Origin of the sequence: Nocardiopsis sinuspersici, from assembly GCF_001998325.1 — a bacterium.
Taxonomy (GTDB): domain Bacteria; phylum Actinomycetota; class Actinomycetes; order Streptosporangiales; family Streptosporangiaceae; genus Nocardiopsis; species Nocardiopsis sinuspersici.
The window spans coordinates 5,843,111-5,957,981 of sequence record NZ_MCOK01000001.1 but is presented as its reverse complement, the minus strand read 5'-3'; the positions used below and the strand labels follow the sequence as shown (position 1 = coordinate 5,957,981).

At 70.4% G+C, this 114,871-nt stretch carries 109 protein-coding genes, 3 tRNA genes and 1 pseudogene (2 of these 113 cut by a window edge); 27 read left to right on the top strand and 86 right to left on the bottom strand.

The genetic code is table 11. From position 1 onward, the window contains the following. Positions 1-159, top strand: the end of a protein-coding gene (locus tag NOSIN_RS25925) for a SpoIIE family protein phosphatase (protein ID WP_077693233.1). Its footprint begins 2,010 nt before the window's first position; only the last 159 of its 2,169 coding nucleotides appear in the window; its start codon lies off the left edge, out of view; the stop codon is at positions 157-159. Between the two features lie 109 nt (positions 160-268). Here the strand turns inward: NOSIN_RS25925 and NOSIN_RS25920 are convergent, their stop codons facing one another. Then, entirely contained in the window at positions 269-874 is a 606-nt protein-coding gene (locus tag NOSIN_RS25920; RefSeq protein ID WP_077693232.1) for a response regulator transcription factor, read from the bottom strand. A 239-nt stretch (positions 875-1,113) separates the two neighbouring features. Here NOSIN_RS25920 and NOSIN_RS25915 point away from each other — a divergent pair, with 239 nt between their 5' ends. Beyond that, positions 1,114-2,820: a S1C family serine protease gene (locus NOSIN_RS25915; RefSeq protein ID WP_077693231.1), complete on the top strand. Its 1,707-nt coding sequence runs from the start codon at positions 1,114-1,116 to the stop codon at positions 2,818-2,820. Positions 2,821-3,134: 314 nt separating this feature from the next. Here the strand turns inward: NOSIN_RS25915 and NOSIN_RS25910 are convergent, their stop codons facing one another. The 3 genes from NOSIN_RS25910 to NOSIN_RS25900 form a co-directional block, all read right to left on the bottom strand. Beyond that, on the bottom strand, positions 3,135-4,649 hold the full coding sequence (locus tag NOSIN_RS25910; protein WP_077693779.1) for a sensor histidine kinase: 1,515 nt from the start codon (positions 4,647-4,649) through the stop codon (positions 3,135-3,137). Between the two features lie 5 nt (positions 4,650-4,654). Next, positions 4,655-5,353 (bottom strand): response regulator transcription factor, encoded by a 699-nt coding sequence (locus NOSIN_RS25905; RefSeq protein ID WP_077693230.1) that lies wholly within the window; start codon positions 5,351-5,353, stop codon positions 4,655-4,657. A 72-nt stretch (positions 5,354-5,425) separates the two neighbouring features. Next, the gene (locus NOSIN_RS25900) at positions 5,426-6,373 is read right to left on the bottom strand and encodes an HpcH/HpaI aldolase/citrate lyase family protein (protein WP_077693229.1); all 948 of its coding nucleotides are present in this window, start codon (positions 6,371-6,373) and stop codon (positions 5,426-5,428) included. A 180-nt stretch (positions 6,374-6,553) separates the two neighbouring features. Here NOSIN_RS25900 and NOSIN_RS25895 point away from each other — a divergent pair, with 180 nt between their 5' ends. Beyond that, positions 6,554-8,896 carry a molybdopterin-dependent oxidoreductase gene (locus NOSIN_RS25895; protein WP_077693228.1) on the top strand — a complete coding sequence of 781 codons (2,343 nt, stop codon included), beginning with the start codon at positions 6,554-6,556 and terminating at the stop codon, positions 8,894-8,896. A 218-nt stretch (positions 8,897-9,114) separates the two neighbouring features. On the opposite strand, the gene NOSIN_RS25890 is transcribed toward NOSIN_RS25895, so the two are convergent. The 4 genes from NOSIN_RS25890 to NOSIN_RS25875 form a co-directional block, all read right to left on the bottom strand. Then, positions 9,115-11,307, bottom strand: coding sequence for a PrsW family glutamic-type intramembrane protease (locus tag NOSIN_RS25890; RefSeq protein WP_077693227.1), 2,193 nt, complete (start codon positions 11,305-11,307; stop codon positions 9,115-9,117). Positions 11,308-11,510: 203 nt separating this feature from the next. Then, positions 11,511-12,137: a DUF6518 family protein gene (locus NOSIN_RS25885; protein ID WP_077693226.1), complete on the bottom strand. Its 627-nt coding sequence runs from the start codon at positions 12,135-12,137 to the stop codon at positions 11,511-11,513. Between the two features lie 57 nt (positions 12,138-12,194). Continuing rightward, positions 12,195-13,490 carry a methyltransferase family protein gene (locus NOSIN_RS25880; RefSeq protein ID WP_077693225.1) on the bottom strand — a complete coding sequence of 432 codons (1,296 nt, stop codon included), beginning with the start codon at positions 13,488-13,490 and terminating at the stop codon, positions 12,195-12,197. Next, on the bottom strand, positions 13,490-14,434 hold the full coding sequence (locus NOSIN_RS25875; protein ID WP_077693224.1) for a hypothetical protein: 945 nt from the start codon (positions 14,432-14,434) through the stop codon (positions 13,490-13,492). The genes NOSIN_RS25880 and NOSIN_RS25875 overlap by 1 nt, the downstream gene beginning before the upstream one ends. A 90-nt stretch (positions 14,435-14,524) precedes the next feature. On the opposite strand from NOSIN_RS25875, the gene NOSIN_RS25870 reads away from it, so the two are divergent. From NOSIN_RS25870 to NOSIN_RS25855, 4 genes are all read left to right on the top strand, one after another. Further along, positions 14,525-15,190, top strand: coding sequence for a TetR/AcrR family transcriptional regulator (locus NOSIN_RS25870; protein WP_077693223.1), 666 nt, complete (start codon positions 14,525-14,527; stop codon positions 15,188-15,190). Next, complete coding sequence (locus NOSIN_RS25865; protein WP_077693222.1) at positions 15,187-15,675, top strand: NUDIX hydrolase; 489 nt, start codon at positions 15,187-15,189, stop codon at positions 15,673-15,675. The genes NOSIN_RS25870 and NOSIN_RS25865 overlap by 4 nt, the downstream gene beginning before the upstream one ends. 73 nt (positions 15,676-15,748) lie before the next feature. Beyond that, on the top strand, positions 15,749-16,066 hold the full coding sequence (locus NOSIN_RS25860) for a hypothetical protein (protein WP_077693221.1): 318 nt from the start codon (positions 15,749-15,751) through the stop codon (positions 16,064-16,066). Next, positions 16,063-16,548 carry a hypothetical protein gene (locus NOSIN_RS25855; RefSeq protein WP_077693220.1) on the top strand — a complete coding sequence of 162 codons (486 nt, stop codon included), beginning with the start codon at positions 16,063-16,065 and terminating at the stop codon, positions 16,546-16,548. The genes NOSIN_RS25860 and NOSIN_RS25855 overlap by 4 nt, the downstream gene beginning before the upstream one ends. 14 nt (positions 16,549-16,562) lie before the next feature. On the opposite strand, the gene NOSIN_RS25850 is transcribed toward NOSIN_RS25855, so the two are convergent. After that, the gene (locus tag NOSIN_RS25850; RefSeq protein WP_077693219.1) at positions 16,563-18,056 is read right to left on the bottom strand and encodes a bifunctional ADP-dependent NAD(P)H-hydrate dehydratase/NAD(P)H-hydrate epimerase; all 1,494 of its coding nucleotides are present in this window, start codon (positions 18,054-18,056) and stop codon (positions 16,563-16,565) included. Positions 18,057-18,210: 154 nt separating this feature from the next. Between NOSIN_RS25850 and NOSIN_RS27935 the strand changes: the two genes are divergently transcribed. After that, a complete protein-coding gene (locus tag NOSIN_RS27935) occupies positions 18,211-20,154 on the top strand; it encodes an N-acetylmuramoyl-L-alanine amidase (protein ID WP_227015172.1) in 1,944 nt (647 codons plus the stop codon). 66 nt (positions 20,155-20,220) lie between these two features. On the opposite strand, the gene NOSIN_RS25840 is transcribed toward NOSIN_RS27935, so the two are convergent. After that, positions 20,221-21,117 (bottom strand): DUF4352 domain-containing protein, encoded by an 897-nt coding sequence (locus NOSIN_RS25840; protein ID WP_077693217.1) that lies wholly within the window; start codon positions 21,115-21,117, stop codon positions 20,221-20,223. A gap of 276 nt (positions 21,118-21,393) precedes the next feature. On the opposite strand from NOSIN_RS25840, the gene NOSIN_RS25835 reads away from it, so the two are divergent. The 8 genes from NOSIN_RS25835 to NOSIN_RS25800 all read left to right on the top strand — a co-directional run bounded on the left by NOSIN_RS25835 (position 21,394) and on the right by NOSIN_RS25800 (position 26,882). Further along, complete coding sequence (locus NOSIN_RS25835) at positions 21,394-21,756, top strand: hypothetical protein (protein ID WP_077693216.1); 363 nt, start codon at positions 21,394-21,396, stop codon at positions 21,754-21,756. Beyond that, positions 21,749-22,171 (top strand): hypothetical protein, encoded by a 423-nt coding sequence (locus tag NOSIN_RS25830; RefSeq protein ID WP_077693215.1) that lies wholly within the window; start codon positions 21,749-21,751, stop codon positions 22,169-22,171. Before NOSIN_RS25835 ends, NOSIN_RS25830 begins: the two co-directional genes overlap by 8 nt. Before the next feature lie 63 nt (positions 22,172-22,234). Then, positions 22,235-23,086 carry a sulfurtransferase gene (locus NOSIN_RS25825; protein ID WP_077693214.1) on the top strand — a complete coding sequence of 284 codons (852 nt, stop codon included), beginning with the start codon at positions 22,235-22,237 and terminating at the stop codon, positions 23,084-23,086. Positions 23,087-23,322: 236 nt separating this feature from the next. Next, complete coding sequence (locus tag NOSIN_RS25820) at positions 23,323-23,931, top strand: DUF4178 domain-containing protein (protein WP_077693213.1); 609 nt, start codon at positions 23,323-23,325, stop codon at positions 23,929-23,931. Between the two features lie 7 nt (positions 23,932-23,938). Further along, on the top strand, positions 23,939-24,478 hold the full coding sequence (locus NOSIN_RS25815) for a DUF2617 family protein (protein ID WP_077693212.1): 540 nt from the start codon (positions 23,939-23,941) through the stop codon (positions 24,476-24,478). Further along, a complete protein-coding gene (locus NOSIN_RS25810; RefSeq protein ID WP_077693211.1) occupies positions 24,475-24,765 on the top strand; it encodes a hypothetical protein in 291 nt (96 codons plus the stop codon). The genes NOSIN_RS25815 and NOSIN_RS25810 overlap by 4 nt, the downstream gene beginning before the upstream one ends. Positions 24,766-24,819: 54 nt before the next feature. Further along, positions 24,820-25,248 (top strand): DUF350 domain-containing protein, encoded by a 429-nt coding sequence (locus NOSIN_RS25805; RefSeq protein ID WP_077693210.1) that lies wholly within the window; start codon positions 24,820-24,822, stop codon positions 25,246-25,248. A gap of 68 nt (positions 25,249-25,316) precedes the next feature. Then, the gene (locus NOSIN_RS25800) at positions 25,317-26,882 is read left to right on the top strand and encodes a polyamine aminopropyltransferase (RefSeq protein WP_077693209.1); all 1,566 of its coding nucleotides are present in this window, start codon (positions 25,317-25,319) and stop codon (positions 26,880-26,882) included. A gap of 367 nt (positions 26,883-27,249) precedes the next feature. On the opposite strand, the gene NOSIN_RS25795 is transcribed toward NOSIN_RS25800, so the two are convergent. The 6 genes from NOSIN_RS25795 to NOSIN_RS25770 all read right to left on the bottom strand — a co-directional run bounded on the left by NOSIN_RS25795 (position 27,250) and on the right by NOSIN_RS25770 (position 34,669). Then, positions 27,250-28,674 (bottom strand): NAD(P)/FAD-dependent oxidoreductase, encoded by a 1,425-nt coding sequence (locus NOSIN_RS25795; protein ID WP_077693208.1) that lies wholly within the window; start codon positions 28,672-28,674, stop codon positions 27,250-27,252. 40 nt (positions 28,675-28,714) lie between these two features. Then, positions 28,715-29,515, bottom strand: coding sequence for an ABC transporter permease (locus NOSIN_RS25790; RefSeq protein WP_077693778.1), 801 nt, complete (start codon positions 29,513-29,515; stop codon positions 28,715-28,717). A 101-nt stretch (positions 29,516-29,616) separates the two neighbouring features. After that, positions 29,617-30,471, bottom strand: coding sequence for an ABC transporter permease (locus NOSIN_RS25785; RefSeq protein ID WP_077693207.1), 855 nt, complete (start codon positions 30,469-30,471; stop codon positions 29,617-29,619). Between the two features lie 10 nt (positions 30,472-30,481). Further along, entirely contained in the window at positions 30,482-31,747 is a 1,266-nt protein-coding gene (locus tag NOSIN_RS25780; protein ID WP_171986639.1) for an ABC transporter substrate-binding protein, read from the bottom strand. 235 nt (positions 31,748-31,982) lie between these two features. Beyond that, positions 31,983-33,137, bottom strand: coding sequence for an ABC transporter ATP-binding protein (locus NOSIN_RS25775; RefSeq protein ID WP_077693206.1), 1,155 nt, complete (start codon positions 33,135-33,137; stop codon positions 31,983-31,985). A gap of 83 nt (positions 33,138-33,220) precedes the next feature. After that, positions 33,221-34,669 carry a gamma-aminobutyraldehyde dehydrogenase gene (locus NOSIN_RS25770; protein WP_077693205.1) on the bottom strand — a complete coding sequence of 483 codons (1,449 nt, stop codon included), beginning with the start codon at positions 34,667-34,669 and terminating at the stop codon, positions 33,221-33,223. Positions 34,670-34,896: 227 nt separating this feature from the next. On the opposite strand from NOSIN_RS25770, the gene NOSIN_RS25765 reads away from it, so the two are divergent. After that, a complete protein-coding gene (locus NOSIN_RS25765) occupies positions 34,897-36,273 on the top strand; it encodes an aspartate aminotransferase family protein (RefSeq protein WP_077693204.1) in 1,377 nt (458 codons plus the stop codon). A 69-nt stretch (positions 36,274-36,342) separates the two neighbouring features. On the opposite strand, the gene NOSIN_RS25760 is transcribed toward NOSIN_RS25765, so the two are convergent. From NOSIN_RS25760 to NOSIN_RS25745, 4 genes are all read right to left on the bottom strand, one after another. After that, positions 36,343-36,789 (bottom strand): DUF6069 family protein, encoded by a 447-nt coding sequence (locus NOSIN_RS25760; protein WP_077693203.1) that lies wholly within the window; start codon positions 36,787-36,789, stop codon positions 36,343-36,345. Positions 36,790-36,876: 87 nt separating this feature from the next. Further along, a complete protein-coding gene (locus NOSIN_RS25755; RefSeq protein ID WP_077693202.1) occupies positions 36,877-37,335 on the bottom strand; it encodes a flavodoxin family protein in 459 nt (152 codons plus the stop codon). A gap of 219 nt (positions 37,336-37,554) precedes the next feature. After that, entirely contained in the window at positions 37,555-38,286 is a 732-nt protein-coding gene (locus tag NOSIN_RS25750; protein WP_077693201.1) for a cation diffusion facilitator family transporter, read from the bottom strand. Further along, complete coding sequence (locus tag NOSIN_RS25745) at positions 38,286-38,621, bottom strand: ArsR/SmtB family transcription factor (protein ID WP_077693200.1); 336 nt, start codon at positions 38,619-38,621, stop codon at positions 38,286-38,288. Before NOSIN_RS25745 ends, NOSIN_RS25750 begins: the two co-directional genes overlap by 1 nt. 261 nt (positions 38,622-38,882) lie before the next feature. Here NOSIN_RS25745 and NOSIN_RS25740 point away from each other — a divergent pair, with 261 nt between their 5' ends. Together NOSIN_RS25740 and NOSIN_RS25735 are read left to right on the top strand one after the other, a co-directional pair. Then, complete coding sequence (locus tag NOSIN_RS25740) at positions 38,883-39,518, top strand: hypothetical protein (RefSeq protein WP_077693199.1); 636 nt, start codon at positions 38,883-38,885, stop codon at positions 39,516-39,518. 170 nt (positions 39,519-39,688) lie between these two features. Then, positions 39,689-41,263: an NCS1 family nucleobase:cation symporter-1 gene (locus tag NOSIN_RS25735; RefSeq protein ID WP_077693198.1), complete on the top strand. Its 1,575-nt coding sequence runs from the start codon at positions 39,689-39,691 to the stop codon at positions 41,261-41,263. A gap of 342 nt (positions 41,264-41,605) precedes the next feature. On the opposite strand, the gene galE is transcribed toward NOSIN_RS25735, so the two are convergent. Then, positions 41,606-42,616, bottom strand: coding sequence for a UDP-glucose 4-epimerase GalE (galE, locus tag NOSIN_RS25730; RefSeq protein WP_077693197.1), 1,011 nt, complete (start codon positions 42,614-42,616; stop codon positions 41,606-41,608). A gap of 73 nt (positions 42,617-42,689) precedes the next feature. Continuing rightward, a complete protein-coding gene (locus NOSIN_RS25725) occupies positions 42,690-46,184 on the bottom strand; it encodes a bifunctional glycosyltransferase/CDP-glycerol:glycerophosphate glycerophosphotransferase (protein ID WP_077693196.1) in 3,495 nt (1,164 codons plus the stop codon). A gap of 658 nt (positions 46,185-46,842) precedes the next feature. Here NOSIN_RS25725 and NOSIN_RS25720 point away from each other — a divergent pair. Beyond that, complete coding sequence (locus NOSIN_RS25720) at positions 46,843-47,913, top strand: polysaccharide pyruvyl transferase family protein (protein WP_077693195.1); 1,071 nt, start codon at positions 46,843-46,845, stop codon at positions 47,911-47,913. A 157-nt stretch (positions 47,914-48,070) separates the two neighbouring features. Here the strand turns inward: NOSIN_RS25720 and NOSIN_RS25715 are convergent, their stop codons facing one another. From NOSIN_RS25715 to NOSIN_RS25705, 3 genes are all read right to left on the bottom strand, one after another. Next, positions 48,071-48,835: a crotonase/enoyl-CoA hydratase family protein gene (locus NOSIN_RS25715; RefSeq protein ID WP_077693194.1), complete on the bottom strand. Its 765-nt coding sequence runs from the start codon at positions 48,833-48,835 to the stop codon at positions 48,071-48,073. Between the two features lie 9 nt (positions 48,836-48,844). Beyond that, on the bottom strand, positions 48,845-49,618 hold the full coding sequence (locus tag NOSIN_RS25710; RefSeq protein WP_077693193.1) for an SDR family NAD(P)-dependent oxidoreductase: 774 nt from the start codon (positions 49,616-49,618) through the stop codon (positions 48,845-48,847). Positions 49,619-49,720: 102 nt separating this feature from the next. Then, positions 49,721-50,266, bottom strand: coding sequence for a hypothetical protein (locus NOSIN_RS25705; protein WP_143833006.1), 546 nt, complete (start codon positions 50,264-50,266; stop codon positions 49,721-49,723). A 273-nt stretch (positions 50,267-50,539) separates the two neighbouring features. On the opposite strand from NOSIN_RS25705, the pseudogene NOSIN_RS25700 reads away from it, so the two are divergent. Further along, positions 50,540-51,123: pseudogene (locus NOSIN_RS25700) on the top strand (Uma2 family endonuclease). A 75-nt stretch (positions 51,124-51,198) separates the two neighbouring features. On the opposite strand, the gene NOSIN_RS25695 reads toward NOSIN_RS25700, so the two are convergent. The 4 genes from NOSIN_RS25695 to rplM form a co-directional block, all read right to left on the bottom strand. Continuing rightward, positions 51,199-52,227, bottom strand: coding sequence for an ROK family glucokinase (locus NOSIN_RS25695; protein WP_171986684.1), 1,029 nt, complete (start codon positions 52,225-52,227; stop codon positions 51,199-51,201). Between the two features lie 349 nt (positions 52,228-52,576). Then, positions 52,577-53,914, bottom strand: a complete 1,338-nt coding sequence (gene glmM / locus NOSIN_RS25690) for a phosphoglucosamine mutase (RefSeq protein WP_077693190.1) — start codon at positions 53,912-53,914, stop codon at positions 52,577-52,579. A 161-nt stretch (positions 53,915-54,075) separates the two neighbouring features. Further along, positions 54,076-54,585 (bottom strand): 30S ribosomal protein S9, encoded by a 510-nt coding sequence (gene rpsI, locus NOSIN_RS25685; RefSeq protein WP_077693189.1) that lies wholly within the window; start codon positions 54,583-54,585, stop codon positions 54,076-54,078. A 38-nt stretch (positions 54,586-54,623) separates the two neighbouring features. Continuing rightward, complete coding sequence (gene rplM, locus NOSIN_RS25680) at positions 54,624-55,073, bottom strand: 50S ribosomal protein L13 (RefSeq protein ID WP_077693188.1); 450 nt, start codon at positions 55,071-55,073, stop codon at positions 54,624-54,626. A gap of 1,234 nt (positions 55,074-56,307) precedes the next feature. On the opposite strand from rplM, the gene NOSIN_RS25675 reads away from it, so the two are divergent. Together NOSIN_RS25675 and NOSIN_RS25670 are read left to right on the top strand one after the other, a co-directional pair. Further along, the gene (locus tag NOSIN_RS25675; RefSeq protein ID WP_077693187.1) at positions 56,308-57,279 is read left to right on the top strand and encodes a hypothetical protein; all 972 of its coding nucleotides are present in this window, start codon (positions 56,308-56,310) and stop codon (positions 57,277-57,279) included. An 823-nt stretch (positions 57,280-58,102) separates the two neighbouring features. Continuing rightward, positions 58,103-59,062, top strand: a complete 960-nt coding sequence (locus NOSIN_RS25670; protein WP_077691199.1) for an IS481 family transposase — start codon at positions 58,103-58,105, stop codon at positions 59,060-59,062. Here the strand turns inward: NOSIN_RS25670 and truA are convergent. The 41 genes from truA to rplJ all read right to left on the bottom strand — a co-directional run bounded on the left by truA (position 59,059) and on the right by rplJ (position 93,915). Then, entirely contained in the window at positions 59,059-59,892 is an 834-nt protein-coding gene (gene truA / locus NOSIN_RS25665; protein ID WP_143833005.1) for a tRNA pseudouridine(38-40) synthase TruA, read from the bottom strand. The two genes, NOSIN_RS25670 and truA, sit on opposite strands and share 4 nt — an antisense overlap. Before the next feature lie 99 nt (positions 59,893-59,991). Then, entirely contained in the window at positions 59,992-60,534 is a 543-nt protein-coding gene (rplQ, locus tag NOSIN_RS25660) for a 50S ribosomal protein L17 (protein ID WP_077693186.1), read from the bottom strand. 70 nt (positions 60,535-60,604) lie between these two features. Beyond that, entirely contained in the window at positions 60,605-61,627 is a 1,023-nt protein-coding gene (locus tag NOSIN_RS25655) for a DNA-directed RNA polymerase subunit alpha (protein ID WP_077693185.1), read from the bottom strand. A gap of 180 nt (positions 61,628-61,807) precedes the next feature. Further along, a complete protein-coding gene (gene rpsK / locus NOSIN_RS25650; RefSeq protein ID WP_077693184.1) occupies positions 61,808-62,212 on the bottom strand; it encodes a 30S ribosomal protein S11 in 405 nt (134 codons plus the stop codon). A gap of 70 nt (positions 62,213-62,282) precedes the next feature. Further along, a complete protein-coding gene (rpsM, locus tag NOSIN_RS25645) occupies positions 62,283-62,663 on the bottom strand; it encodes a 30S ribosomal protein S13 (RefSeq protein ID WP_077693183.1) in 381 nt (126 codons plus the stop codon). A 216-nt stretch (positions 62,664-62,879) separates the two neighbouring features. Then, positions 62,880-62,993 (bottom strand): 50S ribosomal protein L36, encoded by a 114-nt coding sequence (gene rpmJ / locus NOSIN_RS25640; RefSeq protein WP_013156136.1) that lies wholly within the window; start codon positions 62,991-62,993, stop codon positions 62,880-62,882. 45 nt (positions 62,994-63,038) lie between these two features. Beyond that, positions 63,039-63,260: a translation initiation factor IF-1 gene (infA, locus tag NOSIN_RS25635; protein ID WP_013156135.1), complete on the bottom strand. Its 222-nt coding sequence runs from the start codon at positions 63,258-63,260 to the stop codon at positions 63,039-63,041. 321 nt (positions 63,261-63,581) lie between these two features. Then, the gene (locus NOSIN_RS25630; RefSeq protein WP_077693182.1) at positions 63,582-64,037 is read right to left on the bottom strand and encodes a DUF1707 SHOCT-like domain-containing protein; all 456 of its coding nucleotides are present in this window, start codon (positions 64,035-64,037) and stop codon (positions 63,582-63,584) included. Between the two features lie 66 nt (positions 64,038-64,103). Then, entirely contained in the window at positions 64,104-64,928 is an 825-nt protein-coding gene (gene map, locus NOSIN_RS25625) for a type I methionyl aminopeptidase (protein WP_077693181.1), read from the bottom strand. Then, entirely contained in the window at positions 64,928-65,590 is a 663-nt protein-coding gene (locus NOSIN_RS25620) for an adenylate kinase (protein ID WP_171986638.1), read from the bottom strand. The genes map and NOSIN_RS25620 overlap by 1 nt, the downstream gene beginning before the upstream one ends. Then, the gene (gene secY / locus NOSIN_RS25615) at positions 65,591-66,904 is read right to left on the bottom strand and encodes a preprotein translocase subunit SecY (RefSeq protein WP_077693179.1); all 1,314 of its coding nucleotides are present in this window, start codon (positions 66,902-66,904) and stop codon (positions 65,591-65,593) included. It lies immediately after the preceding gene. A gap of 283 nt (positions 66,905-67,187) precedes the next feature. Further along, positions 67,188-67,652, bottom strand: coding sequence for a 50S ribosomal protein L15 (gene rplO, locus NOSIN_RS25610; RefSeq protein WP_077693178.1), 465 nt, complete (start codon positions 67,650-67,652; stop codon positions 67,188-67,190). Continuing rightward, a complete protein-coding gene (gene rpmD / locus NOSIN_RS25605) occupies positions 67,649-67,834 on the bottom strand; it encodes a 50S ribosomal protein L30 (protein WP_077693177.1) in 186 nt (61 codons plus the stop codon). Before rpmD ends, rplO begins: the two co-directional genes overlap by 4 nt. A gap of 2 nt (positions 67,835-67,836) precedes the next feature. Continuing rightward, the gene (gene rpsE, locus NOSIN_RS25600; RefSeq protein ID WP_077693176.1) at positions 67,837-68,439 is read right to left on the bottom strand and encodes a 30S ribosomal protein S5; all 603 of its coding nucleotides are present in this window, start codon (positions 68,437-68,439) and stop codon (positions 67,837-67,839) included. 49 nt (positions 68,440-68,488) lie between these two features. After that, complete coding sequence (gene rplR, locus NOSIN_RS25595) at positions 68,489-68,869, bottom strand: 50S ribosomal protein L18 (RefSeq protein ID WP_077693175.1); 381 nt, start codon at positions 68,867-68,869, stop codon at positions 68,489-68,491. Positions 68,870-68,871: 2 nt separating this feature from the next. After that, on the bottom strand, positions 68,872-69,408 hold the full coding sequence (gene rplF / locus NOSIN_RS25590; protein ID WP_077693174.1) for a 50S ribosomal protein L6: 537 nt from the start codon (positions 69,406-69,408) through the stop codon (positions 68,872-68,874). A 16-nt stretch (positions 69,409-69,424) separates the two neighbouring features. After that, complete coding sequence (gene rpsH / locus NOSIN_RS25585) at positions 69,425-69,823, bottom strand: 30S ribosomal protein S8 (protein ID WP_077693775.1); 399 nt, start codon at positions 69,821-69,823, stop codon at positions 69,425-69,427. A gap of 275 nt (positions 69,824-70,098) precedes the next feature. Then, positions 70,099-70,284, bottom strand: a complete 186-nt coding sequence (locus NOSIN_RS25580; RefSeq protein WP_077693173.1) for a type Z 30S ribosomal protein S14 — start codon at positions 70,282-70,284, stop codon at positions 70,099-70,101. A gap of 13 nt (positions 70,285-70,297) precedes the next feature. After that, positions 70,298-70,873 carry a 50S ribosomal protein L5 gene (gene rplE, locus NOSIN_RS25575; protein ID WP_077693172.1) on the bottom strand — a complete coding sequence of 192 codons (576 nt, stop codon included), beginning with the start codon at positions 70,871-70,873 and terminating at the stop codon, positions 70,298-70,300. After that, positions 70,873-71,178, bottom strand: coding sequence for a 50S ribosomal protein L24 (gene rplX, locus NOSIN_RS25570; protein ID WP_077693171.1), 306 nt, complete (start codon positions 71,176-71,178; stop codon positions 70,873-70,875). Before rplX ends, rplE begins: the two co-directional genes overlap by 1 nt. A 3-nt stretch (positions 71,179-71,181) precedes the next feature. Next, positions 71,182-71,550, bottom strand: a complete 369-nt coding sequence (gene rplN / locus NOSIN_RS25565; RefSeq protein ID WP_017573367.1) for a 50S ribosomal protein L14 — start codon at positions 71,548-71,550, stop codon at positions 71,182-71,184. Between the two features lie 105 nt (positions 71,551-71,655). Then, a complete protein-coding gene (gene rpsQ, locus NOSIN_RS25560) occupies positions 71,656-71,928 on the bottom strand; it encodes a 30S ribosomal protein S17 (protein WP_077693170.1) in 273 nt (90 codons plus the stop codon). After that, the gene (gene rpmC / locus NOSIN_RS25555; RefSeq protein WP_077693774.1) at positions 71,925-72,179 is read right to left on the bottom strand and encodes a 50S ribosomal protein L29; all 255 of its coding nucleotides are present in this window, start codon (positions 72,177-72,179) and stop codon (positions 71,925-71,927) included. The genes rpsQ and rpmC overlap by 4 nt, the downstream gene beginning before the upstream one ends. Then, positions 72,179-72,592, bottom strand: coding sequence for a 50S ribosomal protein L16 (gene rplP / locus NOSIN_RS25550; RefSeq protein ID WP_077693169.1), 414 nt, complete (start codon positions 72,590-72,592; stop codon positions 72,179-72,181). Before rplP ends, rpmC begins: the two co-directional genes overlap by 1 nt. A gap of 2 nt (positions 72,593-72,594) precedes the next feature. Continuing rightward, the gene (gene rpsC, locus NOSIN_RS25545) at positions 72,595-73,401 is read right to left on the bottom strand and encodes a 30S ribosomal protein S3 (protein ID WP_077693168.1); all 807 of its coding nucleotides are present in this window, start codon (positions 73,399-73,401) and stop codon (positions 72,595-72,597) included. Then, a complete protein-coding gene (gene rplV, locus NOSIN_RS25540) occupies positions 73,401-73,769 on the bottom strand; it encodes a 50S ribosomal protein L22 (RefSeq protein WP_077693167.1) in 369 nt (122 codons plus the stop codon). The genes rpsC and rplV overlap by 1 nt, the downstream gene beginning before the upstream one ends. A 71-nt stretch (positions 73,770-73,840) precedes the next feature. Further along, entirely contained in the window at positions 73,841-74,119 is a 279-nt protein-coding gene (gene rpsS, locus NOSIN_RS25535) for a 30S ribosomal protein S19 (RefSeq protein ID WP_073700518.1), read from the bottom strand. 12 nt (positions 74,120-74,131) lie between these two features. Continuing rightward, complete coding sequence (rplB, locus tag NOSIN_RS25530) at positions 74,132-74,971, bottom strand: 50S ribosomal protein L2 (protein ID WP_077693166.1); 840 nt, start codon at positions 74,969-74,971, stop codon at positions 74,132-74,134. A gap of 58 nt (positions 74,972-75,029) precedes the next feature. Further along, positions 75,030-75,320, bottom strand: a complete 291-nt coding sequence (gene rplW, locus NOSIN_RS25525) for a 50S ribosomal protein L23 (protein ID WP_077693165.1) — start codon at positions 75,318-75,320, stop codon at positions 75,030-75,032. Next, positions 75,317-75,988 carry a 50S ribosomal protein L4 gene (gene rplD / locus NOSIN_RS25520; RefSeq protein ID WP_077693164.1) on the bottom strand — a complete coding sequence of 224 codons (672 nt, stop codon included), beginning with the start codon at positions 75,986-75,988 and terminating at the stop codon, positions 75,317-75,319. The genes rplW and rplD overlap by 4 nt, the downstream gene beginning before the upstream one ends. Positions 75,989-75,991: 3 nt before the next feature. Continuing rightward, entirely contained in the window at positions 75,992-76,642 is a 651-nt protein-coding gene (gene rplC / locus NOSIN_RS25515) for a 50S ribosomal protein L3 (RefSeq protein WP_077693163.1), read from the bottom strand. Between the two features lie 12 nt (positions 76,643-76,654). Continuing rightward, on the bottom strand, positions 76,655-76,963 hold the full coding sequence (gene rpsJ, locus NOSIN_RS25510; protein WP_013156110.1) for a 30S ribosomal protein S10: 309 nt from the start codon (positions 76,961-76,963) through the stop codon (positions 76,655-76,657). A gap of 259 nt (positions 76,964-77,222) precedes the next feature. Next, complete coding sequence (tuf, locus tag NOSIN_RS25505) at positions 77,223-78,416, bottom strand: elongation factor Tu (protein WP_077693162.1); 1,194 nt, start codon at positions 78,414-78,416, stop codon at positions 77,223-77,225. Between the two features lie 80 nt (positions 78,417-78,496). Next, complete coding sequence (fusA, locus tag NOSIN_RS25500) at positions 78,497-80,611, bottom strand: elongation factor G (protein WP_077693161.1); 2,115 nt, start codon at positions 80,609-80,611, stop codon at positions 78,497-78,499. A 38-nt stretch (positions 80,612-80,649) separates the two neighbouring features. Beyond that, the gene (gene rpsG / locus NOSIN_RS25495) at positions 80,650-81,120 is read right to left on the bottom strand and encodes a 30S ribosomal protein S7 (RefSeq protein ID WP_077693160.1); all 471 of its coding nucleotides are present in this window, start codon (positions 81,118-81,120) and stop codon (positions 80,650-80,652) included. A 2-nt stretch (positions 81,121-81,122) separates the two neighbouring features. Continuing rightward, the gene (gene rpsL, locus NOSIN_RS25490; protein ID WP_040274940.1) at positions 81,123-81,494 is read right to left on the bottom strand and encodes a 30S ribosomal protein S12; all 372 of its coding nucleotides are present in this window, start codon (positions 81,492-81,494) and stop codon (positions 81,123-81,125) included. A 461-nt stretch (positions 81,495-81,955) separates the two neighbouring features. Continuing rightward, positions 81,956-84,631, bottom strand: a complete 2,676-nt coding sequence (locus NOSIN_RS25485; RefSeq protein WP_077693159.1) for a hypothetical protein — start codon at positions 84,629-84,631, stop codon at positions 81,956-81,958. Between the two features lie 130 nt (positions 84,632-84,761). Continuing rightward, positions 84,762-88,640, bottom strand: a complete 3,879-nt coding sequence (locus NOSIN_RS25480) for a DNA-directed RNA polymerase subunit beta' (protein ID WP_077693158.1) — start codon at positions 88,638-88,640, stop codon at positions 84,762-84,764. 34 nt (positions 88,641-88,674) lie between these two features. Next, positions 88,675-92,142 carry a DNA-directed RNA polymerase subunit beta gene (gene rpoB, locus NOSIN_RS25475; RefSeq protein WP_077693157.1) on the bottom strand — a complete coding sequence of 1,156 codons (3,468 nt, stop codon included), beginning with the start codon at positions 92,140-92,142 and terminating at the stop codon, positions 88,675-88,677. Between the two features lie 767 nt (positions 92,143-92,909). After that, positions 92,910-93,290: a 50S ribosomal protein L7/L12 gene (gene rplL, locus NOSIN_RS25465; RefSeq protein ID WP_077693155.1), complete on the bottom strand. Its 381-nt coding sequence runs from the start codon at positions 93,288-93,290 to the stop codon at positions 92,910-92,912. A 97-nt stretch (positions 93,291-93,387) separates the two neighbouring features. Continuing rightward, the gene (gene rplJ / locus NOSIN_RS25460; protein ID WP_077693154.1) at positions 93,388-93,915 is read right to left on the bottom strand and encodes a 50S ribosomal protein L10; all 528 of its coding nucleotides are present in this window, start codon (positions 93,913-93,915) and stop codon (positions 93,388-93,390) included. A 457-nt stretch (positions 93,916-94,372) separates the two neighbouring features. Here rplJ and NOSIN_RS25455 point away from each other — a divergent pair, with 457 nt between their 5' ends. Continuing rightward, positions 94,373-95,218, top strand: coding sequence for a LolA-like protein (locus NOSIN_RS25455; protein ID WP_309232731.1), 846 nt, complete (start codon positions 94,373-94,375; stop codon positions 95,216-95,218). Between the two features lie 184 nt (positions 95,219-95,402). Here the strand turns inward: NOSIN_RS25455 and rplA are convergent, their stop codons facing one another. From rplA to NOSIN_RS25430, 5 genes are all read right to left on the bottom strand, one after another. Next, on the bottom strand, positions 95,403-96,080 hold the full coding sequence (gene rplA, locus NOSIN_RS25450) for a 50S ribosomal protein L1 (RefSeq protein WP_077693152.1): 678 nt from the start codon (positions 96,078-96,080) through the stop codon (positions 95,403-95,405). 118 nt (positions 96,081-96,198) lie between these two features. Next, positions 96,199-96,627, bottom strand: a complete 429-nt coding sequence (gene rplK, locus NOSIN_RS25445) for a 50S ribosomal protein L11 (RefSeq protein WP_077693151.1) — start codon at positions 96,625-96,627, stop codon at positions 96,199-96,201. Between the two features lie 289 nt (positions 96,628-96,916). Continuing rightward, a complete protein-coding gene (gene nusG, locus NOSIN_RS25440; protein WP_077693150.1) occupies positions 96,917-97,747 on the bottom strand; it encodes a transcription termination/antitermination protein NusG in 831 nt (276 codons plus the stop codon). 174 nt (positions 97,748-97,921) lie between these two features. Then, a complete protein-coding gene (secE, locus tag NOSIN_RS25435; protein WP_077693149.1) occupies positions 97,922-98,188 on the bottom strand; it encodes a preprotein translocase subunit SecE in 267 nt (88 codons plus the stop codon). Positions 98,189-98,288: 100 nt separating this feature from the next. Beyond that, positions 98,289-98,361, bottom strand: a tRNA-Trp gene (locus NOSIN_RS25430). 217 nt (positions 98,362-98,578) lie between these two features. Here NOSIN_RS25430 and NOSIN_RS25425 point away from each other — a divergent pair. Then, a complete protein-coding gene (locus tag NOSIN_RS25425; protein ID WP_077693148.1) occupies positions 98,579-99,787 on the top strand; it encodes a pyridoxal phosphate-dependent aminotransferase in 1,209 nt (402 codons plus the stop codon). Between the two features lie 128 nt (positions 99,788-99,915). After that, positions 99,916-100,956, top strand: coding sequence for an adenosine deaminase (locus NOSIN_RS25420; RefSeq protein ID WP_077693147.1), 1,041 nt, complete (start codon positions 99,916-99,918; stop codon positions 100,954-100,956). 23 nt (positions 100,957-100,979) lie between these two features. Here NOSIN_RS25420 and NOSIN_RS25415 read toward each other — a convergent pair whose 3' ends face one another. Beyond that, positions 100,980-101,942, bottom strand: a complete 963-nt coding sequence (locus NOSIN_RS25415) for a LysR family transcriptional regulator (protein WP_077693146.1) — start codon at positions 101,940-101,942, stop codon at positions 100,980-100,982. Positions 101,943-102,025: 83 nt separating this feature from the next. On the opposite strand from NOSIN_RS25415, the gene NOSIN_RS25410 reads away from it, so the two are divergent. Further along, complete coding sequence (locus NOSIN_RS25410) at positions 102,026-102,751, top strand: SDR family oxidoreductase (RefSeq protein ID WP_077693145.1); 726 nt, start codon at positions 102,026-102,028, stop codon at positions 102,749-102,751. A gap of 47 nt (positions 102,752-102,798) precedes the next feature. Here NOSIN_RS25410 and NOSIN_RS25405 read toward each other — a convergent pair whose 3' ends face one another. From NOSIN_RS25405 to NOSIN_RS25360, 10 genes are all read right to left on the bottom strand, one after another. Next, the gene (locus tag NOSIN_RS25405; RefSeq protein WP_077693144.1) at positions 102,799-103,392 is read right to left on the bottom strand and encodes a TMEM165/GDT1 family protein; all 594 of its coding nucleotides are present in this window, start codon (positions 103,390-103,392) and stop codon (positions 102,799-102,801) included. A 312-nt stretch (positions 103,393-103,704) separates the two neighbouring features. After that, positions 103,705-104,769, bottom strand: coding sequence for a UDP-N-acetylmuramate dehydrogenase (locus NOSIN_RS25400; RefSeq protein ID WP_077693143.1), 1,065 nt, complete (start codon positions 104,767-104,769; stop codon positions 103,705-103,707). A 2-nt stretch (positions 104,770-104,771) separates the two neighbouring features. Further along, the gene (locus tag NOSIN_RS25395) at positions 104,772-105,200 is read right to left on the bottom strand and encodes a MaoC family dehydratase (protein ID WP_077693142.1); all 429 of its coding nucleotides are present in this window, start codon (positions 105,198-105,200) and stop codon (positions 104,772-104,774) included. After that, the gene (locus NOSIN_RS25390; RefSeq protein ID WP_077693141.1) at positions 105,197-105,646 is read right to left on the bottom strand and encodes a MaoC family dehydratase N-terminal domain-containing protein; all 450 of its coding nucleotides are present in this window, start codon (positions 105,644-105,646) and stop codon (positions 105,197-105,199) included. The genes NOSIN_RS25395 and NOSIN_RS25390 overlap by 4 nt, the downstream gene beginning before the upstream one ends. A 138-nt stretch (positions 105,647-105,784) precedes the next feature. Continuing rightward, a complete protein-coding gene (gene rpmG / locus NOSIN_RS25385) occupies positions 105,785-105,949 on the bottom strand; it encodes a 50S ribosomal protein L33 (RefSeq protein WP_077693140.1) in 165 nt (54 codons plus the stop codon). A gap of 79 nt (positions 105,950-106,028) precedes the next feature. Continuing rightward, a tRNA-Met gene (locus NOSIN_RS25380) sits at positions 106,029-106,104 on the bottom strand. Positions 106,105-106,201: 97 nt separating this feature from the next. Beyond that, positions 106,202-106,277: transfer RNA gene (locus tag NOSIN_RS25375), tRNA-Thr, on the bottom strand. A 163-nt stretch (positions 106,278-106,440) separates the two neighbouring features. Next, positions 106,441-108,474 carry an ATP-binding protein gene (locus NOSIN_RS25370; protein WP_077693139.1) on the bottom strand — a complete coding sequence of 678 codons (2,034 nt, stop codon included), beginning with the start codon at positions 108,472-108,474 and terminating at the stop codon, positions 106,441-106,443. 419 nt (positions 108,475-108,893) lie between these two features. After that, the gene (locus NOSIN_RS25365) at positions 108,894-113,642 is read right to left on the bottom strand and encodes an SbcC/MukB-like Walker B domain-containing protein (protein ID WP_077693138.1); all 4,749 of its coding nucleotides are present in this window, start codon (positions 113,640-113,642) and stop codon (positions 108,894-108,896) included. Then, positions 113,584-114,871: the 3' portion of a TIGR02678 family protein gene (locus NOSIN_RS25360; RefSeq protein ID WP_077693773.1), read on the bottom strand. It continues 104 nt past the right edge of the window; only the last 1,288 of its 1,392 coding nucleotides appear in the window; its start codon lies off the right edge, out of view; it ends in the stop codon at positions 113,584-113,586. Before NOSIN_RS25360 ends, NOSIN_RS25365 begins: the two co-directional genes overlap by 59 nt.

Here is a 114,871-nt window from a genome sequence, read left to right as displayed (position 1 = left end):
AGCGACATGCTCGGCGACGAGGGACTGACGGAGATCTTCTCGGGCTGCGCCGGGCTGACCGCCCAGGCGGTGATCAGCCGTATCGACCGGGAGCTGGAGGAGTACGCTCCGGGCGGGCGCAGCGACGACACCGCGATGCTGGTGCTGCGCTTCCTCTAGGCGGTGCTCGCCTCCGGGGCTCCGCTCCGCCTCGTCCCGTGTCCGGGTGCCTGTGAGGCGGGAACCCCCGGCGCCCGGACCCTCCCTGCTCGGGACCTCCGCGGTCGGCTCAGAGCCAGCCCATGTCCTGGGCCGTGCGGATGGCGGACATGCGGTTGTCGGATCCGGTCTTGCCGATGGCGTTGGAGAGGTAGTTGCGCACGGTGCCCTCGGTCAGGTGGAGGGTGGCCGCGATCCGGGCCACGGTGGCGCCGTCGGAGGCGGCGCGCAGCACCTCGGTCTCACGGTCGGTGAGAGGGCTCTCGCCGCCGGCCATGGCCGCGGCGGCGAGGTCGGTGTCGATGTAGCGGCCTCCCTCGTGGACGCGGCGGACGGCACCGGCGAGCTGGTCGACGGGGGCGTCCTTGGCCAGGAAGCCGCGAGCGCCGGCGGAGAGGGCGCGCCGCAGGTAGCCGGGACGGCCGAAGCTGGTGAGAATGACCACGCCGCAGTCGGGAGCGCTCCTCCTGAGCCGGGCCGCGACCTCCAGGCCGGTGGCGCCGGGCATCTCGATGTCCAGGACCGCGACGGCGGCACCGTGCCGCAGGACGGCGTCGACCACCTCGTCGCCACGCCCGACCTCGGCGACGATCTCCAGGTCCTCCTCCAAGCCGAGGAGGGCGGCTATGGCACCTCGGACCAGGTGTTCGTCATCAGCCAGGACGATCTTGATCAAGGTCGGCTCTTCTCCGGTGTCTCGCTCGGGATTCAGCACGGTATCGTTTCGGACATTGCAGTGCATACAGTGCTTACGGCAGCCCGCGCCGACGGAACGGACCGATGGCGCCCGGGCTCGGCCAATACTGCGCAAAGAGAACTCGAAACCCTGGTATATCGGGCTCTCACCCTGTTCTAACCCATGCGCCACATGATGGATCCCGTCACTGAACATCATCCCGCCAGTCGGAGGATGCGTTGAACGCCAACGAACCGAGTGCAGGTACCGAGCCCGGGACGGCGGCCGGGAGCCAGCATCCCGCCGGGCCCGCCGACCAGCCGGTGGCCTCCAACCCGCATGAGGAGTACACCTCCACCGGCGGTGGGGCCCCGGCCCCCGGCGGGGAACCCGAGGACGCGGGAGCCGAGCAGCCCGTGGGCGAGCCCGAGTCCCCGCGGTCCGAGGAACAGCAGGACTTCCAGCGGTCCGGGGAGCAGCGGGGCCTTCGCCCGGAGGAGACCGCCTCGGGAGCCGGCCCCGGCTTCTCGCCTCCCGAGCACCCGCCACGGTGGGCCACCGGCCCCAACGACCCCGAGCGGGCCTCCTACACCTTCCCGCCGCACGGGCCCGGCGGCCAGTACGGTCAGCACGGCCAGTACGGTCAGGCCGGCCAGACCGGCCAGTTCGCGGCGCAGCACGGCGGCCACACGCCTCCGGGGCAGAGCGGCCCCCACGGACCGGGCGCTCCCGGCGAGCACTACCAGGGGCAGCCCCCCTACGGCGGCGGCGCGTTCGGGACGGGCGGCCACGGCGGGTACGGCGGCCAGCCGCCGTTCGGCGGTCCGCCGCACGGCGAGGCGGACAGGCCCAAGAAGAAGCGCGGCCCCCTCGGCATCATCGCCATCGCCGCGATCACCGCCCTGATCACGAGCCTGATCGTGGGACCGGCGACGGCCCTGGGCACCGCCTACCTGTTCCCCGGCGGCCTGGGCGGGCCGACCAGCTCGCTCAGCGAGGAGCCCGAGGGCACACAGACCGAGGGTGCCGTCGGCGAGGTCGCCGACGCCGTCCTGCCGAGCGTGGTGTCCATCCAGACGCCCAGCGGCGGCGGCAGCGGTGTGGTCATCTCCTCCGACGGCCAGATCCTGACCAACGCGCACGTGGCGGAGGCCGCCCAGGACGGTCCGATGGAGGTGCGGTTCAACGACGGGACCTCCGCGACCGCCGAGATCGTGGGTTCGGACCCCGTCTCCGACATCGCGGTGATCAAGGCGAAGGGCCGCAACGACCTCCAGCAGGCCGAGCTCGGCGACTCCGAGAAGGTCGGGGTGGGCGCCAAGGTGGTCGCGATCGGCTCCCCGCTGGGCCTGTCGGGCACGGTGACCACGGGTATCGTCAGCGCGCTGAACCGGCCGGTGAACACCGGAACGATCGAGAGCGCCAACGGGCAGACCTCCACGGTGATCAGCGCGATCCAGACGGACGCGGCGATCAACCCCGGCAACTCGGGCGGCCCGCTGGTGAACATGAGCGGCGAGGTGATCGGCATCAACACCGCGATCGCGAGCATCTCGCAGGAGAGCGGCTCGGTGGGCCTGGGCTTCGCCATCCCGATCAACCAGGTGCGCCCGATCGCGGAGCAGCTCATCGAGGACGGCACCGCGAGCTACCCGGCCATCGAGGCGACCATCACCAACTCGCGTGTGGGCGGCGCCGAGATCGTGGACGTGACCAGCGGCGGCGCCGCCGACGAGGCCGGCGTCAAGGCCGGTGACGTGGTGGTGTCCGTGGACGGCGAGAAGGTGTCCACGCCGGACGAGCTGATCGCGCAGATCCGGACCCGCCAGCCCGGCGAGGAGATCACGCTCGGGGTCCTGCCCGGCGGCAGCGGTTCCGAGGAGGAGGTCACCGTGACGCTCGGGCAGCAGAGCACCGAGGCGGCCCAGAACGAGACCGGGAACTAGGGCGTGTGTGGTGGGTGCCGCCCGTCATTTGGAGAGCGCTGCGCGCGAAGCGCGACCATTGAGGGCGGTGGGAGGGAGACGGGCGGGCGTATCCGGTGGTGGCCTCGCAAGGCCGAAGAAGGAAGCATCCTGGTTTGGCTGTTGACTGATGAGAACGCGGCGAGGGTGCCGCTGGGGCGTCGCGCAGCAGGGTGAGTATCCGCCATACATGCCCTAGGGGGCCGGACAGCCGGTCCTCTCTCCCCCGGGGCGGCTCCGGACCTTCGGGTCCGGGGCCGCCCCTTCTTCCTCCGTGTACCGTCGCCGCCCGGGGCTCACCCCGTGCCCGTCGGCCCCTCCTCGCCCCTTGGCGCGAACAGGGGCAGCTGGAAGCCGATGACGGCGCCGCCGCCCTCACGGTTGCGGGCGAAGACCCGGCCGCCGTGGGTCTGCGCGATCTCCTTGACCATGGACAGCCCGAGCCCGGAGCCGGGCAGGCCGCGGGCGACGGTGGCGCGGTAGAAGCGTTCGAAGACGTGGTCGAGCTCGGCCGGGTCGATGCCGGGTCCCCGGTCCATGACCTCCACGGCCCCGCCGCGCACCCGGATCTCGATGGGCGCGGTGCCCTCGGGGTCGAACTTGGCGGAGTTCTCGACCGGGTTGGCGACCGCGCGCTCCAGGGATCCGGGACGGCCCCACACGACGCTGTCGTCGGCGTCCACGACGATGTCCCGGCCGGTGCGGCGGCGGGTGCGCTTGGCGACCCTCTCCGCGACCTCGGCCAGGGGGACGGCGCTCATCGGCTCGTCCTCGTGGTCACCGGTGGCCAGGCCGACCAGCTCGTTGACGAGGGCGGTCAGCTCGCGGGTCTCGCCGCGCAGGTCCTCGATGAGGCTTTCGCGCGCCTCCGGGTTGAGCCGGTCCACCCTGCCGAGCACCTGCACGTTGGTGTACAGGCTGGTCAACGGGGTGCGGAGCTCGTGTGCCGCGTCCTGGACGAGGCGGCGCTGATCGTCCTTGGAACGGGCCAGGCGGGCGAGCATGGCGTTGAACGCGCTGCTGAGGCGGCCGACCTCGTCCCGCCCGGCCTCCTCCAGGCCTTCCCTGCCCTCCCTGCTGCGGCCGGGGTCGACCGGATCGAGCCGGCCGGTGGAGCTGACGTACTCGGCGGCTTCGGTGAGGCGCACCAGACGGCCGGTGGTGCGGTGTCCCACCAGCCAGCCCACGGCGGCCGCGCACAGGGCGACGAACAGGCCCACCCACAGGATCTGGGTGGCGAGCCGGTCCAGCATCAGTTCGGTGGGTGAGAGCGCCTGTAGGAGCTGGAGGGCCCCGGCCCCGTCGCCGATCGAGACCGTGGCCAGCCGGTACTGCTGGCCGTCGATGGTCTGCTCGCGCATCTCGACGACCCCGGGCTCGTCCTCCGCCGCGATCTCCAGGTCCCGTTCCGAGGGCTCGAAGAGGATGACCTCGGACGGGTCGGTGACGGTGACCGTCCTGCTGCCGTCGGGGCCGAGGAACTGTAGTTGGAGGTTGTAGCCGGACAGGAGCGGCCCGGACCCGGAGGGGGCGCCTCCCTGGTCGTGGAGGCTGACGAGTTCGTCGGACAGGTCGGCGACGGTGTTCTCGAACTCGCTCTCGCCGTCGGCGCGGATGAGCGCGGCGGCGGTGGTGTAGGCGAGGGTGCCGACCAGGGTGATGACGACGGCGGCGACCAGCGCGAAGATCGCCGCGAAACGGGTGCCCAGCCGCCAGTCGCTCGGACGCACCAGCGTGCGCCGCCACCACGGACCGGTGCCGCGACCGGACGGATCGGCGGGACCGGACGGGCCGGTGTGGCCGGGATACACGGGGGTCACCTCTGCGGACGGAGCGTGTAGCCGACTCCGCGCACGGTCTGGATGAGCGGCGGCCCCCCGTCCTCCAGCTTCCGGCGCAGGTAGCTGATGTAGACGGCGAGGTTCTTGGACTCGGGGCCGAAGTCGTAACCCCAGATGCGGTCGTAGATGGTGGAGTGGTCCAGCACGATCCCGGTGTTGCGGACCAGGAGTTCGAGGAGGTCGAACTCGGTCTTGGACAGCTCGACCTCGCGCTCGCCGCGCCAGACCCGGCGGGCGCGCGGATCCAGGCGCAGTTCACCGACCCGCAGCGGCCCCTCGTCCTCGGCGTCCTCGGAGGCGGGTGCCACGCGACGCAGCAGGGCGCGCAGCCGGGCGAGGAGTTCGTCGAGCTCGAAGGGCTTGGCGAGGTAGTCGTCGGCCCCGGCGTCGAGGCCGGCCACCCGGTCGGGCGTCTCCACGCGCGCGGTGAGCATGAGGATGGGCGTGCGGTCGTGCTCGGCCCGCAGCACCCGGGCCACGCCGAGCCCGTCCACTCCCGGCATCATCACGTCGAGGACGAGCAGGTCGACGGGTTCGGCGTGCACGGCGGCCAGGGCCTGGACCCCGTCCGCCGCCGTCCGCACCTCGTAGCCCTCCAACTGGAGTGCGCGTTGCAGTGAGTCCCTGATCGCGCGGTCGTCGTCGGCGACCAGGACCGTGGCGGTGGCTTCCATGGCGCCCATGGTTCCGTATCAGGGTGAGAAAGCGGTAAGAGGCGAGTGGCGTACGAGCCGGGTCTGCGCCGGTCAGGCGTTCGGATCGAACTCGCGTGTGCGTCCGAGCCCGGCCGCGCGCCCCTTGCCCGCGACCACGAGCGCCATCTTGCGGGAGGCCTCGTCGAGCATCTCCCCGCCGAGCATGACGGCGCCGCGCCGGTCCACGGTGGTGGCGTGCGCGTAGGCGTCCAGGATCAGCTCGGCGTGGTCGTAGTCCTCCTGGGTGGGCGCGAACACCTCGTTGGCGGCCTCCACCTGGAGCGGGTGCAGGACCCACTTGCCGTCGAAGCCGAGGGCGGCGGTGCGCGCGGCCGACCGGCGGAAGGCGTCCACGTCACGGATCTGGAGGTAGGGGCCGTCGACGGCCTGAAGGCCGTTGGCGCGGGCGGCCGTGAGGATGCGCATGAGCACGTAGTGGTAGGCGTCGCCGGTGTCGTAGCCGGGCGGCTGCTCGCCGACGACCAGGCTCTTCATGTTGAGGGAGGCCATGAAGTCGGCAGGCCCGTAGACGAGGCTCTCCAGACGGGGCGACGCGGCGGCGATCTCGTCGACGGCGACCAGGCCGCGGGCGTCCTCGATCTGCGCCTCGATGCCGATCCGGCCGACCCGCAGCCCGGCGGCCCGCTCGATCTGGGTGAGGAGGGTGTCGAGCCACTGCACGTCGCGGGCCCCGGTGACCTTGGGCAGGACCAGGGCGTCGAGCTCGGCCCCCGCGCCCTCGACGACGGCGATGACGTCACGGTAGGCCCACTCCGTGGTGACGTCGTTCACCCGGACCGTGCGGACCCTGCCGTCCCAGCCGCCGTCGTTGAGGGCCTGGACCACGGTCCTGCGCGCGGACTCCTTCTCCAGGGGCGCGACCGCGTCCTCCAGGTCGAGGAAGAAGGCGTCCACGTCCAGTCCCCGCGCCTTGTCCACGAACCGGGGGTTGGACCCCGGTACCGCGAGTACCGACCGCCGCGACCTGAGCTCGCCCATCGCCGTTGTCCCCCGCTCCGCTCGACCACGTGTGTGGTTGTGCCTGGATGACTGTGGTTGTGCGGCTGCCGCCGGGCCACGGCCGGCCGCCGCCGCGCGGACCATCATCGCACCGTGTGGTGCATAAAGTGGCCCCAGGGTCCCCGATGGGGTCCGAGGAATCCCAGGAGGTACACGAGCATGTCCGCCACGTCGTCGCATCCGACCAGCGCCCACTGGGGCAGCTACCAGGTGCTCGTCAGGGACGACCGCGTGGTGGGGGTGAACCCGGACCCGGACGACCCGGCGCCCTCCCCGGTGATCGCCAACACCCCCGCCGCCCAGCACCACGCCTCGCGGGTGGCGCGTCCGTCCGTGCGTCGGCGCTGGCTGGAGCACGGCCCGGGCCCGGATCCGAGCCGGGGCGACCCCGAGGACGCCTACGTCGAGGTGGAGTGGTCCACGGCCTTGGACCTGCTCGCCGGAGAGCTCGACCGGGTGCGCCGCACCCACGGGAACGCGGCGGTCTACGGCGGCTCCTACGGGTGGGGCAGCGCGGGCCGGATCCACCACGCGCAGAGCCAGCTGCACCGGTTCCTCAACACGATCGGCGGGTACACCCGGTCCCGGGCGACCTACAGCCACGGCGCCGTGGAGGTGCTCTTCCCCAGGATCATCGGCACCCCGGCGGCGAACCGGCTGCTGCACCGGGCCCCGGCATGGACGCAGATCCGCGAGCACACCGACCTCCTGGTCACCTTCGGCGGGCTGCGCGTGTCCAACACGTGGACGTCGTCGGGGGGCCGGGCGGCCCACACCGCCGGCCCGGCGATGCGCGAGGCCTCCGGGTCCGGGGTGGAGTTCGTGTCGGTGTCGCCGCTGCTGGACGACACCCCCGACGACGTGAGGGCCGAGTGGGTCTCCATCGCCCCGGGCACCGACACGGCGGTGATGCTGGCGCTGACGCACGTGCTGTTCACCGAGGGCCTGGCCGACACGGAGTTCCTGGACCGGTACACGGTGGGCGCGGACGTGCTGCGCGCGTACGTGATGGGCGAGCGCGACGAGAGGGGCGGCACGGAGGGGACCGAGCGCTCCCCGGAGTGGGCCGAGCGAATCAGCGGGGTCCCGGCCGACGAGCTGCGGTCGCTGGCCCGTCGGATGGCGGGGCGGCGCACCCTGGTCAACGTGGGCTGGTCGGTGCAGCGGGCCCGGTACGGCGAGCAGCCGCTGTGGGCGGGGCTGGCCCTGGCGTGCTGCCTGGGACAGGTGGGACTGCCGGGGGGCGGTTTCGCGTCCGGGTACGGGTCCATGGGCAACTACGGCGGCGGGGCGACGCCCCTGGGGCTGCCGAGGATGCCGCAGGGCGGCAACCCGGTGGACTCGTTCATCCCGGTGGCACGGGTGGCCGACATGCTGCTGGACCCGGGTGGCCGCTACGACCACGACGGCGAGGAGCGCCGCTACCCGGACATCCGGCTGGTGTACTGGGCGGGCGGCAACCCGTTCCACCACCACCAGGACCTGGCCCGCCTGACCAGGGCCTTCGGCCGGCCGGAGACCGTGGTGGTGCACGAGACGCACTGGACGGCGACGGCGCGGCACGCCGACATCGTCATCCCGTCCACGACGGTGCTGGAACGCGACGACATGGCCGCGAGCCAGGGCGACCTGAGCGTGCGGGCGATGCCGCGCGCGGTGTCGCCGCACGGGCAGGCGCGCGACGAGTACGACACCTACGCCGACCTGGCCGAGCGGCTGGGCGTGCGGGAGGAGTTCACCGAGGGCCGGACCAGCGGCGAGTGGACCCGGGTCGTCTACGAGCGCTGGCGCTCGCTGGTGGCGCGGCGCGGCCTGGAGGTGCCCCCGTTCGAGGAGTTCTGGGAGCGCGGACGGGTGGACATGCCCGGCCGGGTGGAGGACGAGGCCCTGCTCGGCGAGTTCCGCGAGGACCCGGAGGGGAATCCCCTGCGGACGCCGAGCGGGCGGATCGAGCTGTTCTCGGAGACCATCGCGTCGTTCGGCTACGAGGACTGCCCCGGACATCCGGTGTGGCTGCCGGGCCCGGCGGTGACCGGCGGCACGGACGGGGAGGCCGGGGACTTCCCGCTGGTGCTGGTGGCGAACCAGCCGAGCGGACGGCTGCACAGCCAGCAGGACATGGGCGCGCACAGCATGTCGCAGAAGGTACGAGGACGTTCGCCGGTGCGGATGCGCCCGGAGGACGCGCGAGCGTGTGGCGTGGCCGACGGGGACGTGGTGCGGGTGTCGAGCTCCCGGGGCTCGTGCCTGGCGGGCGTGGTGGTGAGCGAGGCGCTGCGGCCGGGTGTGGTGCAGCTGTCGACGGGCGCCTGGTACGACCCGTCGGAGCCGGGGGTGACGTGCGCGCACGGGAACCCGAACGCGCTGACGGAGGACGTGGGCACGTCGGCACTGAGCCAGGGGTGCACGGGCCAGTTGACGCGGGTGCGCGTGGAGCCGTTCGCCGGTGAGGTGCCGCCGGTGCGCGCCTTCGAGCCGCCGAGGGGCGTCACCGCGGGCTGAGACCGGCTGCCACGCTCTCCCCCCGGCCGCCGCGCGACATCCGTGAACCCGGGGCCGACCCGGCGGCATCCCCGTGTGGGGCCGGCGCCGCCTTCGACGCCCCACACGCCCGGATCTGCTGGGACGGCGCTCCCCGGCCCCGGGGCAGCGAGCGGACGTGACCGGCCCGGCCGGGGAAACGGCCCCGGAGTGGAACAAGCACCCCGGGGCCGCGCCCGTCACCGTACGAGGAACCGGTCCACGCGCCGGGGCAGCAGCAGCCCCACCAGGCCGAGGGCCGCGTACCCCGCCTGGCCGGGGGCGAGCATCCCCAGGATCGCGCCGGTGTTCGCGGTGGGCGCCCGCAGGAACTCGCGCATGCGCGGGTGGGCGTGCGGCACACCGTTGCCGGACAGCAGCAGGGTCAGCACCGCGACCAGGGCCACGGCGGCCCAGGCCGACTCGACGGCGGTCAGCCCGCCCAACCACCCCTGGATCCGGTCCAGCGCCACGAACGCGTAGGCGGCCCGCCCGTCCCCGTCCGGGCCCGGAGCGACCGGCGCGGTGACGATGACGTACATCCCGGCGGCGTACATCGCCGCCATCGCCCCGGTGACCCCGCCGGTGGCCGCCAGCCCCAGCCGCCGGGCCAGTTCGCGCGCCTGCCGGGTGAGCTCCTCCTGCGAGGGGTGGTGGCGCCAGGGCCTCCCCGCGGACCGGGCCTCGCCCATGGCGTTCCCCCGCCGCCGGCGCAGGAACCGCCAGGTGTCGCAGAGCACCCCGGGCCCGCGCCGCGCGGCGATGGCCGCGACGGCGAGTTCGTGGACGATCGTGGACAGCGTGGTGGCCAGGGTGACCGGCAGGTCCACCCAGGACAGCGCCATCCGGCGAAACAGCGGCGCGATGTCGGCGGGCACGCGCACGCGCATGGCCACGGAGCGGCCCCGGGCCCAGCGGCGCAGGCGCGCCAGCGGAGGCTGGCCGGGCAGCGGCGGCGTGGACTCGGCCGCGGTCGCGATCATCCGGTAGTCCATGGCGACCGCGCACGCCAGCAGCAGCACCAGCAGCCACGGGGTGAGGACTCCGCCGCCCAGGAGGCCGTGCGCGAAGTCCGAGGCCGGGTGGAGCGCGGCGTTGGCCAGCCGCGCGTTGAGGTTCAGGTGTTCGAGGAACGCCAGGGTCATCGCGACCGGGGGCAGAAACCACACCCATGCCCCGTAGCGGCGGCCCACGACCGCCAGGCCGAGCGCGGCCCCGACCAGGCCGGTGGTGACGGCGTGCCCGGAGAAGACCGCCAGCACGGTACCCGCCGGATCGGTGACGGTACTGCCGCCGGGCAGGAACGGGCCGACGTCCATGGAGAGGTTCCGGCCGCCCAGCGACACCTCGGTGAGCAGGCGTTCGGCGAGCTGGAACCCGGCCCCGGAGGCGGCGGCCAGCAGCAGGAAGTCGACGGCGGCCAGGCGGCGCAGCCGTCGGCGGGCCGCCAGTGCCAGGAACAGCAGCGGGAGGAGCTTGCCGACTTCCTCCACGGACACGGCGACGTAGGTGTAGCCGAGGACACCGTAGGGGTCGGCGCCCAGCAGCCGGACCAGGGCGGCCTCGGCGAGGGCGAGGGGCCACAGCAGGAGCGCGCCGAAGGCGGCCACCCGCAGCAGGGCGGCGAAGGAAACGGTGCGAGAGCGCGCCGGCCAGGCCAACTGGAGGATCAGGACGAAGGCGGCGGCCAGGGCGGGCAGCACGGCCTCCAGGCCGGGGACGACCAGGGGTGCCACGAGCAGGGCCACCACCATGAGCCATCCCCAGGCGCCGCGCAGAGCGCGTAGGGAGCGGACCGCGCGCGGAGAGCTCCGGCGGGCGCGGTCGAGGCCCCGGGCCAGGCGCTCGGCCAGGTCCGGGCCCGGCCCCCGGGGGCCGCGGGCGTGGCGGGCACCGGCCTCGGCGCAGTGGTAGAGCTGGGCCGCCCGGGTGAGGACGGGACCGCCCTCGGCGCGGGCGCGCGCGCCGAAGTGCGCCCGGGCCTGGGGGATGTCCGCGCCGACGAGTTCGCGGACGAAGTCGGCGGGCCCGGCGGCGACGGTGAGTTCGTCCGCGGTGACCAGGACGGCGGCGGAGAAGTCCTCGACGCAGACGAGGAAGTCGGTGGGCACGGGGCCCCAGCCGCGGACGAGGTCGATGAGGGTGTCGGTGTCGAGGGGGACCTCGGTGACGGGGTCGTAGGAGAACTCGGGCCGGGTGCGGCAGACCAGGAGCCGGTCGACGCCCATGGCCCGTCCCGCGGCGACGACCGCGCGGACGAGGTTGCGGTCCCGCGGCACGAGGAAGGGTGTGGTGACCTTGCCGTCGGCCCTGACCCACTGGGGGTCGAGCTCGGTCGCTCCGGCACAGACGCGCAGCACGAGGTCCCGCGCGAGCATGGCCTGTTCTTCCATGGACTTCCTCGTGCCTTACGGGGGGGCGAAGACGTGGGGCCCGTCCTGTCGCCCTTTTCGGACGAGTCGGCCCCGACCGAGCATAACGGTGGGGCGTCCGGACGGGGAGGGCGCCATGGAGCCCGGGCCCCGGAGCCCGGCCCGGCGGCGCGTTCACCGGCAGAGGACGCGCACGGGGGTCGCGGGGACGGGTCGGCGCGGTGTCAGAACCACCACCTCAACGGGTTCCCGGAGTAGACGAAGACGAAGGCGGTGGCCGTCACCGCGGTGACGGCCACCGCCGTCAGGACCGGGCGGACCCCGGGAAAGCGCAGTAGGCAGGCCCATACCAGGAGGGCGCCCCCTCCGGTGATCGAGAGCGCCCAGTAGACGGGCGAGGTCGTCTCCAGGACGTACAGGAACCCGTACACGCCCTCGCCGATGAGCACACCGCACAGCACGCCCACGCCCCAGGGTGCGAACGCGCCCCGGCGCCGGAGGGACTCGGCGCCCAGTCCCAGGACGGGACCCACGGTGACGGCGGCCGTCAGCCAGAAGAGCGTCATGCCGACCGAGGCGGAGTAGCCGCGCAGGACGGAGGCGAGGTCGTAGCCGAGCACCATGGCCGCCAGTGCCAGGACCCCGGCGGCCACGCCGACCCACCGCCGCGTCGCCAGGAGGGCCGGCAGGAACGCCGCGGCGCTCCAGGACCCGCTGGAGTTGGCCAGCGACTGCAGCGCGAACGGGAGCCACCCCTGGGCGAACGACGTCAGCGCACCGACCGCCAGGCCGCCGAGGGCGGCGGTGGCCAGGGGTACCAGAGGGGAGGTCGTCTTCGTGGTCGTGTCCATGGACACGCTAACGCGGCCGGGCGCTCCGCCGGTTCCTGGTGCGTCCGGCGCCCGACCTCACACCCCGGTGCCGCGCGTGGGCGCCTCCCCCTCCCTCTCCGGTTCACCGAGGGGTTCCCGGGACGGACGGGGTCCGGCGCCGAAGGCGTCGGCGCACAACTGCGCGACGTGGCGCGGTCCGGGCAGGTCGATCGCCCAGCCGACGAGCGCCCACCCCAGGTGGAGGTGTTCGAGCGCCCGGGCCAGCGCGCGGACCCCGCTCCAGCGGAGCCCGTCGGGGGTCTCGTAGGTCAGCCGGTACAGCACCTCGGTGTGCTCCGCCGCCGGCCTCGGCTCCAGCGCCACGGGCGCGCGGGCGGCGAGCCAGCCGCCCAGGCCCCGGCACATGTCGCAGTCCGACGCCACGTACAGGGTGCCCGGCGTCCGGCCCTGCCACGGGCGCCACAGGGGCAGCCAGGAGCGCACGCCCGACCGGTAGGCCTCCCAGTCCCGCCCGAACGCCTCGCGCAACCGGCCCCCCTCGTGCCATTGGGCGAACCCGGCGCCGTAGACGAACGCGGCCAGCGCGCCGGCCAGCGGCCACGGGTCGCCCGTGACCGGGGACAGGACCAGGTAGAGGGCGACGACCGCGGTCTGCATCGGGTTGCGCAGGTAGGCGTAGGGGCCGCTGGTGACCAGCCGGGACGGCGGATCGAAGGGCAGCGGGGTACCGCCGCCCACCAGGGCGAACTCGCGGGCCGCCGCCAGGCCCGGCAGGCACACCAGCGCGAGGACCTGGGCGGCGGCGAAGGCCGTGCCGGGCTCGGGCAGTGCCCCCAGTGCGGCCAGCGGCGCGGCGACCATGAGGCCGAACGCGAGCACCGCCTGGGCCCACGTCCGGGCGTGGACCAGTTGGCCGGTACGGGTCCAGTAGGCCAGCAGCAGCGCGGGGATCAGGCACAGCGCGGAACCGGCGAACTCGCCGAGCAGCCACCGGGAACCCAGCACCACGACGGGTTCGGCGAGCGGCATGACGATGACGTCCACCCACACGAGCAGGCCGGTGAGCAGCGGAACCGGCAGGAGGCGCAGCAGCAGCGCGGGCAGGACGCCCCACAGCACCGCCCATGCGAGCAGCAGGTCGACGGGGATCCCGAGCCACACGGCGCCCTCGGCGTGGAAGGACCACCAGCCCGCGTGCAGTGCGTACAGGTTGAGCGGGACGAGTGTGAGCAGGGACCACGCCCCCGCCACGATCATCGCCGCGATCTCGCGCTGCCGGGGCGCACGCCACAGGCACAGCCCGATCACGGGCAGCAGCGGGGCGAACAGTCCGACGCCGCGGACCAGGACCGCGGGGGTCTCCGGACCCATCAGGAGTCCCCGAGCGCGGCGGACCCGAAGGTCGCGGCGAGGTACTCGGCGGCCAGACCGGTGGCGTAGGACTGGATCGGGCCGAAGTACCAGGACGGCTCGTAGGTGCGTTCGTAGTCGATGGACCAGGTCAGCCGTGTCCCCGCGTCCTCGGCCCGCCACACGGCCTCGGCGCGGCGCATGTCCATCCAGTTCGCGAAGGCGGTGTCCTCGACCACCTCGAACACCACCCGGCCGCCGTCCCCGCGGATCTCGCTCTCCACGATCCTCAGCTCCATGTGGCGCGGGGTGGGTTCGGCGCCCGACCGCAGCGTGCGGCGCGGGGTGAAGCGGACGAGCCGGGTGTCGCCGACCTCCAGGCCCTCGCCGACCGCCGAGACGGGGCGCGGGAAGGGGACCGCGCGCAGGAAGAGCGCGTCGGGGGCACCGTACTCGGGCGGGGCGGCCAGGGCCGCCGCGACGTTCTCAGCCGGGGCGGAGACCACGGTGTGGCCCTCCCCCGTGCCGGCCCTGGGCAGCAGGGAGGTCCCGGCGACGCCCTCCAGGGCGAGCACGAACAGCAGCGGTACCGAGAGCAGGGCGTGCTGGGAGCGGTCGCCCCCGCCCAGGACCAGCGTCGCCACCCAGGCGACCAGGGCGACGACCCCGTAGATCAGGGGCGCGGCGACGAGCAGGCACACCAGCCCCTCTCCGAGCAGGGGCCCGGCCAGGGCCAGGCCGACGGTGGTGCCGGCCATGGCGATGCCGACGGCGCTCCGGGCCCGCACGGTGAACACCACGAGCAGGGCGATCGTCGCGGGCAGGCCGACGTAGAACAGGGCGGTCTGGTCCAGGCCGCCCCAATGGTGGATCCGCAGGGCCAACAGGGCTGCGAAGGCGGCCAGGACCAGCCCGGCGAGCAGCCAGCGCGCCCTTGAGGAGGAGGGGACATCGCTTCGGGGCACGGGGGACTCCTTCGACATGCGATTAAAACGATTGATTTAATCACTTGATTAAACCGTATGATGAAAACCTGACCGAGAGCAAGGAGGGTCATGGCCAGAAGCGGCGGAGGACGGCGCACGAGCGAGGAGACCAAGGAGCGGCTGCTCGCCGCCGCCGGCGAGGTGCTGCGCGAGGAGGGGTACGCCGGGGCGTCGGCGCGGGCCATCGCCACACGCGCGGAGGCCAACTCGGCGCTGGTCTTCTACCACTTCGGCGGGGTCGACCAGCTGCTGCTGGCCGCGTTGGACCGCTCCAGCGCCGAGCGCATGGCCATGTACCGGGAGGTCACCGCACGGGCGGGCACCCTGGAGGAGCTGGTGGAGGCGGCCATGCGGATCTACCGGACCGACCTGGAGCGCGGCTACGTCACCGAGTTCTCCGAGCTGGTGGCCGCCGCCGTCACCAAGCCGGAGCTGCGCGAGGAGATCCGGGCCCGCTCCGAACCGTGGATCGCCTTCATCGAGCACGAGTGGAACCGGGTGCTGGGCGGATCCGCCCTGGGCAGGCTGCTGCCCGCCCGCGAGGTGGCCTACGGGGCGATCACGTTCTACCTGGGCGTGAACCTGTTCTCGGTGCTCGACGAGGACCACTCGCGCACCGAGGCGGTCTTCGGGCTGGCCGCGGGACTGGCTCCCCGGGCGAAGCTGCTCACCCTGCGCCTGCCCCGCCGGGGCGGGAACGTAGGCTGGCCCCCGGACGAGGAGGAGGGCGCATGAGCAGCGGTATCACGGTGGCTCCGGGGATCGGTTTCCCGGACACCTCCGACGGGCGGACCCACGTGGCGGGCGCGGTCATCGCCGACGACCGGGGCAGGGTCTTCGCGCAGCGGCGGTCCCCCACCCGGAGGGTGTTCCCGGACTGCTGGGACATCGTCGGCGGGCATGTCGAACGCGGTGAGGGCATGCTCGAAGGACTGGCGCGCGAGGTGGAGGAGGAGACCGGCTGGAGGCTGACCGAGGTGCTGGCCGAGCTGTTCCGGCTGGACTGGGACCCCGGAGACGGCGTGACCCGGCACGAGGTGGACTACCTGGTGCGGGTGGAGGGCGACCTGGACGCGCCGCGGCTGGAGCCGGGCAAGCACACCGAGTTCATGTGGGTGGACGACTCCCTGGTGCACCGGCTGCGCGACGAGCGCGACCCCGGCGACTACTTCATTACCGACATCGTGCAGCGCGGCATCGACGCCGCCCGCCTCCGCTGAGCGGCGCTTCCCGCGACCGGCCGGATCGAGGAGTATCATGGACACAGCGTAATACGAGTATTACCATCACTGTATGAGCAAGGTACGCATCAGCATCAGCCTCGCCCCCGAACACGCGGAGCGTGTCAGAGCGCACGCGGAACGGGCGGGCATGGACGTCTCCTCGTACATGGTGAACGCCGCGACCCGCCAGATGGCCGAGGCCGAGGCCGCTGACGAGGTCTTCTCCGGGATCGATGCCCTCATCGCCAAGGCGGAGACCCGGGCCACCGGGTACACACCGGCCGACGACGCGACGGAACTGTCCGAAGGCGAGCGCCGTGAGGTTGCCGACGCCATGCGCCTGGTCTACGGCGACGAAGCCGAGCAGAACCCAGGTCAGGTCGCATGACCACTCTGGTCCCGGTGTACGACACCGGCATGCTCATCGCCCTGGCCTCGGGCAAGACCAAGGCAATACAGATACACCGAGGTCTCGGAAGGACTCCGCACCGCCCGATCGTTCCAGGCCCGGTCCTGGCCCAGGCATGGCGTTCCGACCCGGCCACCGTGTATGCCCTGAGCCGCGTGCTCAAGGAGTGCACAGTTCCCCAGGCCAGGTCCTCAGCCCCCGCGCTGCGGCCCACCCGCGTCGGTCAGGTCACCTGCATCCTGTGCTCCACCCCGCCGGACACCACCGACTGGCGGCGTATCGGCGTCCTCCTGGAAACAGCGGATCTACCGCCGAAGAAGCGTCCCGACGCCGTGGACGCACTAGTCGCGTGGAATGCGGCAAAGCACCTCGAAGCCGTAGTCTTCACCAGCGATCCCGAGGACATCAGCGCTTACCTCCGTGCCATCGGCACCGACGGCGTCCACGTGGCTCCCGTATAGGGCCGGTACGGATCTCAGACGGCCCGGTGGGCCTCCTGGATCGCGAGGGGCAGCGCGTCCAACAGGTCGGACGCGCTGATCGGCGCGCCGCCCCGGGCGAGCGTGGCGGCGCGTCCGTGTACGTAGGCGCCGCACATCGCGGCCTCACGAGCGGGCAGCCCGGAGGCCAGGAACGCGCCGACCGCCCCCGACAGCACGTCACCGGTCCCGGCCGTGGCCAGCAGCGGCGTACCCGTCGGGTTGACCACCACGGGCGCGCCCGGGTGCGCGATCACCGTGGTCGACCCCTTGAGCAGGACCGTGCACCCGAAGCGGTCGCGGGCACGGGCCGCGTGCTCCAGGCGGCGCGCCTCCACGTCGCCCCGGTCGGCCTCCATCAACCGGGCCAGTTCCCCGGCGTGCGGGGTCAGCAGCGTGTGCGCCGTCCGCTCGCAGAGCAGTTCGGCCAGCGCGGCGCCCCCGTCCCCCGTGAGCAGGGTGAGCCCGTCGGCGTCGACGAGTACCGGCAGGTCGCTCTCCAGGACCGAGTAGAGCTCGTCGGAGTTGGCCGGGTGCGTACCGCGTCCGGAGCCGATGACGACGGCGGAGGCCCGACCGGGTGACAGGTCGGTGCTGCTCTGCGGGTCGAGGAGTCTGGCGACGGTCTCCGGCCACTGGGAGAGCACCTGGTCGACGACGCGCAGTCCGCCCCCGTAGCGGACCATCCCGACCCCGGTGCGCAGCGCTCCCCCGACGCACAGGACGGCGGCGCCCCGGTACCGGTCGGAGCCCGCGCGGATCTCGAGCACACCCCGGCGGTACTTGTCGGTCTCGGCGCCGTGGACCGGCAGGAGCGAGGCGATGTCCACAGGCTGTGGACGGACCAGGGCGGGCCCGGGCAGCTCGGGGGCCAGCCCGATGTCCACGAGGTGGATCCGGCCCGCGCGGTCGGCTCCCGGGTCGACGAACAGGCCCGGCTTGTGGGTGCCGAAGGTGACGGTGACGTCGGCGCGGACGGCGTGTCCGGAGACCTCGCCGGTGTCGGCGTCCACCCCGCTGGGCAGGTCGACCGCGACCACGGGAGCGGGTGCGTTCGCGGCGAGCAGGGCCAGGGTGGCGTGCGGCTCGCGCAGCCCCCCGCGCCCGCCGATACCGAGGAGTCCGTCGACGATGAGGTCGGCGTCGAACAGGTCGGTCTCGTCGGCCATCGCGTCGGTGAACCACCGGGTCCGGCCGCCCGCCGCACGCAGGGCGATGGCGCCGTCCTGGTGGAGGCCCCTTCCCGCGAGCAGGGCGTGTACGGAGGCTCCCCGTGCGGCGAGGTTCGCACCCGCGTACAGGGCGTCGCCGCCGTTGTCGCCGCCGCCGACCAGGAGGACGACCCGCGCGCCGTACACACGGGGCAGGAGCCGGGCGCACTCCGCGGCGAGCCCGGTCGCGGCCCTGCGCATGAGGGTTCCGTCGGGGACGCGCGCCATGAGCGCGGACTCGGCTTCGCGGACGACGCTGACGGTGTGTGCGGAGAGCACCGGTTTACCTCCCGGAGGTGGATCGGCCCCCATCGTGCCGCAGTCGGAGCCGGGCAGGGTGAATTCGCCACACCATGGGGACCAGGGCAAGGAATTTCCACCGAATAGTATTGATTCGCCACTCTGCGGAGTGCTTCCTTGACACAATGGATTCATGCCTCGACCGAGCAAGTACGTGTCCCGGTCCGAACTCGGATGGCCCGTGTGCCAGGCTTCCTACGCCGACCCCAGGTCAGGACTGGTCATCCACTACGACGGCAGTGACCAGGGGCTCGCCGGGAAGAGCCACTCGGCCTGCCTCACCTACTGGCGCAACACCCGCGCGTTCCACATGGGCCCCTCCCGTGGATGGACATGCATCGGATACTGCGTGGACGAAGCAACCGAGATCCTCACCGAGGACGGTTGGCGGACGTTCGACCAAATCTCCCCCGGTGACATCGTTCTCACCCTCAACCACGAGACAGGGATGTCGGAGTGGCAGCCCCTCCAGCACGTCTACGTCTTTCCCGCCATGCCTCGGGAGCTGGTGCGGATGGAGGGACGCGAACACTCGTCGCTGACCACCCCGGGCCACCGCTGGCCCGTAGAGCGCTACTACAGGCGCACGGGAACCGAAAGGCGAAAAAACGAGGACGGGACATGGGCCCGAACCGGCCGCACGGCACGCAGTGTCAAAGGACATGAGCGGGTGTGGGCGACCACGGACACGCTTGGCTACTGGGATCGAATTCCCTTGTCGGCTCCCTGCGCTCACCTGCCCACCGAACCCAAGTGGTCCAACGCACTCGTGGAACTGGTGGCCTGGTTCTGGACTGAGGGGCACATCAAACTCCAGGGTAAAAGCCGTAAGGCCGGTACCAGCGTGGCCATCTATCAGTCGGAGACGAGGAATCCCGACCGTGTGGCCAGGATTCGAAACGCGCTGCACGGCGCCTTCGGACCACCCTGCGAACGGTTCCCCCGGAGAAGTGCGAACACCGACGGCATCCCGCGATGGCGCGAGGCCCGCAACCGCAGCCTGGCCGAGTTTCATCTGTCCTCCGACGCTGGCCGTGTTCTGATCGAACACGCCCCTGGACGGATTCCCACCCATGCGTTCTTGCGATCGTTGACCGCGGAGCAACTCTCCCTGTTCATCGAGGCGTCACTACTGGGAGACGGTCACGGCAACCGCACGAACAACGCCCAGGCACTCAGCCAGAAGAGCCGCGCCGCCGCCGAGGCGTTCCAGTTCGCTGCGACTCTCGCCGGATACTCGACCTCCCTACGGCGCCGACCGCCCACCTCCTCGACGCCGTATCCCATGTGGAAGGTCGAACTGCGCCGTAAGACCCACGTCGCGCCCAAGGCCGCGGCAACCAGGAAGGCGAAGTTCACCATCCTGCGCGAGCCCCACGAAGGGCGGGTCTGGTGTGTGCGCACACCGAACAACACCTGGCTGGCCAGGCGCGAAGGCACGGTGTATTTCACCGGCAACTCGTTCATGTCCTGCGCGCATGGATATGTCATGGAAGGTCGGGGGCTGTACAAGACCCAGGCCGCGCAACCGGGCGGCAACACCACCCATTACTCGGTGACACTGGCGACCGGCCCGACCGACCTCATCACGCCCGAGCAGATCAACGCCGTCCGCGAACTCCGCCAGTGGCTGACGGAGGAGTACGACAACGCCGGGACGGTACTCGGCCACCGCGACTTCGTCTCCACGTCCTGCCCCGGTGACAGGGCCTACGCCCTCGTCCGCGAGGGCACATTCGAACAGCCCCCCGGTCAGGCCACGGAGGTACACGACATGCTCGGACTGCACATCGGCAGTAGGGGAGAGGCGGTCAAGCTTCTCCAGCTCAGGATCAGGAGGGCGGGCTTCGGTGACGCCCTGGGCGAGACCGGGGCCGACGGCGTCTACGGGCCCGCCACCGCCGAGGGCGTGCGGCTGTGCCGCGACTACGTCGGCAGCCGGGCCCTGGAGGGGTACGGCGACGAGATGACCGCTCACGCGGTAGACCAGGTCGAGGCCGCCGTCACCAAGCGCACCCTGCAGAAGGCCCAGATCTCCAGCACCGCCCTGGACAGCAACACGTCGCCCGAGGACTGAGCCCGTGCACACGACGGCGCCCCGGCCGCGGAGTACCCGCGGCCGGGGCGCCGTCACGTTCCCGCGTTACTGGACGGTGGTCACGATCGGTTCCTCCATGCCGAAACTCGGGTCGTACCGGACCTCGGTGACCACGACCTCGCCCACCACGGCGATCTGCCCGGAGGCGCTGTCGCCGGGCGCCAGCTCGGTGACCTGGAACGGCTCGATGTCGGCGAAGAGGGCCTCGCCCCAGTCGGTCCGCTCGGTGCCGTCGGCGAGCACCGTGGTGAAGTACATCGGGTTGACGCTGAGGGACTCGTCACCGTTGTTGGTGAGCTCGACGTCCAGCACCGTGTAGACGGTGTCGTCGATGGTGTCGCCCGCGGTGCCCGCCGCGGTGGCGGTCATGCTGACGTCCTGTTCCCCGGTCGCGGGGTCCTGCTCGGTGGTGCCCTCAGGGGCGAACTCCTCCTCGGTGGCGTAGGGCGCCGGAGCGGCCGAGGAGTCGTCTTCGCTCACGGACAGCGCGGCGATGATCACGATGACGACGATCGCGACGACCACGAGTCCGAGGCAGCCGCCGACGCCGATACCGATCTTGGCCCCGGTGGACATGCCCTTCTTGGGGGGCGGGCCGTAGGGCGACGCACCGTAGGGCGGCTGTCCCCCGGGCGGGCCGAAGGGGGGCTGGCCACCGGGAGGGCCGCCGAAGGGGGGCTGCTCACCGGGAGGCCCGTAGTGGGGCTGTCCCCCGGGCGGACCGTAGGGAGGCTGACCGCCGGTCGGACCGCCGAAGGGGGGCTGCTCACCGGGAGGCCCGTAGTGGGGCTGTCCCCCGGGCGGACCGTAGGGAGGCTGACCGCCGGTCGGACCGCCGAAGGGGGGCTGTTCGCCGCTCGGGTCGCCGTAGGGCGGCTGTCCCCCGGAAGGACCGCCGTAGGGGGGCTGCTGGGGGCCGGAAGGATCATGGGGATAGGACACGCGTGTGCTCCGGTTCTCGTACACGATGGCGTAGGGGATGTGCCGCGGACCTGTAGCCGTGTACCGGCTGGAACACGTGCGGCTGGAAGGGACCATATCCGACACGGGTCCGCGCTGGTCGCGCCCGCCCCGTGCCGAACGTGTCCGGAACCGGTCGTTCCCGCTGTTCGCGCGTCCGTGGACCTTCGGGGCCGAGGTGAAGTGGTGGCCGCCAGGTACTACGCTGTGTCGTAGAAACCGCCGACACGGGCGGAGGGACGGGCGAGCGGAGGCGGCGTGGTCGACTGGCTGACCATGACGATTCAGGTGGCGTCACTGGCGATGGCCGGATGGTGCCTCGTCTCGACCTTCCGCGACCAGCCCATGGTGGTCCCCCACCTCGTCGGTATGGGCCTCCTGTGGCTCCTCGTCCTCGGTCAGGTGGGCGCCACCGTCGTCACCGTGGTCGGCGGCGACCGGCCCGCCGAGACCGCCATGTTCGTGTCCTACCTGGCCACCGTGGCGCTGCTGCCGCCCGCGTGCGCCGTGTGGGGCTTCATGGAGCGCAGCAAGTGGGGACCGGCCGTGATCGCCTTCGCGTGCCTGATCCTGCCCGTCCTGTTCGTCCGGCTCGAACAGCTCTGGAACCCCGTTGCCTGAGACCACCGCGCCCACCGCCAGGACCCTGCGCACCGGCCCCGGACGGCTCCTCGTCGCCGTGTACGGGGTGTTCGCGCTCGCCGCCACCGCGAGGGGCGGTTTCCAACTGGCCACGAAGTTCGGCGAGGCGCCCCTGGCCTACGCGCTGTCGCTGTTCGCCGGCGTGGTCTACCTGGTCGCGGCGGTCGGTCTGGCCCGGGCCGGACGCATCTCGCGCTTGGTCGCCCTGGTCTCGTGCAGCGTCGAGGTGGTCGGGGTACTCGTGGTGGGCGCGGCCAGCGTGCTCATGCCGGAGGTGTTCCCCGACGACACGGTGTGGTCGCACTTCGGCGGCGGCTACCTGTTCATTCCGCTGGTGCTGCCGGTGGTGGGCCTGTGGTGGATCATGCGCGTCCATCGCGTGGACAGGGACTGAACCGCACGGCCGGAGGCCGGCCGGGCATGCCGTGACCAGCGGTTCGGCGTTAGGCTGTCGCCCATGTCCGAACCCTTGTCCCTCCCGGTGGCCGTGTCGGCCGACTGGCTCCGCGAGCACCGTGACCAGGTCGTTCTCGTCGACTCCCGCTGGTACCTCGACGGCCGCTCCGGCCGCGACGCCCACCGCTCCGGCCACCTGCCCGGCGCGGTCTTCACCGACCTGGACGCCGATCTCGCCGCACCGGCCGGCCCCGGGAACGGCCGCCACCCGCTGCCCGACCCGGTCGACTTCGCGGACACGCTCGGCCGTCTCGGCATCGGCGACGGCTCCTCCGTGGTCGTCTACGACGACGCGGGCGGTTCGGTCGCCGCCCGCCTCGTGTGGATGCTGCGCGTCCTCGGCACCCCGGCGGCGTTCCTGGACGGCGGCGTCCAGGCCTGGAACGGAGGGCTGGAGGAGGGCGACGTCACGCCCGAGCCCGCCCACCGCACCCCGGTGCCCTGGCCCGGGGACCGGGTCGTGCACACCGACACCGTCCGGGCCCGGGCCGGCGATCCGGCGCACCTGCTGGTCGACGCCCGTGCCCGCGGCCGCTACACCGGGGAGCGGCCCGCTCCCGTCGACGCCCGTCCGGGGCACGTACCCGGCGCCCGCAGCGCGGAGTGGACCGGAAACCTCGACGGTGACGGGTTCCTGGCCGCCCCGGAAGCCCTGCGCGAGCGCTTCGCCGCCCTCGGCGCCGACTCCGCGGACACCGTCACCGCCTACTGCGGGTCCGGGGTCACCGCCTGCCACGACCTGCTCGCCCTGGAGCACGCCGGATACACCGGTGCCCGCCTGTACCCGGGCTCGTGGAGCCGCTGGGGAGGTGACGACTCCCTCCCCGTGGAGACCGGCGATCCCCACGCGTGAACCCCCGGGCGCCCCGTGAGTCCCGGCCACGGGGACCCGCCACCGGATCCGGCCGTTCGCGAAGGTCGTGCGGGCGGCTCTCCGGGGGCCGGAACCGGCCCCGGAGGAACCCCGGCTCCCCGGACGGCGTCCAACCGCCAGTAGGACCCCGCACGGCCTCGGGAACAACCGTGAACGAGGACCGCGCCACCCTCTCCCGATCCCCTGTCCCGTGCGCCACCGTGAAACGAGGAACATTGGCCACAGAACTCCTGATACTCGTCCTTGTCATCGCCGCGGCCGCCGTCGTGGCAGCCGTCGTGGTCGCCCTGCGGCGCTCCAAGAGCCGGAGCTCCTCCCCCAAGGCACCCGCACCGCCGCAGGACCCCTTCGCCGACAAGGGGGACAGCACTGCGGGCGACCCGCGCACGCTCAAGGCGGGCGACATGGTCGACTGGGGCACCGAGCGCACCTGGATCCGCGGCACCCTGCGCCTGTCCGAGGGCGGCTACACCTGGTCGGAGCACTTCCTGGAGGTCGAGGGCGGCAAGCGCTGGATCTCCGTGGAGGAGGACCCGGACGTGCAGCTGGCCCTGTGGACCGGCCGCCCCGACCTGGACCTCGTCCCCCAGGGCAGGTCCATCGAGGTGGAGGGCGTCGTCTACAAGCTCCAGGAGAAGGGCACCGGCTCCTACCGCTCCGAGGGCACCACCGGGCTCAAGGCGCAGGGCGGGGTCGACTACGCCGACTTCGAGTCCGACGACGGCAGGCTGCTGTCCTTCGAGCGCTTCGACCACGGCCGCTGGGAGGCCAGTACCGGGACCAAGGTCGCTCCGGGAACCTTCACCATCTTCCCGGGGAGCTGATCGAGACGTGCTCGCGAGCATCAGCGCCCCCTTCGTCGACACCAGCGCCGACGACCTGGTCTGGACCCTGGACCACCCGCCGGTCGTCCCCCTGGCCACCCGCACCGTGCGGGTGCCGGGCGCCCGTGTCGAACTGCGCGTGCTCGGTGCCTCCCACCAGGTGACCGTCACGCCGGATCCGGTGCGCGGAGCCGGGGCCCTGGTGGAGACCGTGGCCTGCCTGCCCGGCCTGCCCGGCGGCCTGCCGGGCAGCATCGAGCGCCCGGACCTGGGCCGGTACCGTTTCGGCTCGCTCGTGGAGTCCCTGTCGCGTAACGAACTGGCCCTCAGGGTGGAGCGGCTCCACCACGAGGTGGCAGACTCCCCCGGCGGCCTGCTCGTCGCCTTTCCGGGTGATCCCCTCGCGGTCACCGCGCTGCACCTGACCCCCGATCGCGGAGGACCACTCCGCTGGCGCACCTGGCACGCCTATCCGCAGAGCGGCGAACTGGTGACGACCACCTCGAACGTGACCACGCCCCCCACCTCTGAGAGATCCGCACCATGAACGCATACGAGGCATCCGGGAACAGCAACAGGAGTGTCATCATCACGGTGTTCGCCGTCTGTGGCGGCATCCTGCTCCTGCTGATCCTGCTCAGTGCCTGCAACAACAACAGCAACGAGTACTGCCCGGATGACGACGAGGTCTCGATCGAGGGCTACGACGATGACGACTGCGACGGCTCCTCCGGCGGCGGCGGAGGCTTCTTCTTCTTCGGAGGCGGCGGCAGCAGCAACAGCGACGGCAGCGGAAGCAGTTACCGTGGCGGCGGCGGCGGCTTCGGCAAGTAGTCAGCGCCCACTTCCAGCACCCGACCACGAATCCCCCTACCAGCGGACAGGACCATGAACGTCATTCTCTTCAACTCCCTCGCAGCCCTCGCCTACGGCGGAGTGGGCATCGCCATCCTCGTGGTGGGCTACGTGCTCACCGACCTCATCACCCCCGGTAAGCTGCACAAGCTGATCTGGGAGGACCGCAACCGCAACGCCGTGCTGCTCGTGTCCGCCAACACGCTGGGCTCGGCCATCGTCGTCACCTCGGCGATCCTCTCCAGTGACTCCGAGATCGGCCTGGGGGCCGGGCTGCTCTCGACCGCCGTCTACGGCCTGATCGGCCTGGGCGTCATGGCGCTGTCGTTCCTGCTGATCGACCTCCTCGTCCCCGCCAAGATCTCCCACATGATCAGTGACAGCGAACCGCACCCGGCCACCTGGGTGAGCGCCTCCGCGCACGTGGCGATCGGCCTGGTCATCGCCGCGGCCCTCACCTGATCCCGCCTCCCCCGCTTCCGAACGGCCCCTGCCCCGGCCACCAGCACCACCAGACGAAGGCACCCGTGTTGACTGAGAAGACCGTCCGCCCCCGGTCCCGCCTCCCGGTTTCGGCCAGGGCGGCCCGCTTCTTCGTACTGCTGGCGGTGTTCGTCTGCGCCGCGTGCGGCCTGGTGTACGAACTGGCGCTCGTCGCCATCGGCAGTTACCTGTTGGGCAACACCATCACCCAGGCCTCCGTGGTCCTGTCCGTGATGGTGTTCGCCATGGGTGCGGGCTCGCTGATGTCCAAGCGCTTCCAGGCGCGCCCGGCCATGGCCTTCGCCGTCATCGAGGGGCTGCTCTCGCTCGTCGGCGGCCTGTCGGTGCTGCTGCTGTACGGGGCCTTCGCCTGGTTCTCGGCCTACCAGCCCGCGCTGGTGCTGCTGGCGTTCCTCATCGGCATGCTCATCGGCATGGAGATCCCGCTGCTGATGACGCTGATCCAGCGCATCCGCAGGCAGGACGCCTCCGACGCGGTCGCCGACCTTTTCGCCGCCGACTACGTGGGCGGGCTGATCGGCGGTCTGGCGTTCCCCTTCCTGCTGCTGCCGCTGCTGGGCCTGCCCAAGGGCGCCCTCGTCGTGGGAGCGCTGAACGCCGTGGTCGGTGTGGCCGTGGTGCTGTGGCTGTTCCGCTCGGAACTGGGACGGCGCGCCTACACGGGCCTGGGCGCCGGCCTGGCGCTCATCATCGCGCTGCTCAGCCTGGCCTTCGTCTACGCCGACCAGTTCGAGGTGGACGCCCGCCAGGCCCTGTACCGGGACCCGATCGCGCACGCCGAGCGCTCCGAGTACCAGGACATCGTGCTCACCCGGTCCCTCGACGGCGAGGACGTCCGCCTGTTCCTCAACGGGAGCCTGCAGTTCTCCACGCTGGACGAGTACCGCTACCACGAGTCGCTGGTCCACCCCGCGATGGCGGGTCCGCACGAGGACGTCCTGGTGCTGGGCGGGGGCGACGGCCTGGCCCTGCGCGAGATCTTCGCCTACGACGACGTGGACTCGGTGACCCTCGTGGACCTGGACCCGGCCGTGATCGAGCTGGCCTCCACCCATCCGGTGATCACCGACCTCAACGAGCACTCCTTCGAGGATCCGCGCCTGGAGGTCGTCAACGCCGACGCCTTCCAGTGGCTCCGCGAGAACCACGAACGGTTCGACGTGGTCGTCGCCGACCTTCCGGACGGCACCGACGTCGGCACCGCCAAGCTCTACACCGTGGAGTTCTACTCGCTCCTGCGCCACGCCCTGTCGGACCGGGGCCGCGTGGTGGTGCAGGCCGGTTCGCCCTTCTTCGCCCCGGACGCCTACTGGGGTGTGGGCCGCACGATGAAGGACGCCGGACTGGCCGCCACCCCCTACAACGTGGACGTGCCGTCCTTCGGCAACTGGGGTTTCTACCTCGCCACCGCGGACGGGGCGCCCGAACTGAACGTTCCCGACGACGCGCCGCCCCTGCGCTTCCTCGACGAGCCCCTGCTGGCCGCCGCCCAGGTCTTCCCCAAGGACCGCCGCGGCGACGGCTCGGAGGAGTCGACCCTCATGCACCCCCGCGTGATCCAGTACCACCAGGGGGCCTGGCGGGGCTACTGACGTCCCGCCGCCCGCCGCCTCCTCCATCACCGCTGGTGAAGAGCACCGCGCGGCCTGAGGACTTGGGCCAGTGGGCGGCCGCGCGGTGTGCCTGGAACGGGAGTTCGGTGCGGTGTCGGAGACGGTGGCGACGGCATGCCGCCAGGAGACGGCGCCCGGCGGACGCAAGCGCGCGTGCGCACGTGTTCCGCCCCGGATCCCCTCGCGGCCTGCCCCATCCTGTCCCGGCGCACGGATGCGGCGGAAGCGCCACGCCGCCCCCGCCGCTTCCCCGGCCAAGCCGTTACCCAGGCTTTTCCCCCCTTTTCTCCCCTCCTGCCCTCTCAGGCCCGCGACCCGGTGCGCCGCCTCCGCGGTCGTCCCGTCGTCAGCTGTCGAAGCCCAGACCCATCGCGTCCAGGCCGCGCAGCCACAGGTTGCGGCGTCCCCCGTCGCGGTCGGCGGCGGCCGTGGCGCGCAGGGTCAGCCCGATGCCCAGGGAGCGGACCGGCTCGGGAGGGAAGGGCAGCGGCTTCTCACGGACCATGCGAAGCCGGGTGCGCTCGGTGTCCAGGCCGTCGAGGCGGTCCAGCATCACCTGAGCGCCGAAGCGGGTCGCGCCCACTCCCAGCCCCGTGTACCCGGCGGCGTAGGCCAGACGGCCTCCGTACCCGGTACCGAAGAAGGCGGAGAACCGGCTGCACGTGTCGATGACCCCGCCCCAGCTGTGGGTGAACCGCACGTCCGCCAGTTGGGGGAAGGTCTCGAAGAAGTGCCCGGCGAGCCTGCGGAAGGTCTCCGGGCGCTGGTCGAACTCCGGACGCACCTTGCCGCCGTAGTGGTGCACGATGTCGTAGCCGCCCCACAGGATGCGGTTGTCGGAGGTCAGCCGGTAGTAGTGGAAGAAGTTCGCGGCGTCGGAGACCCCCTGGCGGCCCTTCCATCCCAGGGAAGCCATCTGCCCGTCGGTGAGCGGCTCGGTCATCAGCGCGTAGTCGTAGACCGGGGCCAGGTAGTGCTTGAGCCGGCGCAGGGGTCCGGGGAAGGCCCCGGTCCCCCAGGCCACCTTGGACGCGTGCAGGGCGCCGCCGCCGGTCTCCAGGCGAAGGCCCCTCGGCACGGAGCGGATCGCGCGCACGGGCGTGTTCTCGAAGACGCGTACGCCGAGCCGCCGGCAGGCGGCGCGCAGGCCCCACACGAGCTTGGCCGGGTGGACCATGGCGACGCCGTCGGGCTCGTACAGTGCTCCCACGTAGGTGGGCGAGTCGATCTCCCGCCGGGTGCGCTCGGCGTCCCACACGTACGAGGTGTGGCCCAGGGCGGCCGTCGTCTCGGCGGACTCGGCGAACCCCTCAGCCTGCCAGGGCTCGGTGGCGGCCAGGATCTCGCCGGTGCGCTCGAACCCGCAGTCGATCCCGTACCTGGCCACCGCCTCCTCGATACCGTCGAGGTTGGCGCGGCCCTGGCGTTCGAGCTCGCCGATCTCCTCGGGCCAGCGCTCGGCGCCGTTGTCGTAGCCGTGGGTGAGGCTGGCGGCGCAGAACCCGCCGTTGCGCCCGGAGGCCGCCCACCCCGTGGTACGGGCCTCCACCAGCACCACGTCGCGGTCGGGGTCGCGCTCCTTGGCGATGAGCGCGGTCCACAGCCCGCTGAAGCCGGCGCCGACCACCGCCAGGTCGGTGGACACGTCACCGGACAGGGGCGGCTCGGGCTCGGGGACGTCGTGCCCCGGGATGTCGGGATCGAGCCAGAAGACCCGGGGCCGGGTGTCCGCCAGGGCCCTCGCCACCCGCTGGGTCGCTCCGTCGGCCATGGTTATCGCTTCCGTTCGTGGTTGGGTACCGGTACGGGACTCAGTCCCCGGCCGCGGACCGGCGCCGGGCCATGACGACGTTGACCACCGCCAGGAGCAGCCCGACCGCGAACAGCAGGGTGCCCATGACGTTGACCTGCGGCGGGATGCCCACGCGGGTGGCGCCCCAGATCCACAGCGGGAAGGTGGTGACGTCGCCGCTGACGAACGAGGTGATGATGTAGTCGTCGATGGACAGGGCGAAGGCCAGCAGTCCTCCCGCCATGATGGCGGGGAACAGCATGGGCAGGGTGACCAGGCGGAACGTGGTCCACGAGTCGGCGCCGAGGTCACGGGCGGCCTCCTCCAGGCGCGGGTCCAGGGTGATGACGCGGGCCCGCACGGTGATGGCTACGAAGGACACGCAGAACATCACGTGCGCGATGACCGTCGTCCAGTAGCCGGTGGTCACGTTCATCATCAGGAAGGTGGACAGCAGCGCGGCGCCGATCACCACCTCGGGCGCGCTGATCGCCGCGAACATCACCAGGTTGGTGAGCTGCTTGCCCCGGAAGGTGAACCGGCCCAGGGCCAGTCCGAGCAGAGTGCCCAGTCCGCCGGAGACGACCATCGACAACAGCGCGATGCTCACCGAGTTGAACATCGCCTCGTTGAGCTCGGTATGGGCGAACGCGTTCTGGTACCACTTCAGGGTGAAGCCCTGCCAGGTGATGTTGTGCCGCCCGGCCGGGTCGTTGAAGCTGAACACGATCATGAACACGATGGGCGCGAACAGCCAGGCCAGCACGGCCCAGGTGTGGTAGCGGCCCCAGTCGACCCGGCGCCGCGCCCGTCCGCGCACGGCCGCCGGAGCGGTACCGCCCCCGGTTCCGTTCCCGGTGGTGCCTCCGCCGCTCCCGGCGGCGTTTCCGGCGGCGGTGCCCCGCCCGTGGACGTCGGTGTTCACGCGTGCACCTCCATGACCCGCTCGGTGCCCAGGGCACGCGCGTAGCTGAAGATCCCGACCAGCAGCAGCCCCATGAGGACGAAGGTGATCGAGGCGGCGATCGGATAGTTGTTGTTGACCAGGTACTGGGTCTGGATGACGTTGCCGATCATCGTGTTGTGCGTCCCTCCGAGCACCGAGGCGTTGACGTAGTCGGCGCTGGTGGGGATGAAGGTCATCAGCACCCCGGCGAACACCCCGGGCAGGGACACCGGCAGGACCACCCGCGCGAAGGCCTGGAAGCGGTCGGCGTACAGGTCGTGCGCGGCCTCCACCAGGTGCGGGTCCATGCGTTCCAGGACCGCGTAGATCGGCAGGACCATGAACGGCAGGAAGTTGTAGGCCAGGCCGAGGATCACCGCGAGCGCGGAGTTGAGGACGGCGAAGCCCTCCGAGAGCAGTCCGAGGTCCTTGAGCGTGCCGAGCACCACCCCGTTGTCGGAGAGGAAGAACCGCCAGGAGATGGTGCGCAGCACGAACGAGACGAAGAACGGCAGTAGGATCAGTAGCAGGTAGGTGGACTTGTGGGCCCCGCCGCGGAAGGCGATCCAGTACGCCATCGGGTAGCCCAGGACGATGCACACGAGGGTGGCGCAGGCGCCGTAGAACAGGGAGCGCAGGATCTGCTCCCAGTAGGTGCCGACGGCGGTGGCGTAGTTGCCCACCTCGAAGGTCTGCTGGAAACCGGTGACCACGCTGCCCGTGGTCAGCGACATGGACAGCATCCCGCCGATGGGCACCACGAAGAACAGCGCCAGCCAGGCCCACGCCGGAAGCACCAGCACGTAGGGCGTGATCTTTCGGTTGCTCATGGTCTCGGACTCAGCTCTGTGTGACTGCCTGGAACAGGGAGGAGAACTCCCCCTGCTGGTCGGGCTCCAGCGCCACGTAGTTGTGGAGCTTCTGGTAGTCGCTCTCGTCGGGGAAGACCAGAGAGCTCTCCGACATCGCGCGCAGGGCCTCGGCGCGCTCGCCCTCCCCCTCGGCGGCGGCCCACTCGGCCATGACCTCCTGCGCGTGCGGGACCGGGGAGATGTAGCCGATGTACTCGGTGAGGCCCGTGGCGATCTCCGGCTCGTAGAGGAAGTTCATCAGCTCGATGGCGTCGACCGGGGCCTTGGTGGTGTACGGGATCATCAGGCTGTCGGTCCACAGGGTGGCGCCCTCGTCGGGGATGACGAACTTGAGGTCCGTGCCCGCCTCGGCGTTCTGCTGGTAGATGTCTCCGGACCAGGCCATGGTCATCCACAGGTCACCGGTGGTGAGCGGCTGGATGTAGTCCTGCTCGTAGTAGGCGCGCACCACGCCGGAGTCGCGCTGCTCGCGGAGCTTGTCGGCCGCGGCCTCCCAGTCCTCCCGGGTGGAGTCGGCCGGGTCGACTCCGTTGGCGAGCAGGCCGAAGACGGCGATCTCCTGCGGGTCGGCGAACATGCCGACCTTGCCCTCGAAGGCCGGGTCCCACAGGTCCTGCAGGCTGGTGATCTCCCGGTCGACGAACTCGGGGTTGTAGGCGATGCCGGTGATGCCCGAGGCGTAGGGGACGGTGTGCTTGTTGCCGGGGTCGTAGGAGGTGTTCTTGTAGATCTCGCCCGCGTACTCGGCGAAGGCGGGGAGCCTGGTGTGGTCCAGCCGCGCCAGGTAGCCGAGCTCGATGAGCTTGGCCAGCTCGAAGCCGTTGGTCAGGACCATCAGGTCGTAGCCGATGTCGTCGCCGTTGGCGAGCTTGGGCTGGATCTGCCCGAAGAACGACGCGGCCTCGTGCACGTCCTCCTTGTAGTCGACCTTGATGCCGGTGGACTCGGTGAACTGCTGGATCTGGGTGCGTTCGGGGTCCATGTACAACGGCCAGTTGGCCCAGCGCAGGTTGCCCGTGCGCTCCTTGCCGGCCCAGAAGTCCTCGCTCGCGGCGGGTTCGCGCTGCTGGCCGTCGACTCCGCAGGCGGACAGGGCGAGTGCGGCCGCGGCGGCGCCGCCCGCCTGGAGGGTGTGGCGGCGGGTGATGCCGGGGATCGGCAGGGGACCGCGGCGGGCCCGGGTGAGCCCGCGCAGGAGGGCGGGGTCCAGCGGGGGGCGCTGTCGGTTGTTCATGTCGTCGTTCCCTACTTCGGTTCTTCGGAGACCGCCGTCGCCGTGTCGGAGCGGACGGGGCCGGGGGTCCGGGGCGGGGCGGGCACCTCCCGTGCTCGGAGGTACCGGACGTGGCTGGTGGATCTGCTGTGACTATGGGGCTGATGTGCCTGTTAGGGCTTATGTGTCTGTTGAGACTGGAGAGGGTGACTGGTGCCCTGCGGGGCTCGGCGAGGGGTGTGCGCGGGCGGTGCGGTCAGGACGGGAGCGCGTAGGAGTGTTCAGGTCGCCAGGACAGCCACACCCGCTCGCCCCGATCGGCGACCAGGGTGGAGCCCGACGCGTTCTGCCGGTAGACCGTGATCTCCTCGCCGCCGCCGATGTCCACCTGGTACTGGGTGGCCGCACCCGTGTAGACGGTCTCGGCGACCGTGCCGGGGACGCGGCTGACGTCGCCCTCGGGCCGGTCGGTCCCGATGTGGATCTTCTCCGGGCGGACGGTCAGGTGGATGTGGGAGCCGGTGGTGACCGTCCCGGGCAGTTCGGCGACCAGGGCGGTGGAGCCGTCGGCGACCTCGACCTTCCACAGCCTTCCCGCGGCGGCGCCGACCACGCCGCGGACGAGGTTGCTGGTACCGATGAAGTCGGCGACGAACCTGGTGGCGGGGCGCTCGTAGATCTCGGCGGGCGCGCCGAGCTGCTCGACCACGCCGTTGTTCATCACGGCGATGCGGTCGGACATGGTCAGCGCCTCGCCCTGGTCGTGGGTGACGTAGACGAAGGTGATGCCGACCTCGCGCTGGATGCGCTTGAGCTCGACCTGCATGGACTGGCGGAGCTTGAGGTCGAGCGCGCCGAGCGGCTCGTCCAGGAGCAGGGCGGAGGGCTCGTTGACGAGCGCGCGGGCCAGGGCGACGCGCTGCTGCTGGCCGCCGGACAGTTGTGACGGTCGGTGCTTGGCGCGGTTCCCGAGCTCGACCAGGTCGAGCATCCGGCCGACCCGGCGGGTGACCTCGGCCTTGGGGACCCTCTTGCGCCTCAGCCCGAACGCGACGTTGTCGGCCACGCTCATGTGCGGGAAGAGCGCGTAGCTCTGGAAGACCATGTTGACGTCGCGGTGGTTGGCGGCCACACCGGTGACGTCGCGGCCGTCGAGGTGGACCACACCCCCGGTGGGGTCCTCGAACCCGGCGATCATGCGCATGGTGGTGGTCTTGCCGCAGCCGGACGGCCCGAGCAGTGAGAAGAACTCCCCGCGTTCGATCTCCAGGTCGACACCGTTGACCGCGCGCACCGTTTCGGAACCGGTCCGGAAGGACTTGGTCACTCCGGCCAGGCGGATCGCGGGCCCCACGGCCGGAGCGGTGTCTGCTTCGGGTACCTCGGATTGGGTGGTGCTGGTGGGAGCCATGGTGGGGTATTTCCTGTCAGTCTCGTTCTTGCCGCGGACTCGCGGCGGGGCCCGGGCCGCGCGGGGCGGCTCGACGGGAGGGCTCAGTCGCCGATGTAGCTCATGACGTGCTTGACGCGGGTGTACTCGTCGAAGGAGTACATCGACAGGTCCTTGCCGTAGCCGGAGTGCTTGAAGCCGCCGTGCGGCATCTCCGCGGTGATCGGGATGTGGGTGTTGATCCACACGCAGCCGAAGTCCAGGCGGCGCGAGACCCGCAGGGCGCGTGCGTGGTCGCGGGTCCACACGCTGGACGCCAAACCGTACTCGACGGAGTTGGCCCAGCTCACAGCGGTGTCCTCGTCGGTGAAGCGCTGCACGGTGATGACCGGTCCGAAGATCTCGTCGGTGACCATCTCGTCGCCCTGGCGCAGGCCGGATACCACGGTCGGCGCGTGGAAGAAGCCCTCGTCGCCGACCCGGGAGCCTCCGGCGAGGACCTCGGCGTGGTCGGGGACGCGGTCCAGGAAGCCGCTCACCCGGGCCAGCTGGTCGGCGTTGTTGAGCGGGCCGTAGGCGGCGTCGGGGTTGCTGGGCGGGGCGGTGACGGTGCCGCGCGCCTGTTCGGCGAGGGCGGCGGCGAGGTCGTCGTGGATCCCCGGCGCCGCCAGCACGCGCGTGGCGGCGGTGCAGTCCTGCCCGGCGTTGAAGTACCCGGCCTCGGCGATCCCGGCGGCGGCGCGCTCGACGTCGGCGTCGTCGAAGACCACGACCGGCGCCTTGCCGCCCAGTTCCAGGTGCAGGCGCTTGAGGTCCCTGGACCCGGCCTGGGCGACCTCGTACCCGGCACGGGTGGAGCCGGTGAGGGAGATCAGCCGCGGCGCGGGGTGGTCCACCAGGGCGCGGCCGGTGCCGCGGTCCCCGGCGACGACGTTGAACACGCCGGGCGGGAGGAACTCGGCGGCGATCTCGGCGAGCAGCAGCGTGGAGACCGGGGTGGTGTCGGAGGGCTTGAGGACGATGGTGTTGCCCGCGGCCAGGGCCGGGCCGATCTTCCAGGCCGCCATGGCCATGGGGTAGTTCCACGGCGTGATCTGGCCGACGACGCCCAGCGGCTCCCGACGGGTCCAGGAGGTGTGGTCGGCGAGGTACTCGCCCGCGGCACGCCCCTCCAGGTTGCGGGTGGCGCCCGCGAAGAAGCGCAGTGCGTCCAGGACCTGGCCGATCTCCTCGGTCCGGGTGAGGCCGACCGGCTTGCCGCAGTTGCGGACCTCGGCGTCGACCAGCTCGTCCGCGCGCTCCTCCACCCGGTCGGCGAACTTGTTGAGGGCGATCTGCCGTTCGGCGGGGGTCCGGTCGCGCCATCCGGAGTCGAAGGCGCGCTGGGCCGCCTTGAAGGCGTTGTCGACGTCCTCCGCCGTGGACACCGGGGCCGTGGCGAAGACCTTTCCGGTGGACGGGTCGACGAGGTCGCCGCGCATCCCGTCCACGGTGTCGACGTACTCGCCGTCGACGAAGTTACGGAGGTGGTCGGGTCCGGGCTCCTGGGTCACTACGGCTCCCTGCGGTCGGGTGCGTTCTCGGCGCACATGGGCTGTGATCCGTCACACTGCCACCCGTGACTCGTGCATTCAAGGGATTCCGTTGTAAAGTTTCTGTTTCTCGACGGATACTTGACAGAAGGGCCATAGATGCCACTATTTCTATTGAGTGGGTTCTGTTAAGACCCCCGGGTCGACCTCCACGGTCCCCGCACCACCCAGCGATCTTGGAGAACCAAGTGGCAGCGCACCTGAGCCCGGAGCAACTCCAGCGGGCCGCCAAGGACCATCTGTGGATGCACTTCACGGAGATGGCCGCCTACGACGACGCCGACGTTCCCGTCATCACCCGGGGCGAGGGCGCCTACGTCTACGACTCCGACGGGAACAGGTATCTGGACGGCCTGGCCGGCCTGTTCGTCTCGCAGGTGGGCCACGGCCGGTCCGAGATCGCCGACGCCATCGCCGAGCAGGCGCGTGAACTGGCCTACTTCCCGATCTGGACCTACGCGCACCCCAGGGCGGTCGAACTGGCCGACCGCCTCGCGGGGCTGGCGCCGGGCGACCTCGACCGGGTCTTCTTCACCACGAGCGGCTCCGAGGCGGTCGAGTCGGCCTGGAAGCTGGCCCGCCAGTACTTCAAGGCGATCGGTGAGCCCACCCGGCACAAGGTGATCAGCAGGAGGCTCGCCTACCACGGGACCAGCATGGGCGCCCTGTCGATCACGGGCCTGCAGGCGATCAAGACCCCGTTCGAGCCGCTGGTGCCCAGCACGGTCCAGGTACCGAACACGAACTTCTACCGCGCTCCCCGGCACGGCGACGACCTGGAGGCCTTCGGCCGCTGGGCCGCCGACCAGATCGAGGAGGCCATCGTGCAGAGCGGCCCCGAGACCGTCGCCGCCGTCTACGTCGAGCCCGTCCAGAACTCCGGGGGCTGTTTCCCGCCGCCGCCCGGATACCTTCAGCGGGTACGCGAGATCTGCGACCGCCACGGCGTGCTGATGGTCTCCGACGAGGTGATCTGCGCCTTCGGACGCCTCGGCGAGTACTTCGGGGCGACCAGGTACGGCTACCTGCCCGACATGATCACCTTCGCCAAGGGCGCCACCAGCGGGTACGTCCCGCTCGGCGGGCTCATCGCGCGCGAGAAGCTCATGGAGCCCTTCAAGGAGGAGGGGGCCGCCTTCCTGCACGGCATCACCTTCGCCGGGCACCCGGTGGCGGCGGCCGCGGCGCTGGCCAACCTCGACCTGTTCGAGAGCGAGGGCGTCCTCGACAACGTCCGGGAGAACGGGCCCGTCCTTCGCGCGACCCTGGAGAAGCTCCTGGACCTGCCGATCGTCGGCGACGTGCGCGGTGACGGGTTCTTCTACGGCATCGAGCTGGTCAAGGACAAGGAGACCAAGGAGACCTTCACCGAGGAGGAGTCCCACCGGCTGCTCAAGGGCTTCCTGTCCGGAGCGCTCTTCGACGCCGGGCTCATCTGCCGCGCCGACGACCGGGGGGAGCCGGTCGTGCAACTGTCCCCGCCGCTGACCTGCGGCCCGGAGCAGTTCGACGAGATCGAGCGCGTCCTGCGCAAGGTCCTCACCGAGGCCTGGGACCGGCTCTGACCCCGCCGCCCCGCCTCCGGCGCGCCCCCGCCGCGGTCGGCGGGGGCGCCGCCGTGTGCGGGACCGGTTTCAGGAGAGGGCCCGGCGGCGGACGGCGCCGAGGCCCAACCACACCGCCGGGACCAGCACGACGTGCATGAGGGCGAGGACGGCCTCGGTGGCGAGGTCGGTTCCCGCGAAGAACGGCATCGCGGTGGAGGCCGCGGCGAGCACGGTCCCGACGATCTGGCCCGTGCGGAGGAAGCCCTTCCACAGCAGGGACAGCAGGACCGCGGCGGTGAAGCCGGCGGCGAGCGGGGCCGCGCTCATGAGGGCCACTCCCCCGGCCTCCACCGCGGCGATCCCTCCGGCTCCGTCCGGATGCTCCATGGAGGCCCCCACGAGGTGGCCGAGGCCGAGGAGTACCAGGTTGGCGGCGGTGGCCGCGGCGACGGAGACGGCTCCGGCCGCCCACCAGGGGGCGCCCGGGCGTCGGGTGGCGGGGGTCGGGGTGGCGGCGGTGGTGGTGGTGTTCATGGGATCTCCAGTCCGACGTGCGGTGTGCCTCGTCGTGGAGATCCTCCAACCTCAATATTACTTGAGGTCAATGCGGAGTGGCGCGCATCACGCCCGTTCCAGTGCGGCCAGGGCGGTGACGGCACCGAGCTCCCAGCAGGCCTCCCGGGCCCCGGCGTCCGGACGGCCGGTCACGGTGACCGGCGGCCGGTGGCGCTCCCACCCGATGCCCTTGGCGATGGACTCGACCGCCCGGACCGCGCCGGAGGTGTCACTGTCCCCGTGCACGTACAGGGAGTACGGCAGCCCCCCGGTCGTTCCCTGGGCGGGGTAGAAGACCGTGTCGAAGAAGACCTTGAGGGCGCCGGACATGTAGCCGATGTTGGCCGGGGTCCCCAGGATCAGGGCGTCGGCGCCGAACAGGTCGCTGGCCGTGGCCGACAGCGCGGCCTCGGTCCGCACCTCCACCCCCTCGATGTCGTCGGTGCGGGCACCGTCGAGCACCGCGCCCAGCAGCTCCTGGGTGGCGGGCGAGACCGTGTGGTGAACGATGAGCAGTCGTGCCATGTCCCCACACTAGGAGCCGCGGGCACGGCGGCCGCCGTCTCCCGCACTGTTCCCGGGTCCGGTCCCTGCGCCCCGGCCGCCGCGGCCGGGAGCACTACGGGCACGGCCGCGACCAGGCCGGCCGGCAGCGGCCCCAGCGGGGAGAGGGACGGGGCGGCGGCCACGGGGACCTCCGGGGGCTCCTGCCCCGGCGGACACCGGGGCCGGAGCGGGGACGGATCAGGAACAGCAGGAGCAGCCGGGGGCACAGGCGCACCCCTCGTCGGATTCGGCGGGGCCGGCGGTGGTGTCGGGAGCGGTCAGGGCGATCCCGGCCGGGGCGCAGCAGGCGTCCCCGCGCCAGGCCTCCAGCCCCTCGCGGACGGCGACGACGGCGATGGCCAGCGCCACCAGCGGGTCGGCCCAGGCCCACCCGAACAGGGCGTTGACGCCCAGCCCGACCAGCAGCGCGGCCGACAGGTAGGCGCACAGCAGCGTCTGCTTGGAGTCGGCCACCGCGGTGGCCGAGCCCAGCCCGCGGCCCGCACGGCGCTGGGCCAGCGACAGGAAGGGCATGACCACCACCGACAGGGCGGCCAGCGCGATCCCGACGGTGGAGGGCTCGGCCTCGGCTCCGCCGATCAGGGAGCGCAGGGCCTCGACGGTGACGTAGGCGGCCAGGGCGAAGAAGGACACCGCGATGACGCGCAGCGCCCGCCTCTCCCTGGACTGGCGCACCTCGGGGTCGCGGGCGGAGAACTGCCAGGCGACCGCGAGGGCGGAGGAGACCTCGATGAGCGAGTCCAGCCCGAAGCCGATCAGGGCGGTGGAGGAGGCCAGGGTGCCCGCGGTGAGGGCGACGACGGCCTCGACGAGGTTGTAGGCGATGGTGGCGGCCACCAGCAGGCGCACACGCCGGGTCAGGGTGGCGCGGCGTTCCTCGCTCAGCGGCGGGGCGAGCGGGCGGGACATCAGCGGCAGCCCTCCTCTTCGGCGTCGACGCACGTGGCGTCGGTCTCCACGGCCAGCACGGCGCTGCGCAGGTCGTCCAGGGCATGGCCCAGGCGGGCGTCGGCCAGTTCGTAGCGGACCCGCCGCCCCACGGGCACGGCCACGACCAGGCCGCAGTCGCGTAGGCATGCCAGGTGGTTGGACAGGCGGGTGCGGCTGACGCCCAGGGTCTCGGCCAGGTCGGCGGGATGGGCGGGGCTCTCGCGCAGGGCCAGCAGGACCCGGCAGCGGATGGGGTCGGCCAGGGCCCTGCCGAAGCGGGCCAGGGCGTCGATGTCGGTGGCGAGGGTGAACATGCCCCAACGGTACACACAATCCTGGATTCAGGAAAGGATGGACCCAGTGTGGTCCCGCGCGACCGAGGGCGGGACCGTGTGGTGGGCGGTGAACGGCGGGGCCCTCCTCCACACTGGGAACCGGAGGCACACCGACCGCCGCCCGCTCAGAAAGCCAGGCCCGCCATGAGTCAGCCACCCGATCCGCACGGACCGCACCGCCACGGGCCCGGGTCCGGTGACCGACCGTCCACGGGGCCGTCCGACGGCGGGCGGCCTCCGATGGGGCCGCCTCCCCCCGGCTTCGGGCCTCCCGGGCCGGGCGGACCCGCGGGCCCGCCAGGATTCCCGTCCCCCCAGGATCCCCGGGGCCCGGAGAAGACCTCCCCCTGGCTGTTCGTCGGCCTGGGCTGCGGCGGCCTGTTCGTCGTCGGCGTCGTCCTGGCCCTGCTCACCGTCTTCGTCCTCGACGACCGCGGCGAGGACGGCGGCGACGGGGGCACGGGCAGCGGCGGGACACGTGCGCCGACCGCCACGGACACGCCCGGCACGAACGAGACCGTCGAGCACGACGGCATGCTCTTCACGGTCACCGGCACCGAGGTCACCGCCGAGATCGACGGCCACCACCCTCGCGGCGAGTACCTCATCGTGCACGTCGACGTCGCCGACGCGGGCGCCGGCGAGTTCTGGCGCGACGAACAGCACGTGTACACCTCCTCCGGCGAGCGGATCGGGGAGGACTACAACGCCACCCTCGAACTCCGGAGCCCCATCTGGCAGGACCTGCCCGACGACGGCTCCCCGGTGGGCGTCAGCATCGCCTTCGACGTGGAGTCCGCCGCCGACGTCTCCCACATCGGCCTGAGCGCGCGCTTCCGGGGCGGCAACGAGGTCGAGGTCGACCTCGGCGACTGACCGGCCCGGCCGCCCGCACACGGCTCGGTCACATCCCCGTGTGACGTGCGAGGATATTCGGCGGTCCGGAACAGATACGGACTTTCCACCCCTTTCTGCGGGTTTCACTCCGTTGGGGCCCGGTGCCGTGCCCCATCCCTCCTGCCCGCCCCACCGAAACCAGGTGACCTGTGATCCACGCCCCACCGTCCCCGGTACCCGACGTCGTCACCCACTCCGACGGACGGGTCTCCCTGGCCGAGGGCACCTCCCTCCCCGAGGGAGCCTTCGTCAACTCCGACCTCCAGCCGGTCCCGATGTCCCGGCGCACCTGGGGCACCGGCAGCTTCAGCGCCCTGTGGGTGAGCATGTCGGTCAGCATCCCGGCCTGGACCCTGGCCAGCGGGCTGATCGCGGCGGGACTGGACTGGCGCCAGGCCATGCTGGCCGTCGTCCTGGGCAACCTCGCCGTCCTGCTGCCCATGGTGCTGACCGGCCACGCGGGCGCCAGGTACGGCATCCCCTTCCCCGTGTTCGCGCGCGCCTCCTTCGGCCTGCGCGGCGCCAACCTGCCCGCGCTGCTGCGCGGGGCGGTCGCCTGCGGCTGGTACGGCATCCAGACCTGGGTCGGCGGCCAGGGCGTGTACGTCCTGCTCGGGCGCCTGTTCGGCGACGGGTGGACCGGCGCGGCCGTGGCCGGCGGCTACCCGTGGACCCTGTGGCTGTCCTTCGGCCTGTTCTGGGCGGCCCAGCTCGGCATCATCCTGTGGGGCATGGAGGGCGTGCGCAGGATCCAGGTGTGGGCGGCGCCGCTGATGGTCCTCGGCGGTGTCGCCCTGCTGGCGTGGATGGCCGTGGAGGCCGGGGGACTCGGCGCGATGCTGTCCCTGGACTCCGGTGAGCCCCTGGACTGGGGCCCGTCCTTCTGGACGCTGTTCTTCCCGTCACTGATGGGCGTGATCGGCTACTGGGCGACACTGACCCTGAACATCAGCGACTTCACCCGGTTCTCGTCCTCGCAGCGCGCCCAGGTCATGGGCCAGTCACTCGGCCTGCCCACCACGATGACGCTGTTCTCCCTGCTGGCCGTCATGGTCACGGCGGGCACCGCCGCCGTCTACGGCGAGCCGCTGTGGAACCCGATCGACGTCGTCGCGCGTATGGACAGCGGCATCGGGCTGCTCTTCGCGGTCTTCGTCGTCCTGCTGGCCACGGTCTCCACCAACATCGCCGCCAACCTGGTCGGCCCGGCCTACGACCTGGCCAACCTCAGGCCGCGCCTGATCAGCTTCCGCACCGGAGCGGTCACCACCTGCCTGCTCAGCGTCCTGATCTTCCCGTGGAAGCTGTTGGAGAACGAGGACGTGTACATCTTCACGTGGCTGGGCACGGTCGGCGGCGTCCTGGGAACCGTGGCGGGCATCCTGCTCGCCGACTACTGGCTGCTGCGACGCACCCGGATCAACCTGCCCGCGCTGTACGAGCGCGGATCGGAGTACTGGTACACGCACGGATGGAACTGGCGCGCGCTGGTGGCCTTCGGCGTCGGTTCGCTGCTGGCCGTGGGCGGTTCGCACTCCCCCGAGGGCTCCGGGCCGTTCCCGGCCGAGGGCCTGGTCCCGTTCCTGGCGCCGCTGGCGGACTACGGCTGGGTCGTGGGGCTGCTCACCGGGCTGCTGCTGCACTGGGGCCTGGGTGTGCTCCTCCCGGACCGGAGGGCCTCGGGCGGCACCGCCGCGAGGGCGGAGGGGTCCGCCGCCGGCTGATCCCGGCCCCCGTCCCACCGCACCACGCGGGGCCGTGCCGTTCCTCCGGCACGGCCCCGCGTCATCGGTCACGGCCGATCGGGCACGTTTCCCACCGGTCCGTCCGGGGTCACTCCCCGCGCACGGTCCCGGGCTGGGGAAGAACTCCGACGCCGAAGGCACCGTCATCGTCGTAGAAGTGCTCTTCGCCCTCCTCGTACTCCTCTTCCCAATCAAGGTCCATGACCTGTTTTCCTTCCTTTTGTCATCCCTTGGTCGACGCCTGACACGGCGGAAGGGTTGTCCTCTGGAAGGACACGGCAGCCCTGGACGGGTGGAGAGGAGTGCGTCCGGTGCGGCGGATCAGCGGTAGCCGTCGGGGTTGGCCGACTGCCAGCGCCAGGCGTCGGCGCACGCCTGGGCCACCGTGTGCTCGGCCCGCCAGCCCAGTTCGCGGTTGGCCTGGCCCGGATCGGCGAAGCAGGTGGCGATGTCCCCGTCGCGGCGCGGGCCCACGCGGAAGGGGATGGGGCGGCCGCACGCCTGCTCGAAGGCGCGGACCGCCTCCAGGACGGAGGTCCCCCGGCCCGTGCCCAGGTTGAAGGCCCTCAGTCCCTTCTGGGAGCCCAGGTGGTCGAGCGCCGCGACGTGCCCCCTCGCCAGGTCCACCACGTGCAGGTAGTCCCGGACACCGGTCCCGTCGGGTGTGTCGTAGTCGTCGCCGAAGACCGTGAGCTCGGACAGCCGCCCAGCGGCGACCTTGGAGATGTAGGGGAAGAGGTTGTTGGGGATGTCGTTGGGGTCCTCCCCGATCAGCCCGCTGGGGTGTGCCCCCACCGGGTTGAAGTACCGCAGCACGGTGATCCGCCAGTCGGGGGAGGACGCCGCCAGGTCCTCCAGGATCCTCTCCCCGAACAGCTTGGTCGCACCGTAGGGGTTGGTCACCCGCAGCGCGCTGCCCTCGGTGATCGGCACCGTCTCCGGGTCGCCGTAGACCGTGGCCGAGGAGCTGAAGACCAGGTCGCGCACCCCCACCCGGCCCATGGTCTCGGCGAGGGTGAGCAGGGCGTCCAGGTTGTTGCGGTAGTAGCGCAGCGGCTGGCTCACGGACTCACCGACCGCCTTGAGTCCGGCGAAGTGCACGACGGCGTCGATGCCGTGGTCCACCAGGACGCGCTCGACGACGCGGTGCTCGGTGCAGTCGCCCTCCACGAACGGGATCTGCGCGCCGGTGATCTTCTCGACCCGGCGCACGGCCTCCACGCTGCTGTTGACCAGGTTGTCGAGGACGACCACCTGGTGTCCCCGGCCGACCAGCTCGACCGCGGTGTGGGAGCCGATGTACCCGGCCCCTCCGGTCAGCAGGATCCGCACAGCCCTTGTTTCCTTCCGTTTCGTGGGGCCGCGCCGTCGGGCGCGGCCCCTCCACCCCTCGGAACCGCCCGGCTCAGAGCAGCTCGCCGAAGACCTGCTCCACGACCCGGGCCGCGGCCTTGCCGTCGTCCAGCGGGCAGAACTGGTTCACGAAGGCCTCGTACCGGGCCCTGTGCGTGTCCTGGACACGGTCGATGTCCCGGACGGCGTCGACGACCTCGTCGGTGGTGCGGAGCAGGGGGCCCGGAGCGGTCTCCTCGAAGTCGAAGTAGAACCCGCGCAGGCTGTCCCGGTACTCCTCCAGGTCGTAGGTGAAGAACAGGATCGGACGGCCGGTGTTGGCGAAGTCGAACATCAGCGACGAGTAGTCCGTGACCAGGATGTCCGTGACCAGGAACAGCTCCTGGATCTCGGGGTAGGCCGAGACGTCGAAGACGAAGTCCTTGCCCACGTTCGGCACCCGGTCGACGATGTTGGGGTGCCTGCGGAACAGCAGCACGTGATCGTCGCCGAGGGCGTCGTACAGCCGCTGAAGGTCCAGGTGCAGGTCCAGCTTGTACTTGCCGGCCGAGTAGAACTTGTCGTCCCGCCAGGTCGGGGCGTACAGGATGACCTTCTTGCCCTCCGGCAATCCCAGGCGCTCACGGACCTTCTCCGCCAACGTCTCGCGTTCGGGGCGGTGGAAGATGTCGTTGCGCGGGTAGCCGGTCTCCAGGATCTCGTTCTCGAAGCCGAAGGCGCGGCGCAGGATCGGGGTCGCCCAGGGACTCGGGGAGATCAGGTAGTCCCACTGGTTGGTCTCGTGCTTGAGCCGCTCGTAGTAGTTGCGGCTGGCGAACTGGACGTGCTCGATGTCGAAGCCGATGCGCTTGAGCATCGAACCGTGCCAGGTCTGCACCACCTTCTGCCCCGGCTGCTTCTCGAACCACATGGGCAGGTGGGCGTTGGAGACGATGTACTCCGAGCGCGCCAGTGCCTCGAAGTACTCCCGGCTCGTGTGCCGGACCTCGGTCAGCCCCGGGGGCAGGGTCAGCTGGCGGTTGCGCACCATCCACGACATCGGCGTGTCCACGCCACGGCGCTGGAGCTCCTCGTACATGTCCCGCGGGCTGTCGGAGAACTGCTTTCCGGTGTAGCTGTCGAAGACGATGCCGGGCTTCACCGGCTTCTTGCGCAGCTTGGGGTAGACCTGCTCGCGCAGGACCTGCTGGGCGTAGGATCCCTGCTCCTCCGGGCGCAGCACCGAGCCGAGCTGCAGGACGGGCCATCCCCTGCCGTCCGACCTGAGCTCCAGGTCGAAACCGCCCTCCTTCTCCGGAGCGGGGAACTTGGCCGTACGCAGCTCCTGGGAGAAGCCGATCCTGCGGTCGTCCTGCTGGGCGCCGCCGAGGCCGTCGCGCAGCAGGAAACGGTAGTTGCCGGGGGTGAGGGGCACAGTCGTGCCGAAGTTCGGGATCGCGGTGGGCTGGACGGCGGCCGAGAACCGTCCGTCGCGGAACTCCACCGGGAACAGGTGCTCCTCCATCCGGCCGACGGCCTTGACCACGAGGGAGAGCTCTCCCGAGGGCGTATCGGAGTACTCACCCCGGAGGTTGAGGGTGTAGTCGTCCCAGGAGACGCTGGTGAGGAGGGGCTGGGGCCGCTCCACCCTGAGCATGGTCCGCCCGGCGAAGTCCGGGTTCACCCGCACGCTCAGCCCGGAGTGCGAGTAGCGCCCCTCGGGACCGCCGTCGGCGAACGGGACCCACCAGGAACGCCCGGCGTCATCCCTGACGTGGACCGACCACTCCTCGCAGGGGTCGCTTCCCGGGATCGCGGCCCTGTCCTCGTAACCGTCCGTGAGGTCGGCGAGGTCGACGAGCACGCGCACGGCCGCACCGTCCGCCTCCACCCGTGCCGGAACCTCGACGTCCCCCGGAAGGCACTGGACGTACGCGCTCAGGTCCCGCGCCGGGTCCTCCGTCCTCCGACCGCTGAGAACGAGGGAGGACCCCTCGACCCGGGACTCGTCGAGGACGACCGCCGGACGCTCGACGTTCAGGTGCAGCTCGTAGCCGTCCACCCAGTGCGGACGGGCCCAGACACCCGGCCGGACCTGCTCGGGACCGACCATCCGGACATCGGCCGCGGCGGGCTTCCTCAGGCGTTCCGTGCGGCGGAAGCCCCGGTTGACCACGCCCAGTTCCACGTACCAGTCACCGTCCTCCCCCAGTTCGGAGGGGTCGATGACGATCCGGTAGCCGCCCCAGTCCTTGCGGGAGGTGGTCATCTTCTGGGAGAGGCGGAACTCGTTGGCCTGGTGCGTACTCGTGCTCAGGCGTACGCGCCTGCCGTCCTGGGTGTTGACCGCCCAGGCCCGGACCTGCTGCTGGAGGCGCTTGTTGGGACGGAGGTACTTCAGGCAGACCCTGCCCTCGACGACCAGCTTCCCGTCGGCCCATTCGAGCTTCTCGGTCTTCTGGCGGAGCTTGAGTTCGGACCGCACCCGGTAGACCGAGCGCGGAACTCCCTGCGCGGGGTCGTCCTTGAACGGGTACTCCGCGTAGTAGCGGAGCCCGTGCCGGACGAGTTTGGCCTTCTTGTACTCGGCACTCTTGTTGAAGACGATGACCTCGCGGAGCTGGTCGGCCTTCCTCTGCCTGACCAGGTGCCACTTCAGGCGCTCGATGGCGGGGAGGTCGCGCAGCACCTTCTCGTCCACCTTGTCCAGGTAGGCGTTGCCGAGGTCGAGGAGGCGCTCGGTGAAGTCCTCGTCCGCCCGGTCCAGTACCTGGAGGAAGAGGCGCAGGTCACTGGCCAGCGCGACCGCGTCCCAACGCCGCTTCTCCAGGGGGGAGAAGTTCTCGCCGAGGAACTCACTGACCGAGGTGACCGCGGTGACGCGGTCCTCCAGGGCCTGTGGCCGCAGCCGGTCCTGGGTGATGGACTTGTCGTCGCTGGGGCGCTCCCGCCAGAGGTAGACGGGCGCCGAGAGCACGTCCACGGAGTCGGCGAGGAAGTGCAGGGGAATGGCCACCGGGATGTCCTCGTGCAGGACCCCGACGGGGAACGTCATCCCGTGCTTGTCCCAGAAGGAGCGGCGCCAGACCTTGTTGGTGGCCAGCCGGTCCACCAGAAGCGTGTCCTCGCGCGTGATGTGCGTACGGGTCTTCGCCGTGCGGAAGACCTTGCGGTGCATGGGCGACTGACGCGTGCCCAGCTCGTTGAGGCGGTGCACGTTGCCCGAGGAGAAGTCGGATCCGCTGCGCCTCAGGCTCTCCATGTGGTAGCCGAACGCGTAGGACGGGATCACGTCGTCACTGTCCACGAAGGTGATGAAGTCGCCCTCGGCGTGCCGGATCCCCGTGTTGCGGGCCGCGCCCAGGCCACCGTTCTCCTGCTGGATGAGCCTGAACCGCGCGTCCTGTTCGGCGTAACGGGCCGCGATCTCCGCGCTCCCGTCCGGGGAGCCGTCATCCACCATCACGACCTCGAGGTCGTCCCACGACTGCACCTGTAGGGAGCGCAGGCACTCGTCGAGGTATCTCTCCACGTTGTACATGGGCACGATGACACTGAGGGCGACCACAAACGACTCCAAGGCTCCGCGGATCCGAACACACCCATCTCGCAGCGGAGGCCGCGGTGACACGAGTCCCTCGCTGTGGGGGTGGGGGGAGATGGCGAATCAGGTTCCCGCACTCGTCACCCCCGCAGACGCGGGACTGGGTGACATGTCAGGACAAGGTGGGCAAAGTAGATCCCAGGTTAACCCATGCCGACAAGGTGCTCGGGACCACATGAGCCGCCCTCTGAGCGGCCCGGCACCACGCACAGGACCAATAATGGCCTACATGGTTTTCGTGAATTCGCCATGTTGTGCGGTACGTCAATTGGCCTGATTCCCCTTCGCGGCATCAGTGGCCCTTCCTTCGTGACCGACAAAGGAGCATGCGATGGTGACCACCGAATGACTCCGGGCGACCGTCGCAATGACTCTGGCGCGCCGACCATGATCGCTTCCATCCCTCTTTCCAAGGCTGGGAAAGGCGCCCGCTCAGCCACTTCCCCCCTCCTGACCAACCGGAGTCCCCCATGGCGAGAATCCTTCTACGCACGAGCAAGCCCCCCTTCGAGGCGATGGCGGCCGGAGGAACGCTCCAGAACAGCGTGGGCGGAAAGAACCTCGGCAACCTCGTCTTCAGCGGCTCGGGGCCCAGTCCTCGCCGGACCACGGCCTGGACCGCGTGCGCCCCCTGGACGCGTCCGTCAAGCGGTTCGTCTCAACCGTCCTGGACCGCGCGCCCTCCACCGGTGTCCGTGGTGAGTTCACCCAGAGCCGCCTCGACCGCCCCGGTTCCAAGGACGTCGAGGTCATCGGTCGTCCCCCCATGTTCCGCCACGGCCGCTCCCTGTCCGTGGAGAAGAAGGCGTCGGCGCTGGACACCGATGCCAGGATCGGGATGTACACCGCCAACGGGACCATGAGCGGCCTCGGCCAGATCCTCACGGACAACTACCGGCGTTACCCGAACCTGAGGTACACCGCCCAGGGCATCCCCGACCTGGAGAGGCTCTACTGGGGTGACACCTCCCGGGCCTCCGGCCGGTACAAGGATCTGCCGGTCGTGCGCAGCCATCCGCTCTTCGAGGAGAACCGGGTCCGCCTCCACCCGGACCCGATCACCTGGACCAGAGCGCTGAACGACTACGACCTCGTGTTCGGCACCCGCGTCCACGGGAACACCGCCTCGCTCCTGGCCGGCACCCCCGCCGTGGTGATGTGCCACGACTCCCGCGCCCCGGAACCGAGCCGGTACTTCGATATCCCGCACCGCAACATGACCGAGCCCTCTGAGGAGTTCGGCGCCGCGAAGCTGTACGAGCGGGCCGACTACACGGCGCTGGTCAAGGGGCACGGCGAACGCTTCGAGCGGATGACGGGATACGTCGGGAAACACGGCATCCCGCATGTCCTCCAGGACGGCGGGGCCGCTTTCGAGGAGCGCATCAGGGGCGTCGACTTCACACCGCCGGTCGAGGTGTGGTCCGACGACGACGGCGGCCTCGGTTACCGGATGGGGTGGCTCAAGGAAAGCGTCCGGAACCTCACCCAGGAACAGCAGAAGTCCAAGAAGCGACAGGGCTCCCCAGAGAAGAACACCCAGCTGAACAAGCGGCAGGAATCCCCGGAGAGGAAACTCGCCCAGGCGGGCAAACGTCTGGCCGCTCTGGAGAAAGCCGGGAAGACGACGCCCTACCGGCGTATGCGCCGGGCCGGGGGGCGCGCCCTGCGCCGCGTCGGACTGCGCAAGTAGTCCTGAGGCCGCCCGGCCGGGACCCTCCCGGGCACCGTCACGTGGAGTGTGGCCAAAGTCATTCGCCGTCGCACATGCCGCGGAACCGGCCGGAACGGCGACGGCGGCCGCCCCCGTCCGGGGGAACGGCCGCCGTTCGCGTTGCGCGGGGTGGGGGCTACTCGCCCTTCCACACGGGGGCGCGCTTCTCGGCGAAGGCCGCAGCGCCCTCCATCGCGTCCTGGCTGACGAACACCGGGCCCGCCAGCTCGTTCTGCTTCTCCCACATCTCCTCGGTGGACCAGTCGTCCGAGGAGGTGATGACCTCCTTGGACACCCGCACAGCCAGCGGGCCGTTGGCGGTGATGCGCGCGGCCAGCTCCCTGGCGCCCTCCAGCGCACCGCCGCTGGCGGTGACGTGGTTGACCAGCCCGAGCTCGGCCAGGCGCGGGGCGCCGACGAAGTCACCGGTCAGGGCGAACTCCATGGCGATGTTGCGCGGGATGCGGTGGTGCAGGCGCAGCAGGCCGCCGGCGCCGGCGACCAGGCCGCGCTTGACCTCGGGGATGCCGAACCTGGCGTCCTCGGCCGCCACGACCAGGTCGCAGGCGAGCACCGCCTCGAACCCGCCCGCGAGGGCGTAACCCTCCACCGCGGCGATCAGCGGCTTCCTCGGCCCGCGCTCGGCGAACCCGCCGAACCCGCGCCCCTCCACGATCGGGACCTCACCCTTCATGAAGGCCTTGAGGTCCATCCCGGCGCAGAAGGTGCCGCCCGCGCCGGTGATGACGCCGACGCTCAGGTCCTTGCGCGCGTCCAGGTCGTCCAGCGCTTCGGCGACCTGGGCGGCGACCGCGGCGTTGACCGCGTTCTTGGCCCCGGGCCTGTTGATGGTGATGACGGCGACGCCGTCCTCGGCCGTGTAGAGAACCTCGTCGGACACGGTGTCCCCCTACTTCGGCGGCATGCGAAGGGCGCCGTCGATACGGACGACCTCGCCGTTGACGTAGCTGATCTCCAGCAGGGCGCGGGCCAGCCTGCCGAACTCCTCGGCGGTGCCCAGGCGCTTGGGGAAGGGCACCGGCGCGGCCAGGCGCTTCTTGAACTCCTCCGACTCGGGGCCCTCACCGTAGATGGGGGTCTCCAGGATGCCGGGGGCGATGGTGTTGACCGTGATGCCGACGGCCGCGAGGTCGCGGGCCGCCGGGAGGGTCATGCCGATGACGCCGCCCTTGGAGGAGGAGTAGGCGATCTGGCCGATCTGGCCCTCGATACCCGCGAGCGAGGCGGTGTTGACGATCGCGCCGCGCTCACCGTCCTCGTTGAGCGGCTCGGTCTTGGCGATCTCGGTCGCGGACAGGCGCAGCACGTTGAAGGTACCGATGAGGTTGACCTGGATGACCTTCTGGTAGCTGTCCAGGTCGTGCGGGTTGCCCTGCCGGTCGACGGTGCGGGTCGCCCAGCCGATGCCGGCGCAGGAGACGGCCACGCGGAAGGGCTTTCCGGTGTCGACGGCGGCCTGGACCGCGGCCTTGACCTGGTCCTCCTGGGAGACGTCGGTGTTCACGAAGACACCGCCGAGCTCCTTGGCGATGGCCTCGCCGCGCTCGGTGTTGAGGTCGGCGATGACGACGGTCGCGCCCGCCGCTGCGAGTTCCTTGGCGGTGGCCTCACCCAGGCCACTCGCGCCGCCCGAGACGAGGGCGGAGATTCCGTTCAGATCCATGGGCCGAACTCTACCGAGGATGGGGACAGCAGACTAGAACCGGGTTCGGTTAATTGCGGGTAGCCCCGCCCGACCAGGGGCACCGCCTCGGGCGCGGGCCCGCTACCAGGGCCACCAGGGAACATCGCCGGGGTCTTCGGTCTCCTCCTCCTGCGGCGGGGTGTCGGTCTCCTCGGGTTCGGGAGCGGGCTCGGGTTCGGGATCGGGGGCGGGCTCCTCCGGGGAGGGCTCGGGCTCCGGCGGCTCCTGCGTGCCGGTGCCGCCGCCCCCGGCGGCGTCCTCCTCCGGACTCTCCTGGGCGTCCTCCTCCGCGTCCTCGGAGGGGGACGGCGAGGGTTCGGGACTCGGGCTCGCGGAGGGCGAGGGGGACGGCGAGGGTTCGGGACTCGGGCTCGCGGAGGGCGTGGCGGACGGTGTCGGGGAGGGCTCGGCCACCGGCTCACCGGCACGGTGGGCGCCCTGTTCGACACCGGTCCCAGGCTCCGGGCGGGAGGGGTCCTGCGACACCAGGAGGACGGCGAGGACCCCGCTCATCGCGAGGACGCCCGTCGCACAGGCCAGGGCGGCCACGAGCAGGCGGTGGCGGCGCCGCTCCAGTCGGCGGGCCTCGCTTCGGCTGAGTCGCGGCGGATGAGGGGTGCGGGTCATCGCGGGCGGCTTCTCTTCGGGGATCTGGTGGACGGGGGTGCGGACCGTGGTCCGCGCGTGGCTCTCGGTAGACCGGTCACCCTACAAAAGCACACGTGTACCCGCACGTTTCAGCTCATCAACGGAGGTATCAACACGGACACGGACACGGAAGCCGAGGGCCGGAGACCTTCCGGGAGACCGCCGCACACCGTCGTCACGGAGCGCCACGGTCATGTCACGGCGATGGCAACCGCATTAAAGTGGGCTCAGGAATCGACCCTGGAGGCTTCGATGACCGCTGAGCCGCTCCCCGACTGGTTCATGCCCCCGTCCGGCGGCTGGACCGCTGACGACATGGACGACCTTCCACCGGGGGTGCCCCGGATGGAGCTCATCGACGGAGCGCTCATCGTGACGTCCCCCAGACCCGGTTCCATGCCAGGGTGATGGGCAACCTCTCTCACGCACTCCGCGAGGTATCGCCCCCCGGTGTCACCGCTGACCTGGAGATGACCGTCAAGCTCGGGAAACGGCCGCGCCCGGAGCCCGACGTCCTGGTGTACAGGGAGCCGGAGGATCCGCATGAGGCGGACAACCGCACCTGTTACTCCCCTGACGAGGTGCTCCTCGCGGTGGAGATCGTGTCCGAGGAGTCCGAGGACCGGGACCGGGTGACGAAGCCGGACAAGTACGCCCTGGCAGGTATACCCCACTTCTGGCGGATCGAGAGGGAGAGGGGCGAACCCGTCATCCATGTGTATGAACTCGACGGGGTCAAGGAGCCCCGGTACATCCCCGTCACCATCGCCAGGGAACGGCTCAAGCTGGACGTTCCGTTCCCGGTCGACATCGATGTGAAGGCGCTGGCCCGATAGGTCACCGTCCTCCGAGACGCCCTGGCCGGGCGTGCCCGACGGCACAGCCGTACGCCCGGCCCGGCCCGGGCCCCGTCAGCCTCTGCCGAAACGCCCCAGGCGGCGTTGCCGACGCCGCTGGTGCCACCGGGGCAGCGACTCACGGGCCAGGTCCGCGGCGCCGATCAGGCCCGCCTCGTTGCCCAGGGCCGCCGCGGCCACCCGGGCCTCGGGCCGGTAGCCCCGCCCGGTCAGGTTCCGCTCGAAGGCCGTCCTGGCGGGATCCAGCAGCAGCTCGCCCGCCTCCGACACGCCGCCGCCGACGATGAACAGCTCCGGGTCGAACGCGGCGGCCAGGTTGGCCAGGCCCGTCCCCAGCCACTCCCCCGCGTCGCGCATCAGCTCCACGCACGCCCGGTCGCCCTTGCGCGCCAGCTCGCTGACCAGCGGACCGGTGATCTGGCGGACGTCGCCGCCCACCGCCTGGTACAGCGCCCCCGCCACGGGCGACTCCGAGACCACCAGCTCGCGCGCGTCCCGGATCAGCGCGTTCCCGCTGGCGTACTGTTCCCAGCAGCCCCGGTTGCCGCACTCGCACCGGTGACCGCCCGGCACCACCGTCATGTGCCCGAACTCCCCGGCCAGCCCGTACCGGCCCCGGCGCAGACGCCCGTCCAGCACGACCGCGCCGCCGATGCCCGTTCCCAGGTTCACCACCACGACGTTGTCCACGCCCTGGCCCGCCCCCGCGCGCACCTCGGCCCAGGCGGAGGCGTTCGCGTCGTTCTCCACCACCACCGGCAGCCCCAGCCGCAGCGACAGGGAGTCGCGCAGCGGTTCCCTGCGCCAGGACAGGTGCGGTGCGAACAGGACGTTCGCCCGCCGCTCGTCGACGAACCCGGCGGCTCCCACGCCCACGGCGCGCACCCGGAACTCCGCGCGCAGCTCCTCCACCACCGAGACGATCGTGTCCTCCACCACCGCCGGGCTCTTGCTGCGCTCGGGGGTCTCCGTGCGCAGCCGCGCCAGGATGCGCCCGCCCGGAGTGACCACGCCCGCGGCCACCTTCGTTCCGCCGATGTCCACGCCGATCGTCAGGGCGTGTCCGTACCGCGCGTCCGCCATCGTGACCACTCCGACCATCGAGGATCCGCGTGCCGCGGATCGACAACACACGAGAAAGCGCGCCCGGGCGACTCCGTGCCCGGGCGCGCCGAGAGAACGTTTCGGGAGCCGGTGCCGTTCCTGGACCCCGTGAAGGCGGGTACGGCCCTACGGAGGCACGGGACCAGGCCGTGTTTCCTTGGGGCTCCGCCGCGCTTCGTCTCGTGCCCGGACGCCGCGGGTACGGGAGCCTTCGGTCCCTGCGGTGCGCCCGCTCGTACTTCGCGGGCACACCTGCGGGACCTCCGGCAGCCCCGTCGGCGCCCTCGCCACCCCCCGGCGGCACAGCACCGAGTCCACCGAACAGAACCTAGCCCAGGGCGGAGCGCACCACGGAGGCCAGGCGCTCGGCCACCGCGGTCGCCTGCTCCTGTTCCGGTGCCTCGACCATGACCCTGACCTTGGGCTCGGTGCCGCTGGGCCGGATCAGCACCCGGCCGGTCTCGCCCAGCTCCTCCTCGGCCGCGCGCACGGCGGCGGTGAGCTCCTCGGACTCCCCGACCCGGGACCTGTCCACGTCCTTGACGTTGACGAGCACCTGCGGCAGGCGGGTCATCACCTTGGCCAGCTCGGCCAGGCCCTGCTGGCGGTGGGCCATCGCGGACAGCAGGTGCAGGCCGGTCAGTACGCCGTCGCCGGTGGTGGCGTGGTCCAGCAGGATCACGTGCCCGGACTGCTCGCCGCCGAGGCCGAACCCGCCGCGCCTCATCTCCTCCAGCACGTACCGGTCGCCCACCCCGGTCTCCACCACGGTGATGCCCGCCCGCTCCATCGCCAGTTTCAGGCCCAGGTTGGACATGACCGTCACCACGAGAGTGTTCTCGGCGAGCCTCCCGGCGTCCTTGGCCTCGGTGGCCAGGATCGCCAGGATCTGGTCGCCGTCCACCACGCGGCCCTCGGCGTCCACGGCCAGGCAGCGGTCGGCGTCGCCGTCGTTGGCGATGCCGGCGTCCGCCCCGTGCAGGCGCACCGCCTCCTGGAGTGCCTCCAGGTGGGTGGAGCCGCAGCCCTCGTTGATGTTGTACCCGTCGGGCCGGTCACCGATCACGACGACCTCGGCGCCCGCCCGGCGCAGCGCCTCGGGGGCGACCGTGCAGGAGGCGCCGTTGGCGCAGTCCACCACGACCTTGAGGCCCTTGAGGCCGTGGGGCACCGAGGCGAGCACGTGCTCGACGTAGCGCTCGGCGCCGTCGTGTGCGTCGACGACCCGGCCGACGCCGTCGCCCACGACGGGGGAGGAGGGTACACCGAGCATGCCCTCGATCTCCTCCTCCAGGGCGTCCTCCAGCTTCTGGCCGCCCCTCGCGAAGAACTTGATGCCGTTGTCGGGGGCCGGGTTGTGGCTGGCGGAGAGCATCACGCCGAAGTCGGCGTCCATCTCACCCGTGAGGTGGGCCACGGCCGGGGTGGGCAGCACGCCGACACGCACCACGTCCACTCCGGTGCTGGCCAGTCCGGCGACCACGGCGGCCTCCAGGAACTCACCGGAGGCGCGCGGGTCACGGCCGACGACGGCCCTGGGACGGGCCCCGCCACCGCCGCGTGCCAGGACACGCGCCGCAGCGATGGACAGCTCCAGCGCGAGGGCGGCGGTCAGGTCCTGACCGGCGACCCCGCGTACACCATCTGTTCCGAACAGCCGAGCCACAGGCCGACAGCCCCTTTCGAAAACGGCGCCGAGTCGCGGCGCCGGTGAGATTCAGCGTGGCACAGGGCCACCGGAAAAACGAAGGACCCGTACACCGCTCCCCGGAGACGGGGAGGGCGTACGGGCCGAAGCTCAGCCGAGCGGTTGCCGGCGCATGAGCACTAACGCTTGGAGAACTGGGGAGCCTTGCGCGCCTTCTTGAGACCGGCCTTCTTCCGCTCCACCTCACGGGAGTCGCGGGTCAGGAATCCGGCCTTCTTGAGGGTCGGGCGGTTGTTCTCCGGGTCCAGGGAGGCCAGCGCACGGGCGATGCCGTGACGCAGGGCACCGGCCTGGCCGCTGGTGCCGCCGCCGTCCAGACGGGCGAAGACGTCGTAGGCGTCCTCGAAACCGAGGGAGACGAGCGGGTCCTTGATGGTCTGCTGGTGGACCTTGTCCGGGAAGTAGTCCTCAAGCGGCTTGCCGTTGACCTTCCACTCGCCCGCACCGGGAGCGATGCGGACGCGGGCGATGGCCTGCTTGCGGCGACCGGTGCCGGCGCTGGGGCCGGACGCGGTGGGGACGTATGCGGCGACGTTCTCGTCGGACTCGCTGGTGTACTCGGAGGGGAACTCCTCCGGGTTGTCAACGTACTCCTGCTCGACGTCTTCGACGCCGGTGGGCTCGACCACGGTTCTCCTCGTGTTCTCTGTGGAAAGTCTGCGAACGCCTAGGCGGGCTGCTCGATCTTGCTGATTTCGAACGGAACCGGCTGCTGGGCCTGGTGCGGGTGCTCCGGACCGGCGTACACCTTGAGCTTCTTGGCCATCTGACGACCGAGGGAACCATTGGGCAGCATGCCCTTGATGGCCTTCTCGATGGCCCGCTGGGGGTTCTTCTCCAGCAGGTCGGCGTAGGAGATGGAGCGCAGGCCGCCCGGGTAGCCGGAGTGCCGGTAGGCGCGCTTCTGCTCCAGCTTCTTGCCGGTCAGGGCCACCTTGTCGGCGTTCACGACGATCACGAAGTCGCCGGTGTCGATGTGGGGCGCGTAGTACGGCTTGTGCTTGCCCCGAAGCAGCGTGGCAACCTGGCTCGCCATACGCCCGAGCACGAGATCGGTAGCGTCGACAACGTGCCACTGACGCTGGACATCGTTTGGTTTGGGGCTGTATGTGCGCACGATCGTTTGCCTTCGCTCTTCAGTCGGCTGCCCCACCCCTGCAGGGATGGGGGACTCGTAATACACACCCGCGGTTGCGGGGGTGCGTGGCCGGATGTCCCGTGCCATGCCACACAGGACTCTCCGAATGGTGAGTGCGCAGACGATGGTGCGTGGATCGGCGCCCGACTTCGGGTGGTTCGGGGCCCACGGCAACTCAACGCACAACGACGGGATATCCTACCTTGCCACCACAGCGCAGGTCAAAGCCAGCGGCGGGGCGGACCGGCAGGACCGCGCTCGGCGGTTTACGGCTCAAAGCACGGGGTCACATCCGTGACCTCTCCGTCTTTTATTATGCCCGTTGCCGAGAGTGCTTCGTCCTGCTTCCGTCCCCGCGTTGGTTACGCTTGCAACCAAAAGGCTGGTCTGTGCCCGCAAGGACGGGCGCCGACGCGAATCTTGGAGATACCCGTCACGGTCGCCGACACCCCGGGAAACCAGCACGGACGCCACAGCGCGGACCAGGCCACGGACCTCGGTGCGCCGCGGTCCAGTCCCACCCCCAGAGCCTTCGGAGACTCCCATCAGTACCCATCCGAACCAGCCACAGTACGGTCCCGACGGACAGCCCGTCGGGCCGGAGGCCGGTGACGGCCAGGACCTGCTCGGATCAGCGCCCTCCCACCCTGAGGGGCAGCATCCCACATCGGGACCACAGCAGTCACACGACGCGCCCGTGCCCGGCCAGCCTCCTCTGCCACCACAGCCCTTCCCCTCCCACGCTCCCCCCAGCGGACCGCAGACTCCGCCCGGTGGGCCGCAGCCCCCGCAGTACCCCCCGGGTGGACCGGGCTTCCCCGCAGGCCCCCGGCAGGGCTTCCCCGGTGGCCAGAGCGGCCCCCAGCCGCCGCAGCACCCTCCGGGCGGCCCCGGCTTCCCCGCAGGCCAGAGCGGCCCCCAGATGCCGCCACACGCGCCCAGCGGGCCGCAGGCGCCGCAGTCTCCCCCTCCGGGAGCGCCCGGCTTCCCCGGCGCGCCGCAGGCGCCGTCGGGCGGCTTCCGTCCGGGTACGGGGCCCCAGCCCTCCGGCGGCCCCAACACGCCCCCCTTTCCGCACGGCGCCCCTCCCCACGGCCAGAACATGCCTCCCGGTGCTCCGCCGCAGGGTGTCCAGGGCCGTCCCGGTACGCCGCCCGGCCCCCAGGGCCCGGGACAGCCGCCGTACGGCGCCCCCGGCGCGCAGCCCCCGGGCATGCCCCCAGGAGCGCCCCCGGCCTCCCAGCAGGCCTACCAGGCCCCGCCCGTCGGCCCTCCGGCGGGCGGCCGTGACGAGCCCGTCTTCCCCGCGGACGCCATGGGCGCCACGCAGCACATCAACGCCGTTCCCCCGGACGCCGCGGGCGCCACGCAGCACATCAGCGCCGTCCCCGCCGCGTCCGGCCGCGGGAACGACCGTCCCATGTTCCGGGACGAGGTCCCCCACGACGCCGGTACCGACACCGCGCAGTTCGACGTCCAGTCGATGAGCGACTACGACGACTACGACGGTTACGCCGACTACGCCGACGGCGGCGGGTCCCCGCGGCCGCGGAACCGCCTCGCCCTGATGGTCGGCGGGTTCGCCCTGCTGCTGGTCGTCGCGGGCGGCGGCGCGTTCTTCCTCGCCAGCGGCGGCGGGGGCGCGAACGCCGCGGCCGTGGCGGACGAGGCCGACGACCCGGGCGTGCTCGACCCGGAGACCCTCTTCCCCGAGACCATGGACGTCGAGGGCCAGGGCACGTTCACCCGCGTGGCCGTGAACGGCACCGAGGACTGCGCCGCCGGCGCCCACGGCGACTACGGCCAGGTGCTCACCGAGAACGACTGCAGCCAACTGGTGCGCGCCTCCTACCTCAGCGAGGACGAGGGCCACGCGGTGACCATCGGCGTCGCGGCCATGCCCACCAGCGAGGAGGCGTCCGCCGCGCTGGAGGCCCAGGACCTCGTGGGCGCGCAGTGGTTCGCCGGGCTCCCCGGCGAGGAGGGCAGCCCCGCGGAGCGCCTCGGCTACTCCGGCGGCTACGGCAGCAGCGGCCAGTGGGGCCGCTACCTCCTCTTCTCCCTCTCGGCCAACAGCGACGGCACAGAGGAGAGCGGGGAGAGCGAGTCAGCCACCGAGCTGCGCACCATCAGCGAGGGCTTCCTCGAGCAGGCCCACACCCGCCTCGACGAGAACCGCGGCTGACCCGGCGAAGCGGCGTGGGGGGCACCCGGACCGGGTGCCCCCCACGCGTGCGACAGCGGTGGTCCTGCTCCCGGCGGCGCCGCCGGCCGCCGAGGGTGGCGCCGGGAGCAGGATCCTCCGGCTCCCCGGCCAGGCCGTGTCTCCTTGGGGCTCCGCCGCGCTTGTCTCGTGCCCGGACGCCGCAGGCACGGGAATCCCGTCGGCGCCCCCGCTGTGTCGTCCTTGAGGCTCCGCCGCGCCCCGCCTCGTGCCCGGACGCCGCAGGCACGAGAACCTTCGGCCCCTGCGGAACCTCCGGCAGCCCCGTCGGCGCCCTCGCTGTGTCGTCCTTGAGGCTCCGCTGCGCTTCGCCTCGTGCTCGGACGCCGCAGGCACGAGAACCTTCGGCCCCTGCGGAACCTCCGGCAGCCCCGTCGGCGCCCTCGCTGTGTCGTCCTTGAGGCTCCGCCGCGCCCCGCCTCGTGCCCGGACGCCGCAGGCACGAGAACCTTCGGCCCCTGCGGAACCTCCGGCAGCCCCGTCGGCGCCCTCGCTGTGTCGTCCTTGAGGCTCCGCTGCGCTTCGCCTCGTGCTCGGACGCCGCAGGCACGGGAACCTTCGGCCCCTGCGGTGCACCCGCTCGTACCTCACGGGCACACCTGCGCGGCCTCCAGAACCCCGTCGGCGCCCTCGCCCCCGGCGGCACAGGACCGAGTCCACCGAACAGGACCTAGTTGTACTGATCACGGAGGTTGGTAACACCCACCCCGGCTGACACACACGAAGAGGGCCTTCGGTATCGGTGTGGATTGCGAGATCTACCCGACTCACCAGAAGGCCCTCGATGCCCCACACTACCCACGCCAACGCTCGTCTGACTCCCGCAGGACGCCTCGCGTTGGCCCGCTGCGTCATCGACCAGGGGTGGCCGCTGCGGCGTGCCGCTGAACGTTTCCAGACCAGCACCACCACCGCCAAACGCTGGGCCGAGCGCTACCGCAACCTGGGCCAGGCCGGGATGGTCGATGCCTCCAGCCGCCCGGCCCGCTCACCACGGCGCACCCCACCCCGACGTGAGCGCCGCGTGATCAAGCTGCGCCACCTGCGCCGGTGGGGCCCGGCCCGTATCGGCGGCCACCTGGGCATGCACGCCTCGACCGTGCACCGGATCCTGACCCGCTACGGGTGTGCCCGCCTGGCCCACACCGATCGGGCCACCGGTCAGGTGGTGCGCCGCTACGAGCGCGAACGCCCCGGGGAGCTGGTGCACGTGGACATCAAGAAGCTCGGCAACATCCCCCACGGCGGCGGCCACAAGGCGCTGGGACGCCCCCGGGGGCGCAAGCACCGCTCCAGTGCGGGCTATGCCTACCTGCACAACGCCGTGGACGACCACACCAGGTTGGCCTACTCCGAGATCCTTCCCGATGAGAAGAAGGAGACCGCCGTCTCCTTCTGGGAGCGTGCGCACGCCTACTTCGCGTCGGTGGGGATCACGGTGGAGCGGGTACTGACCGACAACGGGTCCTGCTACCGCTCGCGTCTGTGGCGTGATCTGGTCCGTAACCAGGGCGTCAAGCACAAGCGCACCCGTCCCTACCGGCCCCAGACCAACGGCAAGGTGGAACGCTTCAACCGGACCCTGGTCCAGGAGTGGGCCTACGCACGCCCCTATGCGTCAGAGGCCAAGCGGCGGGAGGCGTTCCCGGGGTGGTTGCATCACTACAATCACCACCGGTTCCACACCGCGCTCGGTGGCCCTCCCGCCTCCCGCGTCACCAACCTCTCAGGGCAGTACACCTAGTGCCCCCGGCAGGGCAGTTCACGCACCCGGCGGGTCGTCGAGGCGCGCTCGGCCAGCTCCTCGTCGGGCGGGTAGCGCACCTCCTCCAGGCTCAGTCCGTGCGGCCCCACCACGTGGACCGACGAGTTCCGCTCACCGACGCCGAGCACCCCGCCCGGCCAGTCCACGTCCCTGCGCCCGTCCCCCACCGCCAGGAGCGCGCCCACGAGCGCGCGCACCATGTTGTGGCAGAACGCGTCCGCCTGGACCGTGCCGTGCAGCAGGTGCCCGTCCACCCGCGTCCACTCCAGGCGCAGCAGCTCCCGGATGGTCGTCGCGCCCTCGCGCTTCTTGCAGAACGCGGCGAAGTCGTGCTCGCCCAGCAGGCGCCGGGCCGCCTCGTTCATCCGGTCCACGTCCAGGGGGCTCCGGTGCCACAGCACGTCCCTTCGCGACAGCGGGTCCACCCCGTAGGGCGCGTCGCTCACCCGGTACAGGTACCGCCGGAACAGCGGTGAGAACCGGGCGTCGAACCCCGGAGGCGCCAACCGGGCCGCGTTCACCCGCACGTCCTTGGGCAGCACCCCGGCCAGGCGGCGGAGCACCCGCTCCCCCTCCTTCTCCCACGTGTCCACCGGGATGTCGGCCTGCGCCACCTGCCCGCGCGCGTGCACACCGGCGTCCGTGCGCCCCGCGCACGTCAGCGACACCCTCGGCAGCCGCAGCACCCGCTCCAGCGCCGCCTCCAGCTCCCCCTGCACCGTGCGCCGGCCCGGCTGGGCCGCCCATCCGCTGAAGTCCGTGCCGTCGTAGGCCACGTCCATCCGCACCCGCACCGTCGTCTCGTCCATGCCACCCGTCTTCCGTGTCCGGAAAAGACGAGTGCCCGACCCCCATGGGATCGGGCACTCGCCGGGCAACGCGCACGGGGACCACCCGCGCTTCGCGCCCTACTTGTCGTCAGCCGACTTCTCGCCCTCGGCCTGGGCGGTCTCGTCGGCCCCGGCGGTCTGGCCGGAGGTGGTGCCCTCGGCGGGCTGCTCGCCCGCCTCTTCGGCCACGACGGTCTCGTCGGCCTGGGCGGTCTCCTCCACCGCGGGCTCGGAAGCCGGGGTGGACGGGGCCGCGGGGGCGCTCAGCGCCTCGACCAGCTCGATGACGGCCATCGGGGCGTTGTCACCCTTGCGCGGACCGATCTTGGTGATCCTGGTGTAGCCACCGGGACGGTTCTCGAAGCGCGGGCCGATCTCGGTGAACAGCTCGTGCACGACGGCCTTGTCCGTGATCTTGGCCAGGACCTGACGGCGGGCGTGCAGGTCACCGCGCTTGCCGAGGGAGATCAGCTTCTCCGCGTACGGGCGCAGACGCTTGGCCTTGGCCTCGGTCGTGCGGATCCGGCCGTGCTGGAACAGCGAGGTGGCGAGGTTCGCCAGGATGTGCCGCTCGTGAGCGGGCCCGGAACCCAGACGGGCGCCCTTGGTAGGCGTGGGCATGGTGTCGTTCTCCTAGTGATGCGGTCCACGGCCGCACTCGGCCGGGGACCATGTGGGCGACGAAGGTCGGTTAGTACTGCTCCGTCTCGACGAAGGACTCACCCTCGTCGTCGTCGGAGCCGTAGGAGTCGGCCGCCGTGCTGGGGTCGAATCCGGGCGGGGAGTCCTTCAGGGACAGGCCCATGTCGATGAGCTTCTGCTTGACCTCGTCGATGGACTTGGCACCGAAGTTGCGGATGTCCAACAGGTCCTGCTCGGAGCGGGCAACCAGCTCACCAACGCTGTGGATGCCCTCACGCTTGAGGCAGTTGTAGGACCGGACCGTGAGGTTGAGGTCCTCGATCGGCAGGGCCAGGTCCGCCGCCAGGGCGGCGTCCGTCGGCGACGGGCCCATGTCGATGCCCTCGGCGTCGACGTTGAGCTCGCGCGCCAGGCCGAACAGCTCGACCAGGGTCTTGCCCGCGCTGGCGACCGCGTCACGGGGACGGATGGCCGGCTTGGTCTCGATGTCGACGATCAGGCGGTCGAAGTCGGTGCGCTGCTCGACACGGGTGGCCTCGACCTTGTAGGTCACACGCAGGACCGGGGAGTAGATGGAGTCGATCGGGATGCGACCGATCTCCTGTCCGGCCTGCTTGTTCTGCGTCGCCGAGACGTAGCCGCGGCCGCGCTCGACCGTGAGCTCCATCTCCAGCTTGCCCTTGCCGTTGAGCGTGGCGATGTGCAGGTCGGGGTTGTGCACCTCGACACCGGCCGGAGGAGCGATGTCCGCGGCGGTCACCACGCCGGGGCCCTGCTTGCGCAGGTACATCAGCACCGGCTCGTCGTGCTCGGAGCTGACGACCAGGCCCTTGAGGTTGAGGATCATCTCGGTGACGTCCTCCTTGACACCGGGCACGGTGGTGAACTCGTGCTCGACGCCCTCGATGCGGAGGCTGGTGACGGCCGCACCGGGGATGGAGGACAGCAGGGTACGCCGAAGCGAGTTACCGATGGTGTAGCCGAAACCCGGCTCCAGCGGCTCGATGACAAACCTCGAACGCAGGTCCGAGGCGACTTCCTCGCTGAGCGTGGGACGCTGTGCGATCAACATGGTCCGTGTCTTCCCTTCCACATGGCCGCCCGCTATTTGACGGCCACCGGACGGACACCGCGGCGGCGGTGCCCATTACTCGGATTCCTACCCCGCCCGCGCGGTCCCCATCGGGTCCGCGCGGGATCAAGCGCGGCGCGGCGCCCGCGCGGATAGGACCGCGGGCGCCGGCTGTCGGGATCAGACCCGGCGGCGCTTGGGCGGACGGCAGCCGTTGTGCGGAACCGGGGTGACGTCCTGGATGGAGCCGACCTCCAGGCCGGTCGCCTGCAGCGAGCGGATGGCGGTCTCCCGGCCCGAACCCGGGCCCTTCACGAAGACGTCCACCTTGCGGACGCCGTGCTCCTGGGCGCGGCGGGCAGCGGCCTCGGCGGCCATCTGCGCGGCGTAGGGGGTCGACTTACGCGAACCCTTGAAGCCCACCTGTCCGGAGCTGGCCCACGAGATCACGGCACCGTTCGGGTCGGTGATGCTCACGATCGTGTTGTTGAACGTGCTCTTGATGTGAGCGTGTCCGTGGACAATGTTCTTCTTTTCCTTGCGGCGCACCTTGCGCGCGGCACCCTGACGGCCCTTAGGCGGCATGAGCGAAACTCCCAGAGATCATCGGTCCGTGTCGTTCCGGACGCGGTCGCATTAGTCCAGTCCGAGCGGACTACTTCTTACCGGCCTTCTTCTTACCGGCCACGGTCTTCTTCTTGCCCTTGCGGGTGCGCGCGTTGGTCTGCGTGCGCTGACCGCGGACCGGGAGTCCACGGCGGTGGCGGATGCCCTGGTAACTACCGATCTCCATCTTGCGACGGATGTCGCCCTGCACCTCGCGGCGCAGGTCGCCCTCGACCTGGTAGTTGGCGCCGATCCAGTCGCGCAGCCGGACCAGGTCCTCCTCGGACAGCTGGTGGACGCGCGTGTCACCGTCGACGCCGGTGTTCTTCAGGGTCTCCAGCGCACGGGTGCGCCCGATCCCGAAGATATACGTGAGAGCGATCTCCACCCGCTTGTCGCGGGGAAGGTCAACACCTTCGATACGTGCCATGTGGGCGAGACTCCTTGTTGCCCTATGCGGAGGTCTGACCCGTTCCACCCTCTCGTCGCCCAATCGACGAGGCCCCGGCCTCCGACCGGGGGTACCTCCCGCGCCCTCGGCGCCGGAAGTCGGAACAGGTTTTCGTGGTTTCGTGCGTCCGGTACGGGCGGTCACGCCCACCGGGCCGCTCGCGGTACGTGAAGCCGCGACCAGCGAACCGGGGTTCTAGCCCTGGCGCTGCTTGTGACGCGGGTCCGAGCAAATGACCATGATCCGGCCGTTACGGCGAATCACGCGGCACTTCGCGCAGATCTTCTTCACGCTCGGCTTGACCTTCATGGTTACTCCGAACTCATCCCTCGCGGGCACGCGGCCCGCGACGGGCTACTTGTAGCGGTAAACGATGCGCCCGCGCGTGAGGTCGTACGGGCTCAGCTCCACGACGACGCGGTCGTCGGGGAGAATACGGATGTAGTTCATCCGCATCTTGCCGCTGATGTGGGCAAGGACCTGGTGCCCGTTGTCGAGCTCTACCTTGAACATAGCGTTGGGTAGGGACTCGACAACGGAACCCTCGATCTCGATGGCGCCGTCTTTCTTGGCCATGTCCTCCACGCCTCGCTCATCGATTGGTTGATCAGGACAACCCGACGCGACCCCAGTGGCCTCGCATGACGCGACGGCCCCGGCGACAGGGAATACCGTCGCCGACGCCAGGACACACTGGAAGTTCGGGTCAACTGCAAGAGCGTGCGTCGATGAGAAGACGCGGCACAAAAAAGGCAGACTGACCCAACAGCCCGCGTATGGGCAATGACAGTCTATCCCCTCGGGGCAAGTACTCTTGACCGCCGCGGGCAGAGCACCCTACACCGCGTGTCCCCGAAGGGGAACGCCCGTACGGGACGCGGATCCGGGAGCGGACGCCTACCCCTCGTCGGAGGACTTCTTCCGTGCGGGCAGGACCCCCATGGTCACCACACCCATCACGACCCCCCAGGGACCCATGACCCACAGGAACCAGGGATAGTCGTGGTCGGTGGTGAGGAACAGGATCAGCCAGATCACGAAGCACAGGGCGTTGACCCCGAGGTACAGCGCCCACGGCACCATCAGGGCCGGGTCACGCAGGCTGATCGGGGGCGCCACCGCGGACTCCTCCTGCCGGGACGCCGCTCCCCCGACGTCGGCGAGGTCTCGCTCGGGCAGGTCCCCCGTGACCGTGTCCAACTCCCCCACGGTCCTGGCCTTGTAGACGCGGCCGAGGCGGTCGGTGAACTCCTCGTGGTCCAGGCGCCCCTGGGCGAAGTGTTCCTGTAGCAACTGCGCGACGCGGTCGCGTTCCACGTCGGACGTCCGTATCGACGGCACCGGGTCGGACACTGCGCGCACCTCGCATCTTGACACGGAGGCGGCCCTGCCCCGCGCTCCACGCGTGGGACGAAGCCCCTACCAGGTCGGCTGGACGAACCCCATGTCGGCGATTTTATCGCGGTTGGACTCTCGCGCGGTCAGGACGAGGGGGCCGTCGGCGGTCACCGCGACCGTGTGCTCGAAGTGGGCGGCCGGCTTGCCGTCCCGCGTCACCACGGTCCAGCCGTCGTCGAGCTGGACCACGTCGTGGCGGCCCAGGGTGGTCATCGGCTCGATCGCCAGGCACATGCCCTCGACCAGCTTCAGCCCCTTGCCGCGCTTGCCGTAGTTGAGCACGTGCGGGTCCATGTGCATCTCGGTGCCGATGCCGTGGCCGCCGTAGTCCCGGACGTTGCCGTAGCCGCCGTTGCGGGAGATGTGGCCGCCGATCGCGTGGCCGATGTCGCCCAGGCTCCTGCCCGGACGCAGCTCGGCGATCCCCTGCCACATGGACTCCTCGCAGACCTCCATCATCCGCAGGTCCTCCGGGCGGCCCTCGCCGACGGCGACCGTGATCGCCGAGTCGCCGTGCCAGCCCTCCAGGATGGCCCCGCAGTCGATGGAGATGATGTCGCCCTCGGACAGCACCCGCTCCGCGCTGGGGATGCCGTGGACGACCTCCTCGTTCACCGAGGCGCAGATGGACCCGGGGAAGCCGTGGTAGCCCTTGAAGGAGGGAACGGCACCCGCGTCGCGGATGACCTTCTCCGCCACGGCGTCCAGCTCCAGGGTGGACACCCCGGGCCGCACCGCGGCCCGGAGGGTGTCCAGGGCGCGGGCCACGACCTGGCCCGCCGCCCTCATCATGGCGATCTGTTCCGGCGTCTTGATCTGCACGTCCGGTTCGCTCCTGCGGAACATCAGGACTGGGCCCCGGTCTTCTCCTCGATGGCGGCCTTGGCCCGGGCCGTCACCTCCTCCACGGGTCCCGTGGCGGCGATGGTGGCCAGCAGGCCCTCGGCCTCGTAGAACGCCACCAGCGGGGCGGTCTGCTCCCGGTAGACCTCCAGGCGGTGCCTGATGGTCTCCTCGCGGTCGTCCTCACGCTGGTACAGCTCGGCGCCCTCGTTGTCGCACCGGCCCTCCACCTTCGGAGGGTCGTACTCGACGTGGTACACCCGGCCGCACTCGGGGCACGAACGGCGGCCCGAGAGGCGCTTGACGACCTCTTCCTCGTCGACCCTCAGCTCCAGGACGACGTCCAGGCCGGTGTCCAGGTCCGCCAGCATGGTCCTGAGCGTCCCGGCCTGTGCGACGTTGCGCGGAAACCCGTCGAGCAGGAAACCCGCGGCCGCGTCGCCTCGCGCCAGCCGGTCCTTGACCATGGCGTTGGTGACCTCGTCGGGGACGAGGTCACCGCGGTCCATGTACTGCTTGGCCTTCTTGCCAAGCTCGGTGCCGCCGCTGACGTTGGCCCGGAAGATGTCGCCGGTGGACACCTTGGGAATCGACAACTCGGACGCGAGGATCTGGGCCTGGGTGCCCTTGCCGGCCCCAGGCGGCCCCACCAATACTGCTCGCATTTATCGCAGAAAACCTTCGTAGTTCCTCTGCTGGAGGTGACTCTCGATCTGCTTCACCGTGTCCAGCCCGACACCGACCATGATCAGGATGCTCGTCCCGCCGAACGGGAAGTTCGCGTTGGCGCCGGTGGCACCGAGCGCGACCATCGGCAGGAGAGCGATCACACCCAGGTACAGAGATCCGGGGGTCGTCAGCCTCGTCAACACGTAGTCGAGGTACTCGGCCGTCGGACGCCCTGGTCGGATACCCGGGATGAACCCACCGTACTTCTTCATGTTGTCGGCGACCTCAGTGGGGTTGAAGGTAATCGCCACGTAGAAGAACGCGAAGCCGATGATCATGACGAAGAACGTCGCCATGTACACGGGGTGGGTGCCGGTGAGGAAGTACGTCTGGACGAAGGTCACCACGGGGTTCGTGGAGTCCTGGCCCAGCAGGCCCACGAGCAGCTGCGGCAGGTACAGCAGCGAGGAGGCGAAGATCACGGGGATGATGCCCGCCTGGTTGACCTTCAGCGGGATGTAGGTCGAGCTGCCGCCGTACATGCGGCGGCCGACCATGCGCTTGGCGTACTGCACCGGGATACGGCGCTGGGCCTGCTCGATGAAGACCACCGCGGAGATGAGCACCAGGCCCGCGACGCAGATGATCGCGAAGACCCAGACGGACTGCTCCCTGTACAGGCTCATGATCGAGGAGGGGAACATCGCGATGACCTGGGTGAAGATCAACAGCGACATGCCGTTGCCCACGCCCCGCTCGGTGATGAGCTCACCGAACCACATGATGATGGCGGTACCGGCCGCCATCGTGAAGACGATGGTCACCAGGGTCATGATGTCCTGGTTGGGCATGTAGGAGCTGACCGGGATGGCCCCCTGGAACAGGGCGCCCGTCCTGGCCATGGCGACGATGCTGGTGGCCTGTAGGACCGCGAGCATCAGCGTCAGGTAGCGGGTGTACTGGGTGATCTTGCTCTGCCCGGACTGTCCCTCCTTCTTGAGGGACTCCAGGCGGGGGATCACCACCGTCAGCAGGTTGATGATGATGCTCGCGGTGATGTACGGCATGACCCCGAGCGCGAACACCGCAAGTTGCAGTAGCGCGCCGCCGCTGAACAGGTTCACGAGCGCGTACACGCCCGAAGTGTCCGAGGCGGTGATCGCCTCCATCTGGTCCCGGATCGCCGCGGAGTTGATACCCGGAGCGGGGATCACCGACCCCAGACGGAAGATCGTCAGGATGAACAGTGTGAACAGCAGCTTATTGCGCAGGTCGGGCGTGCGAAATGCACGAACGAACGCACCTAGCACGTCTCCTCCTGCGCGGCTTCGGCGGCGGAACGGGTTCCAGACATCGCGGCCGATCCTGAATCGTCGTAGAACGTCAGCTCCGGACTGGTCGCCCGGGGCTCGGAAGTATTCACATTACGTCAAGCGGTGAACTCAAACAGATGGCACTGTAACAGTGATCACTCGACGGTTGAGTTCGTGAGACATAACGATCACCGCTCACAACGCACAGGGGCGTCCGCCCGGCAGGCCCCTCACGGGTCTGCCGGACGAACGCCCCAAGTCGCACACGGCGGGGAAGTCCCTACAGCTCGGTGACGGAGCCACCGGCGGCGGTGATCTTCTCCTTGGCCGAGGAGGAGAACGCGTTCGCGCTCACCCGCACGGCGGAGGTGATCTCGCCAGTGCCCAGCACCTTGACGAGCTGGTTCTTGCGCACCGCGCCCTTGGCGACCAGGTCCTCGACGGTGACCTCGCCACCCTCGGGGTAGAGCTCGCTCAGCTTGTCCAGGTTGACGACCTGGTAGGTCGTCTTGAACCGGGCGTTGCTGAAGCCCTTGAGCTTGGGCACCCGGCGGATGAGGGGCATCTGCCCGCCCTCGAAGCCGGGACGCACGGTGTTACGAGCCTTCGTGCCCTTGGTGCCACGACCTGCGGTCTTACCCTTGGACGCCTCGCCACGACCCTTGCGGTTCTTGGCCTTGTTGGAGCCCGGGGCGGGACGCAGGTGGTGCAGCTTGAGCAGCTCGTCGGGGTTGTAGTCGCTCATTCGGCAACCTCCTCGACAGAGACGAGGTGCGCGACGATCGTGATCTGCCCGCGAACCTCAGGGCGGTCCTCACGGACGGTGGACTTGCCGATCCGCCCCAGCGCGAGCGACTGGAGGGCAGCGTGCTGCTTCTCCTTGCCGCCGATCTTGGAGCGGGTCTGCGTGATCTTGAGCTTGGCCATGGTCAGGTCCCTGCCTTCGCCTCAGAGCGAGCACGCAGCATGGCGGCCGGGGCGACGTCCTCGATCGGCAGGCCACGACGCGCGGCGATCTCCTCGGGCTGGTTGATGCCCTTCAGAGCCGCCACGGTGGCGCGCACGATGTTCAGCGGGTTGGACGAGCCGAGCGACTTGCTCAGCACGTCGTGGATGCCGGCGCACTCCAGCACGGCGCGCACGGGACCACCGGCGATGACACCGGTACCCGGGGCGGCCGGACGGAGCAGGACGACGCCGGCGGCGTCCTCGCCCTGGACCCGGTGCACGATCGTGCCCTGGATGCGGGGGACGCGGAAGAAGTTCTTCTTCGCCTCCTCGACACCCTTGGCGATCGCGGACGGGACCTCCTTGGCCTTGCCGTAACCGACACCGACCATGCCGTTGCCGTCGCCGACGACGACCAGGGCTGTGAAGGAGAAGCGACGGCCGCCCTTGACGACCTTCGAGACCCGGTTAATGGTCACGACCTTCTCGATGTAGGAGACACCCTTGTCTGCGGCGCCGCCGCGGCGATCGTCACGGCGATCACGCCGCTCGCCACCGGCGCCGCGCCGCGGTGCTGCAGCCATCAGTGGTTCCTCTTCTCGTGGTTGATCTTGGCCGTTACAGAGGTCATCGCTAGAACTCCAGTCCGCCCTCGCGCGCCGCGTCGGCGAGCTTGGCGATACGTCCGGCGTACTGGTTGCCACCACGGTCGAAGACGATGGTGGAGATACCAGCGGCCTTGGCCCGCTCAGCGATGAGCTGGCCGACCTTGGCTGACTTGTCGGACTTGGTGCCCTCGGTGCCACGCAGGTCGGGCTCGACGCTGGAGGCGGCGACCAAGGTGTGGCCCTTGGTGTCGTCGATGATCTGCGCGACGATGTGCTTGGAGGAGCGGAACACAGCCAGGCGGGGACGCTCAGCGGTGCCGACGACCTTCTTGCGCACGCGGAACTGGCGGCGCGTACGGGAGATGGCGCGCTTGGAGGTCCGCTTACGGTTCGCGGTGATACCCATGCCTACTTACCAGCCTTTCCGGCCTTGCGGCGGATGTGCTCACCCTGGTACCGCACGCCCTTGGCCTTGTACGGGTCAGGCTTGCGCAGACCGCGGATGTTCGCGGCGACCTGTCCCACCAGCTGCTTGTCGATGCCCTCCACGTGGAGGATCGTCGGCTTCTCCACCCGGAAGGTGACACCCTCCGGGGGCTCCACCACGACGGGGTGGCTGTAGCCCAGCGAGAACTCCAGGTTCGCGCCGCGGGCCTGGACGCGGTAACCCACACCGTGGATCTCCAGCGTCTTGGTGTAGCCCTTGGAGACGCCCTCGACCAGGTTGGCGATAAGCGCACGGGTCAGACCGTGCAGCGAGCGGTTCTCCGGCTTGTCGTCGGGACGCAGCACCGTGAGCACCCCGTCCTCCAGAGAGGCGGTGATCGGCTCGGCGATGGTGTGCTTCAGTTCGCCCTTCGGCCCCTTGACAGTGACGTCTTGCCCGTTAATCGTGACTTCGACGCCCTTGGGGACCGAGAGCGGCAGTCGACCGATTCGCGACATGCTTCAATCTCTCCCTCTACCAGACGTAGGCGAGGACTTCGCCGCCCACGCCACGCTTCTTGGCCTGCTTCTCAGTCATCAGGCCACCGGACGTCGAAATGATCGCCACACCGAGGCCACCCAGCACCCGCGGCAGGTTCTCCTTCTTCGCGTACACCCGCAGACCGGGCTTGGAGACCCGGCGGATGCCCGCGATGGAACGCTCCCGAGTGGGGCCGTACTTCAGGTCCAGGACGAGGTTCTTGCCCACAGGGGCCTCCTCGGTCCGCCAGCCCTGAATGAAGCCCTCCTGCTGGAGGATCTCGGCGATGTGCGCCTTGATCTTGGAATACGGCATGGTCACGGTGTCGTGGTAAGCCGAATTCGCGTTGCGCAGACGTGTCAGCATGTCTGCGATCGGGTCGGTCATCGTCATGGCCGACTGGCCCTTCCTCACTGCGGTTTCCGAGCGCGGGCCTTCCCGGGGCCTGCCCTTCCGCGGGTTTCATCCCGCGAAGGTGCACAAACGGACCTACAGCGTGGTCGTGGGCACCGCGGTCCTCTGGAGGACTGCCGTGCCCTGATGGTTGGATGTTGCTGGACCGTGCCGCCTGGTGCGGTCACGATCACTTCTGTGGACCACCAGGTGATGGCACTTCGGGGGGCCGACTCCGGGCTCGGTGACGAGCGCCTGGTCGGCCCCGCCGGAAACTACCAGCTCGACTTGGTGATACCGGGCAGCTCGCCCCGGTGCGCCATCTCGCGGAAGCAGATACGGCACAGGCCGAACTTCCGGAAGACGGCACGCGGGCGTCCGCACCGCGAGCATCGAGTATACGCGCGGACTGCGAACTTCGGCTTCCGCTGCGCCTTGGCAATCAGGGACTTCTTGGCCATATGTGCTTACCCCTCAGGCTTCCTTGAACGGGAAACCGAGCCGCTTGAGCAGGCTGCGGCCCTGGTCGTCGGTCGTGGCCGTGGTGACGACGGTGATGTCCATCCCACGCTGCCGGTCGACCTTGTCCGGGTCCACCTCGTGGAACATGACCTGCTCGGTGAGCCCGAAGGTGTAGTTGCCGTTCCCGTCGAACTGCTTCGGGGAAAGGCCGCGGAAGTCTCGGATCCGGGGCAGGGCCAGCGAGAGCAGCCGGTCCAGGAACTCCCACATCCGGTCGCCGCGCAGCGTGACGCTGGCGCCGATCGGCATGCCCTCGCGCAGCTTGAACTGCGCGATGGAGTTCTTGGCCCTGTTGACCCTCGGCTTCTGGCCGGTGATCGCCGACAGGTCGGCGACCGCGCCCTGGATCAGCTTCGCGTCACGAGCCGCGTCGCCCACACCCATGTTGACCACGATCTTCGTCAGACCGGGGACCTGCATGATGTTGGCGATGTCGTGCTCCTCCTTGAGGGCAGCGACGATCTCGTTACGGTACTTCTCCTTGAGCCGCGGCATCGGAGGGGCCGTGATGTCGTTGGTAACCGTCATCAGATGTCCTTACCGGTGCGACGGGAGACCCGAACCTTGGTTCCGTCTTCCTCGAAGCGGTAGCCGGCCCGGGTGGCCTTGCCGTCCTCCGCGAGCGCTACGTTGCTCACGTGGATCGGAGCCTCCTTCGTGACGACCTCACCCTGCTGGCCGCCCGCCGGATTGGCCTTCTTGTGCTTCTTGACCAGGTTGACGCCCTCGACGATGACACGGTCTTCCTTCGGCATGGCCTTGACGACCTTGCCGGTGGCACCCTTGTCCTTGCCGGCGAGGACGATGACCTCGTCGCCAGATTTGATCTTCATCGCTTAGAGCACCTCCGGCGCCAGCGAAATGATGCGCATGTACTTCTTGTCACGCAGCTCACGGCCGACAGGGCCGAAGATGCGGGTGCCTCGCGGGTCCCCACCGTCCTTGATGAGCACGGCAGCGTTCTCATCGAAGCGGATGTAGGAGCCGTCGGGCCGGCGGCGCTCCTTGGCGGTGCGCACGACAACGGCCTTGACGACGTCGCCCTTCTTGACTCCAGCGCCAGGCAGGGCGTCCTTCACCGTGGCGACGATGGTGTCGCCGATCCCGGCGTAGCGCCGACCCGAGCCACCGAGAACACGGATGGTAAGGATCTCCTTGGCACCCGTATTGTCGGCGACCTTGAGTCGCGACTCCTGCTGAATCACGTCTGCTCCTGATGTGATGCGTGCGGTCCACTGCCGCACGGCTAGGTGGTCTCACCCCTCGCGCCGGCGGCCGACAACGGGTTGTCGGCCGCCGACAGGCTGGGGTTACTTAGCCTTCTCCAGGATCTCCACGACGCGCCAACGCTTCGTCGCGGAGAGCGGCCGGGTCTCCATCAGTCGGACCCGGTCGCCGACGCCACAGGAGTTCGCCTCGTCGTGCGCCTTGTACTTGGACGTCCGGCGGATGACCTTGCCGTACCGGGCGTGCGTGATGCGGTCCTCGACCTCGACGACGACGGTCTTGTCCATCTTGTCGCTGACGACGTAGCCCTCGCGCACCTTGCGGTAGTTGCGGGTCGCGGTCTGGTTCTCACTCATTCGGCTGCTTCCTTCGACTCCTGCGCCGACTCACCAGACAGCGGGGCGATGCCCAGCTCGTGCTCCCGCATGACCGTGTAGATCCGCGCGATCTCGCGCTTGACCGTACGCAGTCGGCTGTGGTTGTCGAGCTGACCGGTGGCGGCCTGGAAGCGGAGGTTGAAGAGCTCTTCCTTGGCTTCCTTGAGCTTGGAGACCAGGTCCTCGACGGACTGGTCCCGGAGCTCATGGGCAGTCACGGACTTAGCCATCACTCCCCCTCCCGCGTAATAAACTTGCACTTCATCGGGAGCTTGTGCATCGCACGGCGCATCGCCTCCTTGGCGATGGCCTCGGGCACGCCCGACAGCTCGAACATCACGCGACCGGGCTTGACCGGCGCGACCCACCACTCGGGCGAACCCTTACCGGAGCCCATACGGACCTCGGCGGGCTTCTTGGTCAGCGGGCGGTCCGGGAAGATGTTGATCCACACCTTGCCGCCACGCTTGATGTGACGCGTCATGGCGATACGAGCGGACTCGATCTGGCGGTTCGTCACGTAGGCCGACTCCAGGGCCTGGATGCCGAACTCGCCGAAGTTGAGCGTCGTGCCACCCTTGGCCTTGCCGCGCAGATCCGGGTGGTGCTGCTTGCGGTACTTGACCTTACGAGGAATAAGCACTGTCAGCTCCCCTCGGTCTTCGCGGGCTCGGCCGGAGCCTTCGCCTCGGTGTTCTGCTGCTGTCCACCACCGGCGGCACCGCCACGACGACGGCGCTGCGGACGCTCGCGGCGCTGACCGCCGCCACCGCCGCCACCGCCGGCGGAACGCTGCGCGGCCTGGACCGCCTCGCGCTCGGCGCGGGTCGCGGGCGCGTCGCCCTTGTAGATCCACACCTTCACGCCGATGCGTCCGAACGTCGTACGGGCCTCGAAGAAGCCGTAGTCGATGTCGGCGCGCAGCGTGTGCAGCGGGACGCGACCCTCGCGGTAGAACTCCGAGCGGGACATCTCAGCCCCGCCCAGACGGCCACCGCACTGAATACGGATGCCCTTGGCACCGCTCTTCATGGCGGTCTGCATGGCCTTGCGCATCGCGCGGCGGAACGCCACGCGGCTGCTCAGCTGCTCGGCGACGCCCTGGGCGACGAGCTGGGCGTCGATCTCGGGGTTCTTCACCTCGAAGACGTTCAGCTGGACCTGCTTGCCGGTCAGCTTCTCCAGGTCCGTCCTGATGCGGTCGGCCTCCACACCGCGGCGGCCGATGACGATGCCCGGCCGGGCGGTGTAGACGTCGACACGGACGCGGTCACGGGTGCGCTCGATCTCCACCTTGGAGATACCAGCGCGCTCCATACCACGGGTCAGCATCCGACGGATCGCGACGTCTTCCTTGACGTAGTCCTTGTAGGACTTGTCGGCGTACCAACGGCTCTTGAAGTCGGTGGTGATGCCGAGGCGGAACCCGTGCGGGTTTACCTTCTGCCCCACTATCGGGTCCTTTCCTTCGTCTTGGACGAGGCGCCCGAGCGCTCAGCGACGACCACGGTGATGTGGCTCGTACGCTTGGTCACCCGGAAGGCGCGGCCGAAGCCTCGCGGACGAATGCGCTTCAGGGTCGGACCCTCGTCCACCCACGCGCCCTCGACCACCAGCGTCTCGCGGTCCAGCTTGTCGTTGTGCTCGGCGTTGGCGACGGCACTAGCCAGTACCTTGCCAACGGGCTCGCTCGCCGACTGGGGCGCGAACCGGAGCACCGCCTGTGCCTCGTCAGCGGGCAACCCGCGAATAAGGTCCACCACCCGGCGGGCCTTCCGGGGCGTAACACGGACGAACCGTGCCTGTGCCCTCGTTCCCATCGCTTTTCCCTCGCTCACGGAAATCATCCCCACTCACCGTGGAGAAATGGTTCTTGATACTGCTGCAACCGCTAACGGCGGCTACGGCGGTCTTCCTTGACGTGGCTACGGAAAGTACGCGTGGGAGCGAACTCACCGAGCTTGTGGCCGACCATCGACTCCGACACGAACACGGGGACGTGCTTGCGGCCATCGTGGACGGCGATCGTGTGACCGATCATCTCCGGAACGATCATGGACCGCCGGGACCACGTCTTGATGACGTTCTTGGTCCCCTTCTCGTTCTGCGTCTCCACCTTCTTGATCAGGTGGTCGTCGACGAAGGGACCCTTCTTAAGGCTACGTGGCATCAGACGTGCTCCTTACCGCTTCTTCTTACCGCTACGCCGACGCCGCACGATCAGCTTGTCGCTGGGCTTGTTCTTGGACCGGGTCCGGCCTTCCTTCTGACCCCAGGGGCTGACCGGGTGACGGCCGCCCGAGGTCTTGCCCTCGCCACCACCGTGCGGGTGGTCGACCGGGTTCATCACGACACCGCGGACGGTCGGGCGCTTGCCCTTCCAACGGGAGCGGCCGGCCTTGCCCCAGTTGATGTTGGACTGCTCGGCGTTGCCGACCTGGCCGACGGTCGCCCGGCAGGTGACCTCGACCATGCGCATCTCGCCGGAGGGCATACGCAGCGTGGCGTAGCGGCCCTCCTTGGCCAGGAGCTGGATCTGCGAACCAGCGGAGCGGCCCAGCTTGGCGCCGTTGCCCGGCTTCAGTTCGACCGCGTGCACGAACGTACCCGTGGGGATGTTGCGCAGCGGGAGGCAGTTGCCGGGCTTGATGTCGGACTGCGGACCGTTCTCGACCCGGTCGCCCTGCTTGAGGCCGGCGGGCGCCAGAATGTAGCGCTTCTCGCCGTCCACGTAGTGGAGCAGGGCGATACGCGCGGTGCGGTTCGGGTCGTACTCGATGTGAGCGACCTTGGCCGGAACGCCGTCCTTGTCGTGGCGGCGGAAGTCGATCACGCGGTAGGCCCGCTTGTGACCGCCACCCTGGTGGCGGGCGGTGATACGGCCGTGGCCGTTACGCCCACCCTTGGAGTGAAGCGGACGCACCAGGGACTTCTCCGGCTCCGAGCGCGTGATCTCGACGAAGTCGCTCACGCTGGAACCGCGACGACCCGGTGTCGTCGGCTTGTACTTACGAATGCCCATCTTCTTCGCGCATTCCTTTACGTATTGCTTGGTGTGTAGCGGTCAGACCCGGAGAAGGTCAGACACCGAAGATGTCGATCCGGTCGCCTTCGGCGACGCTGACGATCGCGCGCTTGGTGTCGGGACGCTTCCCGTAACCGAAGCGGGTGCGCTTGCGCTTGCCCTTGCGGTTGATCGTGTTCACGCTCGTGACCTTCACCTCGAAGATCTTCTCGATCGCGATCTTGATCTGGGTCTTGTTGGCGTCCGGGCTGACGATGAACGTGTACTTGTTCTCGTCCATGAGCCCGTAGCTCTTCTCGGAGATCACCGGCTCGACGATGATGTCCCGGTGGTCGGCGATCCTCACTGGTCGTCCTCCTCGGACTGCGCGGCCTTGGAGGCACCGGCCGCGTGGGCCAGGAACTCGGCGTAGCCCGCCTCGGTGAAGACCACGTCGTCCGAGTACAGGACGTCGTAGGTGTTCACCTGGTCCGCGTCGAGGATGTGCACCTCTTCGAGGTTGCGCAGGGCACGCCGGTTGTGCTCGTCGTCGCGGGCCAGGACCACCAGGACCTTGTCGGACTCGGTGACCTGACGCAGCGCCTTCAGAGCGTTCTGCGTGAGCTTGTTCTCCACGCCCTCGGCCACGAACTGGCTGACGACGTGGATGCGGCCGTGGCGCGCCCGGTCGGAGAGGGCACCGCGCAGGGCGGCGGCCTTCATCTTCTTCGGGGTGCGCTGGCTGTAGTCGCGCGGCTGGGGGCCGTGCACCGTGCCACCGCCGGTGTACTGAGGAGCCCGGATGGAGCCCTGACGGGCCCGGCCGGTGCCCTTCTGGCGGTAGGGCTTCTTGCCACCGCCGCGGACTTCACCGCGGGTCTTGGTGGCGTGCGTGCCCTGACGGCCGGCGGCCATCTGGCCGTTCACGACCTGGTGGATCAGCGGGATGCTGACCTGCTGGGCGAAGACGCTGTCCGGCAGCTCGACGCTGCCCTTGGCGCCGCCCTCGGGGTTCTTGACCTCGATCTCGGCCATGGCTTACTTGTCCCCCTTCACAGCGGTGCGGACGAGCACCAGACCGCCGTTGGGACCGGGGACCGCACCCTTGACCAGGATGAGCCCCTTCTCCGCGTCCACGGAGTGAACGGTCAGGTTCTGGACGGTCTTGCGCACGTTGCCCATACGACCGGCCATCCGCATGCCCTTGAACACGCGGCCGGGCGTGGCGCAGCCGCCGATGGAGCCGGGTGAGCGGTGCTTGCGCTGCGTACCGTGCGTGGCGGAGAGACCACGGAAACCGTGGCGCTTCATCACACCGGCGAAGCCCTTGCCCTTGCTCTTGCCCGTGACGTCGACCGTCTGGCCGTCCTCGAAGGCGTCCGCGGCGACCTCCTGGCCGAGCGTGTACTCGGAGGCGTCGGTGGTGCGGACCTCGACGTAGTGCCGGCGCGGGGTCAGGTCGTGCTTGCGCAGGTAGTCGCCGAGAGGCTTGCTGACCTTGCGCGGGTTGATCTGCCCGTAGCCGAGCTGGACGGCCGAGTAACCATCGGTGTCCGGAGTCCGGATGCGGCTCACGACGCACGGACCGGCCTTCAGAACCGTCACGGGCACCATGCGTCCCGCGTCGTCGAAGACCTGGGTCATGCCGAGCTTTTCGCCCAGAACTCCCTTGATCTGCTTGGTGGCCATGTCTGTGCGTCCTTAAAGCTTGATCTCGATGTCAACGCCAGCCGGGAGGTCGAGTCGCATGAGCGAGTCGACCGTCTTCGGCGTGGGGTCGATGATGTCGATCAGCCGCTTGTGGGTGCGCATCTCGAAGTGCTCGCGCGAATCCTTGTACTTGTGCGGCGATCGGATGACGCAGTAAACGTTTTTCTCCGTCGGCAGCGGCACCGGGCCCGCGACCTGTGCGCCGGTTCGCGTCACAGTTTCGACGATCTTGCGCGCCGAGCTGTCGATGACCTCGTGGTCATAGGCCTTTAGCCGAATGCGGATCTTCTGTCCCGCCATATGGCCTGTTCGTCCTTCGCTTCAGTGTCTGCAACGGTGAACTGTCCGGTCACAGACGCCCAGGCCCGGCAGAGTCCGCCGTGTAGCCGTGAGCCTCTATTTCCTTGAGAAACCGCAACAGGGATTGCCCCTGCGGTGCGTCACCGCTACAGAGCCCGATGACGTCTTGTCGTGTGGCGGGGCGGGCCGCCAATGGGGGGCGGCCCGCCCGCCACGCCCGGGACGGCTCCGTGTGGAGTCGCCGCCCGGCGTGTGTGTACTACTTGGTGATCTTCGTGACGCGACCGGCGCCCACGGTCCGGCCACCCTCGCGGATGGCGAACTTCAGGCCCTCTTCCATCGCGACCGGCTGGATCAGCTGGACGGACATCTCGGTGTTGTCACCGGGCATGACCATCTCAGTGCCCTCCGGCAGCGTCACGACGCCGGTGACGTCCGTGGTGCGGAAGTAGAACTGCGGGCGGTAGTTGTTGAAGAACGGCGTGTGGCGGCCACCCTCGTCCTTGGACAGGATGACGACCTGGGCCTCGAACTCGGTGTGCGGGGTGGTCGTGCCGGGCTTGATGATGACCTGGCCGCGCTCGACGTCCTCGCGCTTGGTGCCGCGCAGGAGGAGACCGACGTTGTCGCCGGCCTGGCCCTGGTCGAGCAGCTTGCGGAACATCTCGACACCGGTGACCGTGGTGGTCTGCTTGTCTTCCTTGATGCCGACGATGTCAACGGTCTCGTTGACGTTGATGACACCGCGCTCGATGCGACCGGTGACGACGGTGCCGCGACCGGTGATCGAGAAGACGTCCTCGATCGGCATCAGGAAGGGCTTGTCGGTGTCGCGCTCGGGTTCGGGAATGAAGCTGTCCACGGTGCCCATGAGCTGCAGGATGGCGTCAGCCCACTCCTGCTCGCCCTCGAGCGCCTTCAGGGCCGAGACCTTGGTGACGGGAACGTCGTCGCCGGGGAACTCGTACTCGCTGAGGAGCTCACGGACCTCGAGCTCGACGAGCTCGAAGATCTCCTCGTCGTCGACCATGTCGGCCTTGTTCAGGGCGACGACGATCGCGGGGACACCGACCTGGCGGGCCAGGAGCACGTGCTCCTTGGTCTGCGGCATCGGGCCGTCGGTGGCGGCCACGACCAGGATCGCACCGTCCATCTGCGCCGCACCGGTGATCATGTTCTTCACGTAGTCGGCGTGGCCGGGGCAGTCGACGTGAGCGTAGTGACGCTCCTCCGTCTGGTACTCGACGTGAGCGACGGAGATGGTGATGCCGCGCTCGCGCTCCTCAGGAGCGTTGTCGATGTCCTCGAACGGGGTGAACGGGTTCAGCTTCGGGTACGCGTCGTGCAGCACCTTGGTGATGGCTGCGGTCAGCGTGGTCTTGCCGTGGTCAATGTGACCGATGGTGCCGATGTTGACGTGCGGCTTAGTCCGCTCGAACTTTTCCTTCGCCACTGGAAGTCTCCTAGACGTACAGAGCTATCTGGTCCATCCCCGGCGCGTGGCCGGGAATCGGATTGGTTACGTGTCCGCGATTACTCGCCGCGGACCTTCGCCACAATTTCTTGGGCGACAGCGGACGGAACCTCCGCGTAGGAGTCGAACACCATCGAGTAGTTGGCTCGACCCTGCGTACGGCTGCGCAGGTCACCCACGTAGCCGAACATTTCCGAGAGGGGCACCTGGGCCTTGACGATACGGACGCCGGAACGCTCGTCCATGGACTGGATCTGTCCACGGCGGGAGTTCAGGTCTCCGATGACGTCACCCATGTACTCCTCGGGAGTGGTGACCTCGACGGCCATGACCGGCTCCAGGAGAGTCGGCTTGGCCAGCTTGACGGCCTCCTTGAAGGCCATCGAACCCGCGGTCTTGAACGCCATCTCCGAGGAGTCGACCTCGTGGTACTGGCCGTCCTGCAGCGTCACCTTGATGCCGACGAGCGGGTAGTGCGCGAGCACGCCCAGCTCAGCGGCCTCCTGGCAACCGGTGTCCACCGACGGGATGTACTCCCGGGGGATGCGGCCACCGGTGACGGCGTTGACGAACTCGTAGCCCGAGGCGTCGCCGTCCTCGCCCGTGAGGGGCTCAAGGTCGATCTTGACCTTGGCGAACTGGCCCGATCCACCGGTCTGCTTCTTGTGGACGTAGGTGTGCCCCTCGACCTTCTTGCGAATGGTCTCGCGGTAGGCCACCTGGGGCTTGCCGATGTTCGCCTCGACCTTGAAGTCGTCGCGCATGCGGTTGACGAGGACCTCGAGGTGCAGCTCGCCCATACCGGAGATCACGGTCTGGCCGGTCTGCTCGTCCGTGGCGACCTGGAACGAGGGGTCCTCGTCCGCGAGACGCTGGATCGCGATGCCCAGCTTCTCCTGGTCGCTCTTGGTCTTGGGCTCGATGGCCACCTCGATGACCGGAGCCGGGAAGGTCATGGACTCCAGGACGACCGGGCTCGCCGGGTCGCACAGGGTCTCACCAGTCGTGGTGTCCTTAAGACCCATGACGGCGATGATGTCGCCCGCGCCGACCTCGGCGATCTCCTCACGCTTGTTGGAGTGCATGCGGTAGATCTTGCCGATGCGCTCCTTGCGGCCCTTGAGGCTGTTCAGCACCTGGGTGCCGGCCTTCATGACGCCCGAGTAGATGCGCACGTAGGTGAGCTTGCCCAGGTGCGGGTCGCTCATGATCTTGAAGACCAGGCCGGAGAACGGCTCGTCGTTGCTCGGCTTGCGGACGAGCTTGGTCTGCTCCGTCTCGTCCTTGGGGTCGTAGCCCTCGACGGACTCGACGTCCAGGGGCGAGGGGAGGTAGGCGATGACCGCGTCGAGCAGGGGCTGCACGCCCTTGTTCTTGAACGCGGTGCCGCACAGGACCGGGACGGCCGTACCGGCGATGGTCGCGCGACGGATCGCGGGAACGAGCTGCTCCGTGGTGGGCTCCTGGCCCTCCAGGTACAGCTCCATGATCTCGTCGTCGGCCTCGGCCAGCGTCTCGATGAACTGTTCGCGCGCCTCGCGGGCCGCGTCGACGTGGCTCTCGGGAATGTCGACGGTGTCGTACATCTCCCCGAGCGCGGCCTCCGCGTTCCAGACGTAGGCCTTCATGAGCACCAGGTCGATGACGCCCTTGAAGTCGCTCTCAGCACCGATGTTGAGCTGGATCGGCATGGCGTTCGCGCCGAGGCGCTCACGGAACATGTCGACACAGCGCTGGAACTCGGCGCCGATCTTGTCCATCTTGTTGACGAAGCAGATACGCGGAACGCCGTAGCGGTCAGCCTGGCGCCAGACCTGCTCCGACTGGGGCTCGACACCTTCCTTGGCGTCGAAGACCGCGACGGCACCGTCGAGAACACGCAGCGAACGCTCGACCTCGACCGTGAAGTCCACGTGGCCGGGCGTGTCGATGATGTTGATGGTGTGGTCGTCCCAGTGGGTGGTGGTAGCAGCCGAGGTAATGGTGATACCCCGCTCCTGCTCCTCCTTCATCCAGTCCATCGTGGCGGCGCCGTCGTGGACCTCACCCACCTTGTGGGTGACACCGGTGTAGTAGAGGATCCGCTCAGTCGTCGTGGTCTTACCCGCGTCGATGTGAGCCATGATCCCGATGTTGCGGACCTTGGCCAGGTCTAGAACAGTCTTAGCAGCCATGAGGCTCGTCGTCCCTCGGTCTTTTTCGTTCCGCCGCTTTACCAGCGGTAGTGCGCGAAGGCCTTGTTCGACTCGGCCATCTTGTGCGTGTCCTCACGCTTCTTGACGGCCGCGCCGAGACCGTTGCTGGCGTCGACCAGCTCGTTCATCAGACGCTCGGTCATGGTCTTCTCACGACGCTTGCGCGCGAAGGAGACCAGCCAGCGCAGGGCCAGCGTGGTGGACCGGGAGGCGCGGACCTCGACCGGCACCTGGTAGGTCGCGCCACCGACACGGCGGCTGCGGACCTCCAGCGCGGGCTTGACGTTGTCCAGTCCTCGCTTGAGAACGACGAGCGGGTCCTGGCCGGTCTTCTCACGGGCGCCCTCCAGGGCGTCGTAAACGACGCTCTGGGCGATGGAGCGCTTGCCGTCGAGCAGCACCTTGTTGATCAGTGCGGTGACGAGCGGCGAGCCGTAGACCGGGTCGGTGATGAGCTGGCGCTTCGGCGCCGGGCCCTTGCGCGGCATACTTACTTCTCCTTCTTGGCGCCGTAGCGGCTACGCGCCTGCTTGCGGTTGCGGACACCCTGGGTGTCGAGCGAACCGCGGACAATTCGGTAGCGGACACCCGGCAGGTCCTTCACACGGCCACCGCGCACGAGCACGATGCTGTGCTCCTGGAGGTTGTGGCCGATGCCGGGGATGTAGGCCGTGACCTCGATACCGCTGCTCAGCCTCACTCGAGCGACCTTGCGCAGAGCGGAGTTCGGCTTCTTCGGCGTAGTGGTGTAGACACGCGTGCACACACCACGACGCTGCGGACTCCCCTTCAGCGCCGGGGTCTTGTTCTTTGCGACCTTGTCCTGTCGGCCCTTACGGACCAGCTGCTGGATGGTGGGCACCGCGTCTCCGTCTTCCTCGTGACCTACGCCGGTTCTCGTAGCCGATATCGCTATTGACCTGCTGAATTTCCCGAACATCCCCGGCCCCCGATGTCGGGCGTGTCGCGTTCGTTCCCACGCATGGCGAAAAGGCGTTCACACCCGGCACGAGGCCGATCTTGGGAGGGGGCTCACATGCGCCGCGCACCGTAGGCCCGCATCTGCTGGGACCGGGGCGCCGCACACGCACGTGTGACCCGTCGACTCACGGGCACAATCACACAGGCTACCGTTTGCCGTCATGGCGGTCAAAACGGTGTGCGACACGGCGAGAACCGCGGAACCGGTCTCGCACAGCCGTGGGTCACCGCTAGTCTACGCGGTCCCGGGATTGCTTCGTACCCGGTTCTCCCGGGAAACAGCCGAAGGCGAACCGGCCGCCTTCCTGGTGACTCATTATCGCCGGAAGGCGGCCGTTCGCGCTACAGGATCAGCCAGATGGCGACGGAGATCACCGTCACCAGGATGCCGAGCACGGCGAAGACCGTGCCCACCGTGATCAGACCGAGTCCGTCCAGCTGTCCGCGGGACTCGCGGATCTCCTTCTTCGCCTTGGGCCCGGTGACCAGAAGCGCCACGAGGGCGGTGGCCAGTCCCACCCCCGGGAGCAGCGAGGCCACACCCAGCCACAGGGTGATGACCGCTCCCCGCTCGGTATCGGCCAGGAAGTCGATGTTGTCGTAGCCGGGGTACGGGTCGCCGGCGTCGCCGCCCAGGGGACGGTCGTCGAAACCGGGGAAGTCCCCGGCGATGGGGTCCCTGCGCCGCCTCCGGCCGGCCGGAGCCTCGGACATGCCGTAGTCCGCCGGGGTGAAGCCGTCGTCGTACTCCGACTCCTGCGTCCCGGCGTCGTACCCGGGCTCCTCGGGACCGTCGTCGTATTCGGGTCCCTCGGGAGCCGGGGCGTACCCGGGTTCGTCCGGACCGGCGTCGTATCCGAGTTCGTCCCGAACCGGGGCGTACCCGAGCTCGTCCGAACCACCCTCGTACCCACGACCACCCTGAGCCGGGGCGTACCCGAGCTCGTCCGGACCGGTGTCGTACCCGGGTTCCTCGGGAGCCGGGGCGTATCCGTACCCGTCCGGACCACCGTCGTACCCGAGCTCGTCCCGAACCGGGGCGTACCCGAGCTCGTCCGAACCACCCTCGTACCCACGACCGTCCCGAGCCGGGGCATACCCGTACCCGTCCGGACCACCCTCGTGTCCGAGTTCGTCCCGAACCGGGGCGTACCCGGGTTCGCCCGGACCGGCGTCGTATCCGAGTTCGTCCCGAACCGGGGCGTACCCGAGCTCGTCCGAACCACCCTCGTACCCACGACCGTCCCGAGCCGGGGCATACCCGTACCCGTCCGGACCACCGCCGTACCCGAGCTCGTCCCGAACCGGGGCGTACCCGAGCTCGTCCGAACCACCCTCGTATCCGGCTTCCCCCTCGTCCCGGGCACGGCCGTATCCAGGGTCCCGGAGGTCGTCCCAGTCGCCCTCCCGGACGTCGAACATCCCGGTCGCCTCACCGGGCTCCTCGTCCGTCTCCCCGCTCCTGGACCGTGCACGCGTCTGCATGTCGGCGATCGCGGCCAGGGGGTCGTCCGACGCGGGCACCGCCGCGGAGAGCTCTCCGGTGTCGGGGCCCTCCCAGCCGGAGGCCCCGGGCCGTTCGGCAGCGGACTCACGGCGCCGCTGCTCGGCCTCCCGGACCACGTCCGGCATCCGGGGATCGTCACGGCCGAACACCCAGGTGTTGCCGGACCCCTGGCCCGGAGCCGGGGACGAGAGCTCGTCCCCGTGCCCGGCGGTCCACGGTTCGTTGGCGCCCGACCCGGCCCAGCCGTCCTCGCCCTCCCGGGGAGGCGTCCACGCGTCCAGGTCGTCGGTGCCCGTGGTGGCCGCGGCGGTCTCGTCGGTCCCCCACGAGCTCGCGCCCAGTTCGTCGGCGTCCCATGAGCGCCCTCGCGCCCCGCCTCCGCCAAGCGGATCGTCGGCGTCCCAGGAGCGCTCTCGCGCCTCGCCGCCCCCGAGGGGGTCGTCGGCGTCCCACGAGCGCTCGCCGGGCGCGCTCGTACCCGTGGGAGACCAGGCGCCGGAGCCCTCGTTCCATGAGGGAGAGCCCTGCTCCCAGGTGTTGTCCCAGGACCGGCCGCCGGCCGTCTCGGTACCGGAGGGATCGGAGGTCCCGTACGCGGAGGACGGTGCGTCCCAGGCGGTGTCGCGACCGCCCGCCCCGGGTTCGCCGGCGCCACCGGCGGGGGCGTCGGCGTCCCGGGCCGGGAAGCCGAGCTCGTCGCCGTCCCACGGCCGTCCGCCGGCGGTGTCCCACCGGGTGGAGCCGTCCACGTCACCGGAGCCGGGTCCGTGCCCCGGGTCGGAGGGAGTGTCCCAGGCTCCGGGGCCGTCGTCCCACGGCTGCCCGCCGAACTCCTCGGGGCCGGGCGTTTCCGGGGCCGGGGAGGGCCAGGAGCCGGGGCCGTCGTCCCACGGCTGCCCGCCGGCGGCCCCGTCGCCGGGAGCCGCGGCGGGGACGTCACCGTCCCAGGCGCGTGTGCCCCCGTCCCACGGCTGGTCGGCGGGAGGAGCAGCGGATTCGGGGGCGCCCCAGGCGGGGACCTCGGAGTCCGCGCCGTGTTCGTCGGGGTCCGCCGGAGCGGCCTCGGCTCCTCCGGAGGAGTCCCAGGCGCCCAGGACGGGAATCTCCTGGGTCCGCGGACCGTCGTCGGACCAGGAGTCCTCCCGGCCGTCCTCGGCGGGCTCCTCGGGAAGGGGAACACGTGCGCTGGCCGCCACACTCGGCAGGCTCGGCTCCTCCGACTCCCCGGGGATCCTGGTCAGCGGCTGGTAGGCCGAGGCCCCCGCCCCCGGGTAGGAGATGCCGTTGGAGGGCGGAGGACCGCCCAGCGCCTCCGGGTACGGCTCCACCAGTGCCGGCCGGGACGAGCTCAGCCCCGTGTACCCACCGCTGTCGGGAAAGACCGTCTCCTCGGCCTCCTCGCCCTCCAGCGGATCCTCGTACTCCGACTGTTTGAGATAGCGGTTCTCGCTCGGCTTGAACCACGAGTCCCCCGAACCGGAGTCCCGCCGCTCTCCCCCGTTATCAGTCACCTGTGCCTCTTCCGCCAGCGCAGTAGCGCAATCTCCCGTCCGCGTCAGCGGACCCTCCACGCGACGACGGCGGCGGTACCACCCCCTGAGGGGGTGGCGCCCCGCCGCCGTCGGCTAGCAAACCACTCTGTTACCTGTTGTACGGCCCGAAGTCGTACTCCTCCAGCGGGACTGCCTCACCCGAGCCCTGACCGAAGGTGTACTCGCTCGGCTCCTCGTACCCGGAGACCGAGTACATCGAGGCCTTCGCCTCCTCGGTGGGCTCCACCCGGACGTTGCGGTACTGCGGAATGCCGGTACCGGCCGGGATGAGCTTACCGATGATGACGTTCTCCTTGAGGCCGAGCAGAGGATCGCTCTTGCCGTGGATCGCGTTCTCGGTGAGCACCCGGGTGGTCTCCTGGAAGGAGGCCGCGGACAGCCAGGACTCCGTGGCCAGCGAGGCCTTGGTGATACCCAGCAGCACCGGGCGTCCGGCCGCGGGCTGGCCGCCCTCGGACACGACGCGGCGGTTGATCCGCTCGAACTTCACCCGCTCGACCATCTCACCGGGCAGCAGCTCGGTGTCGCCGGACTCCAGGATGTTCACCCGCTTGAGCATCTGGCGGACGATGATCTCGATGTGCTTGTCGTGGATGGACACACCCTGCGACTTGTACACCTCCTGGACCTCCGACACCAGGTGCTGCTGCACCGCGCGCGGGCCCTGGATGCGCAGGACCTCGTGCGGGTTGATCGCACCCTGGATCAGCTGCTGACCGACCTTGACGTGGTCGCCGTCGGTGACCAGCAACTGGGCACGCATCGGGACCGGGTAGGCGATCTCGTCCGTGCCGTCGTCGGGGATGACGACGATCTTGCGGCTCTTCTCGGTGTCGTCGATCCGGACCCGGCCCTCCATCTCGGAGATCGGGGCCACACCCTTGGGGACGCGGGCCTCGAAGAGCTCCTGGACACGGGGCAGACCGTGCGTGATGTCCTGACCCGCGGAACCACCCATGTGGAAGGTACGCATGGTCAGCTGGGTACCGGGCTCACCGATGGACTGGGCCGCGATGATGCCGATCGCCTCACCGACGTCCACCGGCTTGCCGGTCGCCATGGAGCGGCCGTAGCAGGTGGTGCAGACGCCGATCTTCGCCTCACAGGTCAGCGACGAGCGGATGCGGACGCGGGTGAGTCCGGCCCGGACCAGCTTGTCGATGTTCGGCTCGGAGGTGTCGCTCAGCGCGGGCAGGACGACGTTGCCGTCGGCGTCCAGCGCGTCCTCGGAGAGGGTGCGGCCGAAACCGGTGTTCTCCACGTTGTGCTTGCGCACCACGACGCCGGCCGCGTTCTTCTCGCCGATCTCGTGCCAGATGGAGCGGTCGGTCTCGCAGTCGATCTCGCGGACGATGACGTCCTGCGCGACGTCCACCAGACGACGGGTCAGGTAACCCGAGTCGGCGGTACGCAGGGCGGTGTCCGCCAGACCCTTGCGCTGGCCGTGCGTGGAGATGAAGTACTCCAGCACGGACAGGCCCTCACGGTAGGAGGACTTGATCGGACGCGGGATCGTCTCACCCTTGGTGTTGGAGACCAGGCCGCGGATACCCGCGATCTGGCGCACCTGCATCGGGTTACCGCGGGCGCCCGACTGGACCATCATCCACACCGGGTTGTCGGCGGGGAAGTTGTCCTCCATGTTCTGGGCGACCTCGGTGGTGGCCTGGGTCCACACCTCGGTGAGCTCCTGGCGGCGCTCGTCGTCGGTGATCAGACCACGGTCGTACTCACGCTGGATCTTGTCGGCCTTGCGCTCGTACCCCTCCAGGATCTCGCCCTTGCGCGGAGGCGCGACGACGTCCTCGATGCCGATGGTCAGGCCGGACCGGGTGGCCCAGCGGTAGCCGGCGTCCTTGAGGGCGTCCAGGGTCGTGGCGACCTGGACCTTCGGGTAGGCCTCGGCGAGCTCGTTGACCAGCGCCGACACCTGCTTCTTGCCCACCTGGAAGTTGACGTACGGGTAGTCGACCGGGGTGGTCTCGTTGAACAGGTACCGGCCCAGGGTGGTCTCCAGCAGGTAGTCGTCACCCTGCTGCCAGCCCTCCGGCGGCGTCCAGTCCTTCGGCGCCGGGGCGCCGTCGGCGATCCTCAGGTGGATCCTCGCCTGCAGGTGGAGGTCACCCAGGTCGTAGGCCATGAGCGCCTCGGCCGGGGAGCGGAACGAACGGCCCTCGCCCTTGGCGCCCGCCTTCTCCGTCGTCAGGTAGTACAGGCCGATGATCATGTCCTGGGTGGGCATGGTCACGGGCTTGCCGTCGGACGGCTTGAGGATGTTGTTGGTGGCCAGCATCAGCAGCCGCGCCTCGGCCTGGGCCTCGGCGGACAGCGGCAGGTGCACGGCCATCTGGTCACCGTCGAAGTCGGCGTTGAACGCCGTGCACACGAGCGGGTGGATCTGGATGGCCTTGCCCTCGACGAGCTGCGGCTCGAAGGCCTGGATGCCCAGGCGGTGCAGCGTCGGAGCACGGTTCAGCATCACCGGGTGCTCGGTGATGACCTCTTCGAGGACGTCCCACACCACGGGGCGGGACCGCTCCACCATGCGCTTGGCGCTCTTGATGTTCTGCGCGTGGTTCAGGTCGACCAGGCGCTTCATCACGAACGGCTTGAACAGCTCCAGCGCCATCTGCTTGGGCAGACCGCACTGGTGCAGCTTCAGCTGCGGGCCGACGACGATGACCGAACGGCCGGAGTAGTCGACGCGCTTGCCGAGCAGGTTCTGGCGGAAGCGGCCCTGCTTGCCCTTGAGCATGTCGGACAGCGACTTGAGCGGACGGTTACCGGGACCGGTGACCGGGCGGCCGCGGCGGCCGTTGTCGAACAGCGCGTCGACGGCCTCCTGCAGCATCCGCTTCTCGTTGTTGACGATGATCTCGGGCGCACCGAGGTCGAGCAGCCGCTTGAGGCGGTTGTTGCGGTTGATGACACGGCGGTACAGGTCGTTGAGGTCGGAGGTCGCGAAGCGGCCACCGTCCAGCTGCACCATCGGACGCAGGTCCGGCGGAATGACCGGGATGCAGTCCAGCACCATGCCCATGGGGCTGTTGGTGGTGTTGAGGAACGCCGAGACGACCTTGAGCCGCTTCAGGGCGCGGGCCTTCTTCTGGCCCTTGCCGGTGCGGATGGTCTCGCGGAGCTTCTCGGCCTCGGCGTCCAGCTCGAAGTTGGCGAGCCGGTCCTGGATGGCCTGGGCGCCCATGCCGCCGCGGAAGTACTTCCCGAAGCGGTCCCGCATCTCGCGGTAGAGCATCTCGTCGCCCTCGAGGTCCTGGACCTTGAGGTTCTTGAACCGGTTCCAGACCTCGTCGAGGCGGTCGATCTCCCGCTGGGCGCGGTCGCGGAGCTGGCGCATCTCGCGCTCGGCGCCCTCGCGCACCTTGCGGCGGGCGTCGCCCTTGGCGCCCTGCTCCTCAAGCTCGGCCAGGTCGGCCTCGAGCTTGCGGTGCCGGTCCTCGACGGTGGAGTCGCGGCGCTGCTCCAGGTGCTGCTTCTCCACCGAGATCCGCGCCTCCAGGGACTGGAGGTCGCGCTCACGGGCCTCGGTGTCCACCCACGTGACCATGTAGGCGGCGAAGTAGATGATCTTCTCGAGATCCTTCGGCGCCAGGTCGAGCAGGTAGCCCAGGCGGGAGGGCACACCCTTGAAGTACCAGATGTGCGTGACGGGAGCGGCCAGCTCGATGTGGCCCATCCGCTCACGGCGCACCTTGGCACGGGTCACCTCGACGCCGCAGCGCTCACAGATGATGCCCTTGAAGCGGACGCGCTTGTACTTGCCGCAGTAGCACTCCCAGTCCCGGGTCGGGCCGAAGATCTTCTCGCAGAAGAGGCCGTCCTTCTCGGGCTTGAGGGTGCGGTAGTTGATGGTTTCGGGCTTCTTGACCTCGCCGTGCGACCACTGGCGGATGTCGTCGGCCGTGGCGAGACCGATGCGCAGCTCGTCGAAGAAGTTGACGTCGAGCACTTAATTCGTCCCCTGCTCTCGAAGAATGCGGAAGTTAGACCTCTTCGACACTGCTCGGCTCACGCCTACCCAGGTCGATTCCCAGTTCTTCCGCGGCGCGGAAGACGTCCTCGTCGCTGTCCCGCATCTCGATGGACATACCGTCACTGGACAGCACCTCCACGTTCAGACAGAGCGACTGCATCTCCTTGATGAGCACCTTGAAGGACTCAGGGATGCCCGGCTCGGGGATGTTCTCGCCCTTGACGATGGCCTCGTAGACCTTGACCCGGCCCACCACGTCGTCGGACTTGATGGTGAGCAGCTCCTGGAGGGCGTAGGCGGCGCCGTAGGCCTCCAGCGCCCACACCTCCATCTCACCGAAGCGCTGGCCGCCGAACTGCGCCTTACCGCCCAGCGGCTGCTGGGTGATCATGGAGTACGGGCCGGTGGAGCGCGCGTGGATCTTGTCGTCCACGAGGTGGTGGAGCTTGAGGATGTACTTGTAGCCGACGGAGATCGGCTCGCCGAACGGCTCGCCGGTGCGGCCGTCGAACAGGAGCGCCTTGCCGTCGGAGTTGATCAGGCGGTTGCCGTCCGCGTTGGGGCGCACCGACTGGATCAGGCCGCTGAGCTCGTCACCGCGCAGGCCGTCGAAGACCGGCGTCGCCACGCGGGAGTTCGGCGGCACCTCCGTCGCGCCGATGGCGTCGAGCGACTTCTGCCACTCCTCCTCGACCCCCTCGACCAACCAGCCGTTCTTGGCCAGCCAGCCCAGATGGACCTCCAGGACCTGGCCGACGTTCATACGGCCGGGGACGCCCAGCGGGTTGAGGATGATGTCGACCGGCGTGCCGTCCTCCAGGAAGGGCATGTCCTCCTGGGGCAGGATCTTGGAGATGACGCCCTTGTTGCCGTGGCGCCCGGCGAGCTTGTCGCCGTCCGTGATCTTGCGCTTCTGGGCCACGTAGACGCGGACCATCTCGTTGACGCCGGGGGCGAGCTCGTCGCCCTCCTCGCGGCTGAACACGCGGACGCCGATGACCTTGCCGGTCTCGCCGTGCGGCACCTTGAGCGAGGTGTCGCGGACCTCGCGCGCCTTCTCACCGAAGATCGCGCGCAGCAGGCGCTCCTCCGGGGTCAGCTCGGTCTCGCCCTTGGGCGTGACCTTGCCGACGAGGATGTCGCCGTCGACGACCTCGGCGCCGATGCGGATGATGCCCCGGTCGTCCAGGTCGGCGAGGACCTCCTCGCTGACGTTGGGGATCTCCCGGGTGATCTCCTCCGGACCCAGCTTGGTGTCGCGGGCGTCGACCTCGTGCTCCTCGATGTGGATCGAGGAGAGGACGTCGTCCTGCACCAGGCGCTGGGAGAGGATGATCGCGTCCTCGTAGTTGTGGCCCTCCCAGGACATGTACGCCACGAGCAGGTTCTTGCCCAGCGACATCTCACCCTGGTCGGTGGAGGGGCCGTCCGCGAGGACCCTGTTCTCCTCGACCCGCTGGCCCTCGGCCACGATCGGCCGCTGGTTGAAGCAGGTGCCCTGGTTGGAGCGCTGGAACTTGCCCATGCGGTACGTCTTGCGCGTGCCGTCGTCGGCCATGACGGTGACGTAGTCGGCGGTGACGTCCTCGACGACACCGGCCTTCTCGTTGAGGATGACCTCACCGGCGTCGGTGGCGGCGCGGTACTCCATGCCGGTACCGACGAACGGCGACTCGGCGCGCAGCAGCGGCACGGCCTGGCGCTGCATGTTGGAGCCCATGAGCGCGCGGTTGGCGTCGTCGTGCTCCAGGAACGGGATCATGGCGGTGGCGACCGACACCATCTGGCGCGGCGACACGTCCATGTAGTCGACCTCGTCGGTGCTGACCTGCTCGAACTCCCCGCCCTTGCGGCGGACGAGCACACCGGCGTCGGCGAAGGAGCCGTCGGGGTTCATCGGCGTGTTGGCCTGCGCGATGACGAAGCGGTCCTCCTCGTCCGCGGTCAGGTAGTCGACCTGGTCGGAGACCTTGCCGTCGATGACCCGGCGGTACGGGGTCTCCACGAAGCCGAAGGAGTTGACCCGGCCGTAGGCGGCGAGCGAGCCGATCAGGCCGATGTTGGGACCCTCGGGCGTCTCGATCGGACACATGCGGCCGTAGTGCGAGGGGTGCACGTCCCGGACCTCGAAGCCCGCGCGCTCACGGGACAGACCGCCCGGACCCAGCGCCGAGAGGCGGCGCTTGTGGGTCAGGCCCGCGAGCGGGTTGGTCTGGTCCATGAACTGGGACAGCTGCGAGGTGCCGAAGAACTCCTTGATGGAGGCCACGACGGGGCGGATGTTGATCAGGGTCTGCGGCGTGATCGCCTCGACGTCCTGGGTGGTCATCCGCTCACGGACGACGCGCTCCATACGGGCCAGGCCCAGGCGGACCTGGTTCTGGATGAGCTCGCCGACGGTACGCAGGCGGCGGTTGCCGAAGTGGTCGATGTCGTCGGTCTCGATCGGGTTGAGACCGACGACGGTCTCCTTCTCGACCTCGCCCGCGTGCAGGCGGACCATGTAGTCGATCGTGGCGACGATGTCCTCTTCGGTCAGCGTGCCCTGCGTGTAGTCGGTGTCGAGGCCGAGCTTCTTGTTGATCTTGTAGCGGCCGACCTTGGCCAGGTCGTAGCGCTTGGGGTTGAAGTAGAGGTTCTCCAGCAGCGCCTGGGCCGACTCCTTCGTGGGCGGCTCTCCCGGGCGCAGCTTGCGGTAGATGTCCAGCAGCGCGTCGTCGGTACCCGCGGTGGGGTCCTTCTCCAGCGTGTTGCGGATGGACTCGTACTGGCCGAAGCGCTCCAGGATCTGGTCCGTGGTCCAGCCCAGCGCCTTGAGCAGGACGGTGACGCCCTGCTTGCGCTTGCGGTCGATACGGACGCCGACGAAGTCGCGCTTGTCGACCTCGAACTCCAGCCAGGCACCGCGGGACGGGATGACCTTGCAGCCGAAGAGGTCCTTGTCCGAGGTCTTGTCGATGGACTTGTCGAAGTACACGCCCGGCGAGCGAACCAGCTGGGACACGACGACGCGCTCGGTGCCGTTGATGATGAAGGTGCCCTTGACGGTCATGAGCGGGAAGTCGCCCATGAACACCGTCTGGCTCTTGATCTCACCGGTGTCGTTGTTGATGAACTCCGCCGTGACGAACATCGGGGCGGAGTAGGTCATGTCCTTGTCCTTGCACTCCTCTTCGGAGTACTTGGGCGGCTCGAACCGATGGTCGCGGAACGACAGGGACATCGTGCCCGAGAAGTCCTCGATAGGACTGATCTCCTCGAAGATCTCTTCGAGACCGGACTGCTCCGGAACGTCCTTGCGGCCAGCGTTTCGGGCCGTCTCAACCCGGGTCTTCCACTTCTCGTTGCCCAGCAGCCAGTCGAACGACTCGGTCTGAAGGGCGAGGAGGTTCGGGACCTCCAGTGGTTCCTGGATACGGGCGAAGGAAACGCGGTGCGGACCAAGGGCGTTAGCGGAGGCGTTGCGCGAGGCTGCCAACAGGGGTCCTTCCGAAGGCTTGTGGCGGTTGAAGCGCGCACGCCAGACGATCCGTCGCGAGAAGGACCGCCGCAACACGGTTGAGACGGTCACATCGTGCGGGAGCGGGCCACCGTATGTTCCGGAAATGGAGTGGGCGGCAGCCGTTCACCGGCACAGGGATCACCAAAGGGCAGCGCAAAAGAGCAGTGTAGCCGAACACCACACCGCTGTCCACTCACGGTCCACAGCGCCACTCACGACACCGGCAGGATCGCCCGTCGAGGGCGATCCGTCAACCCCAACCAGGTGGTTCTCACCTCGAACCCGACTCACCGGACTGATCCGGCGGTCGTCCCGGTGGACTGGTGCGCCTGCCCTGGCCCGGGGGTGGAAGCCAACGGACATCCGAAGGATTCCCCCGCCGTGGGCGGGTAAACACTTCCTCAGCGCCCCACCAGGTTTCCCGGGACGGGAGATTACCGCGTCCTGGGGACAGTTCGCACACGCGCCCCTCGCCCGGGCTCCCGGGCCCGCCCAGCTTCGCACACGCGGCGGAGGGAGCGGTGGCGGACACGGCGCGCGGCGCCCGGTCGGCGCCCACGGCCCCTCCGCAGGTCACCGGGACGGCGGGCCGCCCCGGGCGGGAGGGAGGCGCGGGCGGACCGGGCGGCGCCCCGCGCAGGGCCCGTGAAGGACCCCGGAAGAACAAAAAGGCGGCCGCCCCTCCCCGGAGGGAGGGACGGCCGCGCCACGCAGACCAGCGGGCTTCTGCGGCCCGCGGAGGACTACTTGAGGGTGACGGTGGCGCCGGCGCCCTCGAGGGCGGCCTTGGCCTTGTCAGCGGCCTCCTTGTTGACGCCCTCGAGCAGAGCCTTCGGGGCGTTGTCGACCAGGTCCTTGGCCTCCTTGAGACCCAGGCTCGTGAGGCCGCGGACCTCCTTGATGACCTGGATCTTCTTGTCGCCGGCGGCCTCGAGGACGACGTCGAACTCGGTCTGCTCCTCCTCGGCCTCGGCCGGGGCGGCGGCCGGAGCGGCGGCCACGGCGGCCGGGGCGGCGGCGGTGACGTCGAACTTCTCCTCGAAGAGCTTGACGAACTCGGAGAGCTCGAGGAGGGTCATCTCCTCGAACGCGGCCATCAGGTCGTCGTTGCTGAGCTTCGCCATGGTGCGATCTCTCTTTCTCTACAGACACGTGCGCCTGTCGGCTTCACGTGCGGGCCAGTGGCCGGGCACCCTCGGTACCCGCCGGGTTCGGAAATGTTCAGGCGGCTTCTTCGGAGCGCTTGTCCGCCAGGGCCTGTGCGAGACGCACGGTCTTGGAGGGCAGCGCCTGGAAGACGGCGGCGGCCTGGCCCTGCTTGGCCTTGAGCACACCGGCCAGCTTCGCGAGGATGACCTCGCGGGACTCCAGATCGGCCAGCTTGGTGACGTCCTCGGCGCTCATCGACCTGCCGTCGATGACGCCGCCCTTGATCACCAGGGACGAGTTCGCCTTCGCGAAGTCACGCAGACCCTTGGCGGCCTCGACCACGTCGCCGTGGACGAAGGCGATGGCGGACGGCCCCTCGAGCAGGTCCTTGACCTGGTCGTCGAGTCCGGCCTCCGTGGCCGCGATCTTGGTCAGCGTGTTCTTGACGATACGAAAACGCGCGCTCTGACCGAGGCTGCGACGCAGTTCGCTGATCTGCGCAACACTGAGCCCCCGGTATTGGGTCAGCACGGCGCCGTTCGATCCGCGGAGCTCCTCCGCGATCTCGGCGACCGCGGCTGCCTTGTCCGGCCTCGCCATGGGACTCCTTCCAACAGTGAACGCTGGCTGACTCCCAAGGACCCGTGCGATCGGCGTCAGCACGAGAAAAGGCCCCGGGCGCCAGGCGCACGGGGCACGACCGCGTTCTGCTGGGCACGCGGGGCGCGCCCGGAACGGGAAGCTCTTGTGACACCTGCGCGGGCGCCCATCGCGGATGGGTCCTTGGGCCACCCGTTTCGGGTGGCGACCAGCGGTCTTCGGCAATAACCCATGCTACTGCACACATGGAGGTGCTCGTCCATCCTCACCCGACCGGACGGGTGAGCGCGCTCACCCCCGCGAGGGCACGGAACCGTACCGAAAGACCCTACGTCGCAGTAACGACCCCCGCGGACCGGACCCGAACGTCCGTTCCCCGTGGCAGCATGATCCGAACCGGGTCCGTCCGCCCCAGGACGGGCCCTTCCCCCGCACAAGAGAAGAAGGCGAAACCCCCGTGAAGACCCGTATGCCGGCCCTGATGACCGCCGGCACCCTGGCACTGGCCCTCACCGCCTGCGGCGGAGGCGCCCCAGAGGAGGAGCCCGCGGACGCGGCGGCGGAAACGCCCGAGGAGAGCGGTGGCGGTAGCATCCTCGACCTGGTCGCCGGCCTCGGCGAGAACACCCAGAAGGTCGACAACTACACCCTCGACATCGCGATGACCATGCCGGACCCCGACATGGGCGAGATCGACATGGACATGACCTACGAGGTCATGGACGACCCGCAGGCGTCCCAGGTCACCGTGGTCATGCCGTTCCTGGGCGAGAGCCTCCTGGAGCTCGCCCGGTTGGGCGGCGCCGACCCCGGCCTGACCGCGGAGGAGCTCGGTACGTCCATCCTCATCATTCCGGCCGAGGGCGAGGCCCTGATGTCCAACCACAACGGCCTCCAGGAGGTCGACACCGCGTGGGTGCGCGGCGTGGAGGACACCGGCCAGATCGCTCCCGAGGAGATGTTCGACATCGGCGCCCTCCCCGACATCGCCGGGGCGTTCGCCGAGATCGAGCAGATCGAGGAGGTGGGCACCGAGGAGGTCAGCGGTGTCCGAACCACCCTGGTCGAGGGCACGATGACCAGCGAGGACGTCGACGCCCTGAGCCCGGAGCAGCAGAAGGCCGTCAGCGATCTCATGGGCGGTGTCGAGAGCAGCGTCGACGCGTCCCTCTGGATCGCCGACGACGGCTTCCCGATGCGCCTTGACTTCACCGACGAGGAGGCCGACGTCTCGATGGTCTTCTCCAAGCTGGGTGAGACCTCCTTCGAGATCCCGGGTGAGGACGAGATCACCGACAAGTAGGCGGTCCCCCGGCGCACGGTCGGCGGTTACCGGGCGCGGCGCCTCCGGGAGGCTCCCGGAGGCGCCGCGCCGCGGTGGGGCCTCCCCGCGCCACGGCACGGGGAGGCCCGGAACACGAAGAGCGGCCCCCGCCGTCCTCTCCCGGACGGCGGGGGCCGCTCTCGTCTGCGAGGGCCCTGAGAGGCTAGGCCTCGAGCGGGATGCTCGGGCCCATGGACGTGGAGACCACGGCCTTCTTGATGTAGCGGCCCTTGGCGGCGGACGGCTTGATGCGGTTCACCTCGTCGATCGCGGCCCGGTAGTTCTCCACGAGCTGCTGCTCGGCGAAGGAGGCCTTGCCGATGATGAAGTGCAGGTTCCCGTGGCGGTCCACGCGGAACTCGATCTTGCCGCCCTTGATGTCGGCCACGGCCTTGGCCACGTCGGGGGTGACGGTGCCGGTCTTGGGGTTGGGCATCAGGCCGCGCGGACCGAGGACGCGGCCCAGACGACCGACCTTGCCCATGAGGTCCGGGGTGGCGACGACGGCGTCGAAGTCGGTGAAGCCCTTCGAGACCTTCTCGATCATCTCGTCGTCGCCGATGATGTCGGCGCCAGCGGCGACGGCCTGCTCGGCACGCTCACCGGTCGCGAAGACCAGGACCCGAGCGGTCTTACCGGTGCCGTGCGGCAGGTTCACGGTGCCGCGGACCATCTGGTCGGCCTTGCGCGGGTCGACGCCCAGGCGCAGGGCGACCTCGACGGTCGCGTCGAACTTCGTGGTGGAGGTCTCCTGGGCGAGCTTCACGGCCTCGGCGGGGCTGTAGAGCTTGTCCCGGTCCACCAGCTGGCTGGCTTTGCGGTGGTTCTTGCTGCGCTTCACGCGGTTCTCCTAGGGAACTTGTGGTCACTGGGCCAGCGCCTGGCCCTGCCACTGCGGTTCTTGGGGGTCGAGCGTCCCCGGTCGCTCCGGTCCCGGTCGGACCGGTGCCACCGCGGGGCTACTTGACCTCGATGCCCATCGAGCGGGCGGTACCGGCGACGATCTTGGCGGCGGCCTCGATGTCCTCGGTGTTGAGGTCGGGCAGCTTGGTCTGCGCGATCTCGCGGACCTGCTCGGCGGTGATGGAGCCGGCCGTGGTGCGACCCGGGTCGGCGGCGGCCTTGTCCATCCCGGCGGCCTTCAGGATCAGCTTGGGCGCCGGAGGCGTCTTGGTGACGAAGCTGAAGGAGCGGTCCTCGTAGATGGAGATCTCCACGGGGATGACGCTGCCGCGCTGGGCCTCCGTAGCAGCGTTGTACTGCTTGCAGAAGTCCATGATGTTGACGCCGTGCGGACCGAGGGCGGTACCGACGGGCGGCGCCGGAGTGGCCTGACCAGCGGGAAGCTGCACCTTGACGAGTGCGGCCAGTTTCTTCTTCGGAGGCATATCGGGTCCTTTGCCTGATCTGCGTTGTGTGCTGGCCCCTGGCCTCCCTGACGGCGCCGCGCGATCGCGAGGGACCGGGGCACCGCTGCCGAGGAGAGGCACGACCCCGCGCGCCGTGGCGCGGGGCGGCGGCCCGCCGGGGCCGGGCGGACCGGGATACGGTCCGCCGGGGCGGGACACGCGAGTGAGTCCGCCGCGGGGGCGGACTCACCAAGTCTATGCGGCCCGGTCGGGTACCCTGACATGCGCTCCGCGCCGGCAGGGACGCGCGACCGGGCGTCGGACGGGGTCAGATCTTGGCGACCTGGTTGAACGAGAGCTCGACCGGGGTCTCGCGGCCGAAGATCGACACCAGCACCTTGAGCTTCTGGGTGTCGGCGTTGATCTCGCTGACCGTCGCGGGCAGGGTCGCGAACGGGCCCTCCATGACCGTGACGGACTCACCGACCTCGTAGGCCACGTCGGCGCGGACCTCGCCGCCGCCCCTGGCCTGCTGCGCCTGCTCCGGCTCCTCCTCCGGCTCGGGCGCGAGGAGCTTGGCCACCTCGGTCAGGCTCAGCGGGGCGGGCTTGTTGGACAGGCCCACGAAGCCGGTGACGCCCGGGGTGTTGCGGATGGCCGACCAGGACTCGTCGGTCAGGTCCATGCGGACGAGGACGTAGCCGGGCAGGACCTTCTCGGTGACCTGCTGGCGCTTGCCGCTCTTGACCTCGGTGACCTCGTGCTCGGGCACCTCGACCTGGAAGATGTAGTCCTCCATGTTGAGGGACTGGGTGCGGCTCTCGACGTTGGCCTTGACCCGCTTCTCGTAACCCGCGTAGGTGTGCACGACGTACCAGTCGCCGGGCAGCAGGACCAGCTCGTTCTTGAACTCCTCGACGGGGTCCAGACGGGGGGCCTCCTCGGCCTCCGCGCCCTCCTCGCCGGTGCTCTCCTCGGCCTCGCCGGCCTCGTCGGTCTCTTCGGCCTCGTCAGCGTCACCGGTCAGCTCAGGGCTGTCGGTGTCGGCCTCGCCGGCCGCGTCCTCCGGCAGCTCACCCGCCAGGCCGGTCTCTTCCGCCGACGACTGATCCGGCTCCTCTTGGGGGAAGTCGTCAGAGGTCAGTGGGGACTCGGACACGGCTGCTCTTTCTCTCGTCGGATTCGCTCTGCGGGCCGACGCATGCGAGACAGCGCCAAGCGTCGGACCCGGTCATGCCAGCTTACGGTCTCTTCGGGTGGACCGGGACCAACGCACGGACGAGAACTGCCCCGCCCACGATCATCAGCGAGGGGGAGCGGCCGTGAGGGGGCGTCAGGATCCCTGCGGAGCCGCCTGAGGAGTACCGAACGTGCCGTACAGCCAGGTGACGGCCTCGGCGAAGCCCCAGTCGAGAAGGGAGACGTAGCCCAGGACGATCAGCACGAAGACGAGGACCACGATGGTGTAGGTCACCAGCTCGCGGCGCGTGGGCCAGCGAACCTTGCGCAGCTCGCCGACGACCTGCTTGGTGAACGTCACCGGACCGGTACGACGCTTGGGCTCCCTGTCGGGCTTGGCGTCGGCGTCAGTCTGAGTCACCTGGGGTCCTTAGGGTCGCGGGCTGCTGGATTTCCCCGTGTTGTTCGTTACCCGCGCGGCGCGACGACCGTGAAGCCGCCGCACCGCACGAGCGGATGTGCAGGGCAGGAGGGACTCGAACCCCCAACCGCCGGTTTTGGAGACCGGTGCTCTGCCAATTGAGCCACTGCCCTTAGCGGAAACTGCGATCCCACCATAGCCGGTCCCGGCGTGCTACGCACACCGTGTGTCCGAAGACACCCGAACCGCGACCGGCCGCGCGAGAGAGTCTATGCGCTCACCGGCCCCCCGGCCAAACCGTTTGTCCTTCCGAGTGGGGAAACGGGGGCTTCGTCCCCCAGCCCCCCGCCTTCCCGCCACGGAGCGGGAGCCGCATGACAACATGGGACCATGACTGATCGACCCCGTATCTCCGCACGTGTCAGCGCCATCTCCGAGTCCGCCACCCTCGCCGTGGACGCCAAGGCCAAGGCCATGAAGGCGGAGGGACGCCCCGTCATCGGCTTCGGTGCGGGAGAGCCCGACTTCCCGACCCCCGACTACATCGTCGAGGCCGCGGCCCAGGCCACCCGTGAGCCCCGGTTCCACCGCTACACCCCGGCGGGCGGCCTCCCCGAGCTGAAGCAGGCCATCGTCGAGAAGACGCGGCGCGACTCCGGCTACGAGGTGGAGCCCTCCCAGGTCCTGGTGACCAACGGCGGCAAGCAGGCCATCTACGAGGCCTTCGCCGCCATGCTGGACCCGGGCGACGAGGTCATCGTCATCGCCCCGTACTGGACCACCTACCCCGAGTCCATCAAGCTCGCGGGCGGCGTCCCGGTCTACGTGGTCACCGACGAGAGCACCGGCTACCTGGCCGACGTGGAGCAGTTGGAGACGGCGCGCAGCGAGCGCACCAAGGTCCTGGTGTTCGTCTCCCCGTCCAACCCGACCGGCGCCGTGTACCCGCGCGAGCAGGTCCGGGAGATCGGCCGGTGGGCGAACGAGCACGGCCTGTGGGTGCTGACCGACGAGATCTACGAGCACCTGGTGTACGGGGACACGGAGTTCTCCTCCCTGCCCGTGGAGGTACCCGAGATCGCCGACCGCACCGTCGTCGTCAACGGCGTGGCCAAGACCTACGCCATGACCGGCTGGCGCGTGGGGTGGATCGTCGGCCCCAAGGACCTCGTCAAGGCCGCGAGCAACCTCCAGTCGCACGCCACCTCCAACGTCGCCAACGTCTCGCAGGCCGCCGCCCTGGCCGCGCTCTCCGGCGACCTGGAGGCGGTGGCGGCGATGCGTGAGGCCTTCGACCGCCGCCGCAGGACGATCGTGCGCATGCTCAACGAGATCGACGGCGTGGTCTGCCCCGAGCCGCAGGGCGCCTTCTACGCCTACCCGTCCGTCAAGGGCGTGCTGGGCAAGGAGATCCGCGGCAGGACGCCGCAGAGCTCCACCGAGCTGGCCGAGCTCATCCTGGAGGAGGCCGAGGTCGCCGTGGTGCCCGGCGAGGCCTTCGGCACCCCCGGGTACCTGCGCCTGTCCTACGCGCTCAGCGACGAGGACCTCGCCGAGGGTGTGAGCCGCATCCAGAAGCTGCTGGCCGAGGCCAGGTAGCACGCTCCCGAACGCGCCCCGGTACCACGACCGCGCCGGGGCGCGTTCGCGCGTCCGGGGCCGGGTCCGGGCGAACGGAGTCCGCCGTCCCGGCACCACTGGTGCTCTCCATACGGCAGGCTTGGTTCATGGAGACACCGACCAGCGCCCGCCGGTTGGACCGGCTGCCCAAGGCCCACCTGCACCTGCACTTCACCGGATCGATGCGCCACTCCACCCTGGTGGAGATGGCCCGGGAGAACGGGATCCACCTCCCCCAGGCCCTGGTCACGGAGTGGCCCCCCAAGCTCCACGCCACCGACGAACGCGGCTGGTTCCGCTTCCAGCGCCTCTACGACGTCGCCCGGTCGGTGCTGCGCAGACCGGAGGACATGTACCGGCTGCTGCGCGAGGCGGCCGAGGACGAGCGCGCCGCGGGATCCGGGTGGCTGGAGATCCAGGTCGACCCGAGCGGCTACGCGTCGCTCTTCGGCGGGCTCACCTCCACCCTGGAGCTGGTCCTGGACGCCGCCCGCTCCGCCGAGCGCGAGACGGGCGTGGCCATCGGCCTGATGGTGGCCGCCAACCGCACCAGGCACCCGCTGGACGCCAAGGTCCTGGCCCGGCTGGCCCGCCAGTACGCGGGCAGGGGCGTGGTGTCGTTCGGGCTGAACAACGACGAGCGGCGGGGCCGTGCCCTGGAGTTCGAGGGCGCGTTCCGGATCGCGCGCCGGGCCGGGCTGCTGTCCGCGCCGCACGGCGGAGAGCTCCAGGGGCCGCGCAGCGTACGCGAGTGCCTGGACGAGCTGCGGGCCGACCGGGTGGGACACGGGGTGCGCGCCGTGGAGGACCCCCGCCTGGTGGAGCGGATCGCCGCCCAGGGGGTGACCCTGGAGATCTGCCCGACCTCCAACGTGGGCCTGGGGGTCTTCGCCGAACTGGAGCACCTGCCGCTGCGCAGGCTCTTCGACGCCGGGGTGCCGATCGCGCTGGGGACCGATGACCCGCTGCTGTTCGGCCCGCGCCTGGTGGAGCAGTACCGGATCGCCCGCGAGGTGTTCGGGTTCTCCGACCCGGAGCTGGCCGAGCTGGCGCGGATGTCCATCCGCGGTTCGGGCGCGCCGGAGTCGCTGCGCAAGGAGCTGCTGTCCGGGGTGGACACGTGGCTGGCCGAAGAACCCCGCGGATAGCCTCCTCGGCACCGGGGCGTGTCTCACGCCCGGCCGTCCGTGCGTTCGGGCGCGGACGTCATCGGGCCGAGGATGCGGAGTCCCCCCGGGCCGTCACCGCCCGCCGCCGGATGGTGGGCCTCGCGGGCGAAGGCGGCGCGGAGCCCGGCCGCCGTGCGGACGAGTGCCGCGACCTCCTGGGAGCGGCTGCCCGGCGGCCACGCGACCACCGTGGTGACCTCCGGAGCGTCGACGACGGGCACCGCCACGTGATCGGGCCACTGCCAGGCACGGCTGGAGGCGGGGATGACGAGCAGCGCCCTGCCGAGCGCCACGAGCTGGGCGAGCTGCGACTGGGTGCGCACCTCCGGTCCGGGCCCGTCCGGGTAGGACCCGTCGAGCCGGGGCCATCGAGCGATCGGCAGGTCCGGAACGTCGCGGACGTCCGCCATCGTGAGCCGACTGCGCGAGGCGAGCGGGTGGGCCGCGGGAAGGAGCGCGACCTGGCCTTCGGCGAGGATGTCCTCGGTGTCGAACCCGGCGAGGTCGTCGAACGGGCGGTGCATGAGCGCCGCGTCGGCGTGGCCGTCGCGGAGCAGCCGTGCCTGCTCGCCGACCTCGCACAGGAGGACCTCGACCGGCGCCGCACCGGGTTCGCCCGCAAGCGCGTCGAGGAGCCGCCGCAGGAGCTCGTGGGAGGCTCCGGCCTTCGTCACGAGCACCAGCGGCCGTTTCGGGTCCCCGGCACGCCGCGTCCGGCGCGCGGCGGCCGCGACCGCGTCGAGGGCCGCTCGGGCCTCGCGGAGCAGGACCCCGCCGGCGTCGGTGAGCGCCACGCCGCGGCGGTCCCGGTCGAGGAGCCGGACGCCGAGCCGCCGCTCCAGCCGGCGGATCGCGCGCGAGAGCGGCGGTTGTGCGATCCCGAGCCGGTCGGCGGCGCGGCCGAAGTGCAGTTCCTCGGCGACGGCGACGAAGTAGCGCAGCTCACGGGTCTCGAGGTCGTCCACGGACGCAGCCTACTGTCCGATACCCGGCGGGTATCACAGCGTGCCGTACCGGTCTTGGACGGCGAGCGCGCGGCCCGCCCAGTATGGGTCGGGTGAACGACACTAAGACCGCGCTGGTCACCGGCGCGAACAAGGGAATCGGTTTCGCCGTCGCACAGGGCCTCGGGGCGGTGGGCTTCACCGTCGCGGTGGGCGCGCGCGACGACACCAGGCGCGAAGAGGCCGTCGGGCGTCTGCGGGCCGCGGGCGTCGACGCGTTCGGGGTCGCCCTCGACGTCACCTCCGACGACAGCGCCGCCGCGGCGGCGGCGACCGTCGAGCGGACGGCGGGGCGGCTCGACGTGCTCGTCAACAACGCGGGCGTCTCCGGCCGGACCGACGGTGGCGCGCAGGATCCGACGACGCTCGACATCGACGTCGTCCGCACCGTCCTCGACACGAACGTGTTCGGGGTCGTTCGGGTGACGAACGCGATGCTCCCGCTGCTCTACCGCGCGGACTCGCCGCGCGTCGTCAACATGTCGAGCAGCATGGGCTCGCTGACGCTGCGGACCGGCCCGGTCATGGCCGCGTACGCACCGTCGAAGTCGATGCTCAACAGCCTCACGGCGCAGTACGCCCGCCGACTCGCCGATACGCGTGTCATCGTGAACGCCGCCTGCCCCGGCTACGTGGCGACCGACTTCACCGGCTTCGACGCGCCGCGAACGCCCGAGCAGGGCGCCGCGATCGCGATCCGGCTCGCCACCCTGCCGGATGACGGACCGCGCGGCGGCTTCTTCGACGACGCGGGCGTCGTCCCCTGGTGATCCGGACGGACGGGAGGAGCGGGGCGGCACCCGCTCGGCGACACGTCCTAGGCGAGGAGCGTCCAGGCGCCCTGGCCGAGCATGGCCGCGCCCGCGACGAAGAACAGGACGGCGGCGCCGACCTGGATGGTGCGCTCGGGCAGCTTCTTGCCCAGGACCGCGCCCAGGGCGATGGCGATGGCGTCGGCCGCGACCATGCCGACGGTGGAGCCGATCCACACGGGCAGCCAGTGGTACTGGGTGCCGACGGTGATGGTGGCGAGCATCGTCTTGTCGCCGAGCTCGGCGACGAAGAAGACGAGGAGGACGGTCACGAACCCGGAGCGGATGCGCCGGGAGGCGGCGCGCTCCTCGTCCTTGTCGGTCATCTCGTCGCCGCGCAGGGTCCACAGGCCGAAGAACACGAACGCGGCGCCGGCGGCCAGGGTGAGCCATTCGGTGGGCAGCGCGGCGCCCAGGACCCCGGCCAGCAGGACGCTTCCGGCGTGCACGGCGGCGGTGGCGACGGTGATGCCGAGGATGACCGTGAGGGCCCGGTAACGGGTCGCCAGGGACATCGCCACGAGTTGGGTCTTGTCTCCCATTTCGGCGATGAAGATGGCGAGGGCACTGAATGTCAGGCCCGTGATAAACCCTGTCACGCTTTCCCTTCCGTCCTGGGCGCACTGGGCGGAAGGCGGCGGCGGACGCCACTTCAACCCGGTCTTGTCCGGGTCAAAGGTCTCGTCCGCCCCTGGACGGGTCCTGGGTCCTGACAGGGCTCGTACGACCGGGCCGCGAGGGCCAGGATGTCGATCGCACGCATTGGGGACTACTCCCCTTCGACGCGTACGACTTTATGGGAGGACAGAAGGGAAAAGCAATTCATGGCTTTACTGTATTCTTTTATCAGCCAACCCTGAAAAAGAAGTTGGCCGCGCCCAACTCAGCGTTCGGGCGCGGCCGTGGAGAGGTCAGAGCGAGACGCCGACCATCACCGGCTCGTTGACGAGGCGGACTCCGAAGGCCTCCTCCACGCCGGCGCGCACCTCGCGGGCCAGGTCCAGCAGGTCCTCGGTGGTGGCCCCGCCGGGGTTGGTCAGCGCCAGGGTGTGCTTGCCGGAGATGCGGGCGGGACCGGCCCCGTACCCCTTGCCGAACCCGGCCCGGTCGATCAGCCAGGCCGCGGACAGCTTGACGTTTCCCAGGCCGTCGGGGTGGCCGGGCACCTCCGCGTCGGCGCCCAGGCGGGCGGCGGCCCGCTCGCGCACGGCCGCGAACTCCTCGGCGGTGACCACCGGGTTGGTGAAGAAGGACCCCGCGCTGCGGGTGTCCGGGTCGTCGGGGTCCAGGACCATGCCCTTGCCCCTGCGCAGCCCCAGGACGGTCTCCCGCGCCCGCTCCAGCGGCACGCGGTCCCCCGCCTCGGCCCCCAGGGTGCGGGCCACCTCGGGGTAGGCGATCGGGCGGCTGAGCTTGGAGCGGTGCAGGGCGAAGGTCACCTCGCACACCACGTGGCGGTCATCGCCCTTGAAGACGCTGTCGCGGTAGGTGAAGCCGCACTCGGCGTTGGTCATCCGGCGCCGCTCGCCGGTGCGCCGGTCGTGGACGAGCACCTCGCGGATGGTCTGGCCGACGTCCTGGCCGTAGGCGCCCACGTTCTGGATGGGGGTGGAGCCGACCCGGCCGGGGACGCCCGACAGGAACTCCACGCCGCTCAGGCCCTCGGCGACGGCCCGCTCCACCAGCGGGTCCCACTCCACGCCCGCGTCGGCGCGCACCAGCACGACGGGCTCACCCGTCTCGTCGGCGCCCGCCTCCTCGAAGGACACCTCCTGGGAGTCCACCAGGACCACGGTCCCGGGGAACCCGGCGTCGGAGACCACGAGGTTGCTGCCGCCGCCCAGGACGAGGACGGGCTCGTCGGCGGCGTCGGCCGCGGCCACCGCGGCGACCAGCTCCTCGGTGGTGGCGGCCGTGCGGAACTCCCTGGCCGGGCCGCCCAGGCGCAGGGTGGTGTACTCGGAGAGTGTGCTCACGTCTACCTCGCCAGGCGCACGGTGGCCTTGGACTGCGCCAGGACCTTGGCGCCGCCGGAACGGGCGGTCAGCAGCACCGCGACGGTGCCGTCGTCGTTCTTGGCCCTCACCTTGCCCCCGACCGTGATCTCGGCGCCCTCGTCGTCGTCCGGGACGACCACGGGCGCGGAGAAGCGCACCGAGTAGTCGACGACACAGCCCGGGTCGCCCGCCCAGTCGGTGAGCACCCGCGCGGCCTCGGCCATGGTGAACATGCCGTGCGCGATCACGTCGGGCAGGCCCACGGACTTGGCGAAGCGCTCGTTCCAGTGGATGGGGTTGAAGTCGCCCGAGGCCCCCGCGTAGCGGACCAGGTCCAGGCGGCGGACCGGGAAGGTCCGCTCGGGCAGCTCGGTGCCGACCTCGACGTCGGCGTGGCGCAGCCTGCTCATTCCTCTCCTCCCCGCACGACGAGCATCATCGTGGCGGTGACCACGTGCGCGCCGTCGGCGTCGTCGGCCACGGTCTCCAGGGTGAGCAGCTCGTTGCCGCCCAGGGACTTGACGCCCGTGATGCGGGTGACACTGCTGAGGAGGTCGCCCGCGTGCAGCGGGCGGCTGTAGTGGAAGCCCTGGTCGCCGTGCACGACCCGGGAGAAGTCCACTCCCAGCGCGGGGTCGGCGATGGCCTGGGCCGAGCCCGCCATGCCGAGGATCACGGGGAAGGTGGGCGGGGCGACCACGTCGGGGTACCCGGCGGCCCGGGCCGCGGCGGGGTCGAGGTAGACCGGATGGGGGTCGTTGACCGCCTCGGCGAACTCCCGGATCTTGCCCCGGGTCACCTCGTAGGCCTCGGGCGCGGGGTACTCCCGGCCGAGGTAGTCAGGGTTGATCGCCACGCTCTCTCCTGTCGTGAAGGGGCCCGGAGACGCGAACGGCCCGGTGAGCGGATCGCTCACCGGGCCGGAAGTTCACGTGAACTGCCTCTGCGCCGTCGCACTCAGAGACGATCGCGCTCGAAGGGGCGCGGTCGGAGACTAGCGGGTCTCGCGGTGCTCGTTGTGCTTGCGGCAGTTCGGGCAGAACTTCTTGATCGCGAGACGGTCGGGGGTGTTCCGACGGTTCTTGCGGGTGATGTAGTTACGGTGCTTGCACTCCTGGCAGGCCAGGGTGATCTTCGGCCTCACATCTGTGGCAGCCACGTCGGAGTGCCTTTCTCGCTGGAAACAGTACAGAACGCCCGCGACGACCCCTGAGCCATGAGCCTCAGGGGTCAGCGGGTGGTAGCGGGGGCCGGACTTGAACCGACGACACAGCGATTATGAGCCGCTTGCTCTACCGACTGAGCTACCCCGCCCCGATCAACGGGAACAGCCCCATACGGGGCGCCCCGGTTCAGGTCGGCAGATCCTCCGCCGACCACCCACCTGAGTGGACCGGACGTCGTCAAGTGGTGGAGCCCCTTTACGGAATCGAACCGTAGACCTTCTCCTTACCATGGAGACGCTCTGCCGACTGAGCTAAAGGGGCGCGCTGCTGGGGCTTCCTTGTCGTCCGCCCCGGGGGCGTTACCCCCTTGCGCTGGTCATGACTATACAGGGATTCGGGGGTGCTCTGCCAAATCGGATGCCCCGCGCCCGCCCCCGAACGGAGAAACCCCTGCTCACAGGCGCTTCCGGTGCGGTGATGTGACTCAGACCGCACCGTCGGAGACCCACACGTTGGACATGGCGTCCCGGTTGATCGTGCGGATGTCCGCCGGCAGGCCCAGCCGGCGCAGGGCGTCGGACAGGCGGGTGTCGTGGGTGAACACGATCAGCTGCCGGTGCCTGCCCACCTCGGCCAGCACCGAGGACAGGCCCTCCACGGTCTCGGTGTCCATCGCCTGGACCGGGTCGTCCAGCACCAGGAAACCGAACGGGTTGCCCTCCACCAGCGTGCGCGGCAGGCAGATGGACAGCGCCAGGGCCTGGAACTCGCCCTGGCTCAGCAGACCTGGCGCGCTGGTCTGGTCCTCGACGCCGTCGACCGACACGTCCACCTCGACCCTGCGGCGGACGCCCCGGCCGGTCAGCCGCATGCCCTGGAGGTCGATGTGGCGCTCTTGGCGCAGCCGGTACCAGACCTGCTCGGCCTGTGTGGCGACCGGGCCCAGCCGCTCCGCCCGCAGGACGCGCGCCTGCTCCGACAGCCAGTTCAGAGCGGCCTCGGCCGCGTTCAGGGTGTCCCGCGCCGAGATCGCGTCCTGGGCGTCGTCCAGCCAGCCCGAGAGCTGCCCGGCCAGCTCCGCCCAGCCGCCCGTGGGGTCCTCCAGGCGCTCACTGGCGTCGCGGCGGGCACTCACCGCGGCCGCCCGCAGCTTGCGGCCGACCACCTCGATGTGCTCGGCCAACTCCCCCAGGTCGGTGATGTCCGCACCGGACTCCCACAGCGCCCACACCTGGCCCAGCTCGCTCTCCGGCGGCAGCCAGCCCGGCGCCGGCGACATCAGGAAGCGTGCCTGGTCCCTGGCCGCCTCGGCGCGGTCGTAGGCGGCCGCGACGACGGCCGCCTGCGGTCGCAGCGCCCGCAGCTGGGCGTTGGCCCGGCGCGTCCAGTCGGCTCCCAGGGGCGCGGAGCACGTGGGGCACTCGGTGTCCGTGGGATGCCGCTGGTGGTGTTCGAGGGCCTGCTCCAGGAGCCGGACCACCCCGTGGGCGCGGTCGCCCTTGCTGCCCGCGGCCATGGCGAGCTCCATGGACGCGCCCCGCAGCTCGTTGACCACGTCGGCCATCACCGTCCGCTCGGGCACCGACAGCCGTCTCAGGCGGCGCATGACCATGTGCAGGTCGGGGTCGCTGGGCCCGTCGTCGGCGGCGAGCCTGCGCAGGGCGTCCATGTCGAAGTAGGAGGACGTCAGGAGGCGCACGGCCTGGTCCGCCCGGGGGTCGCTGGACTCCCGGAGCCTGTCGAGCAGGTGGCGCAGCTCCCGTGAGGGCCGGTCGCGGCGCCTGACGAGTCCGTCGCACACCTTGGCCAGGCGGCGCTCGGCCTCCGCCAGGCTGCTCAGCCCCAGCAGGGAGGTCAGCGTGTCGTACAGCTCGGCGGAGCGCCCGCTCACCGTGCGGCCGAGCTCGTCGTAGGACAGGAAGGGCCGGTAGCGCACGAGGTTCTCGCCCCACTCCAGCGTCCGGAGCGACGAGACCTCGCCGCCCGGGTGGACGACCTCGCCCCGCGCGGAGCGAACGCTCTCGCCCGTCCACCTGCGGCTGATCCGGGTGGAGCCCGGGTCCCCGGCGATGTGGATGTCCACGGACGCCTCGGTGCGCTCGTCGTAGTGCAGGTTGCGCCAGCCGTCGCGCCAACCGGTGGGCATGGCGTCCCACCGGGGGTTGCGTCCGGTGAGGGCGGCCTCGGCGGCCTCGGCGAAGCTCGACTTGCCCGAGCCGTTGCGGCCCACGATCACCGTGAGGCCGGGACCGGCCCCGAAGGTGAGCTCGGCCGGGCGGCCGATGCCCCGGAAGCCCTGGACCCTGATGCCCGTCAGGTAGGCCCGGCGGATCCTGCTCGTGTCCGCCGGCTCGGGTTCCGGTTCGGGCACCTGCTCGCCCTTCAGGCGGGCCTCGAGCGCGTCGTCGCCCCACAGGGCCGCGGCGACCCAGGAGCGGATCTCGCGGGGGAGCCCGGAACGCGCCAGAGCGTCCAGGAGTGCCCTCCCGCCCTCGAACGTCTCGGTTACCCGAGTCACCTACGCCACCCCGCTCCTTCGTCGTTCCTGCACAAGCAGACTAAGGCGTGTTCGGTGGATGCTGCTCGTCGCTTGGAGGGCGCTGCGCGCGAAGCGCGGCCGTTGAGGGCGGTGGGAGGGAGACGGGCGGGCGTATCCGGTGGTGGCCTCGCAAGGCCGAGGAAGGAGCGCCCCTACTGTGCCTGCCTCGCGAGCTCGGCGGTGTCGCACAGCGGGGGCCCTCCTGGTTCGGCTGTCGACTGATGAGGACGCAGCGGGAGTTGTGCGGTGGAAAGAACTGCGCGAAGCGTCCGCTGAGGGTCGGTGGAGGGCGACGGGCGGGCGCGCAGCAGAGTATGTGTCCGCCGAACATGCCTTAGGACAGGCCGGGAGGAAGCGCTCGCCGAACACCCGGGGCGGGCTCCCCGCTCCGGCGCCTCCTACACCCCGACGAGGCGTCTCCTGCTGCCGTCCCACGTGAAGTGCAGGGTCGCGATGCCCGGCACGTTCGGGTCCCTCAGACACTCGTAGATGTTCAGGCTCGGCACGCTGGCGAAGCATCCCCACACCCGTTCCGACGTCAGGACGAAGTCCAGGTCCAGCTCCACCAGCAGACCGAGCAGGCGCCCGTGCGTGGGCTCGTCGACCTTGGCGAAGGCGTCGTCGAGCAGGATGAGCCTCGGCGCCCACGGAACACGCGCGGCCAGGGCGTCGAAGTGCGCGGCGGCGGCCGCGAACAGCACCAGGTAGGCCACCACCCGCTGCTCGCCCTGGCTGAGCGCCGTGCGGTGGCCCAGGCGCCGCTCCTCGCCCGCGGCGTCGGTCACGTACACCGTGAACGTGAACCAGGACCGGTAGTCCAGCGCGGCGCGCAGCTGCGCGCCGCCCGTGGCGGTGGGGTCCAGGCGGCGGATCGCCTCGATGCAGCGCCGCAGCGCGTCCCGCAGCCGTGTGGTCTGCACACGGGTGCGCTCCTCGGCCGGCGTGGCCAGGAGCGGCACGACCGCCTCCACGTCCGCGCCCGCGTCCGGGGCCAGCCGCCAGTCCAGGCGCACGCCGAGCCCGGCCGAGGTGGTGACGTCCTTGAGGACGTCGTTCATCGTCGCGATGAGGGCCCGGGCCTCGTCGATCTGGCGGGTCAGGTGGCCGGCCAGCTCGCCCAGCAGGTGCCGCTCGAAGGCCTCCTCCTCGGCGATCGCGACGGTCTCCTCGGCCCGGGTGACGGCGGTCGCGACCCGCTCGGCGTAGTCGGTGACGTCGTGGGCGCCCTCCTCGTCGTGCACGGTGAGGCGCTTGATGCCCCGGGGCTCGCTCATCTCGGTGCGGATCTGCGCCCAGCCCGTCGACGCGAGCAGGCGGTCGAGGTCCTCGCGGCTGCCCAGGATGGCGCTGTCGTCGATCTCCGCTCCGGCCTCCGGGTCGGTGAGCCCCTCCTCCACCTGGTCGACGAAGGCCTCCAGCAGGGCGAGCCGGACGTCCGGACCGGGAGGGGCCGCCTCGCCACGGGCGGCGAGGTAGGCGGCCAGGGGGGCGTCCCGCCCGGCGCGGGAATCCAGGCCGGCGGCACGCAGCAGCACCGTGTCGGGAACGTCCTCGCCCGCCGCGTCCTCCGTGGTGACCGCCGAGACCAGCCCGTCCCCCGACGCGAGCGCGCGGCGCACCTGCTCGGCCCTCTCCCGCGTCGCCACGGCCAGGCGCGCCTCCGCGCTGATCCGCTCGTCGCGGGCCCGCTGGGCGTCGCGTTCGAGTTCGGGCAGCCGCTGGGCGGCCTCCTCGGCCCGGGCCCTCACCTGGTCGCGCGCGGAGTCGAGCTGCTCGGGGGCCACGCCCCGCGCCCGGTCGCCGAGCTCGATCTGGCGGCGGACGGTGATCATGTCGTCGATGGCCGCCGCGCGGGCGTCCTCGGCCAGCACCCGGTCGGCCCGCGCGGCCCGCCACGTGGCGACGTGGTTCTCGTGGTCGGCCAGCTCCCAGGCCAGGACGTCCAGGTCCCGCAGCGCCGAGGCGATGAGCACGCGCAGGTGGTCCAGGGCGCGCAGGGCGCTGTCCAGCCCGGCGCGCGTGGTGGGCAGGTCCCGCTCCCACGGGGAGCCCTCCGACTCCTCGGCGCCGCCCACGGCGGCGGAGGCGCGCAGCCTCGTACGGATGTCGAGCAGCTCGGACCGGCAGGACTCCGCGGCGGCGCGCGCCACGTCGTGTGCGCGGCGGGCGGCGGCCACGTCCCCGCGGGCGACCTCCAGCGTGGCCCAGGCACGGATCAGCGGGGCCGGGTCGGGCAGGTCGCGGGAGACCTCCATGAGTTCGGCGTAGGAGTGCTCGACCGCCCAGCGGCGCTCGCCCGCCTCGGCGAGCAGGGCCTCGGCGATCGCCATCCGGCGGTCGGTGTTGGCCGACTTCCGGTCACGGGCGCGCTTGCGGGCGGCCTCGCCGATGTACTCGGGTTCGCTCTTGTGGTGGGCGCCGGAGGCGACGCCCAGGCGCCAGCTCCCGGAGAGGGACACGGCGCTGGACAGGACGACGGTGCCCTGGCTGTCCCGGCGGTGCCTGGGCTGCTCGGTGTCCGGGGAGCCGTGGCCCTCACGGCGGTGCCTGGCGTCGTTGTCGGTCTCCTCGCCCCGGGACCGCTCCATCTCGGCGTCCGAGTACAGCGCCACGGAGGACAGCAGGGCCCGCAGCCCGTCCTGGTCGACGGCGCGGCCGGGCCCCGGACCGGAGGCGGCGGCCGGGACGAGGACGTCGAGCAGCGTCCGCCCCCTGAACGGCCTCGACAGCGCCGGGACCGGAACCGGGGAGACCACCAGGTCCCGCGTCATCGGGTCGTGGAGGGTCCCGTCGGCGCGCACCCACCCGGCCAGCAGCCCGCTGGCCTCCAGCGCCGCCTCCAGTCCGGCCTGCTCGCGCGTGCTGAGCCCCTCCGCGAAGTCGACGACCGCGTACAGCGGGGCGCCGTCCCCCGCGGACCGCGGGTGGGTGGCCCAGGAGGGGCGCTCGGGGGCGTGCTCGGTGTTCCTCGTCCGCCGGTCCGCCAGCTCGGCGAGTTCGTCGGAGAGCTGGCCCTCCTCGCCCACCGCCACGTCGCGGCGGGAGCGCAGCTCCTCCAGCAGGGGGTCCACGGCCGCGTACGCGAGGCGGGCGACCGTGGCGGGCACGTCCGGGTCCAGGACGCGCAGGGAGTCGTTGATGGGCAGTTCGACGCTGCCCTCCAGCTCGTGGATGGCCTCGCCCAGGGCGTGCGCGTGGCTGGAGTCCCGCAGCCGCGCGGCCCACGCCCGGACGCCCTCCGCGTAGGCGGCGCTCTCCCGCCGCACCCCGTCGACGGCGTCCCGCTCGCGTGTGTGGGCCTGTTCGAGCGCGGCGTCGGCGCCCTCTGCCTCGCTCGTCAGGGCGACCAGGCGGCGGTCGGCCTCGGCCTCGGCGGACGTGAGCCCGGTCAGGCGGGTGACCAGGTCGGTCCGGTCGGTGGCGCGTCCGGCGATCCCCGTGAGCCGGTCGTGGAGGCGTCCCAGGCGGTCGCGCAGGCCGTCCAGGTCGATGCCCTCCACGGGTTCGCGCTCGACGGCCTGCTCCAGCCCCTGCAGGTCCACCCGCGTGGTGCTCTCGCGCGGCGCGTGGACGGTGAGGACCGGGTCCGGAACGGCGCCGAGGACACCGGGGTCGATCCCCGCGGCCGTGGCCGCGCGCGAGGCCTCGGCGTGGGTCTGGCGCAGCACGTCCAGTGCGCGCTCGACCGTGTCGGAGTCCTCTTCCAACCGCTCGACGGCGTGCCGTTCCACCCGCTCGGCGTGCTCGGCGGCGAACCAGGCGGCCTCCGCCGCGCGGATGTAGGCGCCCACGGCGGCGTCGTAGGCGCGGCGCTCGTTGCCGGTGGCCGCGGCGGCGCCGTCCTGGGCGGTGGCGAGGGTCCCGTCGTCGGCCCGGGCGGTGTCGCGGGTGCGGCGGGCCTGGTCGCGCTCCTCGGAGATCTGGCTCTCCGCCGTGATGAGGCGGTCGAGTTCGGCGCGCAGCCGTTCGGTCTCCTCCGTGCGGTGCGCGGCGGCGTCGATCTGCTCGCGCGCCTCGGTGACCCGCGCGCGCAGCGCGTGGACCAGGTAGCCCCGGTAGTCCTCCAGGAAGGCGGTGACGCCCGTCCGGGCCTCGGCGAGGGCGTCCTTGTCGGAGCGGGCCTGCTCCAGGTCGGCGATGTTGCGGGCGACCTCGTCCAGGACGGACTCGTCCATGGGCGGCAGCGCCTCGGACAGGACCCCTACGAGCTCACCGGCCTCCAGGCGGTCGCCGATGGTGGGACGGCGCAGCCGGTAGAGCAGGTGGATGAGGTTGCGGTAGCGGACGGAGTCGTCGATGCCGAACAGGTCGTGCATCACCCGGGCGCGGTAGGGGACGGCGCTGGTGAAGCAGTTGTCGGTGCCGATCTCCGAGCGGAGGCGGTCCACGGGCTTGGGGCGGCCGTCGGTGACCAGGTCGAGGTCGTGGCCGACCCGGCGCTCGGTGACGAAGAACACGCAGCGCGGGTCGGAGTCGCCCACCGCCATGACGGCGGCGCCCAGTGTCAGGTGGCGGGGCGGGGCGCCGGGGTCGCGGGGCTCCTCCCGGCCCGCGTCGTGCTCCGCGTCGGCCGCGGTGCCGGCGGCGCTCGCGGCGAGCAGCGCGGAGGCGCTCCTGGGGCCCGTGTCGGCCCGTGCCGCGGCGTCGAGTCCGCGTTCGCCGCGCTCGGTGGTGAACTCCACCCACAGGTAGCCGAGCCGGGTGGCGGGACCGGTGCTCCCGTCGTCGGCGGCCGAGTCCTCCCCGTCCACGGCGTCCTCATCGGACTCGGGGCCGCCGAGCAGGTCGGGGCCGGTCTCCTCGGAGGCGGGGAGGCGGCCCGCGTCGGAGCCCTCGGCCATCAGCCAGCGCAGGCTGGTCCTGTTGGTCCCGGTGGTGTCCAGCCGGCGCACGTCCCCGTCCAGCAGGAACGGGAGCAGCATCTCCAGGGCCTTGGACTTGCCCGCGCCGTTGCGGCCGCGCAGCAGCAGCCGTCCCTCCGCGAAGTCCAGGACGTGGTCGTCGTACTGCCAGACGTTGCGGATGCCCGCGCGTTCGAGGCGGTAGCGGGGGACGCCGTGGGAGGCACGGGGCCCGCCGGCGGGGGCTTCAGCCGGAACCGTCGCCGTTTCCGCCCCCGGGGCCTGGCTGGTCTCCTGTGTCACCACTGGACGCGCTCACCTTCTCGTTCGCCACCGCTTGCAGCACGGACGCCACCCGGCTCAGATCGCCCTGGGGATCGGCGGGAGCCTCGGGCGCGGGGCCGTCACCGGAACCACGTGTCTTGTCGGGTCGTGTCCGGCCGTGTAGGTCATTGTCCTGGATCGGCGGGACGTACTCGTCCGCTTCGCTCCCGTACCGGGCGGCCGCGGCGGTGAGCCGCCAGTGCCCGGGGCCGCCGCGCAGCAGCCCGAGGCCCGACAGCAGGGCCAGCACCCGTTCCCGGAGCCGCGCGGGGTCGGGCACCTCGGGTCCGGCGGTGCGGGCCCACTCGGCCCGCGCGGGGGCGTCCACGCCGCAGAGGGCCTCCAGGGCGGTGTCCATCTCCCGTTCGGGGACGGGGACGGAGGTGGCGGGCCGACCGGGATGCAGGCGGCCGGAGAGGTGCCGGACCAGGGACAGGGCCACCTGGCCGACCGGGTCGTCCGAGGGGAAGGCGGGGCGGGCCCCGGCCTCGTCGGGCATCACGAGGGCGACGCCCTCGGCACGGATCTCGGTGTCGCAGCCGAGCAGGTTGCCCAGCGCGGCGGCGGCCCGCCACTGGTGCGCGGCGAGGCGGTCGCGCTGCCGGTCGGGAAGCTCCTCGCGGTAGACGACGGCGGTCTCGGCGAGGAGGCGGCGCAGGACGGTCTCACCCTGCTGGTCGCCGTCGGGGTCGGCGTCGGAGGCGGCCGCGAGGAAGGAGTCCTGGTCGTCGTCGGCGCGGGGCAGGTGGGCGGCGACCGAGCGAAGGACCTGTGTGCGCGGGAGCAGGTGCGGGTCGGCCGCGGGATCGGCCTGGTGGTCGGCGATGGCGCCGGAGGTCTCGGTGAGGGCCCCGAGCCCCGCCAGGTGCCGCAGGGCGGCGCAGAAGGCGCGGCGCTCGCCGAGGCTCCGCGCCGGATCGGCGTCGATTCCGGCCTCGTGCGCGGCGGAGCGGACCTGGTCGGCCAGCCGCAGGACCGTGGTGGGGCCCTGCTCCTCGACCAGGACGGCCAGGGCCAGGGCGAGGTAGGTGTGCGTGCGCGGGGTGAAGGGCGCCCCGGTCGGGCGCGTGAGGGGCCGCGCGGTCTCCGTGGCCGGGCCCCTCTTGACCAGGCGGGCGTGGTCGGCGGCGACGGTCAGCCGGTAGCCGAGCACGCGTTGGAACCTCTGGATGAGCCACTCGGCGTGGGAGCGCACGAGGGGGAACTCCGCC

Coding starts and splice junctions, on each gene's coding strand:
- NOSIN_RS25905 (WP_077693230.1), bottom strand. CDS start 5,353: ATGGAAGCCACCGCCACGGTCCTGGTCGCCGACGACGACCGCGCGATC.
- NOSIN_RS25900 (WP_077693229.1), bottom strand. CDS start 6,373: ATGGGCGAGCTCAGGTCGCGGCGGTCGGTACTCGCGGTACCGGGGTCC.
- NOSIN_RS25895 (WP_077693228.1), top strand. CDS start 6,554: ATGTCCGCCACGTCGTCGCATCCGACCAGCGCCCACTGGGGCAGCTAC.
- NOSIN_RS25890 (WP_077693227.1), bottom strand. CDS start 11,307: ATGGAAGAACAGGCCATGCTCGCGCGGGACCTCGTGCTGCGCGTCTGT.
- NOSIN_RS25885 (WP_077693226.1), bottom strand. CDS start 12,137: ATGGACACGACCACGAAGACGACCTCCCCTCTGGTACCCCTGGCCACC.
- NOSIN_RS25880 (WP_077693225.1), bottom strand. CDS start 13,490: ATGGGTCCGGAGACCCCCGCGGTCCTGGTCCGCGGCGTCGGACTGTTC.
- NOSIN_RS25870 (WP_077693223.1), top strand. CDS start 14,525: ATGGCCAGAAGCGGCGGAGGACGGCGCACGAGCGAGGAGACCAAGGAG.
- NOSIN_RS25865 (WP_077693222.1), top strand. CDS start 15,187: ATGAGCAGCGGTATCACGGTGGCTCCGGGGATCGGTTTCCCGGACACC.
- NOSIN_RS25860 (WP_077693221.1), top strand. CDS start 15,749: ATGAGCAAGGTACGCATCAGCATCAGCCTCGCCCCCGAACACGCGGAG.
- NOSIN_RS25855 (WP_077693220.1), top strand. CDS start 16,063: ATGACCACTCTGGTCCCGGTGTACGACACCGGCATGCTCATCGCCCTG.
- NOSIN_RS27935 (WP_227015172.1), top strand. CDS start 18,211: ATGCCTCGACCGAGCAAGTACGTGTCCCGGTCCGAACTCGGATGGCCC.
- NOSIN_RS25825 (WP_077693214.1), top strand. CDS start 22,235: ATGTCCGAACCCTTGTCCCTCCCGGTGGCCGTGTCGGCCGACTGGCTC.
- NOSIN_RS25810 (WP_077693211.1), top strand. CDS start 24,475: ATGAACGCATACGAGGCATCCGGGAACAGCAACAGGAGTGTCATCATC.
- NOSIN_RS25805 (WP_077693210.1), top strand. CDS start 24,820: ATGAACGTCATTCTCTTCAACTCCCTCGCAGCCCTCGCCTACGGCGGA.
- NOSIN_RS25795 (WP_077693208.1), bottom strand. CDS start 28,674: ATGGCCGACGGAGCGACCCAGCGGGTGGCGAGGGCCCTGGCGGACACC.
- NOSIN_RS25785 (WP_077693207.1), bottom strand. CDS start 30,471: ATGAGCAACCGAAAGATCACGCCCTACGTGCTGGTGCTTCCGGCGTGG.
- NOSIN_RS25780 (WP_171986639.1), bottom strand. CDS start 31,747: ATGAACAACCGACAGCGCCCCCCGCTGGACCCCGCCCTCCTGCGCGGG.
- NOSIN_RS25775 (WP_077693206.1), bottom strand. CDS start 33,137: ATGGCTCCCACCAGCACCACCCAATCCGAGGTACCCGAAGCAGACACC.
- NOSIN_RS25760 (WP_077693203.1), bottom strand. CDS start 36,789: ATGAACACCACCACCACCGCCGCCACCCCGACCCCCGCCACCCGACGC.
- NOSIN_RS25755 (WP_077693202.1), bottom strand. CDS start 37,335: ATGGCACGACTGCTCATCGTTCACCACACGGTCTCGCCCGCCACCCAG.
- NOSIN_RS25750 (WP_077693201.1), bottom strand. CDS start 38,286: ATGTCCCGCCCGCTCGCCCCGCCGCTGAGCGAGGAACGCCGCGCCACC.
- NOSIN_RS25745 (WP_077693200.1), bottom strand. CDS start 38,621: ATGTTCACCCTCGCCACCGACATCGACGCCCTGGCCCGCTTCGGCAGG.
- NOSIN_RS25740 (WP_077693199.1), top strand. CDS start 38,883: ATGGGGCCGCCTCCCCCCGGCTTCGGGCCTCCCGGGCCGGGCGGACCC.
- NOSIN_RS25710 (WP_077693193.1), bottom strand. CDS start 49,618: ATGGATCTGAACGGAATCTCCGCCCTCGTCTCGGGCGGCGCGAGTGGC.
- NOSIN_RS25705 (WP_143833006.1), bottom strand. CDS start 50,266: ATGACCCGCACCCCTCATCCGCCGCGACTCAGCCGAAGCGAGGCCCGC.
- NOSIN_RS25695 (WP_171986684.1), bottom strand. CDS start 52,227: ATGGCGGACGCGCGGTACGGACACGCCCTGACGATCGGCGTGGACATC.
- NOSIN_RS25675 (WP_077693187.1), top strand. CDS start 56,308: ATGCCCCCAGGAGCGCCCCCGGCCTCCCAGCAGGCCTACCAGGCCCCG.
- NOSIN_RS25670 (WP_077691199.1), top strand. CDS start 58,103: ATGCCCCACACTACCCACGCCAACGCTCGTCTGACTCCCGCAGGACGC.
- truA (WP_143833005.1), bottom strand. CDS start 59,892: ATGGACGAGACGACGGTGCGGGTGCGGATGGACGTGGCCTACGACGGC.
- rplQ (WP_077693186.1), bottom strand. CDS start 60,534: ATGCCCACGCCTACCAAGGGCGCCCGTCTGGGTTCCGGGCCCGCTCAC.
- NOSIN_RS25655 (WP_077693185.1), bottom strand. CDS start 61,627: ATGTTGATCGCACAGCGTCCCACGCTCAGCGAGGAAGTCGCCTCGGAC.
- rpsK (WP_077693184.1), bottom strand. CDS start 62,212: ATGCCGCCTAAGGGCCGTCAGGGTGCCGCGCGCAAGGTGCGCCGCAAG.
- rpsM (WP_077693183.1), bottom strand. CDS start 62,663: ATGGCACGTATCGAAGGTGTTGACCTTCCCCGCGACAAGCGGGTGGAG.
- rpmJ (WP_013156136.1), bottom strand. CDS start 62,993: ATGAAGGTCAAGCCGAGCGTGAAGAAGATCTGCGCGAAGTGCCGCGTG.
- infA (WP_013156135.1), bottom strand. CDS start 63,260: ATGGCCAAGAAAGACGGCGCCATCGAGATCGAGGGTTCCGTTGTCGAG.
- map (WP_077693181.1), bottom strand. CDS start 64,928: ATGTTCCGCAGGAGCGAACCGGACGTGCAGATCAAGACGCCGGAACAG.
- NOSIN_RS25620 (WP_171986638.1), bottom strand. CDS start 65,590: ATGCGAGCAGTATTGGTGGGGCCGCCTGGGGCCGGCAAGGGCACCCAG.
- rplO (WP_077693178.1), bottom strand. CDS start 67,652: ATGAGCGACTACAACCCCGACGAGCTGCTCAAGCTGCACCACCTGCGT.
- rpmD (WP_077693177.1), bottom strand. CDS start 67,834: ATGGCCAAGCTCAAGATCACGCAGACCCGCTCCAAGATCGGCGGCAAG.
- rpsE (WP_077693176.1), bottom strand. CDS start 68,439: ATGGCTGCAGCACCGCGGCGCGGCGCCGGTGGCGAGCGGCGTGATCGC.
- rplR (WP_077693175.1), bottom strand. CDS start 68,869: ATGGGTATCACCGCGAACCGTAAGCGGACCTCCAAGCGCGCCATCTCC.
- rplF (WP_077693174.1), bottom strand. CDS start 69,408: ATGTCGCGAATCGGTCGACTGCCGCTCTCGGTCCCCAAGGGCGTCGAA.
- rpsH (WP_077693775.1), bottom strand. CDS start 69,823: ATGACGATGACCGACCCGATCGCAGACATGCTGACACGTCTGCGCAAC.
- NOSIN_RS25580 (WP_077693173.1), bottom strand. CDS start 70,284: ATGGCCAAGAAGTCCCTGATTGCCAAGGCGCAGCGGAAGCCGAAGTTC.
- rplE (WP_077693172.1), bottom strand. CDS start 70,873: ATGACGGTTACCAACGACATCACGGCCCCTCCGATGCCGCGGCTCAAG.
- rplX (WP_077693171.1), bottom strand. CDS start 71,178: ATGAAGATCAAATCTGGCGACGAGGTCATCGTCCTCGCCGGCAAGGAC.
- rpsQ (WP_077693170.1), bottom strand. CDS start 71,928: ATGAGTGAGAACCAGACCGCGACCCGCAACTACCGCAAGGTGCGCGAG.
- rpmC (WP_077693774.1), bottom strand. CDS start 72,179: ATGGCTAAGTCCGTGACTGCCCATGAGCTCCGGGACCAGTCCGTCGAG.
- rplV (WP_077693167.1), bottom strand. CDS start 73,769: ATGGGAACGAGGGCACAGGCACGGTTCGTCCGTGTTACGCCCCGGAAG.
- rpsS (WP_073700518.1), bottom strand. CDS start 74,119: ATGCCACGTAGCCTTAAGAAGGGTCCCTTCGTCGACGACCACCTGATC.
- rplB (WP_077693166.1), bottom strand. CDS start 74,971: ATGGGCATTCGTAAGTACAAGCCGACGACACCGGGTCGTCGCGGTTCC.
- rplD (WP_077693164.1), bottom strand. CDS start 75,988: ATGGCCGAGATCGAGGTCAAGAACCCCGAGGGCGGCGCCAAGGGCAGC.
- rplC (WP_077693163.1), bottom strand. CDS start 76,642: ATGGCCACCAAGCAGATCAAGGGAGTTCTGGGCGAAAAGCTCGGCATG.
- rpsJ (WP_013156110.1), bottom strand. CDS start 76,963: ATGGCGGGACAGAAGATCCGCATTCGGCTAAAGGCCTATGACCACGAG.
- fusA (WP_077693161.1), bottom strand. CDS start 80,611: ATGGCTGCTAAGACTGTTCTAGACCTGGCCAAGGTCCGCAACATCGGG.
- rpsG (WP_077693160.1), bottom strand. CDS start 81,120: ATGCCGCGCAAGGGCCCGGCGCCGAAGCGCCAGCTCATCACCGACCCG.
- rplL (WP_077693155.1), bottom strand. CDS start 93,290: ATGGCGAAGCTCAGCAACGACGACCTGATGGCCGCGTTCGAGGAGATG.
- rplJ (WP_077693154.1), bottom strand. CDS start 93,915: ATGGCGAGGCCGGACAAGGCAGCCGCGGTCGCCGAGATCGCGGAGGAG.
- rplK (WP_077693151.1), bottom strand. CDS start 96,627: ATGCCTCCGAAGAAGAAACTGGCCGCACTCGTCAAGGTGCAGCTTCCC.
- NOSIN_RS25425 (WP_077693148.1), top strand. CDS start 98,579: ATGACTGATCGACCCCGTATCTCCGCACGTGTCAGCGCCATCTCCGAG.
- NOSIN_RS25420 (WP_077693147.1), top strand. CDS start 99,916: ATGGAGACACCGACCAGCGCCCGCCGGTTGGACCGGCTGCCCAAGGCC.
- NOSIN_RS25410 (WP_077693145.1), top strand. CDS start 102,026: ATGGGTCGGGTGAACGACACTAAGACCGCGCTGGTCACCGGCGCGAAC.
- NOSIN_RS25395 (WP_077693142.1), bottom strand. CDS start 105,200: ATGAGCAGGCTGCGCCACGCCGACGTCGAGGTCGGCACCGAGCTGCCC.